95 protein-coding genes (1 of these 95 running past the window's edge) are annotated in these 115343 nt (G+C 67.1%); 29 read left to right on the forward strand and 66 right to left on the reverse strand.

What is annotated here, in order from left to right:
• The 4 genes from C556_RS0109005 to C556_RS0109020 form a co-directional block, all read right to left on the reverse strand.
• The coding region (locus tag C556_RS0109005; protein WP_157236065.1) for an SdrD B-like domain-containing protein at positions 1-7107 on the reverse strand (7107 nt) is incomplete at its 3' end.
• Positions 7108-7699: 592 nt separating this feature from the next.
• Complete coding sequence (gene pdxK / locus C556_RS0109010; RefSeq protein ID WP_018747917.1) at positions 7700-8521, reverse strand: pyridoxine/pyridoxal/pyridoxamine kinase; 822 nt, start codon at positions 8519-8521, stop codon at positions 7700-7702.
• Positions 8518-9231 (reverse strand): glutamine amidotransferase, encoded by a 714-nt coding sequence (locus tag C556_RS0109015; protein ID WP_018747918.1) that lies wholly within the window; start codon positions 9229-9231, stop codon positions 8518-8520. The genes pdxK and C556_RS0109015 overlap by 4 nt, the downstream gene beginning before the upstream one ends.
• A gap of 27 nt (positions 9232-9258) precedes the next feature.
• Positions 9259-10026, reverse strand: a complete 768-nt coding sequence (locus C556_RS0109020) for a YggS family pyridoxal phosphate-dependent enzyme (protein ID WP_018747919.1) — start codon at positions 10024-10026, stop codon at positions 9259-9261.
• Between the two features lie 90 nt (positions 10027-10116).
• On the opposite strand from C556_RS0109020, the gene ptsJ reads away from it, so the two are divergent.
• Positions 10117-11406, forward strand: coding sequence for a MocR-like B6 salvage transcription factor PtsJ (ptsJ, locus tag C556_RS21610; protein ID WP_018747920.1), 1290 nt, complete (start codon positions 10117-10119; stop codon positions 11404-11406).
• Here the strand turns inward: ptsJ and C556_RS0109030 are convergent.
• Positions 11387-12514, reverse strand: a complete 1128-nt coding sequence (locus C556_RS0109030) for an N-acetylglucosamine-6-phosphate deacetylase (protein WP_018747921.1) — start codon at positions 12512-12514, stop codon at positions 11387-11389. The two genes, ptsJ and C556_RS0109030, sit on opposite strands and share 20 nt — an antisense overlap.
• A gap of 159 nt (positions 12515-12673) precedes the next feature.
• Here C556_RS0109030 and C556_RS0109035 point away from each other — a divergent pair, with 159 nt between their 5' ends.
• From C556_RS0109035 to C556_RS0109060, 6 genes are all read left to right on the forward strand, one after another.
• Complete coding sequence (locus C556_RS0109035; protein WP_018747922.1) at positions 12674-14449, forward strand: monovalent cation:proton antiporter-2 (CPA2) family protein; 1776 nt, start codon at positions 12674-12676, stop codon at positions 14447-14449.
• Positions 14450-14533: 84 nt separating this feature from the next.
• Entirely contained in the window at positions 14534-14917 is a 384-nt protein-coding gene (locus C556_RS0109040) for a DUF6394 family protein (RefSeq protein WP_018747923.1), read from the forward strand.
• 581 nt (positions 14918-15498) lie between these two features.
• Positions 15499-17250, forward strand: coding sequence for a potassium channel family protein (locus C556_RS0109045; protein ID WP_018747924.1), 1752 nt, complete (start codon positions 15499-15501; stop codon positions 17248-17250).
• 475 nt (positions 17251-17725) lie between these two features.
• A complete protein-coding gene (locus tag C556_RS0109050; RefSeq protein WP_018747925.1) occupies positions 17726-18181 on the forward strand; it encodes a universal stress protein in 456 nt (151 codons plus the stop codon).
• Between the two features lie 22 nt (positions 18182-18203).
• Positions 18204-18632, forward strand: a complete 429-nt coding sequence (locus C556_RS0109055) for a universal stress protein (RefSeq protein WP_018747926.1) — start codon at positions 18204-18206, stop codon at positions 18630-18632.
• A 332-nt stretch (positions 18633-18964) separates the two neighbouring features.
• Entirely contained in the window at positions 18965-21679 is a 2715-nt protein-coding gene (locus tag C556_RS0109060; protein WP_018747927.1) for a cation-transporting P-type ATPase, read from the forward strand.
• A 97-nt stretch (positions 21680-21776) separates the two neighbouring features.
• On the opposite strand, the gene C556_RS0109065 is transcribed toward C556_RS0109060, so the two are convergent.
• From C556_RS0109065 to C556_RS19905, 3 genes are all read right to left on the reverse strand, one after another.
• The gene (locus C556_RS0109065; RefSeq protein ID WP_169338610.1) at positions 21777-22319 is read right to left on the reverse strand and encodes a YfaZ family outer membrane protein; all 543 of its coding nucleotides are present in this window, start codon (positions 22317-22319) and stop codon (positions 21777-21779) included.
• A 267-nt stretch (positions 22320-22586) separates the two neighbouring features.
• A complete protein-coding gene (gene rlmB / locus C556_RS0109070) occupies positions 22587-23330 on the reverse strand; it encodes a 23S rRNA (guanosine(2251)-2'-O)-methyltransferase RlmB (RefSeq protein WP_018747929.1) in 744 nt (247 codons plus the stop codon).
• A gap of 134 nt (positions 23331-23464) precedes the next feature.
• Positions 23465-26002 (reverse strand): bifunctional diguanylate cyclase/phosphodiesterase, encoded by a 2538-nt coding sequence (locus C556_RS19905; RefSeq protein ID WP_051083225.1) that lies wholly within the window; start codon positions 26000-26002, stop codon positions 23465-23467.
• Between the two features lie 145 nt (positions 26003-26147).
• On the opposite strand from C556_RS19905, the gene mfd reads away from it, so the two are divergent.
• From mfd to C556_RS0109100, 5 genes are all read left to right on the forward strand, one after another.
• Positions 26148-29567 carry a transcription-repair coupling factor gene (gene mfd, locus C556_RS0109080; RefSeq protein ID WP_018747930.1) on the forward strand — a complete coding sequence of 1140 codons (3420 nt, stop codon included), beginning with the start codon at positions 26148-26150 and terminating at the stop codon, positions 29565-29567.
• 76 nt (positions 29568-29643) lie between these two features.
• Entirely contained in the window at positions 29644-29889 is a 246-nt protein-coding gene (locus C556_RS0109085) for a type II toxin-antitoxin system CcdA family antitoxin (RefSeq protein ID WP_018747931.1), read from the forward strand.
• Positions 29889-30206: a CcdB family protein gene (locus C556_RS0109090; RefSeq protein WP_018747932.1), complete on the forward strand. Its 318-nt coding sequence runs from the start codon at positions 29889-29891 to the stop codon at positions 30204-30206. Before C556_RS0109085 ends, C556_RS0109090 begins: the two co-directional genes overlap by 1 nt.
• A 13-nt stretch (positions 30207-30219) precedes the next feature.
• A complete protein-coding gene (locus C556_RS0109095; RefSeq protein WP_018747933.1) occupies positions 30220-30921 on the forward strand; it encodes a UPF0149 family protein in 702 nt (233 codons plus the stop codon).
• A 74-nt stretch (positions 30922-30995) separates the two neighbouring features.
• Positions 30996-31304 carry a GIY-YIG nuclease family protein gene (locus C556_RS0109100; RefSeq protein WP_018747934.1) on the forward strand — a complete coding sequence of 103 codons (309 nt, stop codon included), beginning with the start codon at positions 30996-30998 and terminating at the stop codon, positions 31302-31304.
• A 132-nt stretch (positions 31305-31436) separates the two neighbouring features.
• Here C556_RS0109100 and C556_RS0109105 read toward each other — a convergent pair whose 3' ends face one another.
• Together C556_RS0109105 and C556_RS0109110 are read right to left on the reverse strand one after the other, a co-directional pair.
• Positions 31437-32552 carry a mechanosensitive ion channel family protein gene (locus C556_RS0109105; RefSeq protein WP_026262946.1) on the reverse strand — a complete coding sequence of 372 codons (1116 nt, stop codon included), beginning with the start codon at positions 32550-32552 and terminating at the stop codon, positions 31437-31439.
• A 217-nt stretch (positions 32553-32769) separates the two neighbouring features.
• On the reverse strand, positions 32770-33375 hold the full coding sequence (locus tag C556_RS0109110) for an arylesterase (RefSeq protein ID WP_018747936.1): 606 nt from the start codon (positions 33373-33375) through the stop codon (positions 32770-32772).
• A gap of 247 nt (positions 33376-33622) precedes the next feature.
• Between C556_RS0109110 and C556_RS0109115 the strand changes: the two genes are divergently transcribed.
• On the forward strand, positions 33623-34507 hold the full coding sequence (locus C556_RS0109115; protein ID WP_018747937.1) for a mechanosensitive ion channel family protein: 885 nt from the start codon (positions 33623-33625) through the stop codon (positions 34505-34507).
• A 45-nt stretch (positions 34508-34552) separates the two neighbouring features.
• Positions 34553-34753 carry a Lar family restriction alleviation protein gene (locus C556_RS19910; RefSeq protein WP_018747938.1) on the forward strand — a complete coding sequence of 67 codons (201 nt, stop codon included), beginning with the start codon at positions 34553-34555 and terminating at the stop codon, positions 34751-34753.
• Positions 34754-34921: 168 nt separating this feature from the next.
• Here the strand turns inward: C556_RS19910 and tyrS are convergent, their stop codons facing one another.
• A complete protein-coding gene (gene tyrS / locus C556_RS0109125; protein ID WP_018747939.1) occupies positions 34922-36160 on the reverse strand; it encodes a tyrosine--tRNA ligase in 1239 nt (412 codons plus the stop codon).
• Positions 36161-36276: 116 nt separating this feature from the next.
• On the opposite strand from tyrS, the gene C556_RS0109130 reads away from it, so the two are divergent.
• The 6 genes from C556_RS0109130 (at position 36277) to C556_RS0109155 (ending at position 46752) form a co-directional block, all read left to right on the forward strand.
• Positions 36277-37584 carry a M23 family metallopeptidase gene (locus tag C556_RS0109130; protein ID WP_018747940.1) on the forward strand — a complete coding sequence of 436 codons (1308 nt, stop codon included), beginning with the start codon at positions 36277-36279 and terminating at the stop codon, positions 37582-37584.
• A 153-nt stretch (positions 37585-37737) separates the two neighbouring features.
• Entirely contained in the window at positions 37738-38841 is a 1104-nt protein-coding gene (locus tag C556_RS0109135) for an anhydro-N-acetylmuramic acid kinase (protein WP_018747941.1), read from the forward strand.
• A 436-nt stretch (positions 38842-39277) separates the two neighbouring features.
• On the forward strand, positions 39278-41317 hold the full coding sequence (locus tag C556_RS19915) for a methyl-accepting chemotaxis protein (RefSeq protein WP_083930525.1): 2040 nt from the start codon (positions 39278-39280) through the stop codon (positions 41315-41317).
• Positions 41318-41896: 579 nt separating this feature from the next.
• Positions 41897-43945 (forward strand): methyl-accepting chemotaxis protein, encoded by a 2049-nt coding sequence (locus tag C556_RS0109145; RefSeq protein WP_018747943.1) that lies wholly within the window; start codon positions 41897-41899, stop codon positions 43943-43945.
• 196 nt (positions 43946-44141) lie between these two features.
• On the forward strand, positions 44142-46025 hold the full coding sequence (locus tag C556_RS0109150) for an MFS transporter (RefSeq protein ID WP_018747944.1): 1884 nt from the start codon (positions 44142-44144) through the stop codon (positions 46023-46025).
• A 103-nt stretch (positions 46026-46128) separates the two neighbouring features.
• On the forward strand, positions 46129-46752 hold the full coding sequence (locus C556_RS0109155) for a cytochrome c oxidase assembly factor Coa1 family protein (RefSeq protein WP_018747945.1): 624 nt from the start codon (positions 46129-46131) through the stop codon (positions 46750-46752).
• Positions 46753-46794: 42 nt separating this feature from the next.
• Here C556_RS0109155 and C556_RS0109160 read toward each other — a convergent pair whose 3' ends face one another.
• Positions 46795-47664 (reverse strand): DUF72 domain-containing protein, encoded by an 870-nt coding sequence (locus C556_RS0109160; RefSeq protein ID WP_018747946.1) that lies wholly within the window; start codon positions 47662-47664, stop codon positions 46795-46797.
• A gap of 169 nt (positions 47665-47833) precedes the next feature.
• Here C556_RS0109160 and C556_RS0109165 point away from each other — a divergent pair, with 169 nt between their 5' ends.
• Positions 47834-48061: a hypothetical protein gene (locus C556_RS0109165; protein WP_018747947.1), complete on the forward strand. Its 228-nt coding sequence runs from the start codon at positions 47834-47836 to the stop codon at positions 48059-48061.
• Positions 48062-48190: 129 nt separating this feature from the next.
• Positions 48191-48424: a hypothetical protein gene (locus C556_RS19920; RefSeq protein ID WP_018747948.1), complete on the forward strand. Its 234-nt coding sequence runs from the start codon at positions 48191-48193 to the stop codon at positions 48422-48424.
• A gap of 144 nt (positions 48425-48568) precedes the next feature.
• Here the strand turns inward: C556_RS19920 and C556_RS0109175 are convergent, their stop codons facing one another.
• The 20 genes from C556_RS0109175 to gluQRS form a co-directional block, all read right to left on the reverse strand.
• Complete coding sequence (locus C556_RS0109175) at positions 48569-49963, reverse strand: efflux transporter outer membrane subunit (RefSeq protein WP_018747949.1); 1395 nt, start codon at positions 49961-49963, stop codon at positions 48569-48571.
• An 88-nt stretch (positions 49964-50051) separates the two neighbouring features.
• Positions 50052-53204, reverse strand: coding sequence for an efflux RND transporter permease subunit (locus tag C556_RS0109180; protein ID WP_018747950.1), 3153 nt, complete (start codon positions 53202-53204; stop codon positions 50052-50054).
• Between the two features lie 69 nt (positions 53205-53273).
• The gene (locus C556_RS0109185; protein ID WP_018747951.1) at positions 53274-54464 is read right to left on the reverse strand and encodes an efflux RND transporter periplasmic adaptor subunit; all 1191 of its coding nucleotides are present in this window, start codon (positions 54462-54464) and stop codon (positions 53274-53276) included.
• 392 nt (positions 54465-54856) lie between these two features.
• On the reverse strand, positions 54857-55462 hold the full coding sequence (locus C556_RS0109190) for a TetR/AcrR family transcriptional regulator C-terminal domain-containing protein (RefSeq protein WP_083930526.1): 606 nt from the start codon (positions 55460-55462) through the stop codon (positions 54857-54859).
• Between the two features lie 529 nt (positions 55463-55991).
• Positions 55992-56363, reverse strand: a complete 372-nt coding sequence (locus C556_RS0109195; protein WP_018747953.1) for a YbdD/YjiX family protein — start codon at positions 56361-56363, stop codon at positions 55992-55994.
• A complete protein-coding gene (locus C556_RS0109200) occupies positions 56356-58419 on the reverse strand; it encodes a carbon starvation CstA family protein (protein ID WP_018747954.1) in 2064 nt (687 codons plus the stop codon). The genes C556_RS0109195 and C556_RS0109200 overlap by 8 nt, the downstream gene beginning before the upstream one ends.
• A gap of 333 nt (positions 58420-58752) precedes the next feature.
• Positions 58753-59079 (reverse strand): quaternary ammonium compound efflux SMR transporter SugE, encoded by a 327-nt coding sequence (gene sugE, locus C556_RS0109205; protein ID WP_018747955.1) that lies wholly within the window; start codon positions 59077-59079, stop codon positions 58753-58755.
• Between the two features lie 274 nt (positions 59080-59353).
• Positions 59354-60529: an O-succinylhomoserine sulfhydrylase gene (locus C556_RS0109210; protein WP_018747956.1), complete on the reverse strand. Its 1176-nt coding sequence runs from the start codon at positions 60527-60529 to the stop codon at positions 59354-59356.
• Positions 60530-60617: 88 nt separating this feature from the next.
• Entirely contained in the window at positions 60618-62162 is a 1545-nt protein-coding gene (gene purF / locus C556_RS0109215; protein ID WP_018747957.1) for an amidophosphoribosyltransferase, read from the reverse strand.
• A gap of 43 nt (positions 62163-62205) precedes the next feature.
• Positions 62206-62697, reverse strand: coding sequence for a CvpA family protein (locus C556_RS0109220; RefSeq protein ID WP_018747958.1), 492 nt, complete (start codon positions 62695-62697; stop codon positions 62206-62208).
• On the reverse strand, positions 62694-63401 hold the full coding sequence (locus C556_RS22940) for an SPOR domain-containing protein (protein WP_018747959.1): 708 nt from the start codon (positions 63399-63401) through the stop codon (positions 62694-62696). Before C556_RS22940 ends, C556_RS0109220 begins: the two co-directional genes overlap by 4 nt.
• Positions 63402-63403: 2 nt before the next feature.
• Positions 63404-64675: a bifunctional tetrahydrofolate synthase/dihydrofolate synthase gene (gene folC, locus C556_RS0109230; protein WP_018747960.1), complete on the reverse strand. Its 1272-nt coding sequence runs from the start codon at positions 64673-64675 to the stop codon at positions 63404-63406.
• Positions 64676-64686: 11 nt separating this feature from the next.
• Positions 64687-65556: an acetyl-CoA carboxylase, carboxyltransferase subunit beta gene (gene accD, locus C556_RS0109235; protein ID WP_018747961.1), complete on the reverse strand. Its 870-nt coding sequence runs from the start codon at positions 65554-65556 to the stop codon at positions 64687-64689.
• A 113-nt stretch (positions 65557-65669) separates the two neighbouring features.
• A complete protein-coding gene (gene trpA, locus C556_RS0109240; RefSeq protein WP_026262949.1) occupies positions 65670-66473 on the reverse strand; it encodes a tryptophan synthase subunit alpha in 804 nt (267 codons plus the stop codon).
• A 52-nt stretch (positions 66474-66525) separates the two neighbouring features.
• Positions 66526-67737: a tryptophan synthase subunit beta gene (trpB, locus tag C556_RS0109245; RefSeq protein ID WP_018747963.1), complete on the reverse strand. Its 1212-nt coding sequence runs from the start codon at positions 67735-67737 to the stop codon at positions 66526-66528.
• A 16-nt stretch (positions 67738-67753) separates the two neighbouring features.
• A complete protein-coding gene (locus C556_RS0109250; protein ID WP_018747964.1) occupies positions 67754-68371 on the reverse strand; it encodes a phosphoribosylanthranilate isomerase in 618 nt (205 codons plus the stop codon).
• 12 nt (positions 68372-68383) lie between these two features.
• Complete coding sequence (gene truA, locus C556_RS0109255; RefSeq protein WP_018747965.1) at positions 68384-69166, reverse strand: tRNA pseudouridine(38-40) synthase TruA; 783 nt, start codon at positions 69164-69166, stop codon at positions 68384-68386.
• A gap of 22 nt (positions 69167-69188) precedes the next feature.
• Positions 69189-69842 carry an energy-coupling factor transporter transmembrane component T family protein gene (locus C556_RS19925; RefSeq protein ID WP_018747966.1) on the reverse strand — a complete coding sequence of 218 codons (654 nt, stop codon included), beginning with the start codon at positions 69840-69842 and terminating at the stop codon, positions 69189-69191.
• Positions 69842-72505 (reverse strand): motility hub landmark protein FimV, encoded by a 2664-nt coding sequence (locus tag C556_RS0109265; RefSeq protein ID WP_083930527.1) that lies wholly within the window; start codon positions 72503-72505, stop codon positions 69842-69844. Before C556_RS0109265 ends, C556_RS19925 begins: the two co-directional genes overlap by 1 nt.
• Positions 72506-72706: 201 nt before the next feature.
• Positions 72707-73624: a tRNA glutamyl-Q(34) synthetase GluQRS gene (gene gluQRS / locus C556_RS0109270; protein WP_018747968.1), complete on the reverse strand. Its 918-nt coding sequence runs from the start codon at positions 73622-73624 to the stop codon at positions 72707-72709.
• An 84-nt stretch (positions 73625-73708) separates the two neighbouring features.
• Here gluQRS and fdxA point away from each other — a divergent pair, with 84 nt between their 5' ends.
• The 6 genes from fdxA (at position 73709) to C556_RS0109300 (ending at position 77599) form a co-directional block, all read left to right on the forward strand.
• Positions 73709-74032, forward strand: a complete 324-nt coding sequence (gene fdxA / locus C556_RS0109275) for a ferredoxin FdxA (RefSeq protein WP_018747969.1) — start codon at positions 73709-73711, stop codon at positions 74030-74032.
• 267 nt (positions 74033-74299) lie between these two features.
• The gene (gene rpsF / locus C556_RS0109280) at positions 74300-74671 is read left to right on the forward strand and encodes a 30S ribosomal protein S6 (RefSeq protein WP_018747970.1); all 372 of its coding nucleotides are present in this window, start codon (positions 74300-74302) and stop codon (positions 74669-74671) included.
• Complete coding sequence (gene priB, locus C556_RS0109285; protein WP_018747971.1) at positions 74672-74977, forward strand: primosomal replication protein N; 306 nt, start codon at positions 74672-74674, stop codon at positions 74975-74977.
• A 10-nt stretch (positions 74978-74987) separates the two neighbouring features.
• Positions 74988-75215, forward strand: coding sequence for a 30S ribosomal protein S18 (gene rpsR, locus C556_RS0109290; protein ID WP_018747972.1), 228 nt, complete (start codon positions 74988-74990; stop codon positions 75213-75215).
• Between the two features lie 18 nt (positions 75216-75233).
• Positions 75234-75683, forward strand: coding sequence for a 50S ribosomal protein L9 (rplI, locus tag C556_RS0109295; protein WP_018747973.1), 450 nt, complete (start codon positions 75234-75236; stop codon positions 75681-75683).
• A 164-nt stretch (positions 75684-75847) separates the two neighbouring features.
• Positions 75848-77599 (forward strand): GGDEF domain-containing protein, encoded by a 1752-nt coding sequence (locus C556_RS0109300; protein WP_018747974.1) that lies wholly within the window; start codon positions 75848-75850, stop codon positions 77597-77599.
• Positions 77600-77657: 58 nt separating this feature from the next.
• On the opposite strand, the gene rfaE1 is transcribed toward C556_RS0109300, so the two are convergent.
• From rfaE1 to pgsA, 14 genes are all read right to left on the reverse strand, one after another.
• The gene (rfaE1, locus tag C556_RS19930) at positions 77658-78611 is read right to left on the reverse strand and encodes a D-glycero-beta-D-manno-heptose-7-phosphate kinase (protein WP_018747975.1); all 954 of its coding nucleotides are present in this window, start codon (positions 78609-78611) and stop codon (positions 77658-77660) included.
• Positions 78589-79905, reverse strand: coding sequence for a UDP-glucose dehydrogenase family protein (locus C556_RS0109310; RefSeq protein ID WP_018747976.1), 1317 nt, complete (start codon positions 79903-79905; stop codon positions 78589-78591). Before C556_RS0109310 ends, rfaE1 begins: the two co-directional genes overlap by 23 nt.
• A complete protein-coding gene (gene pyrF / locus C556_RS0109315; protein WP_018747977.1) occupies positions 79902-80606 on the reverse strand; it encodes an orotidine-5'-phosphate decarboxylase in 705 nt (234 codons plus the stop codon). The genes C556_RS0109310 and pyrF overlap by 4 nt, the downstream gene beginning before the upstream one ends.
• A 24-nt stretch (positions 80607-80630) precedes the next feature.
• Positions 80631-81806: a lipopolysaccharide assembly protein LapB gene (gene lapB, locus C556_RS0109320; protein ID WP_018747978.1), complete on the reverse strand. Its 1176-nt coding sequence runs from the start codon at positions 81804-81806 to the stop codon at positions 80631-80633.
• A 24-nt stretch (positions 81807-81830) separates the two neighbouring features.
• Positions 81831-82136, reverse strand: a complete 306-nt coding sequence (locus C556_RS0109325; protein WP_018747979.1) for a LapA family protein — start codon at positions 82134-82136, stop codon at positions 81831-81833.
• Between the two features lie 171 nt (positions 82137-82307).
• A complete protein-coding gene (locus tag C556_RS0109330; protein WP_018747980.1) occupies positions 82308-82592 on the reverse strand; it encodes an integration host factor subunit beta in 285 nt (94 codons plus the stop codon).
• A 12-nt stretch (positions 82593-82604) separates the two neighbouring features.
• A complete protein-coding gene (rpsA, locus tag C556_RS0109335; RefSeq protein WP_018747981.1) occupies positions 82605-84278 on the reverse strand; it encodes a 30S ribosomal protein S1 in 1674 nt (557 codons plus the stop codon).
• Positions 84279-84447: 169 nt separating this feature from the next.
• The gene (cmk, locus tag C556_RS0109340; RefSeq protein ID WP_018747982.1) at positions 84448-85116 is read right to left on the reverse strand and encodes a (d)CMP kinase; all 669 of its coding nucleotides are present in this window, start codon (positions 85114-85116) and stop codon (positions 84448-84450) included.
• 178 nt (positions 85117-85294) lie between these two features.
• Positions 85295-86281 (reverse strand): L-glyceraldehyde 3-phosphate reductase, encoded by a 987-nt coding sequence (gene mgrA / locus C556_RS0109345; protein ID WP_018747983.1) that lies wholly within the window; start codon positions 86279-86281, stop codon positions 85295-85297.
• On the reverse strand, positions 86278-87153 hold the full coding sequence (locus C556_RS0109350; RefSeq protein ID WP_245559231.1) for a prephenate dehydrogenase: 876 nt from the start codon (positions 87151-87153) through the stop codon (positions 86278-86280). The genes mgrA and C556_RS0109350 overlap by 4 nt, the downstream gene beginning before the upstream one ends.
• 86 nt (positions 87154-87239) lie before the next feature.
• Entirely contained in the window at positions 87240-87905 is a 666-nt protein-coding gene (locus tag C556_RS19935) for an META and DUF4377 domain-containing protein (RefSeq protein WP_083930528.1), read from the reverse strand.
• A gap of 202 nt (positions 87906-88107) precedes the next feature.
• Positions 88108-89124 carry a 3-deoxy-7-phosphoheptulonate synthase gene (gene aroF, locus C556_RS0109360; RefSeq protein ID WP_018747986.1) on the reverse strand — a complete coding sequence of 339 codons (1017 nt, stop codon included), beginning with the start codon at positions 89122-89124 and terminating at the stop codon, positions 88108-88110.
• A gap of 136 nt (positions 89125-89260) precedes the next feature.
• Positions 89261-90427, reverse strand: coding sequence for an MFS transporter (locus C556_RS0109365; protein ID WP_018747987.1), 1167 nt, complete (start codon positions 90425-90427; stop codon positions 89261-89263).
• Positions 90428-90431: 4 nt separating this feature from the next.
• Positions 90432-91001, reverse strand: coding sequence for a CDP-diacylglycerol--glycerol-3-phosphate 3-phosphatidyltransferase (pgsA, locus tag C556_RS0109370; RefSeq protein ID WP_018747988.1), 570 nt, complete (start codon positions 90999-91001; stop codon positions 90432-90434).
• A gap of 138 nt (positions 91002-91139) precedes the next feature.
• Between pgsA and C556_RS0109375 the strand changes: the two genes are divergently transcribed.
• Positions 91140-91595, forward strand: coding sequence for a DUF4442 domain-containing protein (locus C556_RS0109375; protein ID WP_018747989.1), 456 nt, complete (start codon positions 91140-91142; stop codon positions 91593-91595).
• A gap of 223 nt (positions 91596-91818) precedes the next feature.
• Here C556_RS0109375 and uvrC read toward each other — a convergent pair whose 3' ends face one another.
• From uvrC to C556_RS19950, 20 genes are all read right to left on the reverse strand, one after another.
• Positions 91819-93669 (reverse strand): excinuclease ABC subunit UvrC, encoded by a 1851-nt coding sequence (uvrC, locus tag C556_RS0109380; RefSeq protein WP_373279202.1) that lies wholly within the window; start codon positions 93667-93669, stop codon positions 91819-91821.
• A 186-nt stretch (positions 93670-93855) separates the two neighbouring features.
• Positions 93856-94983, reverse strand: coding sequence for an MFS transporter (locus C556_RS19940; protein ID WP_018747991.1), 1128 nt, complete (start codon positions 94981-94983; stop codon positions 93856-93858).
• A 4-nt stretch (positions 94984-94987) separates the two neighbouring features.
• Complete coding sequence (locus C556_RS0109390) at positions 94988-95359, reverse strand: EscU/YscU/HrcU family type III secretion system export apparatus switch protein (protein ID WP_018747992.1); 372 nt, start codon at positions 95357-95359, stop codon at positions 94988-94990.
• Positions 95349-96446, reverse strand: coding sequence for a flagellar hook-length control protein FliK (gene fliK / locus C556_RS0109395; RefSeq protein ID WP_018747993.1), 1098 nt, complete (start codon positions 96444-96446; stop codon positions 95349-95351). The genes C556_RS0109390 and fliK overlap by 11 nt, the downstream gene beginning before the upstream one ends.
• A gap of 180 nt (positions 96447-96626) precedes the next feature.
• Positions 96627-97007 (reverse strand): DUF2802 domain-containing protein, encoded by a 381-nt coding sequence (locus tag C556_RS0109405; RefSeq protein ID WP_018747995.1) that lies wholly within the window; start codon positions 97005-97007, stop codon positions 96627-96629.
• 174 nt (positions 97008-97181) lie between these two features.
• Positions 97182-97502, reverse strand: coding sequence for a flagellar protein FliT (locus tag C556_RS0109410; protein ID WP_018747996.1), 321 nt, complete (start codon positions 97500-97502; stop codon positions 97182-97184).
• Positions 97489-97956: a flagellar export chaperone FliS gene (gene fliS, locus C556_RS0109415; RefSeq protein WP_018747997.1), complete on the reverse strand. Its 468-nt coding sequence runs from the start codon at positions 97954-97956 to the stop codon at positions 97489-97491. The genes C556_RS0109410 and fliS overlap by 14 nt, the downstream gene beginning before the upstream one ends.
• A 20-nt stretch (positions 97957-97976) precedes the next feature.
• Entirely contained in the window at positions 97977-100028 is a 2052-nt protein-coding gene (fliD, locus tag C556_RS0109420) for a flagellar filament capping protein FliD (RefSeq protein ID WP_026262955.1), read from the reverse strand.
• A 42-nt stretch (positions 100029-100070) separates the two neighbouring features.
• Complete coding sequence (locus C556_RS0109425; protein WP_018747999.1) at positions 100071-100445, reverse strand: flagellar protein FlaG; 375 nt, start codon at positions 100443-100445, stop codon at positions 100071-100073.
• A gap of 85 nt (positions 100446-100530) precedes the next feature.
• Positions 100531-102144, reverse strand: coding sequence for a flagellin N-terminal helical domain-containing protein (locus tag C556_RS0109430; RefSeq protein ID WP_018748000.1), 1614 nt, complete (start codon positions 102142-102144; stop codon positions 100531-100533).
• Positions 102145-102351: 207 nt separating this feature from the next.
• Positions 102352-106926, reverse strand: a complete 4575-nt coding sequence (locus C556_RS21615; protein ID WP_169338611.1) for a glycosyltransferase — start codon at positions 106924-106926, stop codon at positions 102352-102354.
• 13 nt (positions 106927-106939) lie between these two features.
• Positions 106940-108025 (reverse strand): hypothetical protein, encoded by a 1086-nt coding sequence (locus C556_RS23415; protein ID WP_018748002.1) that lies wholly within the window; start codon positions 108023-108025, stop codon positions 106940-106942.
• Positions 108025-108969, reverse strand: coding sequence for a WxcM-like domain-containing protein (locus C556_RS24075; RefSeq protein WP_018748003.1), 945 nt, complete (start codon positions 108967-108969; stop codon positions 108025-108027). The genes C556_RS23415 and C556_RS24075 overlap by 1 nt, the downstream gene beginning before the upstream one ends.
• On the reverse strand, positions 108966-110063 hold the full coding sequence (locus C556_RS0109450; RefSeq protein WP_018748004.1) for a DegT/DnrJ/EryC1/StrS family aminotransferase: 1098 nt from the start codon (positions 110061-110063) through the stop codon (positions 108966-108968). The genes C556_RS24075 and C556_RS0109450 overlap by 4 nt, the downstream gene beginning before the upstream one ends.
• Positions 110050-110784, reverse strand: coding sequence for a phosphocholine cytidylyltransferase family protein (locus tag C556_RS0109455; protein ID WP_018748005.1), 735 nt, complete (start codon positions 110782-110784; stop codon positions 110050-110052). The genes C556_RS0109450 and C556_RS0109455 overlap by 14 nt, the downstream gene beginning before the upstream one ends.
• Positions 110781-111581, reverse strand: a complete 801-nt coding sequence (locus C556_RS0109460) for a 3'(2'),5'-bisphosphate nucleotidase CysQ family protein (protein WP_018748006.1) — start codon at positions 111579-111581, stop codon at positions 110781-110783. The genes C556_RS0109455 and C556_RS0109460 overlap by 4 nt, the downstream gene beginning before the upstream one ends.
• Complete coding sequence (locus tag C556_RS0109465; RefSeq protein WP_018748007.1) at positions 111574-112170, reverse strand: gamma-glutamyl-gamma-aminobutyrate hydrolase family protein; 597 nt, start codon at positions 112168-112170, stop codon at positions 111574-111576. Before C556_RS0109465 ends, C556_RS0109460 begins: the two co-directional genes overlap by 8 nt.
• Entirely contained in the window at positions 112167-114479 is a 2313-nt protein-coding gene (locus tag C556_RS0109470; RefSeq protein ID WP_018748008.1) for a PEP/pyruvate-binding domain-containing protein, read from the reverse strand. Before C556_RS0109470 ends, C556_RS0109465 begins: the two co-directional genes overlap by 4 nt.
• Before the next feature lie 15 nt (positions 114480-114494).
• Positions 114495-115247, reverse strand: a complete 753-nt coding sequence (locus C556_RS0109475) for a class I SAM-dependent methyltransferase (RefSeq protein ID WP_018748009.1) — start codon at positions 115245-115247, stop codon at positions 114495-114497.
• Positions 115244-115343: the 3' end of an adenylyl-sulfate kinase gene (locus tag C556_RS19950; protein WP_018748010.1), read on the reverse strand. 440 nt of this gene lie beyond the right edge of the window; the window shows 100 of its 540 coding nt (coding positions 441-540); its start codon lies beyond the right edge, outside the window — the gene reads right to left on this strand; it ends in the stop codon at positions 115244-115246. The genes C556_RS0109475 and C556_RS19950 overlap by 4 nt, the downstream gene beginning before the upstream one ends.

The raw sequence follows: 115343 nt of genomic DNA on the forward strand, positions 1-115343 counted from the left end.
GTAGTCGCCCTGGTTGACGCCGGTGCCGACCACCAGCAGCAGCTTGACGGTGCGCTGCTGCCCCGCCTCGAAGTCGAGGCCGGACCAGGTCAGCGCGCGCCCGGCCACGGTGGGCTCCTGGCGCACGCCGTCCACCGTGGCGCTGTTGCTGCGGTACTTGAAGCCGGGCGGCAGCTGGTCGCGCAGGTCGACGTCGGCCAGGCGCGCCGCCAGCGTGTTCTGCGCCACGATGGTGTACGGCACCAGGTCGCCGATCTGCACATTGGTCAGCGGGCTGGTCTTGCGCACCACCAGCGCGCCGCTGAGGATCGGGTCCACCGGCAGGTGGTTGTTCACCAGGTTGGCCGATTGCCCCGGCGTCAGCGCCAGTTGCAGGTAGTACTGGGTGCTGCCGCGCCCGGTGATCAAGCCGCTGCTGGCAGTGGCGCACGACGACGGTGCGTGGACCGGCGCGGTCAGCAACGGCGGGCTGATGCTCGACTGCACCAGCGCCGGCTTGGGCGCGGACAACACCGTCAGCACGTTGGCGCACGGCGGGATCATGGTCGAGACGCCCGGCGCGTAGCCGGCCGGCGCGCTCAGGCTCAGGGTGTAGACCCCCGCCGGCGCCCCGGACAGCAGCAGGAACTGGTAGATGCCGCTGGCGTCGGTCACCTGGCTCTGGCTGCCCACGCCCCCCGCCAGGTGCGTGGCGGGGTCGAAGCCGGCCGGGCCGTCCAGGCGCACGGTGGCGTCGGCCACCGGCGCGCGGCGCACGCTGTCGTACACCACGCCGGACGGGTCGAGCGGCAGGCTTTGCAGGGTGACGTTGGCCCCGCCCCCCAGGTACAGGCCGGCGATGCCGTCCGGCTGCTCCCGGTCGGAACGCGCCGCCGAGAACAAGGCGAAGTCGGCCTGCCCCGGCGGTTCCGGCGAGACCGGCACGCCGTAGACGTAACCCTTGGGGCTGTAGAAACGGACGCTGAAATAGTCGGAGGTGGCCGAGCTGGGCTGAATTTCGCGGAAGCGGTAATTCCCCTGGGCATCGGTGACCGTACTGGCCAGGACCGTGCCGGCACGCAGCAGCTCGACGCTCCAGCCGGCGAGCCCGCTGCCGGGGCGCGCGTCGTTTTCGTCGCGGCTGTGGTCGTAGTCGATCCACACCTTGCCCGACAGCGTGGCCGGCTGATTCGACACTTCGCCGAACAGGTAGTCGGTCGCCTGGACGCCGGCCGCCAACACGATGCCGCCGATGGTCTCGCCACCGACCGTCCCGCCCGCGCTGCCGGCGGTATTGACGGTGCTGAGGTAGCCCGCCGGCTGGGTTTCGCTCACGGCATAGGTACCCGCGGCCAGGCTGGCGCAGGCGCCGGTGGCCCCGGGCACGGGGAAGGCATAGCTGCCGTTGGCGTCGGTGACCGCCGTGCACGACAGTGGCGCGCCCAGCGCATCGACCCCGCTCAGGGTGACGGTCACGCCGGGCAGGCCGGCCTCGCCGCTGTCGCGCACGCCGTTGCGGTTGAGGTCCAGGTAGACCGCCCCGGCCAGGCCCACCGGCTGGGCGTCGGCGACCCTTTCGCCGAACAGGTAGGGCGAGGCGAGATGAATCGACGACGGCATGACGATGTTGCTGATGGTGTCGCCGCTGAGCGTGCCACCGGTGTTGCCCAGGGTGTTGAGGGTGGTGACGTAGCCGCCGGGCTGGGTTTCCTCGAGCACGTAGGTGCCCGGTGGCAGGTGGGCGCACACGCCGGTGGCACCGATCGCCGGGAAGATATAGGCGCCGATACCATAGGTGACGGTGCTGCAACTGATCGCCGAGCCGTCGAGCGCGCTGGTGCCGGTCAGGGTGATGGTCACGCCGTTGATGCCGTTCTCGCCGGGCTCCCACAGGCCGTTGGCGTTGGCGTCTTCGTAGACCCCGCCGGAGAACATCACCGATTGCGATTCGCCGAACAGGTAGCCGCTGCCGCCGCTGGCGGTCAGCACGATATTGCTGATCACGTCACCGCTGACCGTGCCGCCCGCCGTGCCGGCGGCGTTGCTGCCGTTGAAGAAATTGGCCGGCTGGGTCTCGGTCAGGGTGTAACTGCCGGGGGGGATATTGGCGCAGGCGCCGCTGGCCCCGGCATCCGGAAAGGCGAAGGCGCCGTTGATGTCGGTGGTGGTGGTGCAGCTCAACCCGGCGCCATCGCTCAGCGTGAGTGTCACGCCGGAGATGCCGGGCTCGCCGCCATCCCAGGCGCCGTTGCGGTTGGCGTCCAGGTAGACCGTGCCGGTCAGGCCGGTGGTCTGGATGTCGCCGAACAGGTAGCCGGTGGCCTGGCTGCCGCTGGCCAGCACGATGCCGCCGATGCTGTCGCCACTGACCGTGCCGCCGGCGCTGCCCGCGGCGTTGCTGCCGTTGAGGTAGCCCGCCGGCTGGGTCTCGGTCAGGGTGTAGGTGCCGGGCGGGATGGCGGCGCAGGCGCCGCTGGCCCCGGCGGCCGGAAAGACATAGTCGCCGTTGCTGTCGGTCACGGTGCTGCAACTGACCGCGCCGCCCCCGCCGCTGGTCCCCGCCAGGGTGAGCGTCACGCCGGCGATGCCGGGCTCGCCGCCCTCGCGGGCGCCGCTGTGGTTGGCGTCGAGGTAGACACTGCCGCTCAGGCTGGCCGCCTCGATTTCGCCGAACCAGTACGCCAAGCCAGTCGTACCGGGCGTGAGCACGATACCGCTGATGACGTCACCGCTGACGCTGCCGCCGTTGGTGCCGACGTTGTTGACCGTGCTGGCATAGCCGGCCGGTTGGGTTTCGGTCAGGGTGTAGGTGCCGGGCGGCAGGTGGGCGCAGGTGCCGCTGGCGTCGGCTGCCGGGAAGAAGAACGCGCCCATGATGAACGTGAGCTGGCTGCAACTGACCGCCGAGCCGTCGATGGCGCTGATGCCGGTCAGGGTGATGGTTACGCCGTTGATGCCGGTCTCGCCGGGATCCCAGATGCCGTTCCAGTTGGGGTCGAGCAGCACACCGCCGTTGATGCCGACGGTCTGGATTTCGCCGAAACGGTAGCCGGTGGCGCTGGCATTCGCGGCGAGTACGATGCCGCTGATCACGTCGCCGCTGACCGTACCGCCCGCGCTGCCGGCGCTGTTGATCACGTTGATGAAATCGGTGGGAATGCCACCCAGGCTGGTGGGCTGGGTTTCGGTCAGGCTGTAGGTCCCCGCCGGGATGACGGCACAGGCGCCGGTGGCGCCCGGTGCGGGGAATACATAATCGCCGTTGGCGTCGGTCACGGTGGTGCAGTGGATCGTGGCGCCGCCGCTGCTGGTGCCGGCCAGGGTGATGGTGGTGCCGGGAATGCCGCCTTCGCCGCCGTCGCGCACGCCGTTGTAGTTGGCATCGATGTAGACCGTGCCGGCGATGCCGCTGCCCAGGCCCTCGCCGAACAGGTAGCCGCTGGCGTCGGTGCCGGCCGCCAGCGCGATGCCGCCGATGGTGTCGCCGCTGACCGTGCCGCCGGCGCTGCCGGCGGTGTTGGCCACGCTGGCATAGCCGCCGGGCTGCGTTTCCACGAGGGTGTAGCCGCTGGCATTGGCCGGCGGCAGGTTGCCGAAGCTGAACGCGCCGCTGGCATCGGTGGTGGTGGACAAGTCGATGACGTTGCCCCACGGGTCGGTGCCGCTCAATTGCACGGTGACGCCACCGATGCCGCTGTCGGTCCCGCTGTCGAGCACGCCGTTGGCGGCCTGGTCCAGGTACACCATGCCGGACAGCGACGAGCGCACGATGTCGATCGAGCCGCTGGCGATGTAGTCGCCGTCAGCCGGATCCAGCTTGTTGGAAGTAAGCACAACACCGTTGGTGACGGTCGGCCCGGTCCAGCCCACCTGCCGTACCCGGGCGGTGACAGTGACCGAGGCGCCGTTGCTCACGGTGCCGAGGTTGCAGTTGCACTGGCTGCCGCTCACGCTGCAACTGCCCTGGCTGGTGGTCACCGGGGTGGCACCGACGAAGACCATGCCGCTGGGCAGGGTGTCGGCCAGCGTGGTGTTCAGGCTGTCGCCCTCGCGGTTGTTGAGCACCATCACCCAGTTGAACGGCTCGTTCAGGCTGGCGCTGGCGGCGGAAGCGGTCTTGGTCAGTTCCAGGCCGCCACGGAAGCGGACCGTCGTTTCTTCCTCAGCCGTATTGTTAAGGGGTTTGGAATCGCTCTCGTCGCTGCTGGCGACGACCTTCAACCTGTAGAGATCTCCAGTTCCATTGGGCGAGGCATCGACGCGGAATCGCAGATAACGCACGTACGAGGCGCCATTGGCCAAGCCACTCGGCGCGGTGCAGGTGATGACGGCACTGGCACCGCCGGTGAACGAGGTGTCGGCGTTGTCGCATTCGGCCAGACAGGCGCCCCCGGGCGTGGCACTGCCGCAAAGGAAGGTGAACGACTTGCCCGCCGGCGGCGTCAGCGTGTTGACCAGCTTGACGCCGTTGGCGTAGGAGGGTCCGCCGTTGGTGGCGGTGACCTGGTAGGTGATGACGTTGCCGGCGGGATTCGCCGGGTTGAAGCTCAGCGGGTCCGGGCCGGCGGAGACGCTGTCGGCGTCCGTGGCATTGGCCAGCAGGTCCGCATCCGACGGCAACACCGTCAATGTGGTCACCGTGGTAGCCGCATTGTTGGTGGTGACGGATTCGTATGTGGGCGTCGATACCGCCGCGCCAAAGGGCATCGTGCGTGGATTGGGTGGCGAGGTCATCGAGTTCGGACGCACCACCAGCGTGACCGTGTAGTAGCCGCCGGACGCCCAGTCCGTGCTCCAGGTGCAACTGATCTGCGGCGAGCCGGTGTAGGTGACGCCTGGCGTCATGCCAGTGCAGGCGGCGGTGCCGTTGCCGGGGGTTGCCGAGACCAAGGTAAAACCGCTATCGCCCGCCGCCAGGTTGAAGGTGCTGGTGATGGTGGGCGTGACGCCGAGCGAGGGGCCGGCGTTGCGGAACATCACCACATAAGTGACGTCGACCCCGGCCGGCGTGGTATTGGGCGTTGCGATGATGCTGACCGCCTGCAAATCGGCGACCGGTTGCACCGTGGAACTGATGGTGGAGCTGTTGTTGCTACGATCCGGGTCGCCGACGTCGATGGAATCCACCAGCGCGGTGTTGGCGAGCACGCCGTCCTTGAGCGGCCGCTTCAGCGTGATATCGACGTAGCCGCTGGCGCCGTCGGCCAAGGTGCCGCCTGAGCAGGACACGTTCAGGGTGGCGATGACGCAACTCAGGTCCGGAATGGTATTGGCGGTAATGGAGGCGCCAGTGGTACCGACCAACGTACTGCTGAAATAGCCCGGCAGGTCGTCGCTCAAGGTGATGCCGGTGGCGGTATCGGGGCCGCGATTGGTCACGGCCAGGCGATAGGTCAGTTGGTTATCGGCAGGTTGCAGCGGGTCATCGGCCGGGTCGGGAATCGACTTGACCAGCGCCAGATCCGCCTGTTGCGCGGTGGGGTCGCTACTGGCGGAAGCCGTATCGTTGCTCGGGTCGTCATCGCATTGGCTGAGCGTGGCGGGACAGGTGGTGGCCGCGATCAGGCGCACGGTATTGACCGCGGGGCCAAGCCCGGTGGCCTGGGTCTGGATGCTCAGGGTGGAGGACTTGCCGGCATTGGCCAGCGCCTTGGAGTAGGTACAGGTGACGGTCTGCGGCGGGGTGGCCACCGTCAGCGCGCACGACCAGTCGGTTCCGCTGCTGCCGACGTAGACCTCGTTTGCGCCCAGCGACTCAGTCACCACGATGGGCGGATTGCGCGTCGCGGGGCCGTTGTTGGTCACCACGATCTGCGACGTCATCTGCCCACCCACCACCACCTTGTTCGGTGTCTTGGTCTTGGCGATGCCGAGATTGGACTGGTTCGCCTGGATGGTATTGGTGTTGGTGCCGGTGTTGTTGGCGGGATAGCCGTCCGGCGTATCGCTACTGATGGTCGCGGTATTGGTGAAGGTGCCGCCCGCCGGCACCGTCGCGTAAATGTTGATGTCGGCGGCGCCGCCCGCCACGAAACTGTCCCGCGAGCAGGTGACTATTTGCCCGGCAGTGCTGCATGACCAGCCGGTGCCGCTGGTCGAAGTGACGACATAGCCGGGGGGCATGGTATCCACGACGACGACGTTCGCGGCGTCCATTGGCCCCAGGTTGCGGGGTCTGAGTACATAACGTACGGAGCTGCCCGCGATATGGGTGCCGATGGTGGTTTTGGTGATTTCCAGGTCGGTCCCTGCGGAAATCGCCGTGTCGAAAGTTGCCGTGTTGTTGGTGAAATCGCGGTCCGGGGTTTGCGAGGAGGTCGTAGCGGAAACCGTCGCGATACCCAGAGCCCCCGCGCTCGTCACCTTTCCGGTCAGGGTGACCGGCGGCAAGGTAACGCCGGCCGCCGCGGCGCTGGACATGTAACGGCAGGTCAGGGTGCCGACCGAGGTGAGGCATGTCCATCCGGTACCGGTCCCGCTGGTGACGGATACACCGGCAGGGGGCGTGAAAACGAATACCGTGCTCGTCGCGGCATCGGGCCCGTGATTGGTGACATTCACGGTGTAGGACACCGGTCCGCCCGCCACGGCAGTGGTACTGCCGCCGATCACCAGGGACAGGTCGGCATCGACTACCGCAGTGGTGACCTGGGTCTTGGTGTTGTTGCTGAGGTCATCGTCCGGCGAGGTGCTGGAGATGGTGGTGGTGCTGCTCAGCAGCGTGCCATCCGGCGTGTTGCTGGCCACCTTGAGATTGATGGTGTAGCTGATGGGGGCGCCGCCACCCGGCCCGGTATCGACCATGGCGCCGAAGTTGCAGACCACCTTCCCGCCCGACAGCGCGCAGCGCGCGTCGGATGCCGAAACGAAGGTGGTATAGGTGGGCACGCTGGTGCTGACCACCACCCCGGTCGCCGTCTGATCCCCGACGTTTTCGACCTTGATGGTGTAGGTCAGCGTGCCGTTGCGGAAAACCGGGTCCGGCGCATCATCGAAGGTGGTGACCTGAACATTGGCCGCCGCCTGAGATGTCGAATATAGAAATAAAAAAGAAAGAAATAAGAAAAACCTTACCAAAAACATACCGTTTGGGACTTTTCTTATTCTTTTATATTCAAAAACTTCCATATGGCCCACCGACAGCTAAATGATTACAACCGGCGTGACCGGGCGATACTGCGCCATCAAAAAACAAACATGTTTGATAACTATCAATTTGCCCCTCTTGCCTTCTGGTAATACCGATAAGCGGGGGTGATACCCAGCCAGCCAGGCATTACATGCCCGGGGCAAAGAGACCACCTCAACGAAATTGTTCGCTTTTTGTGAGGGTGAAAACCGGAGACAAACAAAAGTTGACATTGCCGGCCCGCACCTGGGGTCCGGCAAACGAGGGAACCTTCGCCTGGATCAATTATTTGTTTAAAAACAAACAGATAAACAAATAACAGCACTCAGGGAAAAAGTGGGGAAAAGTCAAACAGGACCAAGGGTTTCCAGGCGATTCAGGCCACGGCGGCGCGGACGACGACCTCACACCGCTGGTTTTCAATCAGTTGTAGGGAAAAGACCACAAGCGCGGTCGCGGGAAGGCGCGGGCATCCCAATGGCATGGTCCGGGGGTGCGCCATGGCAATGCCGTTCGCCCCGAAGGCGACAATCCGGGCGTGGGCCGGATCGCTCTTTGGAGTCGGAATGCCCCCATCCGGGAGCCGGTCGACTACGGCAACAGCAGCTCGGCGCAGCGTGCCTGCTCGGTCAGGCGCAATGCCCGCACCACCCGCTCGCAAGCCTGCCGCGCCGCGTCGGCCACCGATACCCCGTGCAGCAGGTGGGCGGTCAGGGTGGCGCTGAACAGGTCGCCGGTGCCCTTGGGCGCGATGTCGATATGCGGATGCCGCAGCACTTCCAGGCGTTCGCGCTCGACCACCGCCACCCACATCTCGCCGGGTGGCCAGCTGTCGGGCGCGGCGCTGGTGACCACCACCCATTCGGTCGGCCCGGTCAGCAGGGTGCGCGCGGCGGCGGCCACCTGGTCGAGGTCGTCCACCGGCAGCCCGGTCAGTTGCGCCAGTTCGAAACCGTTGGGTGTCAGCCCGTGCGCCAGCGGCAGCAGATGCCGGCGGTAGGCGGCGATCATGCCGGGGTCGACGTAGATGCCGTGGTCGTGGTCGCCGATCACCGGATCGACGATCAGCCGCAGGCCGGGGCGCGCGGCGATGGCCTGCGGCAGCCAGCGCGCCAGCGCCTCGGCCTGGGCCGGACCGCCCAGGTAGCCGGCGAGCACGGCGCGCGCCTGACGCAGGCCGTCGCGCGCCAGCAGATCGCTCAGATAGCCCTCGAACCAGGCATCGGGCACGGCGCTGCCGTGCAGGCTGGGGTAATGCGGGGTGTTGCTCAGCAGCACCGTCGGCACGGCGGCGGCCACCAGCCCGAACGCTTGCAGCGTGGGCAATGCCACGTTGTTGCCGACGCTGCCGTACACCACCTGCGATTGCACCGACACCACGTCGATCGGCCACGACTTCAGCGGCGCGCTCATGCCTGCGCTCCGGCGGCCTCGGCGCCGTCCAGCCAGGCGCTGAACACGGCGTGGGCGGCGGCGACCAGCCTGGGGCCGTGCTCGGCCGCCTGTGCACGCAGGTCGCGCGGGTCCAGCCCGGCCTGCGCCAGTTCGCCGGCGTGGCCGACCAGCCAGCGCTCCAGCAGGCGCGGATCGACTTCGGGATGGCATTGCAGCCCCAGCACCCGCTCGCCGACGGCGAACGCCTGGTTGGGGCAGACCGCCGTGCCGGCCAGCCGCACGGCGCCGGGCGGGATGTCGAACTGGTCGCCGTGCCAGTGCAGCACCGGCGCGTCGCCCACCGCGGCCAGTGCGTGGCGGCGGCCGTGGTCGCTCAACGTCAGCGGCGAGAAGCCGATCTCCTTCACCCCCATCGGATAAACAGCGGCACCCAGCGCGCGGGCGATCAGTTGCGCGCCCAGGCAGATGCCCAGCAACGGCCGGCCACTGTCCAGCCGGCGCCGGATCGCCGCCAGCTCGGGGCGCAGGAAGGGATAGGCGTCGTCGTCACCGGCGCCGATCGGGCCGCCCAGCACCACCATCAGCGCGGGGGTCTGTACGTCCAGCGCGGTCAGATCGTCGATGGCGGCGTCGAGATGACGCACGGTGTAGCCGCGCGCCTGGAGCAGCGGTTCCAGCGTGCCGAGGTCTTCGAATTGCAGGTGGCGCAGGGCGATGGCGGTTTTCATGGTGGGGTCGCTCGAAGGTTGGAGGGGTCATGCGGCCGGCGTAGGCCAGTAGTGACTGTCGGGCAAGGCGCGCGCGCCGAAGATGGCCTGGCCCACCCGCACCACGGTGGCGCCCTCCTCGACCGCGATTTCGAAATCGCCCGACATGCCCATCGACAGTTCGTCCAGCGCGATGCCGGGCGCCGCGTCCTGGCGCAGCCGGTCGCGCAGCGTGCGCAGCCGCGCGAAGCACTGGCGTACCCACGCGGGGTCGCCGGACAGCAGCGCCAATGTCATCAGCCCGCGCACCCGCAGTGCGGAAAAGGTCGGCAACACGTGCAGGAACGCCGGGACTTCGTCGGGGTGCAGGCCGTACTTGCTGGCCTCGCCCGAGGTGTTCACCTGCACCAGCACGTCCAGCGCGCGGCCTTCGGCCTGCAGGCGGCGATCCAGCGCCTCGGCCAGCCGCAGGCTGTCCAGCGCCTGGAATTCGCTGGCGAAGCGCGCCACCAGCCGCGCCTTGTTGGTTTGCAGATGACCGATCACCGACCAGCGCAGGTCCGGCAGGTCGGCCAGCGCCTCGGCCTTGCGCTGCGCCTCCTGCACCTTGTTCTCGCCCAGCTCGCGGCAGCCGGCGGCGTAGGCCAGGCACAGCCGTGCCTCGTCCACGGTCTTGCTCACCGGCAGCAACCGCACTCCGGCCGGATCGCGGCCGACGCGGCCACAGGCGGCGGCGATGCGGCCGCGCACCGCGTCCAGGTTGTGGCGCAGGTCGTCGAGCGAGGTGGCGGTGGGATAAGACGTGAAGGGATGCATGGCGAGGTCCGGCTGGCTGCCCCGGCTGCGCGAGGCGCCGCGACGGGTTAAAATTGGCCCGGTCCAAAGTATATGTTGTCATAGGTCAAAATGAAAATCGTCGGAAAGACCGCCGCGGAAATCTTCGACAGCATCCGTCAACTGGCGCAGTCGCATCGGCTGGCGCCCGGCCAGGCGCTGCCGCCGGTGCGCGAGCTGGCGCAGACGCTGGCGGTCAACCGCAACACGGTGGCGGCGGCGTACAAGCGGCTGGTCGGCGCCGGCATCGCGGTGACGCAGGGGCGACTGGGCACGGTGATCCGCCAGCCGGATGCCCCGGCCGAACAGGAAGGCGGCCAGCCCGATTCGCCGCTGACCGATCTGGCGAGCGGCAATCCCGACCCGGCGTGGCTGCCTGATCTGTCGGCCCTGCCGCGTCGGCCCTACCGCCCGCGCCTGTATGGCGAGGCGCCGGTGAATCCGGGTCTGGTCGCCTACGCGCGGCAATGGTGCGCCAACGCTTGCCCCGACGGCGCCGGGATCGATCTGGCGCACGGCGCGGTCGATGCGGTGGAACGCCTGCTGGCCGCGCACCTGGTGGCGGGCGACAAGGTGGCGGTGGAACACCCGTGTTTTCTCAGCAGCATCAGCACGCTGCGCGTGGCCGGCCTGCAACCCGTGGGCGTGCCGGTCGACGCCGAGGGCATGCGGCCCGACGCCTTGCAGGCCGCGCTGGATCAGGGCGTGCAGGCGGTGATCGTCACGCCGCGCGCGCACAATCCCACCGGCTGCTGCCTCAGCGCCCGGCGCGCCCGCGCGCTGCGACAATTGCTGGCGCGGCACCCGCACGTGCTGGTGATCGTGGACGACCATTTCGCGATGCTGTCCGACGCGCCGTACCACGCGGTGATCCCCGCCCAGGCGCGACGCTGGGCGCTGGTGCGCTCGGTGTCGAAGGCGTTGGGGCCGGACCTGCGGCTGGCCTTCGTCGCCAGCGACGCGCAGACGGCGCAGCGCTTGCGGCTGCGGCTGGCCTGCGGCACGCATTGGGTCAGCCACCTGTTGCAGGACATCGTGGAAGACTGCCTGGTCACGCCGGACATCCAGGCGCGCATCGCCCAGGCGCGGCAGGTCTACGCGGCACGTCGCGCCATGCTGGCCGACGCGCTGGCCGCTCAGGGCGTCGCCACGCCGCCGGGCGACGGGCTGAACCTGTGGCTGCCGCTGCCGGGCGACAGCCAGCCGCTGGCCTTCGCACTGGCGCGGCTGGGCTGGCTGGTGCGCGGCGGCGAGGCATTCGGCGTGGAACATCCCGCGCATGGCCTGCGCCTGACCAGCGCCAGCCTGGACGCGGCGACGGCGCAACGGCTGGCGGCCGATCTCAAACGTTGTCTGGGCTGACCTCGGCCGGCGCCACCGCTTCGCCCGCCACCCACACGCCGCTCAGGCGCAGGTCGCGCTCGACGCGCACCACGTCGGCCACCAGCCCCGCCGCCAGCCGGCCGCGCTCCGGCAGGCCCAGGTAGTCGGCCGGATTGCGCGACAGCCGCGCCGAGGCGTCCGCCACGCTCAGCCCCAGTCCAACCAGATTGCGCAGCGCCTGATCCATGGTCAGCGCGCTGCCGGCCAGGCGGCCGTCGGCCAGCCGCACTCCGCCCAGGCACTTGTGCACCGCGCGCGGCCCGTCGCCGTACTGGCCGTCGGGCAGGCCGGCCAATGGCGCCGCGTCGGTGACGCAGTACAACCGTGGGATGGCGCGCAACGCCACGCGCATCGCGCCGGGGTGCACGTGGATCAGGTCGGGGATCAGCTCGCTGAATTCGGCATGCGCCAGCGCCGCGCCCACCATGCCGGGCGCGCGGTGCTGGAGCGGGCTCATGGCGTTGAACAGGTGGGTGAAGCCGACGGCGCCCTGCCGCAACGCGGCCAGCGCTTCGTCGTAGCTGGCCTGGCTGTGGCCCAGCTGCACGCGGATGCCGCGCCGCGCCAGTTCGCCGATCAGCGCGTCGTGGCCGGGCACATCCGGCGCCAGCGTCAGCACCCGCAACGGCGCCAGCGCGCGGTAGCGGTCCACCTCGGCCAGGGCGGCGGCGCGGGTTTCGTCGGGCAGCGCGCCCAGGCTGTGCGGGCTGACGTAGGGCCCTTCCAGGTGGATGCCCAGCACGTCGGCCGCCCCGGCCGGGCGCTGTCGACAGACCTCGGCCAGTTGCGGCAGCAATGCGCTCAGCGTGGCGTCGTCGGCGCAGACGGTGGTCGCCAGCAGCGCGGTGGTGCCGTGGGCGGCGTGCTTGCGCGCCACCCGCGTCAGCGCCGCGGCGCCGTCCATCACGTCGGCGCCGTCGCCGCCGTGCACGTGCAGGTCGATGAAGCCGGGCAGCAGGTAGGGGTCGTCGTTGCCGGCCGGATCGGCGGGGCCGGCGTCGAGCGCGGCGATGCGGCCGTTCTCCAGCAACAGCGCGCCATGGCGCCAGCCCTGGTCGGTCAGGATGTTGCCGTGCAGTCGGGTCATGCGTGCTCCGCGCCGAGTAAAAACTCGATTATCGGCGAGGCCGCGCCCGGGCGGCGGGCGCGGCGCGGGTGCGGCAAGCGGGGACAAAAGCATGCCGCGCGGTCTGGGCGATTACGATAAGCTGTCACCCTCCCCGCCCTGCCCCTGGATTGCCATTCGATGAGCCTGACGAGCCAGATCGCCGTGTTCCTGTGCGCCGCCGTAGTGATGGTGCCGCTGTTCCGTCGCGCCGGCCTCGGCGCCATTCTCGGCTACCTGGCCGGCGGGGTGCTGATCGGGCCGTGGGGCCTGGGCCTGGTGGCCAATGTGGAGAACATCCTGCATTTCTCCGAGCTGGGCGTGGTGCTGCTGCTGTTCGTGATCGGGCTGGAGCTGCAACCGTCGCGGCTGTGGGTGCTGCGCCGCGCGGTGTTCGGCCTGGGCGGTGCGCAGGTGTTCGCCACCGCGCTGGTGATCGGCGTGGCGCTGGTGCTGATCGGCACGCCGCTGGCGGCGGCCATCGTCGCCGGACTGGGGCTGGCGCTGTCGTCCACCGCCTTCGTGTTGCAGATGCTGGCGGAAAAGAAGCAGCTGACCACCCGCCACGGCCGCGACGCCTTCGCCATCCTGTTGTTCCAGGATTTGGCGGTGATCCCGATGCTGGCCTTCCTGCCGTTGCTGTCCGGCGGCGAGCTGCCGGGCTGGCAGGGCGTGGTCAAGGCCATCGTGGTGGTGGCGGCGGTGGTGATCGGCGGTCACTGGCTGTTGCGTCCGGCGCTGCGGCTGGTGGCGCGCTCAGGCAGCCAGGAGGTGTTCGCTGCGGCCGCGCTGCTGCTGGTGCTGGGCACGGCGATGCTGATGGAGAACGTGGGGCTGTCGATGTCGCTGGGCGCCTTCCTGGCCGGCGTGCTGCTGGCCGATTCTGAATATCGCCACGAGCTGGAAGCCACCATCGAGCCGTTCAAGGGCCTGCTGCTGGGGCTGTTCTTCATCGCGGTGGGCATGTCGGCCAACCTGGGGCTGGTGCTGAGCATTCCCGGCACGCTGGTGGCGCTGGTGGCGGGGCTGATGGCCATCAAGTTCCTGGTGCTGTTCGGCCTGGGCCGGCTGACCGGCGCCGGCAACGCCACCTCGCGCCACCTGGGCGTGGCGCTGGCGCAAGGCGGCGAGTTCGCCTTCGTGCTGTTCAGCCTGGCGATCACCCACGGCGTGATGGCGCGCCCGCTGGCCGATACGCTGGTGCTGGTGGTGACGCTGTCGATGGCGGCCACGCCGCTGGTGTCGCTGCTGCACGAACGCTGGATCGGGCCGTGGCTGACGCCGCGCGCGGTGCGCGAGTTCGACCGCATCGAGCCGGTGGAAGGCAGCCGCGTCATCATCGCCGGCTTCGGCCGCTTCGGGCAGATCGTCGGCCGTACGCTGCGCATGCGCAGGATTCCGTTCACCGCGCTGGAAGCCAGCCCGGACCAGGTGGACTTCGTGCGTCGCTTCGGCAACCAGGTGTTCTACGGCGACGCCTCGCGGCTGGAATTGCTGCGCGCCGCCCGCGCCGACCAGGCCGAGGTGCTGATCCTGGCGATCGACGACGTGGAAGCATCGGTGCGCACCGCCGAGACGGTGCGCATGCACTTTCCCAAGCTGAAGATCTTCGCCCGCGCCCGCAACCGGGCGCATGCCTACCGCCTGATGGAACTGGGCGTCACCGCGGTCGAACGCGAGACCTACCATTCCAGCCTGCAGATGGCCAAGGGCGCGCTGCACGCGCTGGGCCTGAGCCAGGACGACGCGGCGGCCACGGTCGACGCCTTCCGCGACTACGACGAGCGCCTGCTGCGCCGCCAGCAGGCCGCGTACCACGACGAAAGCCAGCTGATCCAGACCTCGCAGGAGGCGATGCGCGAGCTGGAGAACCTGTTCGAGTCGGACAGCAGCCAGGCCGACCGGCCCGCGGCCTGATCCGGCCGACCCGGAGCGGGTTGGCGACAGCCGGCGGGCGCTGACTACAATCAAGGGCGTCCCCCCGGCCACGGCACGCCCACCATGAATCTCGAAAAGATCATCTTCGGCTTTTTCATCCTGCTCGCCTTCACCCTGAATTTCGGGTTCTTCATCGGCGAGATCGACGTGCCGCACCAGCACGAGGTGTTCGAGCTGTTCGCCGCCATCGTGGTCAACCTGATCGCCACCGTGCTCAAGTTCGGCGACCGCACCCAGCTGGGCGCGCTGCACCTGGCGACCAGCCTGGTGGCCGACCTGCAACTGATCGCCGCCGCGGTGGTGTGGGGCTACAACCTCTACGTCACCGAGATCGGCACCACCCCGGCGGTGATGTCCAGCATCGTGTCGCTGTCCGGCGGTGCGCTGGCGGCCAACGTGGTGTCGGTGGTGCTGCTGATCGGCGAGACGCTTTCGCCGCGTCGGTGAGGTTTGTGTATGTGTGAGCAGCGTGCGTGGGTGAGCAAGCCCCCGGCGGAGCCGGGCGCTCAACGATGGTTGAGCGCGAGCAACCGACGCTTCCTGATCGAATCCTCCTCCCCCCGCCCTCGCCGCCGCGAGGGAGCCTCGCTGCGCTCGATGGTGGCTTCGGCGAGCATGGGTGCTCAAAGGCCGTGGCTGGGGATGGGTTTGCGGAATGCGAGGGTGCGCAGGCTGCTGGCGGAGCCGGGCGCTCAACAAGGGTTGAGTGCCAACAACCGACGCTTCTTGATTGAACCCTCCTCCCCCCGCCCTCGCCGCCGCGCCTTGCTTCTCTTCCTGCCTACCTCGAGGCCAACATCAGCAAGCCCCCGGCCAAGCCGGGCGCGCATCGTCCCTGGTCCGCCAACAACGGCGCTTCCTGTTCGATCCCACTCCCCCCGCCCTCGCCGCCGCGAGGGAGCCTCGCTGCGCTCGATGGCGGCTTCGAAAAAGGGGGGTTGGGAGTGGCGTGCGGGTGATGGGGTTCGAGTGAGCCGCCTTGATCGCAAGAGTTGGGTCGTCGTGGGAGCGCTGAGGGAGGCCGCGCCATGACCCCCACCCAGTCGCAGGTGAAGATGGCCCGGCCCAATATCGTGTTCCTGGTGTTGCGGCGGATGCGGGCGCCGTTGATCACGTTGATCCTGATCTATTCGCTGTCGGTGCTGGGGCTGGTGTTGATTCCGGGGGTGGACGAGGCCGGCAGGCCTTATCGCATGGATTTCTTCCATGCGTTCTATTTCGTCAGCTACACCGCGACCACCATCGGCTTCGGCGAGGTGCCGCATGCCTTCACCTATCCGCAGCGGATGTGGGTGGTGCTGTGCATCTACATGTCGGTGGTCGGCTGGGCGTACACCATCGGCAGCACCTTCGCCATCGTGCAGGACAAGAGCTTTCTCCAGGCGCTGCAACTGGGGCGCTTCAGCGGGCGGGTGCGACGGCTGAGCGAGCCGTTCATCCTGGTCTGCGGCTACGGCCAGACCGCGCGGCTGCTGTGCAAGGCGCTGGATCGACAAGGGCTGCGCTTCGTGGTGCTGGATCTGCGCGAGGAGCGGGCGCTGGACGTGATCTTCGCCGACTACCGCTTCGATATCCCGGCCTATGCCGGCGATGCCTCCAGCCCGCAACTGCTCACCTACGCCGGGCTGCTGCATCCGTGCTGTCGCGGCATCCTGGCGATCACCGGCGACGAGGAGGCCAACCTGGCCATCGCCATCGCCGCCTACGTGCTGCGGCCGCAGCTGCTGTCGGTATGCCGCTCCAAGACCAGCGCGGTGGCGGAGAACATGGCGTCGTTCGGCGCCAACCGCGTCATCAACATGTTCGACGCGGTGGGCGCGCAGTTCCGCCGCGCGCTGCACGCGCCGCACACCAGCCGGCTGTGGGACACGCTGTCCGAGTTCCCCGGCCACCCGCTGCCGCCGTTGATCAAGCCGCCGCGCGGGCACTGGGTGATCGTCGGCTACGGCCGCTTCGGCCACGCGGTGAAGCAGGCGCTGGACAGCGAGGGCGCCACGGTGTCGGTGATCGACCCCGAGCCGCAGCCCAGCCTGGATCCGGCGCAATTCACGCTGGCGCTGGGGGTGGATGCCGCGTCGCTGCGCGCGGCCGGCATCGCCGACGCGGTGGGGCTGGTGGCCTGCCACGACCACGACGCCAACAACCTGTCGGCCCTCGCCACCGCGCGCAGCCTGCGCCCCGGCCTGTTCGTGGTGGCGCGGCAGAACCTGGCCAACAACAGCCTGCTGTTCACCGCGTTCCAGCCGGACCTGACCGTGGTGCGCGCGCGGGTGATGTCGCACGAATGCCTGCGCACGCTGAATTCGCCGACGCTGGCGCGCTTTCTGGAGCTGATCCAGACCCGCAGCGAGATCTGGGCATCGGCGCTGATGCGCGAGCTGGAGCAACTGTGCCGGGGCGAGGTGCCGCGGACCTGGGTGGTGGAACTGAACGCGACCAACGAGGCCGCCGTGTACGCCTTGCTGGCCAATCCGACGCCACCGCTGGAGATGCGCCATTTGCAGACCAACCCGCACAACGTGGCACTGCCGCTGCGTTGCCTGCCATTGCTGTACTACCACGGCGGGCGCGAGATCCTGCTGCCGCCGGCCGAAAGCCAGCTCGCCTTCGGCGACCGCATCCTGTTCGCCGGCACGCCCGGCTCCTACCTGGCGCAGCAGGCGGCGCTGTCGCACATGGCGACGATGGATTACGTGCGCACCGGCATCGAACAGCCCAACAGCTGGGTGTTCCGCAAGATCGCGCAATGGCGCAGCGAGCGGCGGCAGACCACCCCCTGATGGCGATTTGTCCACCGTCGGCGGCTGTCAAGCCGATTAGTGCTTTTCGCCGAGGGCCCATTGGCGACGGCGCGCTGCGGACAGGCCCGGATATCGCACTTTCGGATTAATCCTAAATAAATTGAGCGATATCCGGGGATTATCACCGCTCATCCGGGTTGACAGCCCCGACCACATAGCAAATACATGATTTTATTGTTGTATTTTTTCAGACGGGCGCTTTGCCATGTCGCTTTCATATAAAATGGCGTTTTCCCGGACTTTGACCCAGGTCATGCTCAGGGCATGCGGAAACAAGTCCAATGTTCCTATTCCCATCGCGATCAAATCAGGCCCACGTCACCAGATTGCCTTGACGAAATCCTGCCCTGCCCCGGATGGCAATACCCCTATCCGCGGCGGGCAATCCATCGCCAGGCACGGCAATTCAACTCGACCCACCCGATCCTGATCGCAACGGAATGGCGCGCCGCGCATGCGGCGATCCGATGACGAGATCGAGGAGGTCGACGTGAGAAAGGTACTGATCCCGGTGGATGGCTCTCCCCAATCCGCCCGCGCGGTGGAAACCATGCTGGACTTCGTCCAGTACGAACAGATCGGTCAGGTCTGCCTGCTCAACGTGCAGCCGGATCTGCGGCCGGGCTACCGCTCGTTGAGCGCCCTGGAAATCGACAAGCTGACCCAGCAACAAGGCGAGCGTGCGCTGTACGACGCGGTGCGCCGGGTCGAGGCTGCCGGCCTGCCGTTCGACACGCGCATCGAAACCGGCGCCCCCGCCCCCACCATCGCCCGTGTGGCCGAGGAGATCGGCGCCGACCAGATCTTCATGGGCAGCCAGGGGCACGGTGCCATCGCCGCCTTCGTGCTCGGCTCGGTGGCGGTGAAGACCCTGAGCCTGACCACGTTGCCGGTGACCCTGGTGCGCTGATGGCGCGGCAAAGGAGCATGCCATGTTGAACATCCTGGTTCCCGTAGACGGTTCCGAAAACGCCAGGCGCGCGCTGGAACACGTGATCGGGCTCAAAGAGAGCGGCCAGCCGATCTTCGTGCGGCTGCTGAACGTGCAGTCGCCACTGCAAAGCAAGGTCAGCCTGAACGCCATCGCGTCGCAGGCCACGCTCGACGCCTATTTCCGCGAGATGGGCGAAGAAGCGCTGGCGGCATCGCTGGCGCTGCTGCACCGGGCGCAGGTGCCGTGCGAGCACGCGGTGGAATTCGGCCCGCCGGCCAAGACCATCGCCGACTACGCCCAGAAACACGGCTGCCACCGCATCGTGATGGGCACGCGTGGCATGGGCGTGGTCTCCAACCTGGTGGTGGGCTCGATCGCCTACCAGGTGGTGCACCTGACCCAGCTGCCGGTAACGCTGGTGCAATAGGTGGAGCGTCTGACAAAACCCTTCCGGCTGCGTTGTGCTTGCTTGCCGTACGCCTTGTCCTGCCTGCACTTCGCACGCCTTGCCGGAACCGCTGCGCGGGGTTTTGTCAGCCGCTCTTAGTGATCCACGGTGGCGCCGCCCCGATCCGGTGGCGCCACAACGCGGTGCGATCCGCGCCGGGCCCGTGCCCGGCCTTCGCCTCGCCCGCCGTCCCACCCGCCCGTGCCGCACGGGCCCACGCAACACCAGGTGACGGCCGCCGCGCCACCCGCGCGGCCCGCCCCGGCGCTCTGACCGTCGGACTTCATCCATCCCCAATGAGGCCCCCCGTCATGACACAACCTGTTCCTCCCCAAAGCGCTCCGCCAACCTGGCACCAGCTGGAAGTCGCCTCCACGCTGGATGCGCTCGATACCACCGCCCGCGGCCTGACCGCCGCCGAGGCCGAGGCCCGCCTGCGCGCCCACGGCCCCAATGTACTGCCCGAAGCCCCGCGCCGCCCCGGCTGGCTGCGCTTCCTGCTGCACTTCAACGACGTGCTGATCTACATCCTGCTCGCCGCCTGCGTGGTGACGGGCGCCATGGGCCACTGGGTCGATACCGCGGTCATCCTCGGCGTGGCGGTCATCAACGCGCTGATCGGCTTCGTGCAGGAGAACAGCGCCGAGAAATCGCTGCAAAGCATCCGCGGCATGTTGTCCAGCCAGACCCTGGCGCTGCGCGACGGCAAGAAGACGCCGCTGCCCACCGCCGACCTGGTGCCCGGCGACGTGGTGTCGCTACGCCCCGGCGACAAGATCCCGGCCGACCTGCGCCTGCTGGAAACCCACAGCCTGCGGGTGGAGGAAGCCATCCTCACCGGCGAATCGACGGTGGTGGACAAGCATATCGCCGCCATCCCGGGCAACGCGCTGCTGGGCGATCGCCGCAATATGGCGTTCTCCGGCACCACCGTCAGCGCCGGCACCGCGCGCGGCGTGGTGGTCGCCACCGCCGGCGACACCGAGCTGGGCCACATCAACCGCATGATCTCGAATGTCGATCCGATCCAGACGCCGCTGTTGCAGCAGATGAAGCGGCTGGGCCAGGGCATCTTCCTGCTGATCCTGGTGATGATGGCGGTGCTGTTCGCCTGGGGCTGGCTGATGTTCGACATGGAGTTGGGCGAGCTGTCGCTGTCGCTGATCAGCCTGGCGGTGGCGGCGGTGCCCGAGGGCCTGCCGGCGGTGATTTCCATCATCCTGTCGCTGGGCGTGCAGAAGATGGCGCGCAACAAGGCCATCATCCGCAAGCTGCCCACGGTGGAAACGCTGGGCGCGATGACCATCGTCTGCTCCGACAAGACCGGCACGCTGACCCGCAACGAGATGACCGTGAAGTCGGTGGTGCTGGGCGACCGCGCCTTTACCGTGAGCGGCGAAAGCTACGAGCCGGTGGGCGAGATCCGCGAAGTGGGCGGCAGCGGCGACATCGGCGGCATCGATCCGGCCACGCCGCTGGGCCTGTTCATCACCGCCGTGGACCTGTGCAACGACACCCGGCTGCTGCGCGACGAGAACGGCCACTGGCAGGTGGCGGGCGCCCCCACCGCCGGCGCGCTCAAGGTGCTGGCGGCCAAGGCCGGCGTACGCCACGACGATGCCAGGCGCCACGGCAAGATCCCGTTCGATTCCGCCTACAAGTACCAGGCCACCCACCACGAGGTGGAGGGCCGCCACTACCTGTTCATGATCGGCGCGCCCGACGTGATCGCCGCACGCTGCGCCACCGAGCTGCACGACAACGGCCAGCGCCCGTTCGACGCGGCCTACTGGGACGACGCGATGACGCGCCAGTCCGAGAACGGGCTGCGCATGCTGGCCGCCGCCTACCGCGAAATCCCGCCGCACTATCCCGCGCTGGAGCACCGCCACCTGGAGCATGGCATGGTGTTCCTCGGCTTTGCCGGGATGATGGACCCGCCGCGCCCCGAGGCCATCGAGGCCATCGCCCAGTGCCGCGACGCCGGCATCCGGGTGAAGATGATCACCGGCGACCATCCCGGCACCGCGATGGCCATCGGCGCGATGATGGGCATCGGCAACGGCCACGATGTGGTGACCGGGCAGCAGCTCGAAGCGCTGGACGACGAGGCGCTGGTGGACGTGGCCGACCGCTGCGACATCTTTGCGCGCACCAGTCCCGAGCACAAACTGCGGCTGGTGCGCGCCCTGCAACGCCGCCGCAACGTGGTCGGGATGACGGGCGACGGCGTCAACGACGCCCCGGCGCTGAAGCAGGCCGACGTCGGCATCGCCATGGGCATCAAGGGCACCGAGGTCACCCGCGAGGCCGCCGACATGGTGCTGGCCGACGACAATTTCGCCTCGATCGCCCGCGCGGTGAAGGAAGGCCGCCGCGTCTACGACAACCTGAAGAAGACCATCCTGTTCATCCTGCCCACCAACCTGGCGCAGGGCCTGTTGATCGTGATCGCCATCCTGGCGGGCGCCATGATCCCGCTGACGCCGCTGCAAGTGCTGTGGATGAACATGGCGACCTCGATCACCCTGTCGTTCGGCCTGGCGTTCGAGCCGGCCGAGCCCGGGCTGATGCAGCGGCGCCCGCGCGATCCGTCGCGCTCGATCCTCGACGGCTACGCCATCTGGCGCGTGGGCCTGGTGGGGCTGCTGCTGGCCGGCAGCGCCTTCGCGCTGGAAGCCCAACTGCTGTCGCACATCGACAACCCGGCCTTCGTGCGCACGGTGCTGCTGCAAACGCTGGTCACGGCGCAGTGGGCATACATGTTCAACTGCCGCATCCAGGACAGCTTCTCGCTGGATTGGGCGATGTTCCGCAGCAAGGGCCTGTGGCTGGCCAGCAGCGTGCTGCTGGTGCTGCAACTGTCCATCGTCCACCTGCCGTTCATGAACGAGATCTTCGGCACCGCGCCGCTGCCGCTGTTCTACTGGTTGATCAGTCTGAAGATCGGCGTCGCCATCTTCCTGGTGATCGAGCTGGAGAAATGGCTGGTACGCCGGCTGCGCGCCTGGCGCGCCGCGCGCTGAACCGGGTGGCGTCGGGCGCCCTGCCCGATCCAGCCCAATTGCATTGCTCAAAAAAAGAATGCCGGAATATCCCGGCATTCTTTTTCTTTATGCTGTTTCAGAACGAAAACGTGACGCCGCCATAAACCCCGTTGGCCAATTCGGTGGCGGGCCGGTCGTCGTCGCTTTCCACCTTCACGTACTTGTAACCCAATTCGGCGCCGACCAGCCTGGTCAGATTGAAGCGCACCCCTGCGCTGGCCTCGGTATAGGCGCCGATGCCGCTCGCCAGCGATTCGGGCGCATACCAGGCGCCACCCAGCAATTTGAAATGCTCGCCCAACGGCCATTGCACGGTGCCGCCGACCGCCAGCGCGCCGCCGTTGTCGCGGTCGTCCAGATCGACGTACATCGCCTTGCCGCCCAGCGTCACCAGTGCCGACCCCAGCGGCACGCCCAGGCCCAGCCCAAGGCCGGCGGTATAGCCCAGGTCGTCGTTGTACAGCCAGTCGGCGGTCAGGCCGATGCCGCCCGCATTGAGGGCGCCATTGGCGGCAACGAAATCGCTGCCGGCGGACGCCGACAGATCCATCGCGGAAGCGGCCAAGGCCGACAACGACAATACGGCGGCCATTACGGCGGAATATGTTTTTTTCATCATGGGGCAATCGATCGGTCCGGGGAAAAGTGCCCGGCATCTAATCACCAAAGCCCGATGCATTGCCACCAATACAATTCACGCGCCAATTCGGCAATCCGCCGGCATGGATGCGCCCCCGACCGGCGTAAAACGCCGCAATGTGGGGAATTGCGTGCACCCCTCGACTTGTTTAGCAATTCGCGGCGATTCGCTAAACACGTGCCATGAAAAACGGCGCGAATCACATCGCGCCGTCATCAGGAAAAGGAAAGCAATCGTGCGTGAAACTCAGCCTGCCAGGGTGCGCTGGCGGCGGGTTTCGGACAGCACGATGCCGGCCGCCACCGAGGCGTTCAGGCTTTCCACCGCGCCGAACATCGGGATCGACACCAGCACGTCGCAGTGCTCGCGCGTCAGGCGGCGCATGCCCTCGCCTTCGCTGCCCAGCACCCAGGCGATGGCGCCGGTGCCGCCGCTGAAATGATGCAGGTCCACGTCGGCGTCGGCGGCGGTGCCGGCGATCCAGATCTCGCGGTCCTTCAGTTCGCGCAGGGTGCGCGCCAGGTTGGTGACCATCACGTAGGGCACGGTCTCGGCCGCGCCGCACGCCACTTTGGACACGGTGGCGGTCAGGCCCACCGACTTGTCCTTGGGCGCGATCACCGCGTGCACGCCCATGGCGTCGGCCACGCGCAGGCAGGCGCCCAGGTTGTGCGGATCGGTGATGCCGTCGAGCACCAGCAGGAACGCGGGCTCGGTCAGGTCGTCCAGCACGTCCTCCAGCGTCACGTAGGACTTGCCGGCGTCGATCAGCGCGGCGACGCCCTGGTGGCGCGCGTCGCCGGTCAGGCCGGACAGGCGCTTGTCGTCCACGTGCAGCACCTTCACGCCGTGGGCCTGCGCCAGTTGGGTCAGGTCGCGGGCACGGGCATCGTGGCGCGCGGCGTCGAGGTAGATCTCGAGCACGCTGTCGGGAAAGCGCTTGAGGCGCGCGGCGACGGCATGGAAGCCGTGAAGGGTCTTTTTCTGCATGGGAACCGGGAATTCGAGAGGGGAAGCAATCCGGCAAGGTGCCGGGGCGCGGACTGCGTGTCAGTGAGCGGCTGCAAAACCCAGCGTGGCGGTTTTTCGGCCCAGCGCTGCCGCGAAACCATCGATGACACGCCCTAGGCCGGGCTGGCGTCCACCGGGCCGGCCGCCGCATAGCCTTCGCGCGCAAGGTAGCGCAGCAGGGCATCGGCGTCCAGCGGCATGGCGTAGAGGTAGCCCTGCACCGCGTGGCAGCCGCTGCGGCGCATGAACAGCATCTGCTGGATGGTCTCCACGCCCTCGGCCACCACCTTGAGCCGCAGCTTCTTGGCCATGGCGACGATGGCCTCGGCGATGGCGGCGCTGTCTTCGTCCTCGGGCACGCCGACGATGAACGAACGGTCGATCTTCAGGGTATCGAGCGGGAAGTGCTTGAGGTTGGACAGCGACGAATAGCCGGTGCCGAAGTCGTCGATCGCCAGCTTCACCCCCATCGCGCGCAATTCGCCCAGCACGCTCACCGCGCGCTGCGGGTTCTGCATGATCATGCTTTCGGTGATCTCCAGCTCCAGCCGCTGCGGCGGGATGTCGTAGCTGGCCAGCGTGGCCGCCACCTGCTGCGGCAACTGCTCGCGCAGGAACTGGCGCGCCGACAGGTTGATCGCCAGCCGCGGGATGGCGTAGCCCGCCACCTGCCACAGCTTGAGCATGCGACAGGCTTCTTGGAGCACCCAGTCGCCGATCGGCACGATCAAGCCGTTCTCCTCGGCCAGCGGGATGAAGCTGCTGGGCGGGATCAGCCCCAGCTCGGGGTGCTCCCAGCGGATCAGCGCCTCCACGCCTTCCAGTTCGCCCGACACGATGTCGATCTGCGGCTGGAAGTGCAGGATCAGCTCGCGCCGTTCCAGCGCGTAGCGCAGGCTGTTCTCCAGCACCAGGTGTTCGAAGGCGCGCGCGTTCATGTCCGGCGAGAAGAACTGGTAGTTGTTCTTGCCCAGCTCCTTGGCGCGGTACATCGCCACGTCGGCGTTCTTCAGCAGTTGCGCCGGTTGCAGGCCGTCGCCGGGATACAGGCTGATGCCGATGGAACAGGTGACGAACAGCTCCTGCCCCTGGATCACGATGGGACGGCACAGCTCGGTCAGCAGCCGTTCGCCGATGTGCGCCACGTCGTCCACCTGGTGCACGTTGTCCAGCAATACGGTGAATTCGTCGCCGCCCAGCCGCGCGATCAGGTCGCTGTCCTTGAGGCTGGATTTCAGGCGCTGCGCGATCACCTTGAGCAGTTCGTCGCCGACGTCGTGGCCCAGGGTGTCGTTGATCGCCTTGAAGCGATCCAGGTCGATGAACAGCACCGCCAGCTGGCGTTTTTCGTCGCTGGCGCGCGCCACCGCCTGCCCCAGGGATTCGTGCATCGCGGTGCGGTTGTACAGTTTGGTCAGCGCGTCGTGGTTGGCCAGGAAGTGCAGTCGCTGCTCGGCTTCCTTGCGGTTGGTGTAGTCGGAGAACACGCCGACGTAGTTGGAGATCTCGCCGTTCTCGTCGCGCACCGCGCTGATCGACAGCCAAGCCGGATACGCCTCGCCGTTCTTGCGGCGGTCCAGCATCTCGCCCTGCCAGTAGCTTTCCTGCGCCAGCTTTTCCAGCATCTCGCGGTTGGCCACGCGCTGCCGGCCGCGGCTGCCGAACATGCGCGACACGCGGCCGATGGCCTCGGAGCGCGGGTAGCCGGTGATGCGGGTGAACGCCGGGTTCACCGCCACCACCCGGGCGTCGGCGTCGGTGATCAGGATGCCTTCGGACGCGTTCTGGAACACCTGCCCCGCCAGACGCGATTCGCGCGCGGCGGCGGCGCTCTCGCGATTGGACAACGACAGCAAAAGTCCGGTGATCGACACCGCCACCAGCAGCGTCACCATCGGCACCGCGGCGACGGCGGGCGTCTGCGCCAGGTGCAGCATCACGGCGGCGGCCAGCGTGGTGATCAACCCGGCCAGCCCCACGCCGAACAGGCGCAACCGCAGCGCGGCCCACACCATCAGCGGGAACAGCAGGAATTGCAGATCGCCCAGCCCGGGCCACGGCGGAAAGTAGACCAGCATCGACACGCCGAGCGCGGCGACCACCAGCAACCCCAGCTCCACCCCGGCGCGGGCGTCTCGGCGGCGGTAGGCCAGGCCGAAGTACACCGCCAGCGCCACCAGCATGGCCTGGGCGTCGGACCACCACCACAGCAGCCATTGCGCCCACAGCGGCGCGTCGCCCGCGGCCTGGAACAGGTAGAGCACCAGCACGCCCAGGCTGGAGGTCACGCCGGCGCCCACCAGCGGCCCGACCGCCAGGAAGCGCAGGCCATCGTGAACCCGCAATTCGCCGCCCTGGCCGAACTGCGGCAGGAAGCGCGCCACCACCACCGCCTGCGCCAGGTGCAGCGCGGCCAGCGGCAGCAGCATCGACCAGCCCACATTGGACAGCAGCGGCCACAGACAGGCGCCCAGCGCCGCGCCGAACCAGGCGCCGCGGCCATAGCGCAGCAGCAGTATCAGCATCACGCCGGTGCCCAGCGCCGGCATGGCCGCGTACTGGCCGGGCAGACGCAACGTCCAGGCGAACGCCTGCGCCGCACAACAGGCAAAGGCGGTCGGCCAGAAGCCGGGCAGGGTGCGCTTCATCATCGATGTCGTCGGAAGAGGTGTGCCGTGCAGACGGCTTCTTTTCATACGTCGTCAGGGGGTGACTGACAACGGAAGGTGTGCAGAATCATTCGGCATGCCCCACCAAAAAGCAAGTCGGCATGGCCGTCCGGCACGGATCGGTATAATGGCGCTTTTGCCGCCGCGTCCCACCGTGTCCAGCCTGCCCCGCCCCGGCGAGCGCCTCCCGCTCCCCACTCCCCATGGTTCCGCCGACAGTCTGTTGCTTGCCCGCTACGCCGCCCAGTCGCACCCGCTGGTGGTGCTGGCGGACAGCGCCGCCACCGCCGGGCGCCTCAAGGACGAGCTGGCCTTCTGGCTGCCGCAGGCGCGCATCGTGCTGCTGCCGGATTGGGAAACGCTGCCCTACGATCATTTCAGCCCGCACCAGGACCTGATCTCCGAGCGCCTGGCCACGCTGTGGCAGATCCGCCAGGATCAGGCCGACGTGGTGATCGTGCCGATGCAGACCGCGCTGGGCCGGCTGGCCCCGGTGGAATACCTGGCCGGCTATACCTTCATGTTGCAGAAGGGCCGGAAGTTCGACGTCGACAAGGTGCGCGCCGACCTCGCCTTCGCCGGCTACAGCCATGTCACCCAGGTGTACAGCCCCGGCGAATACTCGATCCGCGGCGGGCTGATCGACCTCTATCCGATGGGCTCGCCGCTGCCGTACCGGCTCGACCTGTTCGACGACGAGATCGAGACCATCCGCACCTTCGACGTCGATACCCAGCGCAGCCTGTACCCGGTGCCCGAGATCCGCCTGCTGCCGGCGCGCGAGTTCCCGCTGGACGAGCACGGCCGCACCAAATTCCGCCAGCGCTTCCGCGAAGTATTCGAGGGCGACCCGAGCAAGAGCCGGCTGTACAAGGACATCAGCAGCGGCGTCACCCCGGCCGGCATCGAGTACTACCTGCCGCTGTTCTTCGACGCCACCGCCACCGTGTTCGACTACCTGCCGGCGGGCGCGCTGCTGGCGCTGCACGGCGACGTGCACGGCGCGGCCGACCGCTTCTGGGCCGACACCCAGGATCGCTACCGCAACCTGTCCGGCGAGAAGGACCGGCCCATCCTGGCGCCCAAGGCGCTGTACCTGCCACCCGACGAGTTCTTCGCCCAGGTCAAGGCCTATCCCCGACTGGCCCTGACCGCCGAGCCGGGCGGCCTGGCGCGCGCGTTGCCACCGCTGGACGTGGATCGCCGCGCCGACAACCCGATCGCCCGCCTGACCGCCTTCGTCGACAGCCATCCGGGGCGTATCCTCATCACCGCCGAGAGCCTGGGCCGCCGCGAGACCATGGCGCAGTTCTTCGCCGAGTACGGGCTGAAGCCGGCGCTGGCCGACAGCTGGCAGGCATTCCTGGACGCGCCGGAGCGGGTGATGCTGGCCGCCGCGCCGCTGCATACCGGCTTCCTGCTGGACGACCCGGCGGTGGCCGTCGTCACCGAGGCCAACCTGTACGTGGCGGTGGCGCAGTCGCGCGGCAAGAAGCAGCAGAAGCGCAGCAACACCGACGCCATGCTGCGCGACCTGTCCGAACTCAAGGTGGGCGACGCCGTGGTGCACGAGGCGCACGGCATCGGCCGCTACCAGGGCCTGGTGTCGATGGACCTGGGCGAAGGCGAGACCGAGCTGCTGCTGCTGGAATACGCCGGCGGCGACAAACTCTACGTGCCGGTCAGCCAGTTGCACGTGATCAGCCGCTATTCCGGCGGCGCCGCCGACGCCGCGCCGATGCACAAGCTGGGCTCCGGCGCCTGGGAGAAGGCCAAGCGCCGCGCCGCCGAACAGGTGCGCGACACCGCGGCCGAGCTGCTCAACCTGTACGCCCGCCGCGCCGCGCGCGAAGGCCACGCCTTCGACTGGAGCCACCACGACTACGAAGCCTTCGCCGCCGGCTTCGGCTTCGACGAGACCGCCGACCAGGCCGCCGCCATCGAGGCGGTGCTGGTGGACATGCGCATCGGCCGCCCGATGGATCGGCTGGTGTGCGGCGACGTGGGCTTCGGCAAGACCGAGGTCGCACTGCGCGCCGCCTTCGCCGCCGTGGCCGGCGGCAAGCAGGTGGCCGTGCTGGTGCCGACCACGCTGCTGGCCGAACAGCATTTCCAGACCTTCTCCGACCGCTTTTCCGACTGGCCGGTCAAGCTGGCCGAGCTGAGCCGCTTCCGCTCCACCAAGGAAGTGGGCGTGGCGATCAAGGGCCTGGCCGAAGGCAGCATCGACATCGTGATCGGCACCCACAAGCTGGTGCAGCCCGACGTGCAGTTCAAGAACCTGGGGCTGGTGATCATCGACGAGGAACACCGCTTCGGCGTGCGGCAGAAGGAACAGCTCAAGGCGCTGCGCGCCAACGTCGACGTGCTGACGCTGACCGCCACCCCGATCCCGCGCACCCTGGCGATGAGCCTGGAAGGCATCCGCGACTTCTCGGTGATCGCCACCGCGCCGTCCAAGCGGCTGTCGGTGAAGACCTTCGTCGCCAAGTATTCCGACGGTGTGATCCGCGAAGCGGTGCTGCGCGAACTGAAGCGCGGCGGCCAGGTGTTCTTCCTGCACAACGAAGTCGACACCATCGAGAACATGCGCGAGAAGCTGACCGCGCTGTTGCCCGAGGCGCGCATCGGCGTGGCGCACGGCCAGATGCGCGAGCGCGAGCTGGAACACGTGATGCGCGATTTTCATGCCCAGCGCTTCAACCTGCTGCTGTGCACCACCATCATCGAGACCGGCATCGACATCCCCAACGCCAACACCATCGTGATGAACCGGGCCGACAAGTTCGGCCTGGCCCAGTTGCACCAGATGCGCGGCCGGGTCGGCCGCAGCCACCACCAGGCGTATGCCTACCTGCTGGTGCCCGACGTGGAGGGCCTGACCGCCGACGCCCGCAAGCGGCTGGAGGCGATCCAGGCGATGGAGGAACTGGGCAGCGGCTTCTACCTGGCGATGCACGACCTGGAGATCCGCGGCGCCGGCGAGGTGCTGGGCGAATCGCAATCGGGCGAGATGCAGGAGATCGGCTTTTCGCTGTACAGCCAGATGCTGAACGAAGCGGTCAAGGCGTTGAGGAAGGGCGTCGAGCCCGACCTGAGCCAGCCGCTGGGCGTCACCACCGAGATCAACCTGCACGCCCCCGCCCTGCTGCCCAATGACTATTGCCCGGATGTGCACGAGCGCCTCAGCCTGTACAAGCGCCTGGCCAACTGCGAAACCGCGGACGACCTCGACGCGCTGATGCAGGAGCTGATCGACCGCTTCGGCCTGCTGCCGGACGCCGCCCGCGTGCTGCTCGAATGCCACCGCCTGCGCATGCTGGCCAAGCCGATGGGCATCCAGAAGATCGACGCCGCCGACACCGCCGTGGTCGTCACCTTCGCCCGCAACACCGTGGTCGAGCCGTTCCGCATCATCCAGCTGGTGCAGAGCAAGAAGCACTACAAGATGGTGCCGCCCGACCGCCTGCGCATCGAGGGCAACTGGCCCGAAGCCATGCTGCGCGCGGTGCGGGTGAAGGAGCTGCTGGGGGAGTTGAAGCAGTGAGGCCCTTGGCGCGATGCGCATGAATCATGCGCATAGTACGTGCATAATCTGTCTGTTCCGTCGGGAGCACTACGCCATGCCCAGCATCACGCAACGCCCTACGCACAAGAAATCCGCCAACCTGTCGGTCAACGCCGAGTTGCTCAACCAGGCCCGCGCGCTGGACATCAACCTTTCCGCCACGCTGGAAGCCGCGTTGATCCAGGCGATCCAGCAAAAGCGCCGCGCGCGCTGGCTGGAGGAAAACCGCGAGGCCATCGCGCAATACAACCAGGACGTGACGGAGCACGGGGTGTTCAGCGATGGAGTGCGCGGCTTCTGATGCGACGCTATCTGGTCCATCGCAACCGCAACGCCGCGACCCGCGACAGCGTGCCCTACCTGCTCGATGTCCAGAGCGACCTGCTCGCGGGGCTGGAAACCCGCGTGGTGGTGCCGCTGCGGCCACTCCCGGACGCACCCGGCCGCCGGATCGAGGGACTGATGCCGCAATTCGAGGTGGAAGGCCGGCCGGTGATCGCCGTCTTTCCGCAAATGGCCGGCATTCCCAACGCGGCGCTCGGCCCCGTCGTCACCGACCTTTCCCACGAGCACGGCCGGATCATCGCCGCGCTCGACCTGTTATTCACCGGAATCTGATTCAAGGACCCACATGCCCCTCGCCCCCCTGACCGACGAAGAACTGGAACGCCTGGACGACTTCCTGATGTCGCCGCGCACCCCTGACGAAACCATGGACGTCGAAACCCTCGACGGCTTCCTGGTCGCGCTGACCATCGGCCCGGAGCCGGTGCCCGAAGAGGAATGGCTGCCGCAGGTGTTCTCCGGCACCCCGCCCGAGTTCGCCGACCAGCAGGAGGCCGACGAGGTGATGGACCTGCTGCGCCGCCACGCCGCCACCGTCGCCGATGCATTCTCGGTGAAGCAGCGCAGCAACGTCGGCGACGATCCGCTGTACTTCCCGCTGATCCTCTCCGACGAGGGCGCCGACGAGAAATGGCAGGAATCGCTGGGCGCCTACTGGGCCGGCGGCTTCCGCCTGGGCATGCTCGCCCACGAAGCGGCGTGGCAGGCCGCGCTGGACGAGGACGACGCCTTCTACGACACCATCGCCGCCATCCTGACGCTGGAGGAAGGTCATCATCCCGAGGACGAAAGCGATGTGCTGAGCGTGCCGCAGCGCGAGGAGCGGGTGTCGGAACTGCCGTGGCTGGTAGAGGACGTGATGTTCTACTGGCTGGAGGCGCGCTACGGCAAGGTGGAGACGGTGGTGCGCGACGGCGACAAGGTCGGCCGCAACGACCCCTGCCCCTGCGGCTCCGGCAAGAAATACAAGAAGTGCCACGGCGCCTGAGCCGGCGGGCGCGACGCCTGGGGCGAACCGTCCTTCGCCCCCGCGTTTGAAGATCGATTCGCCCTGGGCCATGCATGAGCTGGTTTCTCTACGTGATCGAATGCCGCGACGGCAGCCTGTACACCGGCGTCGCCACCGACGTGGCACGCCGCTGGGCCGAGCACGCCAGCGGCCGCGGCGCGCGCTACACCCGCGCCCATCCGCCCCTGCGCCTGCTGGCCGTCGCCGCCCACCCCGACCGCTCCAGCGCCCAGAAGGCCGAAGCCGCGCTCAAGCGCCTCAAGCCCCTCGCCAAGCGTGGCTTCTGCCAGGCCAACCCGGCGCCGGCGGCACTGCTGGCGATGCTAGCGGTGAGCGAGGCGCAGCTAAACCCTACACCTTGAACCACAGAGGACACGAAGGACACGGAGGGGTCACTGAGAAAAGCTGGCGGGAAGGTCCGGATGTATCCGCTCGGCGCCCGGCCGTTCAGGTCTTCCTCTGTGAATCTCCGTGCTCTCACCGTCCTCTGTGGTTCAAGACTTGGGGTTCCCCTCAGCACGCCCCCCACTTCCCACCTCATCGTCCCGCAGCAACCGCGTGGTCGGGCGGGCCAGTTGGGCGCCGTGGCGGGCGATGATCTCCAGCACCTGGAACAGCACCCGCTCCTTCACCGCGTGGTATTCCACCCAGACGGTGGTGCGGGTGAAGGTGTAGACGAAGAAATCCAGCGACGACGGGCCGACGCCGTTGAAGTTCACGATCAGCGTCTGCGTGGCGTCGAGCTCGGGATGCGCCTGCAACATCGCGCGCACCTCGGCGACGATGGCCGGCAGCCTGTCGGCGTCCTCGATGCGCAGCCCCAGGGTTTCGAAGATGCGGCGGTTGCTCATGCGCGACGGGTTCTCCACCGAGATGGTGGCGAACGCCGAGTTCGGCACGTACAGCGGGCGCCGGTCGAAGGTGCGGATGGTGGTCAGGCGCCAGCCGATGTGTTCCACCGTGCCCTCGATGTTGCGATCCGGCGAGCGGATCCACTCGCCCACCACGAACGGACGGTCCAGGTAGATCATCAGCCCGCCGAAGAAGTTGGCCAGCAGATCCTTGGCGGCGAAGCCCACCGCGATGCCGCCGACGCCGCCGAAGGCCAGCACGCCGGAGATCGAGAAACCCAGCGACTGCGCCGCCACCAGCGTGGCGGTGATGATCACCGAGATGCGCAGCAGCCGGCTGATCGCGGTGGCGGTGGTCACGTCCACGGGCGTGTGGCCTTCGCGCGGCTGCACCAGCGCGTGGGCCACGTTGTTGATGAAGCGCACCAGGAACCACACCACCAGCCCGATGATCGCCAGCCGCCGCGCCGGATCGACGAAGTCGAACAGCTCCGAGCGCGCGTCGGGCGCCACCAGCTCCGCCGCCACCGACAGCCCGACCACCCACACCAGCCACGCCAGCGGCCGCCGCGCCGCGTCGATCAAGGCGTCGTCCCAATAGGTGGCGGTGCGCGCCAGTTGCGCCGCCAGGCGCTTGAGCAGGTAACGCACCAGCGCGTTGGCGAACACGGTGAACAACACCACCAGGAACACCTGGTAGATCCAGGCGTCGGTGCGGTAGAGCGATTGGAACCAGGCGGTCAATTGGCTAACGGACATGGCCTCTCCTTGGACTGATTGGCGCCACGCGCCCGGGAAACGCATCGGGGACGATCAGCGGGCGCCATGGCGAGGGCGCGACGGACGACGTGGCGGAGGCAATTTGCAATGACGCGGCCAGCCGCCGTGCAGCGGCCCGCATCCGGGAGGCGGCATGTTAAACCAGCCGCCGCGACGGCAAAACCGCAATCCTGCCGCCGCGCCCGTGTCGTGCCGCTCAGATCGCGCCGTGCCGCGACAGGCTGTCGCGCAGCGCTTCGGCCAGCGCGCGGTAGCCGGCGGCGTTGGGGTGGACGGTGTCGCTCTTCAGCGAGCGCTGGGCCAGGATGTCGCTCAGCGCCTCGTCCTCCAGCGGCACGTCGAACTCCTTGGCCAGTTCGCCGTAGAGCGGTGCGGTATTCAGCCGCAACCCCAGTTGCGGCACGCCGACCAGCAGCACCGGCAGCTGGCGCCGGCGCAGCTCGCTCAGCATCGCCGCCAGGTTGGCGCGGGTTTCGGCAGGCGACAGCCGTTGCAGGAAATCGTTGCCCCCCAGGCACAGGATCACCAGCGCCGGACGGGTATCGTCCAGCGCCTGCGCCAGTCGCTCTCGCCCTTGTGCGGTGGTTTCGCCGGGCACGCCTTCGTTGACCACGTTGCGGCCGATCATGCCGGCCAGGATCGCCGGGTACGCCTGTTCGGCGGTGGCGCCGGTGCCGTAGGTGAGGCTGTCGCCGAACGCCAGCACGGTGGCGTCGGGCGCCAGGCGCGGCAAGGTGGGCCGCGAGCAGGCGACGCACAGCAGGATCAACAGGCAAGGCAGCCAGGCGGGCAGACGGCGCATGGAGGACTCCGGTTCGACAGATGGGGCGGCGGGCTCGCGGCGCGGAGCGGGTCCGATCCGGGGAAGCGATGCGGCCGCAACGGTTGGCGAGGGTCGATCCGGCAAGCCTATCGCATGCGGGCATGGCGACGGAACTTTCGTCCGGCTGCCGCCACGAAGCCGCCTGCCGGGGCGAATCGACCTTCAAAGGTGGGTGCGCCGGCCGATTCACCCTAGAATTGCCCCATTCCATCGTCTTCGAGTGCTCATGCTGCCCGCCTGGCTTCCCAATTTCATCGACAAGGTCTTCCTGCGCGACCTCGCCGCGTCGCTGGTATTCATCGTCATCCTGCTGGTGCTGCGCTCGCTGATCCGCCACGGCATCCTCAAGCGGGACGACTTCGGCCCCGACGTGAAGCGCCGCTGGCTGGTCAACCTGCGCAACGTGGTGCTGGTGCTGTTCATGGTCGGCATGGCGCTGATCTGGGCCAACGAGATCGAGACGCTGGCGGTGTCGCTGGTGGCCATCGCCGCCGCCATCGTGCTGGCCACCAAGGAAATGATCCTGTGCATGATGGGCGCGATCTACCGCACCAGCACGCATGCCTATTCGGTCGGCGACCGGGTGGAGATCGCCGGGCTCAAGGGCCAGGTGATCGACATCAACCTGTTGTCGACCACGCTGCTGGAATCGAGCCAGGCGGTGGCGCGCAAGGGCACGGTCGGACGCGGCATCACCTTCCCGAACAGCCTGATCCTGTCGCAGCCGGTGTTCAACGAGACCATGCTCGGCAGCTACGTGCTGCACACGGTGCACGTCAGCATCAATCGCGGTGAGGACTGGCAGGCCGGCGAAGCGGCGATGCTGGCCGAGGCGCGCGAGATCGTCGAGGAATACGCCGACGACCTGGCCAAGCATGCGCGCGAGCTGCAACGCGGCCAGGCGCTGGAAAGCGCCGCGCTGGAGCCGCGCCTGCGCCTGTCGTTGGACGACCGCGAATCGGTCGGCCTGCATCTGCAACTGCCGGTGCCGCTGGGCCAGCGCGCCCGCATCGAGCAACGCATCCTGCGCGCCTTCCTCGGCGCGGTGCCCTGTGGCCCCGCCGTCGAGGCCACCGCCGCACCGGCCGCCGAACCGTCGCCCGCGCCCTGAGCGACGGTCTACAATGCGCGCCCACCCTCTTCCCGGAACCGCAACATGACCCTTCCGCCCGACCACGCTCCCCTGCTTCCCAAGCCGTGCAGCAAGTGCGGCTCGCCCGGCGAAGTGACCAAGTCCGGCTCCAACCGCTATTGGGTGCAGTGCGCCAAGTTCGGCCGCAACGGCAACTGCAACGCCATCGGCCAGCAGGCCGCCAGCCGCAAGGAGGCGATCCGCAACTGGAACACGCGGCACTAAGTGAATCGACCTTCAAACGTGGGTGCGAAGGGCGCGGGTGCGAAGGGCGAAGGCCGGGATGCAGGGCAAGGCGTACCGAGTGCCGCGGGGTAATCCCCGTACGCGAGGCGCAACGCAGACATGAAAAAACCGCCCCTCGGGGCGGTTTTTTGTCGGGCGCGGCGAAGATCAGGCGACGGTCACGCGGGCGAACTTGCGCTTGCCCACCTGGAGCACCACCGTGTCGCCCTTGGCGATCAGCAGGCCCTTGTCGGCCACCTTCTCGCCGTTCAGGCGCACCGCGCCGGCCTGGATGTCGCGCATCGCCTGGCTGGTGGACGGCGCCAGCTGCGCCTCCTTGAGCACGGCGGTGACCGGCATGCCGTCGCCGTCGGCGGACAAGGTGAACTCGGGCATCTCGTCCGGCATCGCGCCCTTCTGGAAGCGCGCCTCGAAGTCGGCCAGCGCCGCCTCGGCCGCCGCCTGGCCGTGGAAGCGCGCCACCAGTTCCTGCGCCAGCAGCACCTTGACGTCGCGCGGGTTGCGGCCGCCCTCGATGTCGCGCTGGAACTGCCCGATCTCGCTCATCGGGCGGAACGACAGCAGTTCGTAGTAGCGCCACATCAGCGTGTCGGACACGCTCATCACCTTGCCGAAGATCTCGGTCGCCGGCTCGTCGATGCCGATGTAGTTGCCCAGCGACTTGGACATCTTGTTGACGCCGTCCAGCCCTTCGAGCAGCGGCATCATCAGCACCACCTGCGGCGCCTGACCGTGCTGCTGCTGCAACATGCGGCCCATCAGCAGGTTGAATTTCTGGTCGGTGCCGCCCAGTTCCATGTCGCAGCCCATCGCCACCGAGTCGTAGCCTTGCAGCAGCGGATACATGAATTCGTGCACGGCGATCGGCTGGTTGCCGGCGAAGCGCTTGGCGAAGTCGTCGCGCTCCAGCATGCGCGCCACGGTGATGCTGGCGGCCAGCTTGAGCATGCCAGCGGCGCCCAGTTCGGTGAGCCACTTGCTGTTGAACAGCACCTGGGTGCGCTCGCGGTCCAGGATCTTGAACACCTGGCGCTCGTAGGTCTCGGCGTTGCGCTTGACGTCGTCCTCGGTCAGCGGTGGACGGGTGGCGTTCTTGCCGGTCGGATCCCCGATTCGACCGGTGAAATCGCCGATGAGGAACTGAGCCGTATGACCGAGGTCCTGCAGTTGCCGCATCTTGTTGATCAGGACGGTGTGGCCCAGGTGCAGATCCGGCGCGGTCGGATCGAAGCCGGCCTTGATCTTCAGCGGCACCCCGGTGGTGCGGCTCTTCTCAAGCTTACGGATCAGTTCTTCTTCCGGGATCAGTTCCTCCACGCCACGCTTGATGATTTCGAGCGCGGCGAGGGTATCCGGGTGCAGCGGGGTTTGTTCTTGTTCGGCCATGGGAGATCAGCGGCTGGTAAGCCTATGGAAATTAAGGGTTTTATGATGAAGTCGATTTGGCAGGCACTACGACTTTTTGTTACGCTTGCCGCGCACCAGGAAGCCTGAATAACACGATGTACGAAAAGCAAATTCTATCCGAAAAGCCCGCCCCCTCCCAAGGCAGCGCCCGCGCTGGCTGGCTGGCGGCGGCCGTGGCGCTGCCATTGCTGATCACTTTCGGCGCCTATGGCGTCGCCGAATTCGGCCCCCGGGAAGCCATCCACGTCACCCCCGTCACCACCTCGCTGCAAGCGCCGGAACTGGTCTCGCGCATCGCCGACACGCCGTTCTGGCGCGAGGAGATCATCCGTTCGGGCGATACCCTGGGCGCGCTGGTGGCCCGCCTGGGCATCGACGACGATGCCGCCAAGGATTTCATCCGGACCGATCCGGCCGCCAAGCCGCTGTACGAACTGCATCCCGGCCGGGTGATCCGCGCGCAGACCACGGTCGACGGCCGCCTGCTGCAACTGAGCTACGTCACCGCCGGCGGCAACGAGATCACGGTGCGCCCGCTGGGCGCCAGCTTCCGGGTGAACCAGGCGCCGGCCGAGATGGCGCGCGGCACCTCGTTCAAGGCCGGCGTGATCAACAGTTCGCTGTTCGCCGCCACCGACCGCGCCGAACTGCCGGACGAAGTGACCCGGCAACTGATCGCCATCTTCGAGGGCGAGATCGACTTCCACCGCCGCCTGCAAAAGGGCGACCGCTTCGGGGTGGTGTACGAGACCTACACCATCGACGGCCAGATCCAGAAGACCGGCCGCATCCTGGCCGCCGAATTCGTCAATGCCGGGCGCAAGCTGACCGCGGTGTGGTACGAATCGCGCCCCGGCGACGGCGCCTACTACTCGCTCAGGGGCGAAAGCCTGAAGAAGAGCTTCCTGCAGACGCCGGTGGAGTTCTCGCGGGTGTCGTCGGGCTTCTCGATGCGTTTCCACCCCATCCTCAAGGAATGGCGCGCCCACAAGGGCATCGACTACGCCGCCCCCACCGGCACGCGGGTGCGCGCCGCGTCGGACGGCACCGTCACCTTCGTCGGCCGCAAGGGCGCCTACGGCAATGCCATCGAGATCAAGCACCAGGGCGCCTACAGCACGCTGTACGGCCACTTGAACGGCTTCGCCAGCGGCCTCAGGGCCGGCCAGCGCGTCAGCCAGGGCGACATCATCGGCTTCGTCGGCAGCACCGGCCGCGCCACCGGCCCGCACCTGCACTACGAGTTCAAGATTGCCGGCCAGCAGGTCGATCCGTCCAAGCTCAACCTGCCCAAGTCGCGCACGCTGGATGTACGCGAGTTCGCCCGCTTCCGGCCGTACTCGAACCAGATGCAGGCCCAGCTCGCCTTGCTGGAGCGGGTGGAGATGGCGCGCGCCGACTGACGCCGCCACTTTGCCGAGCCTGCCCGGCCGCGTTTCACCCCACCGACCCCGTCGCCCATCGACGGGGTCGGCGCTTCTGGCGGCGAAAGGCTTCCCGCCGCTTTCTTACAGCCGCTACACTGGCCTGCCCTTCCCTACCCGCGTGCCGCCGCCATGATCGAGCAACCCTACTTCATCGGCCTGATGACCGGAACCAGCCTGGACGGCGTCGACGCCGTGCTGGTGGATGTCTCCGGCGCCACGCCGATCCTGGTCGCCGCGCAAGGGCAGCCGCTGCCCGCCGCGCTGCGCGAGACGCTGTTGTCGCTCCAGGCCAGCGGGCCCGACGAGATCGATCGCGCCTGGCGCGCCGGGGTGCAGCTCGCCGAGTGCTACGCCGAAGCCGTGCTGGCGCTGCTGCTGCGCGCCGCCGTGCCCGCGGAACAAGTGGCCGCCATCGGCAACCATGGCCAGACGGTGCGCCATCGCCCGGAGCGCGGCTACACGGTGCAGTTGGGCGATCAGGCGCGGCTGGCCGAATTGACCGGCATCACCGTGGTCGGCGACTTCCGCTCTCGCGACGTGGCCGCGGGCGGCCAGGGCGCGCCGCTGGTGCCGGCCTTCCACCAGGCGATGTTCGCCGACGCGCGCCGCCATCGCGTGGTGGTCAACATCGGCGGCATCGCCAACCTGACCGATCTGCCGCCAGGCGGCGAGGTCACCGGCTTCGACACCGGACCGGGCAACGTGCTGCTCGACGCCTGGATCGCCCGCCACCAGCCCGGCCAGCGCTACGACGCCAACGGGCAATGGGCCGCCGGCGGCAAGGTATTGCCCGACCTGCTGGACCTGCTGCTGGCCGAGGCGTACTTCGCCCTGCCCGCGCCCAAGAGCACCGGGCGCGACCTGTTCCACGACGGCTGGCTGACCCGGCGCCTGACCGGGCGCAGCGACGCGCCGCAGGACGTGCAGGCCACGCTGGCGGCGCTGACCGCGCAAAGCATCGCCGACGCCATCCTGCTCCAGGCACCGGGGGTGGACGAGGTCTATGTCTGCGGCGGCGGCGCCCACAACGCGCACCTGATGCACGCGCTCGGCCACGCGCTGCCCGGCGTGGGCCTGGCCAGCACGGCGGAACTGGGCATCGATCCCGACTGGGTGGAAGCTTATGCCTTCGCCTGGCTGGCGCAGCGCTGCCTGGCGCGCCAGCCGGGCAACCTGCCGCAGGTGACCGGCGCCAAGGGCCCGCGCGTGCTCGGCGCCATCTGGCCGGCCTGAGCCGGCCCGCTCAACCGCCGCCGCGCAGCGATGCCGGCGGCTTTTTTTGGCTGTCGCACGCGGCAACAGACAACCAAAGTCGATCACTCAAACGGCAGCAGGGTTTTCGGATGGGGCAGTAGGAGCTTTCCTAGGCCGTGGCATGGCCCACCACTTATTACCAATGTCATGCAGGGTATGGCTTCCGGCTTTCACCTTGCCCGCCTCGCGGTCGCCCCAACCGTTGCCGCCCGCATCCGGCACGCTCAAATTTCAAATAATACAATCACTTAATTCGCCCACCCACCATGTCCAGGGCATGCCGTGACGCCCCCCCGCCATCCGTCAATCGGGCCGTTCGAGGCTGCGTTTTACGCCGTCTGTCGGGCCACTTTTTGCATGTCGCTGACGTATAAAGAGGTTCTGAATTCCGCTCCCGGCCCAAGGAGAGTTCCTCATGAAATTTCAGCAACGCCCGATTGGACAGCAAATCCTCATACTGGGGGTTATCGTCTGTGTGCTGGTGTTCGGCACGCTGATCGTGTTCACCAGCTACACGGTGCAGAGCACCGCATTGCGCCTGGCCACCCAGGAGCTGGACAGCCAGATCAACCTGGTGAAGAACAGCCTGCAAGTGGCCTACAACGGCGCGCTGGCGCGCTCGCAGGGCACCATCGACCTGTTCCCGCGTCATCTGCCGGGCGACCTGACAGTCAGCAACGACACGATGCAGACCGGCGACACCATGGCGCCGGTGGTACTGGCCGGCACCACGCCGATCAACGGGCGCACCGATCTGCTCGAAGCCTACAAGCACCAGACCAACGCCGAACCCGCGATCATCGCCCGCGACGCCAAGGGCCGCTGGCTGCGGGTGAACACCCTGCTCAAGGGCAAGGACGGCAAGATCCAGCTGGGCTCCGAGGTGAAGCCGGACGAGCCGGTCACCCAGGCCATCGCCGCCGGCAAGCCGTACACCGGCCTGCTGCTGCGCAACGGCGAATATTTCCTGACCCGCGCCCAGCCGATTAAGAACGCCGCCGGCCAGGTGGCGGGCTGGTATCAGGTGCGGATCGGCCTGCGCGACGAGATCCAGGGCCTGCGCGACATGCTCAAGACCATCGTGGTCGGCAAGACCGGCTACCTGTACGTGCTGGCCCCCACCCACGACGACAAGATCGCCCAGTTCATCGTCCACCCCAAGCACGAGGGCCAGTTGGCCGGCGAGTCGCTGCAAGGCAAGGAACGCGAAGTGATCGCGCACCTGGTGGAAAAACGCAACGGCACCATGGAATACGAATGGCCGGACGCGGACGGCAACATGCGGATGAAGACCGTGGCCTTCGCCGAGGTGCCCTCGTGGGGCTGGATCGTCGGCACCGGCAGCTACATCGACGAGTTCACCGCCGAAGGCATCGCCCTGCGCAACCGCCTGGTGATCCTGAGCGTGGTGCTGGCAGTGGTGATGCTGGCCCTGCTGCACCTGGGTCTGCGCCGCCAGCTCGATCCGCTCAAGCACCTGACCGAGATGGTGGCCCGCTTCGGCGCCGGCGACCTGACGGTGCGCATGAACGGCACCACCGATCCGCGCAGCCGCAACGAGATCGACCAGGTGGCGGTGAGCTTCAACACCGCGGTGGCCAAGCTGGAGGAGATGGTGGGCGAAACGCTGCGCACCGCCGCTCGGCTGGAGAACACCGCGACCGAATTGCAGACCTCCAGCGATCTGATGAGCGATGCCAGCTCGCGGCAGAGCAATGCGGCCTCGACGATGGCAGCCACGGTGCAGCAGATTTCCACCGGCATTTCGCATATTGCCGACAATGCGCAGGAAGCCACCAACGCCAGCCAGTCCACCATGACCGTAGTCGACAGCGGCCGCAAGAAGGTGGCGCAGATGCTGAACGAGATGCGCGACATCGCCAGCGCCACCCAGCAGGCGGCGCAACGCATCACCGAGTTGGGCGAGCGCTCGGGCGAGATCCGCCAGATCGTCGCTGTGATCAAGGAGATCGCCGAGCAGACCAACCTGCTGGCGCTCAACGCCGCGATCGAAGCCGCGCGGGCCGGCGAAATGGGCCGCGGCTTCGCCGTGGTGGCCGACGAAGTGCGCAAGCTGGCCGAACGCACCACCCACTCCACCCAGGAGATCGGCGAGCTGATCGGCAACATCGTCAACGAAACGCAGCAGATGGCCGGCGAGATCGTCACCGTCTCCACCCGGATGGACGGCGGCGTCAAGGTGGCGTCGGACACCGACAGCATGCTGGACACCATCCACGTGCACGCCGGCCAGGTGACCGCCGCGGTGAACGACATCGCCTATGCCACGCGCGAACAATCCCAGGCCGGCCAGCAACTGGCGCAGGGCGTGGAAAGCGTGGCGCAGATGGCCGAGGAGAACAACCAGATCGCCGGCACCAACCGCCATGCCACGCACGACCTGCACGAGCAATCGGCGACCATGCGCAACAAGCTGTCGGTGTTCCGCATCTGACGCCCACAACGCCTGCCGAGGCCGGCCCAGCGCCGGCCTTTTTTTGCGTGTGGTCGTGCGCAGTGGGTAACGCCCATCACTGGTCCGCGTCGCCCGCGGGCCCAGGGAAAACGCCGGGCGCGGCATGCTGGCGCTCCCGACAGCAATGGTGTCGCGCCGGCGCAGCCCCTCCGGGAGGGCCCATCCCTGGACGGGCGGCCTGGCTTTCAGCGCCGCCCGCCGCCGCGCCGGCGAGCAGTCGCCGGTGGCGGGCGGCAATGCTGTGTCCGACAGGCCACCCGGCTATCCGACGGAACCGGCCGCACCTGTCGCCGTGCAGTCGATCAGCCAACGGCCCAGTCATTCTGTCGAACCTATTTTGCCCATCCTGCCTTCAGGCAGATGGAGGGCCATGCCGAGCCAGCCTCGCCGCCAACGCACAAACCGGCCTGCCCACACCCGCTTCCTTACTGGCCTGGGACACTGCCTGCCGCCAGCGATCACCAAAGCATTCCGGCCGCAAACCAGTAGTTAACTCCCGCATCCTTACATCCTCGTGCTTACTTGAAAGAACCGGACATCGATTCAGGGAGAGCGGCGATGAACAAATTCCGACAACTAGCGATCGGCCAGCAGATCCTGATTCTGGCTCTGGTCACCTGTGTGGCGATCTTCGGCGCACTGATCGGCTACACCCACGTCAGTATCCAGCGCGACGCGATGGAGCGGGTCCGACAGGACCTGTCCGCGCAGGTGAACCTCGTCCGCGGCACCATGGAAATGGCGTATAGCAGCGCCGCGCGCGAGGTCGAGGAAGACCTGGCGGTGTTCAGCCGAACGCTGTCCGGTGTTCCGCGCGTCGAAGCCGGCACCATCGAGGTCAACGGCATGGCGCTGCCGCGCGTGACGGCGGGCGGCGAGGAACTCACCGGCCGCAACGACCTGCTGGAACGCTTCCGGCAACAGGCGGGCAGCGAAGGCAGCGTGGTCGCACGCGATGCCCAGGGGCGCTGGGTACGCGTCGCCACCCTGCTCACCGACGACAGCGGCAAGTCGATGCTCGGCACCGTGGTGCCGGACAACGACCCGGTGGCCGTCGCCATCGCCACCGGCAAACCCTATACCGGCGTGGCGATCCGCGCCGGCAACTACGCCATGATCGGCGCAGTGCCGATGCTGGGGAACGACGGCAAGGTGATGGGCTGGATGCAGATGCGCATCAGCCTGAAGGAAGAGATCGCGCGCCTGGCCGCCACCCTGGGTGAAGTCCCGGTCGGCAAGACCGGCTACATCTACGTGATCGCTCCCACCGGCGATGCCAACATCGCGCGCATCGTCATCCACGGCAACCCGGAACTGGTCGGCAAGCTGGCGGGCGAGGCGGTGCAAGGCCGGGCACTGGATGTCTTCAAGCATCTGGCCGAACAGCGCAAGGGCGAATACCAATACCTGTGGCCCGACAGCAGCGGCACCGAGCGCATGAAGATCGCCACCTTCACCGAAGCGCCGGGCTGGAACTGGGTGATCGCCAGCGGCAGCTTCATCGACGAATACACCGAGCACAGCGTGGCAATGAGCCGCCGGCTGGTGGGCGTCAGCATCGGCCTGTGCGTGATGCTGCTGGGCGTGCTCTACCTGGCGCTGCGCTTCCAGCTCAAGCCGCTGGGCATGCTGGTGGACCTGATGGACCGCTTCGGCGGTGGTGACCTCACCGCGCAGATCGGGCGCGACGGCGGCCATGACAGCCGCAACGAGATCGACCGCGTGGCGCGCAGCTTCAATAGCGCGGCCTCGCGTCTGCGGCAGGTGGTTGGCCGCATCCGCGGCACCGCCGGCGAGGTGGACGGCACCGCCGCCAGCCTGGAGGAAGCCAGCAACCAGATGTTCGACGCCAGCCGCACCCAGAGCGAATCGGCCTCGGCGATGGCGGCCACCGTGGAGCAGATCTCGGTCAGCATCGGCCAGATCGCCGACAACGCCAACGAAGCCGAACGGCGCTGCCAGCAGGCCACCGCCAGCGCGCGCGAAGGTCGCGACAAGGTGCAGCGCATGGTGGAGGAACTCCAGGTCATCGCCGGCACCACCAAGCATGCGGCCGAGCGCATCGCCAGCCTGGGCGAACGCTCCAGCGAGATCACCAAGATCGTCGGCGTGATCAAGGAGATCGCCGAGCAGACCAACCTGCTGGCGCTGAACGCCGCCATCGAGGCCGCCCGCGCCGGCGAACAGGGCCGCGGCTTCGCCGTGGTGGCCGACGAGGTGCGCAAGCTGGCCGAGCGCACCACCCACGCCACCCAGGAGATCGGCGGGCTGCTCGGCGGCATCGTGCAGGAAACCCAGCAGATGGCGGGCGAAATCGTGGGCGTGTCGCAGCGGATGGGCGACGGCGTGGAACGCGCCGCCGCCACCAACAGCATGCTCGACACCATCCACCAGCAGACCGAGCGCGTCACCCACGCGGTCACCGACATCGCGGGCGCGACCCGCGAGCAATCGATCGCCAGCACCCAGTTGGCACAAGGCGTGGAAAACGTGGCGCAGCTGGCCGAGGAGAACAGCAGTATCGTCGCCAGCAACCGCGAATCCACGCTGGCGCTGCGCGACAAGGCCACGGTAATGCGTGATGAGGTGGCGGCCTTCCGTACCTGAGAGCCTGTTCAAACCCTTTTCACGGCAGCACCGGGCCGGCACCGCCCAGAACGCTGTCGCGAAAAGATCTTGAACAGGCTTTGAGGCAACCACCCTTGCAGGGCGCGATCACCCCACGTGGTCGCGCCTTTTTTGCGCACGCCGGCCGGTGGCTTTCCGCTAGACTAGCCGCCGACCCAATGCCGCGACTGCCGTCATGCACAAGCCCAACCAGTTCGACCTGTTCGCCAGCCGGCGCTTCCTGCCGCTGTTCGTCACCCAGTTCTTCGGCGCCTTCAACGACAACCTGTTCAAGAACGCCTTCCTGGTGCTGATCACCTTCTACGGTCTATCCACCGCGGGGCTGGACGCCAAGACCCTGGTCAACGCCGCCGCCGGCATCTTCATCCTGCCGTTCTTCCTGTTCTCCGCCCTGGCCGGGCAACTGGCCGAGAAGTACGACAAGGCGCGGCTGGCGCAATGGATCAAGCTGCTGGAGATCGGCATCATGCTGCTGGCGGGGCTGGGCTTCTACCAGAAGAACGCCACCGTCCTGTTCGTCTGCCTGTTCCTGATGGGGGTGCATTCCACGCTGTTCGGCCCGCTGAAGTACTCGGTGCTGCCGCAGTACCTCAAGGAAGAAGAACTGCTGGGCGGCAACGGCCTGATCGAAGCCGGCACCTTCATCGCCATCCTGGTCGGCCAGATCGCCGGCACCCTGATCGTGCAGCACCAGCCGCACGGCGAGACGCTGATCATCTACGCCTGCGTCGGCGTCGCGGTGCTGGGCTTCCTGTCCAGCCGCGCCATGCCGCGCGCCGCGCCGCCCGCGCCCGATCTCAAGATCAACTGGAACATCCTCGGCGAGACCTGGCACATCATCCGCCATGTGAGCCACAACCGCACCGTGTTCCACAGCCTGATGGGCATCTCGTGGTTCTGGTTCTTCGGCTCGGTCTACCTCACCCAACTGCCCGACCTCAGCCGCAACGTGCTCAACGGCGATCCGGGCGTCTACACGCTGTTGATCACGCTGTTCTCGGCCGGCGTCGGCCTCGGCTCCACCCTGTGCGAGCGCCTGTCCGGCCGCCGCGTCGAACTGGGGCTGGTGCCATTCGGTTCCATCGGCATGAGCGTGTTCGGCACCGATCTCTACTTCGCGCTGAACGCCGCGCCGGCCGCCGCCCACTACGACGCCTGGGGCTTCATCGCCGATCCGGCCCACTGGCGGGTGATGTTCGACATCGCCGCCATGGGCGCCTTCGGTGGCCTGTTCATCGTGCCGCTGTACGCGCTGGTGCAGACGCGCACCGAAAAGGCGTTCGTATCGCGCGCCATCGCCGCCAACAACATCCTCAATTCGCTGTTCATGGTGGTGGCGGCGCTGATGAGCATCGCCCTGCTCAAGGCCGGCCTGACCGTGCCCGGGCTGCTGCTGACCGTGGCGCTGATGAACATCGCCGTAGCGCTGTACATCTACACGCTGATCCCCGAATTCCTGATGCGCTTCCTGGTGTGGATCGGCGTGCACACCCTGTACCGGGTGCGCTGCGAGGGTCTGGAGCACATCCCCGAGGAAGGCCCGTGCGTACTGGTGTGCAACCACGTCAGCTTCATGGACGCGCTGATCCTGGCCGGAATGATCCGGCGGCCGATCCGCTTCGTGATGGACCACCGCATCTTCAAGGTGCCGGTGCTCAACTTCATCTTCCGCACCGCCGGCGCCATCCCCATCGCCCCGGCGCGCGAGGATGCCGCGCTCAAGGATCGCGCCTTCGACCGCGTGGCCGAATACCTGGAAGCCGGCGAAGTGGTGTGCATCTTCCCCGAGGGCGCCATCACCCGCGACGGCGAAATCAAGACATTCCGCCCCGGCATCGAGGACATCGTGCGCCGCACCCCGGTGCCGGTGATCCCGCTGGCGTTGCGCGGGCTGTGGGGCAGCTTCTTCAGCCGCAAGGACGGCGCCGCGATGATGAAGTTGCCGCGCCGTATCTGGTCGAAGATCGGCCTGGTGGCCGGCGCACCGGTGCCGGCCGCGCAGGCGGACCGCGACCTGCTGGAACAGCAGGTGCGCGCACTGCGCGGCGACTGGCGCTGAACTGCGCCCGCCGCGCCACACGGCGCGGGGCGCTGTTTGACCCCGAATCCGTTCCGGCCATAGGGTAAAACCAACGTCGTCACACCGCCGCCAGGGGACAAACATGGACAACACATCCGGCCAGGGCCCGCACGCCGCCGTGCCGCCCGAGATCGACCGCTGGAACTGGGGCGCCTTCCTGCTCAACTGGATCTGGGGCCTCGGCAACAACACGCCGCTGGCGCTGTTGATGTTCGTGCCCTTCGTCAACCTGGTGATGCCCTTCGTGCTCGGGGTGAAAGGCAGCGCCTGGGCGTGGCGCCACAAACGCTGGGACAGCATCGAGGCGTTCCGCGCCACCCAGCGGCGCTGGGCCTGGTGGGGCCTGGGCGTGCTGCTGGCCACGGTGATCGTGGTCGGCAGCGGCATCGCGTTGATGGTGTGGAGCATCAGCGCCGCTTTCGCCCAGACCGACGCCTACCGCCTGGGCGTGGCGCGCGTCACCAGCCATCCGGCGGCGGTCTCCGCGCTGGGCCAGCCCATCGTGGCCGCCAAGCCCAGCGGCAGCTTCGTCTCCACCGACGAGGCAGGCTCGGCCGAATTCACCTTCGAAGTGCGCGGCAGCAAGCAGCGCGGCGTGGTCTACCTGGAGGCCAGCCGCGTCGGCCGACACTGGATGCTGGATCACATCGAGCTGGACGTGGATCAGAGCGGCGAGCGCATCGACCTGGATCGGGTCGAGCTGTAGGACGAATCGACTTTCAAACGCGGGTGCGAAGGACGATTCGCCCTACGGCGCGAGCAATTCGATCAGCCGCGCCGCGTCGAACGGCGCCTTCACCTTGATGTCGTTATCAAAGTAACAGAACACGTCGCGCGATTTGCGCCGGGGCGGCGCCCGTTCGACGATGCGCTGCGCGTCGTCCGGCTGCCCGCCGCGGCGCCACGCGTCGATCCGCGCCGCCCAGCGCCGCAACGCAGCCTCGTTGTAGCCGCTGGCGTACAGCTCCTTGTCGCCGTGCAGCCGCAGGTAGACGAAATCAGCGGTGAGTTCCTCGCAATACGGCCATTTGCCGGCGGTATCAGCCACCACCAGCGCCACCCGGTACTGTCGCAGCAGATCGGCGAACTCGCGGGTGACGAAGCTGGGATGGCGGATTTCCACCGCGTGGCGCAGCGGCCCCGCGTAGTCGCCGCCGAATCCCACCCGCCCCGCCATCCGCTCCTCGTGCCGCCGCGCCAGCGACCGGCCGGCCGCGAAGTCGTGCGGCAGCAGCTTGAAGAACGCCTCGAACAGCGCTGCATCGAAACGCATGCTGGGCGGAAACTGCCACAACAACGGCCCCAGCTTGTCGCGCAACGCCAGCACGCCCGACGCCAGGAAGTTGGCGATCGGCCCTTCCACCTCGCGCAGGCGGAGGATGTGCGTCACATAGCGCGGCGCCTTCACGCTGAACACGAAGTCGTCGGGCGTGTCGGCATACCAGCCGGCGTAACGCTCGGGCATCTGCAAGGCATAGAACGAGCCGTTGATCTCGATGCTGGGCAAGGCGCGCGAGGCGTAGTGCAGCTCCTGCTTCTGCGGCAGCCCCTTGGGGTAGAACACGCCGCGCCACGGCGCGTAGCGCCAGCCCGAAATCCCGATCCGTACCTCGCCCATGCCTGCTCCTGGTCGCGTTTTTACAGGTGCGGTGCAGCCCTTACATCGCGGACCGCCCGTTCGGGGGCCGAATCGCCGGCTTTTCATTCCAATGTCCTGGGCACGCGGCTTGCAATCACCGCGCTGGTCGCCGCCATTCCGGCTGCGTGCTTCCTCCAGGAGATCCACCATGCGTCCCTTCGTCACCCTGCTCGCCTCCACCGCCCTCGCCCTGTCGGCCTCCGCCTTCGCCGGCAACGCCGGCGATTCGCACAGCGATCCGGCCAACGCCGCCGCCAGCGCGCCGAATGCCAAGCATCACTCAAGCAAGAAGAGCACCACCGGCAAGACCGACGTCCGCAAGAAAGGCGCCGATACCGATGCCGGCGGCACCACGGACGGCGGGGCGGGCAAATAGCAGGCCCGTAGCCGGCCCGGTCCGACAGCCCGCCGCTTGGCGGGCTTTGTCATCTGCGCCACACTGCGACAACCATCAGGACAGGGCGAGAACCCATCGGTGTGCAAGACAACGCTGAGACACGTGGCAATGCTGCTTCTGCTCATGGCAGTAGCCATATGCCTGTTTGCCCTCATGAATGGGGGTTATGCATTGCGTGAAATGGACTGGAATGAGGACGGCACCACCGATCTCGCGGAAGTGCTTGCCAGCCTCGACATCGGCAAACGCGAAATTGTCTACCGGGGAAAACACTGCCTTGAGTACTACTCGCTGAAAGACGGCCTGACTTTGAAAACGCGTTGTGGTCAGTCAGCAAGGTGAGCCCTCGCCGCATCCGTCTCCCATCGCTCCGAGCAAACGATGGCCACCGGCATACCAACGAAACACCGTCACCTGTCCTCTCTGGCTACAAAGAAAAACCCCGCCTTGAAGGCGGGGGTTTTCATGGGCGGCACTACCGGAAGATCACTCTTCCAACGGCTTCTGCTCATCCCCGCCCAGGGCCTTGAATGCTTCCGCCGTGACCGCGAGGCGGGCGCGGGCGGCGTCGATCAGGGCCTGTTGCGACAGGTACTGCGAGCGCTGGGCGTCGAGCACGTCCAGGTAGCCGACCAGCCCGGCGTCGTAGCGCGATTGCGCCACTTCCAGGCGTTCGGTCTGGCGCGCCACGGCGCGTTCCAGCGCTTCGACGTATTCCTGCTGGCCCTGCTGGTCCGACAGCACGTCCGACACTTCGCGGAACGCGGTCTGCACGGTGCGTTCGTACTCGGCGACGGCGATCACCTTGCGCGCTTCGGCCAGGTCGAGGTTGGCCTTGTTGCGGCCGCTGTCGAAGATCGGCAGCGTGATCTGGGGCATGAAGCTCCAGGCACCGCTGCCGCTACCGAACAGGTCGGACAACTGGGCGCTGGCGCTGCCGGCGTTGGCGGTCAGGGTGATGGTCGGGAAGAACGCGGCGCGCGCGGCGCCGATGTCGGCGTTGGCGGCGCGCAGCGCGTACTCGGCCTGGCGCACGTCCGGCCGCACCAGCAGCACGTCCGACGCCAGCCCTTCCGGCACGCGGGTGTTGGGCAGGGTGTCGACCAGCAGTGTGTCGGTGTCGGGCACGGCGACGGCGGCGCCCACCAACAGTTGCAGCGCGTTGCGGGCGTTGCGGGCCTGGCGCTCCAGGTTGGCCTGGCTGGCGCGCGCCTCTTCCACCGCGGCGGTGGCTTGCAGCGCGTCCAGCTTGTTGGCCAGCCCGGTTTCCAGGCGGCGGCCGATCACGCGGTCGCTTTCGGACAGGCTCTGCACGGTCTTGCGCGCCAGTTCGGCGCGTTCGTCGAACGAGCGCAGGTTCCAGTAGGCGTTGGCCACTTCGGCGATCAGCGAGATGCGCACCGAGCGCTGCGCTTCCTCGGTGGCGAGGTAGCGGCTGCGCGCGGCGTCGGACAGGCTCTTCACGCGCCCCCAGAAATCCAGCTCGAAGGCGGTGAAGCCGAGGTTGGCGTCGTAGCGCCGGCCGACGGTGGCTTCGCCGCCGGTCACGGTGCGCGGGGTGCGCGCGGCCTGCTCGCCGCCACCCAGCGCCAGCGTCGGCAGGCGGTCGGCGTTGGTGATGCCGTACAGCGCGCGCGCCTCCTGGATGCGGGCGACGGCGATGCGCAGGTCGCGGTTGTTGTCGAGCGCCTGGGCGATCAGCGCCTTGAGCGCCGGGTCGGCGAAGTAGTCCTGCCAGCCGGGAAGCGCGGCCTGGGTGTTGGCCTGCCCCGCGCTGAGCTGCACCGGCACCGGCGATGCCGGCCGCTCGTAGCGGGGCGCCATCGAGCACGCCCCGAGCAGCGCCACCAGGGGCAGCAGGGTAAAGATGCGTTGTTGCATGGCAAATCCTTGTCGAGTGCCGCGCGGGCCACCAGGGCCGCGCGGCGCGATATCAGCGGGGCCGCCGCGAGGGCGGCCCGAAACCGGGCTACCTGTGGTCATCGGCCGGCTGGTCATCGGTACCGGCCAACGGCCCACTCTTGTCCGGGAAGAACCGCCGCACCACCACGAAGAACACCGGCACCAGGAACACCGCCAGCACCGTGGCCGCGATCATGCCGCCGACCACGCCGGTGCCCAGCGCGTGCCGGCTGGCCGCGCCGGCGCCCGAGCTGATCGCCAGCGGCATCACGCCGGCGATGAAGGCGATCGAGGTCATCAGGATCGGGCGGAAGCGCAGGCGGCACGCTTCGAGCGTGGCATCGACCACGTTCATGCCGTGGCGCTGCATCTCGCGGGCGAATTCGATGATCAGGATGGCGTTCTTGGCGGATAGACCAATGATGGCGATCAGGCCCACCTTGAAGTAGACGTCGTTCGGCAGCCCGCGCAGCGTCATCGCCACCACGGCGCCGAAGATGCCCAGCGGCACTACCCACAGCACGGCGAACGGGATGGACCAGCTTTCGTACAGCGCGGCCAGGCACAGGAACACCACCAGGATCGACAGCGCGAACAGCATCGGCGCCTGGGTGCCGGACAACCGCTCCTCGTACGAGGTGCCGGACCATTCGAAGCCGACGCCCGGCGGCAGCTTGGCGGCCATGTCTTCCATGGCGTCCATCGCGTCGCCCGAGCTCTTGCCCGGCGCGGGGCCGCCGGCGATCTTGTACGACGGCACGCCGTTGTAGCGATCGAGCTTGGCCTCGCCCACCACCCAGCGGGTGGTTGCGATCTCGGAGAACGGCACCAGCGAGCCGTCGCGCTTCTTCAGCTGCAGCCGCAGGATGTCCTCAGGCTGGGTGCGGGCGTCCGGCGCGGCCTGCATCAGCACGCGCAGCACGCGACCTTCGCGCACGAAGTCGTTGGCGTAGGCGGAACCCAGCGCGATGGCCAGGGTGCTGTTCAGCTCGGCCATGTCGATGCCCAGCTGGCTGGCCTTCACCTTGTCCACGTCCAGGTAGAGCTGCGGTCCGGGCTCCTGACCTTCGGGGCGCACGCCCGCCAGGTTGGGGTTCTGCCCGGCCATGCCCAGCAACATGTTGCGGGCCTGGAGCAACTGCTCGCGACCGATGCCGCCCCGGTCCTGCAGACGGAAGTCGAAGCCGCCCACCGATGCCAGTTCGGGAATCGGCGGTACGTTGGTGGAGAAGATGAACGCCTGCTTGATGCGGAACAGCATCATGTTGGCCTGCCCCACCAGCGAATCCAGCTGCGATTCAGCGGTATGGCGCTCGTCCCAATCCTTCAGGGTGACGAAGGCCAGCGCGGCGTTCTGGCCGCGACCGAAGAAGCTGAAGCCCACCACCGACACCACGCGCGCCACGGCCGGCTGCGCGATGAAGTGCTGCTCCACCTGCTTGACCACTTCCAGCGTGCGCTCGCGGGTGGCGCCCGCCGGCAGTTGCACGATGTTGATGAAGTAGCCCTGGTCCTCTTCCGGCAGGAACGAGGTCGGCAGCTTGGTGAACAGCCAGCCGGTGGCCGCCAGGATCAGCGCGAAGAACACCAGCGACAGGCCGGTGCGGCGCAGGATGCGCGCCACCCAGCCCTGGTAGCCGTGGCTCACGCTGGCGAACTTGCGGTTGAACCAGCCGAAGAAGCCCTTGGTGCCGTGGCCGTCCTCGCCCTTCTTCACCGGCTTGAGCAGCGTGGCGCACAGCGCGGGCGTCAGGGTCAGCGCCATCAGTGCCGAAAAGAACATGGTCAGCACCAGCGTGACCGAGAACTGGCGGTAGATCGCCCCCACCGAGCCGGTGAAGAACGCCATCGGGATGAACACCGCGGTCAGCACCAGCGTGATGGCGATGATGGCGCTGACGATCTGGCCCATCGCCTTCTGCGTGGCTTCGCGCGGGGCCAGGCCCTCTTCGCTCATGATCCGCTCGACGTTCTCGATCACCACGATGGCGTCGTCCACCAGGATACCGATGGCCAGCACCATGGCGAACATGGTCAGCACGTTGATCGAGTAGTCGAACAGGTACAGGCCCAGCAACGCGCCGGTCAGCGCGATCGGCACCACGATGGTGGGGATCAGCGTGGCCCGCAGGTTGCCCAGGAACAGGTACATCACGATGAACACCAGCACGATGGCTTCGGCCAGGGTCTTCAGCACTTCCTTGATCGAGATGTCGATGAACTTGGAAGTGTCGTAGGGGATCTCCCAGTCAACCTGGTTCTTCGGGAAGTACTTCGCCAGCTCGGCCATCTTGGCGCGGATGGCGGCCGAGGTCTGCACCGCGTTGCCGTCGGGCGACAGCTTCATACCGATGGCGGCGATGGGCTTGCCGTTCAGGCGCGCCTCGACGTCGTAGGCGGCGGCGCCCAGCTCGACCCGCGCCACGTCCTTGAGCCGCACCAGCGCGCCGTTGTCGCCTTCGCGCAGGGCGATGTTGCCGAACTCCTCGGGCGTGACGAAGCGACCCTGGGTGACCACGGTGGCGGTGAACTGCTGGCCCTTGGGCGCCGGCAGCTGGCCGATCTCGCCGGTGGCGAGCTGCACGTTCTGCGCGCGCACGGCGGCCAGCGCCTCGGACGGGCTCATGTGGTAGCCCGCCAGCTTGGCCGGGTCCAGCCAGATGCGCATGGCGTATTCCGAGCCGAACAACTGCGCCTCGCCCACGCCCGGCACGCGCCGCAGCGCGTCGATGACGTTGGCGTTGACGTAGCTGCCCAGCGCGGTTTCGTCGTACGAACCGTCGGGCGAGAACAGGGTGATGAACAGCAGGTAGTTGTCGCGCGACTTCAGCACCTGCACGCCCTGCTGGCGCACTTCCTCGGGCAGGCGCGCCTCGACGCGCTTGACCCGGTTCTGCGCCTCCACCGAGGCGATGTCGAGGTTGGTGCCGGTCTGGAAGGTGAGCGAGATGCTCATGTTGCCGGAGCTGTCGCTCTCGGACGACATGTACAGCAGGTTCTCGATCCCGTTCATTTCCTGCTCGATGAGCGAGGTGACGGTTTCCTCGACCACCTTGGCGCTGGCGCCGGGATAGCTGGTACTGATCGTGAGTCCGGGCGGCGCCACTTCAGGGTACTGCGCGACCGGCAGCCCCCGCAGCGCCAGCACCCCGGCCAGCACGATGATGATGGCGATCACCCAGGCGAAGATCGGGCGATCGATAAAGAAACGGGCAAACATGTGCTCGTGCTCCTGGTTATGAAGCGGCTGACAACCCCAGCGAAGCTGGTTCGGTTTGTCGGGCGGCTCTTATTGTTTGGCGGCGCTGGCGACCTTCTTGGCCTCGGGCTTGGGCGCGGCCGGGGCGGCGCCCTCCTCGACCGGCGTCACCGGCGCGCCGGGGCCCACCTTCTGCAGGCCGTCGACGATCACCTGTTCGCCCGCCTTGAGGCCGTTGGTGACGATCCAGTCCTGGCCGGAGAAGCCGCCGGTCTTGACCGGGCGTATCGCCACCTTCTTGTCGGCGGCCACCACGTAGACGAACTGGCCCTGCGGGTTGGCCATCACCGCGCGCTGCGGCACCTTGATCGCGCCGCCGAGCGAGCCCTGGGCCAGGCGCACGGTGGCGAACATGCCGGGCAGCAGCAGGCGGTCGGGATTGCTGAACTCGGCGCGCAGCGTGACCGCGCCGGTGGACGGGTCGACCGTCTGCTCGGAGAACAGCAGCTTGCCCTTCTGCGCATAGGTGCTGCCGTCTTCCAGCACGATCTCGACCGGCACGTCGGCAGGCTTCATCTTGCCTTCGAGCAACGCCTTCTTCAGGCGCAGCAGGTCGGCCCCGGACTGGGTGAAGTCGACGTAGATCGGATCGAGTTGCTCGATGGTCGCCAGGTGCGTGGCCTCGCCCTTGCCCACCAGCGCGCCCTCGGTGACGAAGGCGCGACCGATGCGGCCGGAGATCGGCGCGTAGACCGCGGCGTGCGCCAGGTCGATGTCGGCCTGCCTGAGGGCGGCCTGCGCGCTGGCCACGTCGGCCTGCGCCTGCTTGAGCGTGGCTTCGGCCTGGTCCAGCTCCTGCTTGGACACGCCCTGGTCGTTGATCAACTGGCGGTAGCGCTGCGCGGTCTGCTGCGCGATCACCACGTTGGCGTTGGCCTTGGCGAGACCGGCCTGCGCGGCGGCCGCGGCGGCCTCCAGCGTGGCGTGGTCGATCTGGAACAGCGATTGCCCGGAACGCACTTCGCCGCCTTCGGTGAAGAGGCGCTTCTCCAGGATGCCTTCCACCCGCGCCCGGACTTCGGCGGTGCGGTAAGCGGTGACGCGACCGGTCAGGTCGCGGGTGACGGCGGCGTCGCCGGAACGGGCGGTGGCGACCACCACTTCGGCGGGCGGCATCTGCCCGCCGGGGCCGCCGGCCTGCTGCTGCCCGGCCTTGCCGCAGGCGCTCAGTGCCAGGACGACGCCCAGCAGGGGACCCAGCTTTCGGGAAAGCGTATGCATCGTGTAACTCCTGTCTCTCTGTGATTTGAATTCTTAGAGCCGCTAACACAATCCTCCTGGCATATCCCGCACGCCCCGTCCCGCCCCGAAGTCGGGGATTCGGCCCGGACCATCGTGCGACGGTGCGCAAGTCCTGCCAGGACTGCTGGGTATGGATTGTGTTAGCGGCCCGGAACGCCGGGCTCGCCGACCCGGTCGCTTGAAACCTGCGCGGCCGGCCCACCCGCCGATCGCGCAAAAAACCCGACTACTTTATTGCCGCGCCCTCCCCACCCGGAGATCGCGCGTGTGATCCATCTTGCTCATCCGACAGCCGTGGGCCTCGCTACGGCCCAGGATTGACGCCCGTCCCGACGGACACTTGGCGCGAGATACGGCAATCAGGCGGGTCGCTACGCCGCCGCCGGCGCATAGATGCGCAGGAACAACTCCAGCGAACGGTTGACCTTCCGTTCCTCCTCGGCCGGATCCAGCTCGGTACAGCCGAACACCAGCAAGGTGTGGTCATGGCTGACCAGCATGTCCATCAGGATGTGGGCGGCTTCCATCGGGTCTTCCCGACGCAGCACGCCCTTGTCCATCGCGCTTTGCAGCACCGCCGCCATCTGCCGGCGGCTGTAGACGAAACAGCTTTCGTACAGGCTCTTGGCCAGTTCGGGGAAGCGCGAGGCTTCGCTGATCAAGAGCTTGTGCATGTTGATCGCATCCGGCGCCAGCACGCGCTGACGGAACCGCATTCCGAAATTGAACAGCCGTGCGCGATAATCGCCATCGTCGGTGGCCAGCGCGGTGAACACTTCCTTCACCGCACGGGTCAGCGCCACGCAGAACAGCGCCTCCTTGTTGCCGAAGTGGTTGTAGATGGTTTGCCGCGCCACCTGCGCGCGCGCCGCCACCGCGTCGATGCTGCTGCGGTAGCCGCTTTCGCAAAACACTTCGAGCGCCGCGTCGAGAACCCGGGCGGCGCAATCGCCATGGCAGGATGGAGCGGGAGACATGGGGATGGAAGGCCGTTTTAGACTGGACGGTACAGTCTAATCCTAAATGCGAATCGACGTAAATCCTCACATCGCCAACAGGACAAGGCCGGCATCGGTGCCGCCTGGTACACAGAAAAACATTCAATCAAGCATGAAAAACGGCCGCCCGCAGGCGGCCGTCGGCCAGATAAACATCGATTCGGTCTCCGCCCCTCCACCACACCCCGCCTCAACGGACGCTCAACAAGAACGCCCCGAGCAAAGCGAGGCCCCCTCGCGGCGGCGAGGGCGGGGGGAGTGGGATCTAGTAGAAAGCGCCGTGGCTGGCAGACAAACAGTGCGACGCGCCTGGCTGTGCCAGGGGCATGCAGTCGTGGGCTTGGCGGCAATGCCGGATAAAAGGCCAAGGCGCGGCGGCGAGGGCGGGGGGAGTCGGATTGAATCAGGGAGTGCCGCTCCAGGCGCCCCACTTCTCGCGAGCACCCGGCTTAGCCGGGTGCCTGCTTCTGTCGATGCACCTGTATCAGCACCCAATTTCACCAGGCACTCAACACGGGCAGCGCCCACCCGCCGCGCCATCGGCGCTGGGAAAACGCGCCTCCAGGCAATGCCGGTAGAACTCCGCCCGGCTCATCGGCTGGGCATCCGGATGGCGCTCGCGCATGTGCGCCAGGTAGTACTCGTAGTCGTGGATGCCCACCATCAGCCGGCAGGTCTGCACCACCTTGCGCGCGGCGTCCTTCAGGCCGCCCAGCCAGTCGGAGCCCAGGCTGTAGCGCTCGAACGCCTCGCGGCTCATCGGCGCGCCGCCGCGATGCTGCGCGTGGTGCTCGGCGAGATAGCGCGCGTAGGCGTCGTCATCGTCCGGCGCGGGCGGCGGCGCGCTGCGCTCGCCCTTGAGGTAGGACAGGTCAAGCATGGGCCGGCGCCTCGCGCAACTGGATGGCGCTTTCCTGGGCGGTGGCCTCGCGGCTGGCCAGCGCGCGGCGGATGGCGAAGAACGCCGCCACCAGCATCACCACCGCCACCAGCATGAAGAAGCCGCACAGCACGGCGTTCACCTGGTTGTTGAAGGCGATGCGCTGCATGTCGGCGATGCTCTTGGCCGGTGCCAGCAGCGTGCCTTCGGCCGCGGCGGCGTTGAACTTGTCGGCGATGGCCAGGAAGCCGATCTTCGGGTTCTCGTGGAAGATCTTCTGCCAGCCGGCGGTCATCGAGGTGATGAACAGCCATGCCGTCGGCAGCACCGTCACCCAGGCGTAGCGCTCCTTCTTCATCTTGAACAGCACCACGGTGCCGAGGATCAGCGCCATCGACGCCAGCATCTGGTTGCCGATGCCGAACAGCGGCCACAGCGTGTTGATGCCGCCCAGCGGGTCGGTCACGCCCTGGTAGACGAAGTAGCCCCAGCCGGCGACCGCCACGCTGGTACCGACCAGATTGCCGAACCAGCTGCGGCTGCGCGCCAGCGCGGGAATCGCCACCCCCGCCAGATCCTGCACCATGAAGCGGCAGGCGCGGGTGCCGGCATCGACGGCGGTCAGGATGAACAGCGCTTCGAACAGGATGGCGAAGTGGTACCAGAACGCCATCATCGCGCGGCTGTTGAAGATCTCCGAGATGATGTGCGCCATGCCGACCGCGAAGGTGGGCGCGCCGCCGGCGCGGGACAGGATGGAATGCTCGCCCACGTCGCGCGCGATCTGGGTCAGCACGTCCGGACCGACCGCGAAGCCCCAGCCGTTGATCGCGGCGGACGCCGATTCCACGGTGGTGCCGATCAGCGCGGCCGGCGAGTTCATCGCGAAATACACGCCGGGGTCGAGCACGCTGGCGCAGATCAGCGCCATGATGGCGACGAACGATTCCATCAGCATGCCGCCGTAGCCGATCATGCGCATGTGGCTTTCGCGCTCGACCAGCTTGGGCGTGGTGCCCGACGCCACCAGCGCATGAAAGCCCGAGATCGCGCCGCAGGCGATGGTGATGAACAGGAACGGGAACAGCGCGCCGGAGAACACCGGGCCGCTGCCGTCGATGAAGCGCGACACCGCCGGCATCTTCAGGTCGGGCGCGGCGAACACGATGCCGACCGCCAGGCCGGCGATGACGCCGATCTTGAGGAAGGTGGACAGATAATCGCGCGGCGCCAGCAGCAGCCAGACCGGCAGCACCGAGGCGACGAAGCCGTAGCCCACCAGCACCAGCGTCAGCTGCGGGCCGGTCAGCGTGAACAGCGGTCCCCAGGTGGGGCTGTGGGCAATGTTCTCGCCGTAGACGATGGCCAGCATCATCAGCACGAAGCCGACCACCGAAATCTCGCCGATGCGCCCCGGGCGGATGTAGCGCATGTACACGCCCATGAACAGCGCGATGGGAATGGTGGCGGCGATGGTGAAGGTGCCCCACGGGCTTTCCGCCAGCGCCTTGACCACCACCAGCGCCAGCGCGGACAGGATGATGATCATCACCCCGAGCGCGCCCAGCATCACGATCACCCCGGCGAAGGGGCCGAGTTCCTGCTTGGCCATCTCGCCCAGCGAGCGGCCGTCGCGGCGGGTGGAGATGAACAGCACCAGGAAATCCTGCACCGCGCCGGCCAGCATCACGCCGACCAGGATCCACAGCGTGCCGGGTAGGTAACCCATCTGCGCGGCCAGGATCGGCCCCACCAGCGGCCCGGCGCCGGCGATCGCGGCGAAGTGGTGGCCGAACAGCACCCACTTGTTGGTGGGCACGTAGTCGAGCCCGTCGTTGCGGCGCTCGGCCGGCGTCAGGCGCCGGTCGTCCAGCTCGAACACCTTGCTGGCGATGAAGCGACTGTAGAAGCGGTAGGCGATGCAGTAGCAGGCCACCGCCGCCACCACCAGCCACACCGCGTTGACGTGCTCGCCCCGGCTGAGCGCGAGCATGGCGAAGGCAAAAGCCCCCACCAAGGCCACGACCAGCCATGTCAGCCCCGATTTCAGATTCATGCTGCTCCCCTATATGCGTTGATACGTAGTCGCATTTGAAATACTACGAACGGGCGAATGATCCGCCGCTGCGGCTGCAATCAGGATAGGGTTTTTCCCCAAGCTGACAGGGAGATTTATCTATTCGGCATCAAACCCAGGAAAAACGCCGCCGAAAGGCGGCGGCGGCGCGTTGGAAGGCACGAGCAGCGTGACGACAAAACGACACTCTTCCGCGAGAGGAATGAGGCGTGGCGCGCCATGCACGCGAATCGCGCAGCCGTTGAAGCAAGGCCCGATACGCAACACGTATCGGGCCTTGTTACTTACGGCAACACGCGAAGGTCGGTGGGATCAGGCGAGCTTGAGGCCGATGATGCCGGCCAGGATCAGCGCCACCGAGCCCAGGCGCCACGCCGTGGCGGGCTCGCCCAGCCAGAGGATGCCGAGGATCACGGTGCCGACCGCGCCGATGCCGGTCCAGATGGCGTAGGCGGTACCGATCGGCAGCGCCTTCATCGCCAGCGCGAGGAAATACATGCTGGCCAGCGCGGACACACCGAACACCAGCGAAGGGGTCAGGCGGCTGAAACCGTGGGAGGACTTGAGAGCGAGCGCCCAGACCACTTCCAGCAGTCCGGCGATCAACAGGTAGAACCAGGGGAGGATATTGGGGCTCATGGCCGTGCTCCGTTTCGTTGTCGAATGGATGGGGCCGTCCCCGATGAACCGGGATGTGCGGTCGTCCGCACACCCTGCGCCGAATGGCGACAAAAAAACGCTGCCAGCATACCGATTCGCACGGCTGCCGGCCAGGCAGGAAGTCACACGCGGGGCGTGTGTACTCCCTGCCGAAACAGTTTGGAGCGGCCGACAAACCCGGCGCAGCGATCCCGGCAAGCCGCGCGCAACGCCGACGAGCGCGGCGCGCCCAGGAAGGTTTTGCCAGCTGCGCTCAGGCGAGGCCGCGTTGCAGATCGCCGATCAGGTCCTCGGCATTCTCCAGGCCGACCGAGATGCGGATCAGCCCTTCGCGGATGCCGGCGGCGGCACGCGCCTCGGGCGTGATGCGGCCATGGGTGGTGCTGGCCGGATGGGTGATGGTGCTGCGCACGTCGCCCAGGTTGGCGGTGCGGCTGATCAGCTGCACGGCATCCACCACCCGCCACGCCGCCTCGCGACCGCCCTTGACCTCGAACGAGACGATGCCGCCGCCGCCCTGCTGCTGTCGCGTCGCCAACGCATGCTGCGGATGCGACGACAAGCCGGGGTAGAACACGCGCTCGACCTGCGGTTGCCGCTCCAGCCATTGCGCCAGCTTGAGCGCGTTGTCGCAGTGGGCGCGCATGCGGATCGGCAGCGTTTCCAGGCCCTTGAGCAGCACCCAGGCGTTGAACGGGCTGAGGCTGGGGCCGGCGGTGCGCAGGAACAGGTAGACCGGCTCCAGCAGCGCCTTGCTGCCGACCACCGCGCCGCCGAGCACCCTGCCCTGGCCGTCGAGATACTTGGTGGCCGAATGCACCACCAGGTCGGCGCCCAGCTTCAGCGGCTGTTGCAGGATCGGGGTGCAGAAGCAGTTGTCCACCGCCAGCAGCGCACCGTGCGCGTGGGCGATCTCGGCGATGGCGGCGATGTCGGCCACCTCGGTCAGCGGGTTGGACGGGGTTTCCAGGAAGAACAGTTTGGTGTTCGGCTTGACCGCCGCCGCCCACGCGGCCGGGTCGGTCGGCGCGGCGTAGCTGATCTCGACGCCGAAACGCGCGAAATAGGTGTTGAACAACTGGATGGTGGCGCCGAACAGGCCGTTCGACGCGACCACGTGGTCGCCGGCCTTGAGGTGCGCCATGCCCAGCGCCAGGATGGCGCTCATGCCGCTGGCGGTGGCCACCGCGCGCTCGGCGCCTTCCAGCGCGGCGAGGCGGGTTTCGAACGCTTCCACCGTCGGGTTGGTGAAGCGCGAATAGATGTGGCCCGGAATCTGGTTGGTGAACTTGAGCGAGGCTTCCTCGGCACTGCCGACACAGAAACTGGAAGTCAGGTACATCGCGTCCGAATGCTCGCCGAACTCGGTGCGCAGGGTACCGGCGCGGATCGCCAGCGTATCGGGATGCCACTCGTCGAAGTCGTGCATGATGCCTCGATGGATAAAAAAACAGGGGGTAAGAACCCCCTGTTATATCGCAATTCGCTGCGGTTGGATGGTAACAGTTCTCGCCTGGTCAGATCAGGTTCTGTTCCGCCACGCCGATGTTGAGATCGAGCACGCGCGAATCGCTGTCGCTGTCCTTGAACTTGGTGGATAGCGGCGACAGGCGCTTGGCCTCCAGTTCGTCCAGATAGGCGTCGCTGATGTCGCCGGTGATGTAGTTGCCGTCGAAGCACGATGTTTCGAACTCGACGATGCGCCCGCCGCTGGCCTCGCTGCACGCGGCCTTCAGCGCGTCCAGCTCCTGGTAGATCACGGCGTCGGCGCCGATCTCCTCCGCGATCTCGTCGTCGCTGCGCCCGGTGGCGATCAGCTCGGCCCGCGTCGGCATGTCGATGCCGTAGACGTGCGGGAACTTGACCGGCGGCGCGGCCGAGGCCAGGTACACCTTGCGCGCGCCGCAGTCGCGCACCATCTGCACGATCTGCTGCGAGGTGGTGCCGCGCACGATGGAATCGTCCACCAGCAGCACGTTCTTGCCGCGGAATTCCACCGCGATCGGGTTCAGCTTCTGCCGCACCGATTTCTTGCGGCTGGCCTGCCCCGGCATGATGAAGGTGCGGCCGATGTAGCGGTTCTTGATGAAGCCTTCGCGGTACGGCAGGCCCAGCACATTGGCCAGCTCCAGCGCGGCGTCGCGGCTGGTGTCGGGAATCGGGATCACCACGTCGATGTCGAGTGCCGGCACCATGCTGCGTACCTTGTCGGCCAGGCGCACGCCCATCTTCAGGCGCGCCTCGTGCACCGAGATGCCGTCGATCACGCTGTCGGGCCGCGCGAAATACACGTGCTCGAAGATACAGGGCACGAGCTTGGGGTTCGGATGGCACTGGCGGCTGTGGAATTCGCCCTCGAACGAGACGAAGATCGCCTCGCCCGGCGCCACGTCGCGCTCCAGCTTGAAACCCATGGTGTCGACCACCACCGATTCGCTGGCGACCAGGTACTCGGTGCCTTCGGCGGTCTGGTGGGTGCCCAGCGACAGCGGGCGGATACCGTGCGGATCGCGGAACGCCACCAGGCCGAAGCCGGCGATCATCGCCACCACAGCGTAGGCGCCACGCACCCGCTGGTGCACGGCGGTGACGGCGTCGAATACGATCTCCGGCGTCAGGCGCGGCCCCTGCACCCGGCGGCTCAGCTCGTGGGCCAGTACATTGAGCAGCGCTTCGGAATCGCTGTTGGTGTTGATGTGCCGCAGGTCGGTGCGGTACATCTCGTCCTTCAGCTGCTTGTCGTTGGTCAGGTTGCCGTTGTGCGCCAGCACGATGCCGAACGGGCTGTTGACGTAGAACGGCTGCGATTCGGCCAGGCTGGTCGCCGAGCCGGCGGTGGGATAGCGCACGTGACCGATGCCGGCATTGCCCAGCAGCGAGCGCATGTTGCGGGTGCGGAACACGTCCCGCACCAGCCCCTGTCCCTTGTGCATGTGGAACACCGAGCCTTCGCCGGTGACGATGCCTGCGGCATCCTGGCCACGATGTTGCAGGACCAGCAGCCCATCGTAGAGCAGTTGGTTAACGGGGGTTTTGGCGACAACGCCGACAATGCCACACATCGAAGCTAGCCTCTCGACTCAGAACATCAACAAAGACAAACCATCACTCGTAGCGCACGCGCTCGGCCAGCGGCTTGGGCAGCCACGGCAGCACCAGCCGCGCGGAGGCCTCGAACAGCGGGCTGAACATGGCATCCTGCCAGGCGCGGCTCTTGGGCACCGGGGTCAGCCCGGCGCCGATCACGATCAACATCACGAACAACAGCCCCCGCACCAGACCAAAGGCGCCGCCCAGCGCGCGGTCCAGGGGCTTGAGGCCGGTGGCTTTCAGGAATTGGTTCAAGGTGATGCGCAGCAACGTGGCCAGCAGCCACACCGCGAAAAACAGGCCGGCGAACCCGGCAAGGTAGCGCAGCTCTGCGCTGGGCAGGCCATCGGGAACCCAGGCGGCGGCCTCGTCGGCATAGCTCAGCGCCACCCACGCCGCCGCCACCCACGCGGCCAGCGCCATCAGTTCCTGGACCAGCCCGCGCATCACCGACAGCAACACCGACAACCCCAGTATCGCCAGCACTACGTAGTCGAATACCGTCACTTGCTCACCAGTTGCGGCGCGTAGCCCAACTCGGCGGCCTTCTTGCGCACGGTCTGCGCCTGCCCTTCGGACATGGGGCCGATGCGCACGCGGGTCAAGGCCACGCCTTTCACGTTCACCGGCTCGCCGTGCGCGGCAAGACCGGCGCCCTTGAGCTTGGCCACGATCTCGGCCGCCTTGGCGGCGTCGCCGTAGGCGCCGATCTGGACGAACACCTGGCGATTGGCCGGTGCGGCCGCAGCCGCGGGCTCGGCTTCGTCCAGGCCTTCCAGGATGCGCTTGGGATCGGGCGTCGGCTTGGGCTTCGGGGTAGGCGTGGGGCGCGGCGTAGGGGTCGGACGCGGCGCGGCGGTCGGCTCGGGCCGGGCTTCCGGATCGGGCACGGCGGCCTGCTCGTGCGCGGGAGTCGGCGCCGAGGCCGGGCGCTCCACCTGCTGGTTGACCAGCTTGCCCGGCAAGGCGGCGAGCGCGGCGCTGGCCGTGGTGGGGAATGGCGTCGGGCTGGGCTTGGCGGCCAGGCTGGGCGCGCTGGCCTCGATCACCACCGGCTGGCTGGCCTGCACCAGGTTCTGCGGCGGTGCCGCGTCCATCACCGTCCAGAGAACGATGAGCGCGAACAGGACCAATGCGATGGCCCCCACCAGGCGGCGCCGCGCGCGTTTACGCAGCTCCAGCAATTCTTCGCTGACGTTGTCTCGTGCCATGCTCACCGTTCACGCGCAGCCATGACCTCGGCCACGGTGTAGAAGGATCCGAAGACGAGGATTCTATCAGCTTCGCCCGCAGCCTCACAGGCGGCGGCGTAGGCTTCCCCGATCGATTGGTATTGTGTCACCCGCGCACGCGGGGCGTGTTGCCGTACCAGTCCGGCCAGCACCTCGGCGCCAGCCGCACGCGCGATATCGGGCGCGGCGACGTGCCAGTGGTCGATGCGGTCGGCCAGGATGCCGACCACGCCGGCGATGTCCTTGTCGGCCATCGCGCCGAACACCGCATGGGTGTCGGCGGCATAGCCCATGCCGTCCAGCGCCAGGCGCAGCGCATGGGCGGCGTGCGGATTGTGCGCCACATCCAGCACCGTCTGCGGCCGCCCGGGCAGCACCTGGCAGCGCGCCGGCCATTCCACTTCGAGCAGGCCGCGCTTGATGTGGCCCAGCCCCACCGGCAGGCGGTCACGCACGCTGTCGAGGATGGCAATCGCCAGGGCGGCATTGCCCAACTGGTATGGGCCGCGCAGTGCCGGCAACGGCAGCGCGTGATGCTTGCCGGCGCGGGTGGCGCACATCCACTGGTTGCCCTCGCCTTCCTTCTGCCAGGAGAAATCGCGGCCGATCAGCTGGAGGTCTGCTCCCTGCTGCGCAGCCACATCCAGTAGCGCCTGCGGCGGGTTTGGATCTGCGCAGAGCGCAGGCTTGCCTGGGCGGAAGATCCCAGCTTTTTCAAACGCGATCTTTTCACGGGTATCGCCCAGATAGGATTGATGATCGAGGTCCACGTTGACCACGGCGGCGACGTCGGGGTCGAACACGTTGACGGCGTCCAGGCGACCGCCCAGCCCCACCTCCATCACCGCCACGTCCACGCCGGCATCGATGAACTGCTTCATCGCGGCCAGCGTGCCAAATTCGAAATAGGTCAGCGACACCTCGCCCCGCGCCGCCTCGACGGCGCCCAGGGCGGCGACGATGGCGGCATCGGCAGCCGGCACCAGGTCGATGCGCACGCGCTCGTTGTAGTGCAGCAGGTGCGGCGAGGTGTACGTGCCCACCTTGAAGCCGGCGGCGCGCAGCATGGCGGTGAGCATGGCGCACACCGATCCCTTGCCGTTGGTACCGCCCACGGTGAGTACGGGAAAGCCGGGAACCAGCCCGAGCGCGTCGCGCACACGGGCGACCCGCTCCAGCCCCATGTCGATCGCGCTGGGGTGCAATTGCTCGAGGTGGTGCAACCACGCCTCGAGCGTATCGGCGGAAAACATCGTTGGACGACTCAGGCGGATACGGCGGGCTGCTTGGCCAGCAGGGTCAGCAACTGCGCGATCTGCAAGCGCATCTCGCGGCGGTCCACCACCATGTCGATGGCGCCCTTCTCCAGCAGGAACTCGGCGCGCTGGAAGCCTTCGGGCAGGGTTTCGCGCACGGTCTGCTCGATCACGCGCGGGCCGGCGAAGCCGATCAGCGCGCCGGGCTCGCCGATCACCACGTCGCCCAGGAAGGCGAACGAGGCCGAGACGCCGCCCATGGTCGGGTCGGTCAGCAGCGAGATGAACGGCAGGCGCTTGTCCGCCAGCTTGGTGAGGATGGCGCTGGTCTTGGCCATCTGCATCAGCGAGGTCAGCCCTTCCTGCATGCGGGCGCCACCGGACGCGGCCACGCAGATGAAGGGCACGCCGTTCTCGATGGCGGCCTGCACGCCGCGCACAAAGCGCTCGCCGACCACCGAGCCCATCGAGCCGTTGACGAAACCGTATTCGAACACGGCCACCACCACCGGCACCGAGTGGATGGCTCCCTGCATCACCACCAGCGCGTCGTCTTCGCCGGTGCTTTCCTTGAAGCTTTCCAGCTGGTCGCCATAGCGCTTGACGGCCTTGAACTTGAGGATGTCCACCGGCCGAACTTCGGCGCCGATCTCGAACCGCCCTTCGGCGTCGAGCATCAGGTCGAGGCGGCGGCGCGCGGAGATGCGGTTATGGAAATTGCACTTCGGACAGACGTCGAGGTTGTTTTCCAGGTCGGTGCGGTACAGCACCGAGCCGCAGGCGGAACATTTGTGCCACAGGCCTTCCGGCACGGCAGACTTGGTACCCGGCTCGCGACTCTTGATCTTGGGCGGCAGCAGTTTTTGCAACCAGCTCATGGTTCTCTCCTTGGAGCCCGTCTCTATGGGATTGCACGTCGCGGCGGGCCGTCGGCCGGTCGCGACGTCTGGGCCGCGCGCCGCCCGTGGCGCGCGCGGGGCCCGTTCATTCGTCAGGCGTCGGCGCTGTCCATCGCCGCGCGCACCTCGGCGAGGAATGCGGTCAGGCGCGCGGCCAGGCCCTCCTCGCCCGCTTCCACTTCCTGCACCAGGCGCGAGCCGATCACCACCGCGTCGGCCACGCGCGCCACGCGGCGCGCCGATTCCGCATCGCGGATGCCGAAGCCCACGCCGATCGGCAGCGACAGGTGCTGGCGCAACGTGGCCAGCTTGCTGGCCACGCTGTCGATATCCAGGTTCGCCGCGCCGGTCACGCCCTTGAGCGACACGTAGTACACGTAGCCGCCGGCCAGCCGGGCCGCGCTCTTCAGTCGCGATTCCGGCGTGGTCGGCGCCAGCAGGAAGATCTGGTCCAGCCCGTGCGCACGCAGCACGCCGGTGCATTCCTCGGCCTCTTCCGGCGGCAGGTCCACCGTCAGCACGCCATCGACACCGGCGGCCGCCGCGGCGCTGGCGAAGGCTTCGTAGCCCATCGCCTCGACCGGGTTGGCATAACCCATGAGCACCACCGGGGTGTCGGCGTCGCGCTGGCGGAATTCGGCGACCATCGCCAGCACCTGGCGCAGCGTGACCTTGTGCGCCAGCGCGCGCTCGCTGGCGCGCTGGATCACCGGACCATCGGCCATCGGATCGGAAAACGGTACACCGAGTTCAACGATGTCGGCGCCGCCGGCGACCAGCGCGTGCATCAGCTCGACGGTCAGCCCGGGACGCGGATCGCCGGCGGTGATGAACGGAATCAGCGCCTGGCGTTGCTGCGCGGCCAACTGCGAAAAGACTTTCTGGATTCTGGACATGGGTCTGGGTCTGGAAATGCGACGAGGGCGCAAGCGCCCTCCGTCGATTGAATTAGAGTTGAATGCCTTCCATGCGGGCGATGGTCGGGATGTCCTTGTCGCCGCGGCCGGACAGGTTGACCAGGATCACCTGATCGCTCGGCAGCGTGGCGGCCAGCTTCTTGGCGTGCGCCAGGGCGTGGCTGGATTCCAGCGCCGGGATGATGCCCTCGTAGCGGCACAGGTCGTGGAAAGCCTCGAGCGCTTCGCCGTCGGTGGCGGCCACGTACTCGGCGCGCTCGATGTCCTTGAGGTAGCTGTGCTCGGGGCCGACGCCCGGATAGTCGAGGCCGGCGGAGATCGAGTGGGTTTCGATGATCTGGCCGTCGGCATCCTGCATCAGGTAGGTGCGGTTGCCGTGCAGCACGCCGGGCTTGGCGTTGGCGGTCAGCGGCGCGGCATGGCGCCCGGTGTCCAGGCCGTCGCCGCCGGCTTCGACGCCGATCAGGCGCACGCCCGGCACCTCGATATAGGGATGGAAGATGCCGATGGCGTTGGAGCCGCCGCCGACACAGGCGACCACGGCGTCGGGCTGGCGGCCGATCAGGTCGATCATCTGGGTCTTGCACTCTTCGCCGATCACGCACTGGAAGTCGCGCACCAGCATGGGGTACGGATGCGGGCCAGCGCAGGTGCCGATGATGTAGTAGGTGCTGTCGACATTGGTCACCCAATCGCGCATCGCCTCGTTCATCGCGTCCTTCAGGGTCTTGGAGCCCGACGACACGGCGACGACCTGCGCGCCCAGCAGCTTCATGCGGAACACGTTGGGCGACTGGCGCGCCACGTCCTCGGCGCCCATGTAGACCACGCATTCCAGGCCGTAGCGCGCCGCCACGGTGGCCGACGCCACGCCGTGCTGGCCGGCGCCGGTCTCGGCGATCACGCGCTTCTTGCCCATGCGCCGGGCCAGCAGCGCCTGGCCGATGGTGTTGTTCACCTTGTGCGCGCCGGTGTGGTTGAGGTCTTCGCGCTTGAGGTAGATCTGCGCGCCGCCGATCTGCTCGGACCAGCGCTTGGCGTGATAGATCGGGCTGGGGCGGCCGACGTAGTGCTTGAGTTCGTAACGGAACTCGGCCATGAAATCCGCGTCGTTGATGGCCTTCTCGTATTCGAGGCGCAGTTCGTCCAGCGCGGGCATCAGCGTCTCGGCCACGTAGATGCCGCCGAACTGGCCGAAATGGCCGCGCGGGTCCGGCTGGTCGTAACGCAGGAAGTCGTTCATGTTCGTTTTCACTCCATCAGGCCGCGCGCACCGCATCGATGAACGCCGCAATCCGTTCCAAATCCTTGACGCCCCGCGCCGATTCCACGCCGCTGGACACATCCACGGCCCACGGGCGCACACGCTGGACCGCGTCGCGCACATTGTCGGGATCGAGACCGCCGGAGAGCACCAGCGGCAACGGCAGATCGGGGGGCAACAGCCGCCAGTCGAATGCTTCGCCGGTGCCGCCGGGCACGCCTTCGACGAAGGCATCGACCAGCAGGCCGCGCGCGTCGGCATAGCGGGCCGCGTATTCTAACAAATTTACATCCGGTTTTACCCGGACAGCCTTCAGGTAAGGCCGGCCGAAGGCACGACAGTAGTCGGGCGCCTCGTCGCCATGGAATTGCAGGACATCCAGCGGCACCGCGGCCAGCACCTGGCGCACGAAGGCCGGCTCGGCGTTCACGAACAAGCCGACGCTGCTGACGAAAGGCGGCAACGCGGCGCACACCGCCGCCGCGGTGGCGAGATCGACGTTGCGCGGGCTGGGGCCGTAGAACACCAGGCCGATGGCATCGGCGCCCAGCCGGGCCGCCTGACGGGCGGTGGCTGCATCGCGCAGGCCGCAGATCTTGATTCGTGTGGTCATCGGGTTTCCAGGTCAGACGATGCCGTGGCGTGGTTCGGGTTCGCTCGCCAGGCCGAATTCGGCCGGATAGCTGACCCCCGCCAGGTACAGGCCGTCGGGCATGAAGGTCGGCGGGGCGATGGTGCGATCGCGCGCCGCCAGCAGTTCGACGATCCACGATGGCGGGCGGTTGCCCTTGGCCACGTGGAGCAACGCGCCCATGATATTGCGCACCATGTGATGCAGAAAGGCGTCGGCGGCGAAGTCGCATACCACCATCTGCCCGTCGCGGCGGATATCGAGCCGGCGCAAGGTCTTGACGGGGGTCCTGGCCTGGCACTCGGCGGCACGGAAGCTGGAAAAGTCGTGCGTGCCCAGCAGCCGTTGCGCGGCGTCACGCATCGCGTCCAGGTCCAGTGCCTGGTGCATCCAGCCCACCCGCCCCGCCATCAGCGCGGGCCGCACCGGGTGATTCAGCAGCAGGTAGCGGTAATGGCGCGCGGTGGCGGAAAAACGCGAGTGGAACGCATCGGGCACCTGGCGCGACCACAGCACCGACACCGCGGGCGGCAGGAAGCTGTTCACGCCGCGCACCCAGGCCGTCAGCGGACGCTGGACTTCGGTCTCGAAATGGCCGATCTGTCGCGTCGCATGCACGCCCGCATCGGTGCGCCCCGCCGCGTGCAGCCGCACCGGGTGCCCCGCCATGCGCGACAGCGCGTCCTCCAGCGCCGCCTGCACGGTGGGCTGGTCGGGCTGGATCTGCCAGCCGGCAAAGGCGCGGCCATCGTATTCGATGGCGATGGCGTATTTCATCGGACGGGTCGGCAACGGTGGATCAAGACGGAAACGGGCTCAACAGGCACAACAGGGTGGCGATCACCCCCAGCAACACGAGCAGCAGCACGGCCCGCTGTCGCGCCCCGAGGGCGGAAGGCGGCCATTGTAAGGCAACGGGCGCCTCGACGTCCCACTCCCGACCGTCGGCCAGCGCCTGCCACACGCTGCGCCAGCCCGGGCGCTCCCCCAGCAACCGATCGGCGTAGGCCAGGGTCAGCGCCAGCCGCAACGCGGCCCGGCGTCGGTCCAGCCCCAGCCAGGCCAGCGGTGCGGCCAGCACGTACATACCGTCGAACAATCGCTCGCGCGACAGTCCGCCCAGCATCCATTGCAAGGTGAGCACCACGCCGAGCAGGCGCAGTCCCTGGGTCGCGCCTGCCTCCAGCCCTTCGTGGGTCGGCGACCAGGGATGGGGCCACAGGTATTGGCCCGGCACACTCCAGCCGTACACCAGGACGATGGCGAGCAGCAGCATGCGCATGCGCCGCAGCAGTTGCCACAGCCGGCGCGGCGTGCGCCACAGCAACCAGAGCGCAGCCATGGCGACCCCAAAACAAAGTGGCGTGGGCTGCATCCACTGCACGCCACACGCCACCCAGAACCAGCAGAGCATGCGCTGGGCCGGATGGGCCCAGGCATGGCCGGTGTTCATCACAGCGAATCGAGCAGGCCGCGCGCCTCTCCTTGTTGCGTCGCGTTACCTTCGGACAGCGCCTCCTGCAGGATCTCCCGCGCGCCTTCCACGTCGCCCATGTCGATATAGGCGCGAGCCAGGTCGATCTTGGTCTGCACCGGGTCCTCGGCCGAGAAATCCAGCTCGTTGACCGTGTCCTGATCGAGGTCGATCGGTGGAGGTGCGGGCGTTTTCGTGGCAGCGGGCACAGCGGTATCGTCCAGGTTGAAGTCGAAGTCGAGGTCGATGCCTTCGCTACCCGCCGGCGGTTCGGCGGACGGCGTCAGCGCCGAGATATCCAGGTCGAAGTCCGCGACCGGCGCAGGCGTCACCGCGGGCTCGGGGGCCGCCTCGATGGCCGGCTCGGCCAGGGTCGGACGATCCAGGTCGAGATTGAAGTCCAGATCGTTGAACTCTTCGGGCGCGGCAGCCGGGGCCGGCACGTCCAGTTCCAACGACGTGTCGAGCGCACCTGTCTGGGCGGGTACACCGGTCTCTTCCGGCACGACGAAGGCGTCGAGGTCGAAATTCAGGTCGGCGGCGGGTGCCGGGACAGGCTCGGGGGCCGGCTCGACATGCGGCGCGGGCGCCGGTTCGTCGAAGCCCAGATCCAGATCCAGCGCGGCGCTGGGTGCCGCCACGGCAGCGGCAGCGACGGCCGCCCCCGCCGCCAGCGGTGCGGCCGGCGTGGTGTCGACGAAGCCGTGCGCATCGGGCGCGCCGCCACGGCCATCCTTGCGGGCGTACAGCGGGTTTTCCGGATCGATATTGCGGCCCAGGTACGACGCCTGCTCCCACACCGGGCCATGGCCGTTGGTGCTGGCGTACAGATCGGCGGCGATCTCCTCGAAGGAGGTGCGGTCCTTGCGTGCCGAGTAGATCTCCAGCAACTTCATGCGGATTTCGTTGCGCGTCGGGTCCTTGGACAGCGCGTCCTTGAGGATTTCCTCCGCCTGGGTGTCACGGCCATAGGCCATGTAGACCTCGGCCTCGGCGATCGGATCGACCTCGTCGGTATCGATGGTGCCCAGGCCCTGGCGGCTGAAGTCGGTCAGGAACGAGTTCTCGGTCGGCTGGGTGCTGATGACCGCGCCGCCGGTATTGCCCAGCACGGTGTTCGGCTTGAGGTCGCCACCGGTGATGATGCTGTCCTCGAACACGGCGGGGCGACGACGGCGCGCCCACAGCAGGCCGCCGACACCGAGCACCAGCACGGCGGCGCCACCCAGCAACAGCATCGAATTGCTCAACAGGCTGTCGAGGAAGGATTCCTCTTCGACCGGCGCCTCGATCTGCACCGGCGCGCGGCGCTTCTTCTTGGCAGGCGCCGAGGCGGGCTCGCTGGCCACCGGCGCGGCGGCGGCGGATGCGGTCACCGCCGCGGCGGCCGAAGCGGCGGCCTGCGTCGGCGTGGGCTCCGGTGTCGGGGCAGCGGTGGGCTCCGGCGGCAGCGTCGGGGTCGGCACGACCTTGGTCGGCGTCGGCGTGGGCACGGCCTTGCCCTGCCCCTTGATCGCCAGCATCTTCTCCATGTCGCGAACGGTCTTTTCCAGTTCGCCGACACGCTCGTTGGCCTCGGTCAACGCCTTCTGGCGTGCCACGGCCTCTTCCTCGAGGCTGCGGATGCGCGCCTGCGCATCGCCCTTGCCACCCTTGTCGACGCCCTTGGACAGACGCAGGGTGTCGCGGTTTTCGGCCTGGGTCGTGCCCTTGTCCTCGACCTGCGCGGAAATCTTGCCCGATGCGCTCTGCCCTTGCTCGGCGCTCGGTCCGGTCACCGCCGCGTCGGCCACACGCTGGCGATAGGCGCGCCAGTTCTCCGACTGCAAGCGGATTTCCTTGGCGGCTTCGGCGCGCGGAATGGCGGCGATCTCGTCGCGGCCCGGCACGCGCAGGATCTTGCCGCGCTTGAGCCGGTTCATGTTGCCGGAGAAGGCATCCTGGTTGTTGCGATACAGGGCGACCAGCACCTGATCCAGGTTGACGCCCTCGGGGCGGACCGACCCGGCGATCGACGACAGCGTATCGCCCGCCTTGACGCGGTATTGGTCGGCACCCGCCTGTTCACCAGCCTCGCCCTGAGGCGCCGCCGCGGCACGCGACGGACGGCTGGGCTGCTCGGCGGCCGGGCGCGGAGTGGTCGCGGCAGGAGCAGGCGCGGGCGTCTTGCCCGACAGGCGGCCCGGCAGCGCGGCGGTGGCGCTGGGACGGGTGGTGTTGTAGTCGACCGGATCGATCAGCGCGGTGTATTCGCGCTGGATATGTCCATTGGCCCAATTGAGTTCGACGAGCAGGTCCAGAAACGGCTCGCTGATGGGCTGATTGGAACTGACCGCCACATAATATTGGCCGCCGGCGCGCTTCTCGATGTTCAGGCGCAGGCCCAGCGACGGTGGCGGATATTGGATTTGCGCGGTGGCGAAAGCCGCCGGGGACGCCAGGCTGACCACCAGCGAATCGGCCTCGTCGGGCGCCACCGACACCAGGTCGATTTCGCCACGGAACGGCTGCCCCAGGCCGGATTGCACGTTCAGCCGACCCAGCCCAGCCGCATTTGCTATTAACGGCGTGGCCAGCATCATGGCCAAAACGCAGGCCTTGATTTTTGGTTTGCTCAGCACGATTCCCCCCAGTTGGCTCATTTATTACGGCCGATATACGCAGCTTACACAGGGTGGTGAACATATCATCTGCCATCACGGCCACGCAAGGCAGAGCAAGGGCTCGACGCACGGTGTTGCGGATATGGCAAAGACCGCCAATTCAGCCCGTAAACTTCGCACCGCACCATACTTTTTCCGTCAAGTACGGCCAATCGGCAAATTACGCCGAATATCTGTTAATTAGCATTCGATATGACGTTGTGGCGGAACAGATTGCATACGCCAGTGCGCAAACGCCCAGTTCCAACATTCCGTCAGACCGCCTCGCGCCAGTTCCGCTGGCGGCGCCTGCCCCAGCAACCCCAGCACCCGGCAGAGCGATTCACCCGGCCGCTGCCGGTCCAACGGCGCCGCCAGCGTCTGCTTGCTGAGCTTTTCGCCCCGCTCGTTCACCAGTACCGGCACATGGGCATAACTCGGCTGCGGGTAGCCCAACAGGCGTTGCAGATGGATCTGCCTGGGCGTGGAATCCAGCAGGTCGGCGCCACGCACCACGGCATTGATGCCCTGCTCCGCGTCGTCGACCACCACGGCCAGTTGATAGGCGAACAACCCATCGCCGCGCCGCACCACGAAATCACCCACATCCGACTGCAGACGCTGACTGCACGCACCCTGCACTGCGTCATGGTAGACGATGGGCTCGTTGTCCACCCGCACGCGCCAGGCCCGTAACGGGCGCCCTTTGGCCATGCCCGCGCGGCAGGTGCCGGGATAGACCGGCCCTTCGACACCGGCGTGGGCAATGGCGGCCACCTCTTTGCGCGAGCAGGTGCAGGGATAGACCGCCCCGGCTTCGATCAACCGGGCCAGCGCCGCTTCGTAGCGATCCAGCCGCGCGCTCTGCCAGACGACCTCGCCGTCCCACTCGAACCCGTAATGCTCGAGCGCCGCCATGATCCGCTGCGCCGCGCCCGCCATCACCCGCGGTGGATCGAGGTCTTCGATACGCAGCAGCCACTCCCCGCCCCGCACGCGCGCCTCCAGGTAGCTCGCCACGGCGGCCAGCAACGAACCGAGGTGCAGATCGCCGGTGGGGCTGGGCGCGAAGCGGCCCCGATAGCGGGGCGCGGGATGCGAAGCGGAAGAAGCGGCCACGTTGTTGCTCTTGTCGCGACAGGCTTTGTTAAAATAGTGGGCTATTTTCCGGCATCCGCCCGTTTTCCTGAAAGGATTTCCTTCATGACCTACGTAGTCACCGACGCCTGTGTGAAGTGCAAGTACACCGATTGCGTGGATGTCTGTCCCGTCGATTGCTTCCACGAAGGCCCGAACTTCCTGGTGATCGATCCGGACGAGTGCATCGACTGCACGCTGTGCGTGGCCGAGTGCCCGGTGGAGGCGATCTACGCGGAGGACGACGTGCCCGAGGAAATGCAAAGCTATATCGCGCTCAACGCCGAGCTGGCCAAGGAATGGCCGACCATCGTCGAGAAGAAGGATCCGCTGGCCGATCACGAACAGTGGGCCGGCGTCGTCGGCAAGATCCACCTGGTCGAGCGCTGAGCCTGCCAAAGTTGCCCACGGCCCGCCGAGCGGGCCGTTTTCGTCAAGAGCGGCCAACAAAACCCTTCTGGCGACGTCGCGCGAACTTGCCGTACTCCTCGCACTGCCTGCGTTTCGCGCTCCTTGCCAGGACCGCTGCGCCGGGTTTTGTTAGCCGCCTCAAGCCCGTACTTGAGACGGAACGCGGAAACGTTCTATACTCGCGGGCTTACTTCCCTTGCCTGACCGGCGTCGCTGACGGCAGGCTGTAACCCACAAGGAGCATCCATGCGACATTACGAGATCGTGTTCATCGTACACCCCGATCAAAGCGAGCAAGTGCCCGCGATGATCGATCGCTACAAGGCCATCATCACTGCCGGCAACGGCAGCGTGCATCGCCTGGAAGACTGGGGCCGCCGCCAACTGGCCTACCCGATCCAGAAGATCCACAAGGCCCACTACGTGCTGATGAACATCGAGATCGGCCAGGAAACCCTGGACGAACTCGAACACGCATTCAAGTTCAACGACGCGGTTCTGCGCCACCTCATCATCAAGATGGAACACGCTGTGACCGAGGCTTCCCCGATGATGAAGGAAGAGAAGTCCAAGTCGCTGACGTCCCCGGCCGGCCAGGAAGGCCAAGTCGCGGCCTAAGTGCTGTCACGCAACCGAGTGCTTCTGGGCGGCACGCTGAGCGAATTGCCTGCCCTGCGTTACACCCCCGCCGGGGTTGCGATCCAGGAACTGGTCATCAGTCACGAATCGCAACAACAGGAAAACGGCGCGCAGCGCCGGGCTCAGGCGGCGGTCAAGGCCGTGGCGGTAGGACAGACGGGCATTGCCCTCAGTCGCCTGCCGCTGGGACAGACGCTGGTGGTGAAGGGTTTTCTCGCCGCGTCCAGCCAACGCTATCCGGATCGGCTCGTGTTGCATATCGACGAATACGAATTGTTGAATTGAGGTAAACACCATGTCTCGCAATCTCTTCAAGCGGAAAAAGTTCTGCCGCTTCACCGCCGAAGGCATCAAGGAAATCGACTACAAGGACATCGGTATCCTGAAGGATTTCATCGCCGAAAACGGCAAGATCATCCCGGCCCGCATCACCGGCACCAAGGCCCGTTACCAGCGTCAGCTGTCGGCCGCCATCAAGCGCGCCCGTTTCCTGGCCCTGCTGCCGTATACCGACCTGCACTGATCCGGGGAGAACAACACCATGCAAATCATTCTGCTCGAGAAAGTTGCCAACCTGGGTTCCCTGGGCGATGTGGTCAAGGTGAAGGACGGCTTCGCCCGTAACTTCCTGATCCCGCAAGGCAAGGCCAAGCGCGCCAATGAAGCCAACCTGAAGGAATTCGAAGCCCGCCGCGCCGAGCTGGAAGCCCGTCAGGCCGATATCCTGACCGCTGCCCAGGCCCGCGCCGAAAAGCTGCAGGACGCTTCGATCACCATCGCGCAAAAGGCTGGCGTGGATGGCCGCCTGTTCGGTTCGGTGACCACCTCCGACATCGCCGACGCCGTGACCGCTTCGGGCGTGGCCGTGAAGAAGTTCGAAGTCCGCCTGCCGGAAGGCCCGCTGAAGGCCATCGGCGAATACAACGTCACCCTGTCGCTGCACCACGACGTCAATGTCGAAGTGCGCGTGGTGGTCGTTGGCGAAGCCTGATCCAGGGTTTTGCTCGCAACACCGAACGGAGGAGTCGTAAGACTCCTCCGTTTTTTTGTGGCCTTGTTCGGCAGAACGCCTGCTCGCCCTATAATTGCAAGCTTGGGCGAACCGATCGCCGGTTCCTCGCCGCAAAAAACGACTGTCCACCCGCGATGCCACCATTGAGCAATCCAACCGAGATCGCCCGCGAGACGCTGAAGCAGCTCGCGGTGCGGCGCATGGTCCCGACCCCCGATCACTACGAAGAGATCTACCACACCATCGCCGGCACGCCGGAAGTGGAGCGGCAGCACCCGCTGCTGCCCATGCTGGAGAAGATGTTGCTCGCCCTGCCCCGCCAGACCCCGGAATTGCGGCGGAGCCAGGAGACCTTGCGCGATGCCAGCCGCGAAGGTCAGTGGGACAAAGTGCCGGACGCCCTGGTCCGCGCGCTGCAACAGCAGAACGGCCAGGCACACCTGGCGCGCGGCTGGGCAGACCTGATCCGCGAGCTGATCCGGCAATGGGACGCGCGCGGCGGCGGCTATACGCTTGGGCAGAAACGCGAGTCGTTGCAACGGGTGTTGATCAACTTCGGCAACAACAGCGAGGAGCTGAACAGCAAGCTGGACGGTCTGGTCCGCGCCTGGAGCGAATCCACGCCCGACAGCAGTTTCTCCGAAGCGCTGGGCGGGCCACCGCCGGATGCCGCCGGCGCGATTCCCGAAGGCAGCCTCGCCTGGAGCGACTGGCGCGATGCGCTGAGCGGCGCACTGGAACTCGGCGTCGCCGGCCGGCTGACCGCCTACCCCGATCTGGCGGCGGAGACGCTGGCGCTGGTCACCGAAGCACGCGCTGTCGCCAGCGAGGCCGACCTGCAACTGCTGCTGCCCCGCCTCAAGAAGTTCTGGCTGCGCCTGGAACTGGCCAACGACCAGGAGCAGCGCCTGTGCGACGGCCTGCTCAACCTGCTGCGCCTGCTGGCCGACAACATGGGCGAGCTGGTGGTCGAGGACGACTGGCTGCATGGCCAGATCGCCGTGTTGCAGCACATCATGGCGCGCCCGCTGGACATGAACCTGATCTACGACGCCGAGATCGGGCTGAAAGAGGTGATCTACAAGCAGAGCCTGCTCAAGCAGAACCTGCTGGAGGCGCAAAGCGCCATCAAGAACATGATCGCCACCTTCGTCGACCGCCTGGGCTTTCTGTCCGACTCCACCAGCCAGTACCACAACCGCATCAGCGGCTACGCCGACCAGATCCAGCAGGCCAAGGACATCTCCAGCCTGCGCACGGTGATGGAACATCTGGTGCAGGACACCCGTTCGATGCAACTGGACGTGCAGCGCAGCCGCGACGAATTGCTGCTGGCGCGACGGCAGGCCGAGCAATCGGACGCGCGCGCCAAGGAACTGGAACAGGAGCTGCGCAAGATCAGCGAACAGGTTCGCGCCGACCAGTTGACCGGTGCACTGAACCGCCGCGGCCTGGAGGAAAGCTTCGAGGTCGAGGCCGCGCGGGTCGAGCGCACCGGCGCGCCCCTGGCGGTGGCCCTGCTGGACCTGGACAACTTCAAGCAGCTCAACGACATGCAGGGGCACGCCGCCGGCGACCGCGCGCTGGTCCACCTGGTGCGCGTCATTTCCGACCTGCTTCGCCCCACCGACGTCGTGGCGCGCTACGGTGGCGAGGAATTCGTGCTGCTGCTGCCCGACACCGACCTGGACGCGGCGGTGCAGGTACTGCAACGGCTGCAACGCGAGCTGACGCGACGCTTCTTCCTGCACGAGAACCGCAAGCTGCTGATCACTTTCAGTGCCGGCGTGACGCTGGCGCAGCCCGGCGAGGATCGCTTCAAGGTCATCGGCCGCGCCGACGATGCGATGTACCGCGCCAAGCAGGCGGGCAAGAACAGGGTGGAAGTGTCCTGAGCGCTGCGATCGAAAAAAGCCGGACATGAAGTCCGGCTTTTTTGTGGGCGCGCGCCTGTCAGGCGAACAGTTCTTCGGGATGCACCACCGCCGTCCCCAGCTTGCCGACCACGATGCCGGCGGCGCGGTTCGACCATTCCATCGCCGTGGGTAGCGGCAGCCCGGCGGCCAGCATCAGACCCAGCGTACCGATCACCGTATCGCCAGCGCCGGACACGTCGTACACCTCGCGTGCCACGGTCGGGATGTGATGGACCGCGTCGGCGCCGAACAGGCTCATGCCCTCCTCGCTGCGCGTCACCAACAGCGCGTCGAGCTGCAACTGCGCGCGCAAGGCCTGCGCGCGCCGGTCGAAATCGGCATCATCCCGCCATTGTCCCGCCACCTGCTTGAACTCGGCGCGGTTCGGCGTCAGCAAGGTGGCGCCGCGATAGTGGCCATAATCGTCGCCCTTGGGGTCGACCAGCACCGGCTTGCCGGCGGCGCGCGCAGCCTCGATCATCGCCTCGACGTGCTTCAGGCCGCCCTTGCCGTAGTCCGACAGGATGACCACGTCGGTGGTGGCGAGCTGCCGGCGAAATTCGTCCAGCTTGCTGATCAGCACTTCGTGGCTGGGCATCTCCTCGAAATCGATGCGCAGCAACTGCTGTTGCTTGGCCAGCACCCGCAGCTTCACCGTGGTGGCGATCTGCGGGTCGCGGTGCAGGTAGGTGGTCACGCCGTTGTCGCGCAGCAGCCGCTCCAGGCTGGCGGCGGGTTCGTCGTCGCCCACCACCGCCAGCAGGGTGGCCTGCCCACCCAGCGCGGCGATGTTGCGTGCGACGTTGGCCGCGCCGCCGGCACGCTCTTCGCTGCGGCGGATGCGCGCCACCGGCACCGGGGCTTCCGGCGAGATGCGCTCCACGTCGCCGAACCAGTAGCGGTCCAGCATCACGTCGCCCACCACCAGCACCCGGGCGCCGGCGATGGCCTGTTGCAATTGCGCGATGTCAGCGCCGTCCAATGGCGTCATAGTCGAATCCGTATGCCTTGACCGTTTGCGGGTCGAACAGGTTGCGCCCGTCGATGATGACCGGCTGTTTCAACAGGGCTTTGACGCGCTCGAAATCGGGTGCCTGGAATTCCTTCCATTCGGTCACCACCAGCAGCGCGTCGGCGCCATCGAGCGCGCCCATCGGGCTGGTTGCGTAGTCGATGCGCTCGCCCAGGATGCGGCGCGCTTCCTTGGCGGCCACCGGGTCGAACGCGCAGACCGTGGCACCGCGCTTGAGCAGTTCGTCGATGATCACCAGGCTGGGCGCTTCGCGCATGTCGTCGGTGCGCGGCTTGAACGCCAGGCCCCACAGTGCGAAACGCTTGCCGGCCAGTTGCTCGCCGAAACGCGCCACCACCTTCCGCACCAGGCGCAGCTTCTGCGCGTCGTTGGCTTCTTCCACCGCGGTGAGCACGCGCAGGTCCATGCCGTTCTCCTGGGCGGAGCGGCACAGCGCCTTCACGTCCTTGGGGAAGCACGAGCCACCGTAGCCGACGCCTGGGTAGAGGAAGCTGTAGCCGATGCGCGGATCGGAGCCGATGCCACGCCGCACCAGCTCGATGTCGGCGCCCAGCACCTCGGCCAGATTGGCCAGTTCGTTCATGAACGAGATCCGCGTGGCCAGCATGGCATTGGCCGCGTACTTGGTCAGTTCCGCCGAGCGCACATCCATCACCAGGGTACGGTCGTGGTTGCGCTGGAACGGCTGGTAGATGCTGCGCATGATGTGGATGGCGCGCTCGTCGTCGGCGCCGACCACGATGCGATCCGGCTTCATGAAATCCTCGACCGCCGCCCCTTCCTTGAGGAATTCGGGATTGGACACCACGCTGAACGGCAGCGCGACGCCGCGCTCGCGCAGGCTGTCGTCGATGGCGCCCCGAACCTTGTCGGCGGTGCCGACCGGCACCGTGGATTTGTCCACCACCACCTTGTAATCGGTCATGTGGCGCGCGATGTTGCGCGCGGCCGCCAGCACGTATTGCAGGTCGGCGGAGCCGTCCTCGTCCGGCGGCGTGCCCACGGCGATGAACTGCACCGTGCCGTGCGCCACCGATTCGGCGATGTCAGTGGTGAAGCGCAGGCGGCCGGCGGCGGCGTTGCGCTGCACGATCTCTTCCAGCCCCGGCTCGTAGATGGGGATCTCGCCGCGTTGCAGCATCTCGATCTTGCGCGGGTCCAGGTCCAGACAGAGCACGTCGTTGCCGTGCTCCGACAGGCAGGCGCCGGTGACGAGGCCGACGTAGCCCGATCCGATGACGGTGATTTTCATGCGGTAACCTCGATGGATTGGCGAATCCTTTGCAGCGTGGCGACCGGATCGTCGCTACGGGTGATGGGGCGGCCGATCACCAGGTAGTCGGCGCCGGCGGCGACGGCAGCCTGCGGCGTCATCACGCGCGATTGGTCGTCCAGGCTGGCGTCGGCCGGGCGGATGCCGGGCGTGACCAGCTTGAAGTCCTGGCCGCAGGCGGCCTTGAGCATGGCGGCTTCCTGCGCCGAGCACACCACGCCGTCCAGCCCGCAATCGCGGGTCAGGCGCGCCAAGCGCTCCACCTGGACCTCGGGCGCGGGCAGGCCGATCTCCGCCAACTGGGCGGCGTCCATGCTGGTGAGCACGGTGACGGCGATCAACAATGGGCGCTGCGGCAGCGCTTCGAGCGCCTCGCGAGTGGTCTCCATCATCTTGCGCCCGCCCGAGGCGTGCACGTTGACCATCCACACCCCGAGCCCGGCGGCCACCTTGCACGCCTGGGCGACGGTGTTGGGGATGTCGTGGAATTTCAGGTCGAGGAAGACATCGAAGCCGCGCGCCACCAGGCGCTCCACCAGTTGCGGGCCGGCGGCGGTGAAGAGCTCCTTGCCGACCTTGAGCCGGCACAGCGCCGGCGACACGCGCTCGGCGAAAGCCAGCGCACCGGCGGCGTCCGGGTAATCCAGCGCAACGACGATGCGCGAATCCGATACGGTCATGGGTGTGTTACTCGGAAAAGAAAATCAGGCGGCACCGCGATTCTTCCGGCCACGTACCGGGGGATAGGTCTCCCATTCGGAACAGGCCGGGCAGTGCCAGAAGTATTGGCGGGCCTTGAAGCCGCAGGTGCTGCAGTAGTAGAGCGTCTGCTCGCGGGTGGCCTCGGTCAGCAGCTTGCCGATGATCTCCAGCTCGTACTTCTGGTCATCGGGCGCCACCAGCAGGTGGGCTTCCAGCACCTTGCGCAGGCCGGGCATGGTGGGATGCGCCTTGAGCTGCTCGCGCACGAACTCGTAGGCGGTATCCAGGCCGCGCTGCGCCATCAGGCGCTCGTAGATCAGGTCGAGCACGTCCAGTTCGGGATACTGCTGGAGCATGCGCATCAGCAACTGGGTGCCCTCGTCGCCTCGGCCCAGCGCGTCGTAGGCGGCCAGCAACTTGCGGGCGACCAGGGCCATCGCCAGCACGTCCTGGCTTTCGATCTCCAGCCAGCTGCGGATCGCCTGCTCGACGTCGCCGGCGGCCTGCTCGATCTCGCCCTTGAGCAGCTTGGCGCGGGCGCACTGGCGGTTCTCCGCCAGCGCGGCCTCCAGGTGCTGCAAGGCGAGATCCGGCTGCGAGCGCACGAACGCCTGCTCGGCCAGTTCGCAATGGAATTGCGCGATCTCGTGCTGGTAGCTGTGGCTTTCGTCGCGCATGTGTTGCGCGATGTCGATGGCCTTCTGCCAATCCTTTTCCTGCTGGTACACCGCCAGCAGTTCGCTGCGCGCCTGCCGTGCGTATTCGGTGTGCTGCAACTCGGTGAGCAGCGCCTCGGCGCGATCGAACAGCCCGGCCTTGAGGAAATCCTTGGCCAGTTCGAACTGGGCCGACTGCTTCTGGGTATCGGTCAGGTCGCGCCGGGCCAGCAGCTTCTGGTGCATGCGGATGGCGCGCTCCAGCTCGCCGCGGCGGCGGAACAAGTGGCCGAGCGTGAATTGCAGGTCGATGGTTTCGGCGTGGTGGCGCGCGATGTCGACATAGACATCGACCGCCTGGTTGGTCTGCCCGTTGAGCAGGAAGTTGAGGCCCTTGAAATAGGCGGCCGGCAGCGAACGGGTTTCGGACAGCACGTGCTTGATGTCGATGCGCGCGGCCAGCCAGCCCAGGCCGAAGAACACGGGCAGTGCGATCAGCCACCAATAGGGAAAATCGGACATGGTCGGGGTTCGGGTTCGGCGCGCTCAGAGGGCGTCGCGCGGCTGTTCGAGCAAGGGGTCGGGTGCGGCGGGCTGCTGCGGCACGTTGCGGCCGCGCAATTCCTTGCGCAGCGCCACCAGTTCGCGGCGTTGCCGCACCACCTGCCCCAGCGCCGCGGTCAGCCCCAGCAGGGCGCCCAGCACGAAGAACACCAACAGGACCAGCGCCAGCGGCGCTTCCCATGTGTAGCCCAGGAAGAATTTCAAGGCGATCGGTTCGGCGTTGTGCATGGCGAAGCCGAACAGCACGACGAACAGCAGGAACTTGATCAGCCAGAGCAGGTAACGCATGGGCGGGCTCGCACGATTCAAAGTGCCGCCATTGTAGCCGATTCGCCGGCCGGCGGCCCATGCGGGAAGCCCCGGGGATGCATGCCCTCGCGCCGTCACGGACGGTGATTTTCCACGGGCAAAAAAAAACGGCACGCCCAGGGCGTGCCGTTTGTTCTCCAGCCGGGTGGATCACAGCAGCGCGTCGACGCGCTCCCGTAATTCCTTGCCGGCCTTGAAGTGCGGAACGAACTTCTCCGGAACCTCGACCTTGCTGCCGGATTTCGGATTGCGCCCCGTACGCGGAGGACGATAGTTGAGGTCGAAGCTGCCGAAGCCGCGAATCTCGATGCGACGGCCTTGAGCCAGGCTCTTGCCCATCGCGTCGAGAATGGTCTTGACGGCCAACTCAGCATCTTTGGCCACCAACTGCGGGTAGCGGTCGGTGAGCTTGGCGATGAGTTCGGACTTGGTCACGACGACGATCCCTTATTCGGCGGAGCCGGAAAGCTTGGCCTTCAGCAGCGCGCCCAGGTTGGTCGTGCCGGCGGTGGCGTCGGAGGACAGCTGGCTGATGGCAGCCTTCTCTTCGCCCAGGTCCTTGGCCTTGATCGACAGGTTGATCGAACGGTTCTTGCGATCGACGTTGATGATCATGGCTTCGACTTCGTCGCCTTCCTTCAGCACGGTGCGGATGTCTTCCACGCGGTCGCGGGAGACTTCGGTCGCGCGCAGGTAGCCTTCCACGTCGTCGGTCAGGGCAACCACGGCACCCTTGGCGTCCAGCGACTTGACGGTGCCCTTGACGATGGCGCCCTTGTCGATGGTCGACACGAAGTTGCTGTACGGATCACCTTCCAGCTGCTTGATGCCCAGGCTGATGCGTTCCTTGTCGGTATCGATCGACAGGACCAGCGCCTCGACTTCGTCGCCCTTCTTGAACTGGCGGACGGCTTCTTCGCCCGGCACGTGCCACGACAGGTCGGACAGGTGCACCAGGCCATCGATGCCACCGGGCAGGCCGACGAACACGCCGAAGTCGGTGATCGACTTGATCGCGCCCTTCAGCTTGTCGCCCTTCTTGAAGTTCTCGGCGAACTCGTCCCACGGGTTGGCCATGCACTGCTTCATGCCCAGGCTGATACGACGCTTTTCTTCGTCGATGTCGAGGATCATCACTTCGACTTCGTCACCCAGCGACACGACCTTGGACGGATGGACGTTCTTGTTGGTCCAATCCATTTCGGACACGTGCACCAGACCTTCGATGCCTTGCTCGATCTCGACGAACGCGCCGTAGTCGGTCAGGTTGGTCACCTTGCCGAACAGGCGGGTGCCTTGCGGGTAGCGACGCGACAGGCCGACCCACGGATCTTCGCCCAGTTGCTTCAGACCCAGCGAAACGCGGTTCTTTTCCTGGTCGAACTTGAGGACCTTGGCTTCGACTTCGTCGCCCACCGCGAGCACTTCGCTCGGGTGCTTGACACGGCGCCAGGCCAGATCGGTGATGTGCAGCAGGCCGTCGATGCCACCCAGGTCGACGAACGCGCCGTAGTCGGTGATGTTCTTGACCACACCCTTCACCACCACGCCTTCCTTCAGGGTTTCGAGCAGCTTCTGACGCTCTTCGCCCAGGCTTTCTTCCAGCACGGCACGACGGGAAACGACCACGTTGTTGCGCTTGCGGTCGAGCTTGATCACCTTGAATTCGATTTGCTTGCCTTCGAACGGGGTGGTGTCCTTCACCGGGCGGATGTCGACGAGCGAACCCGGCAGGAAGGCGCGCAGACCGCTGACCATCACGGTCAGGCCGCCCTTCACCTTGCCCGAGATCACGCCGGTCATCACGGCGCCCTTCTCCAGGGCATCTTCCAGTTCGATCCACGAGGCCAGACGCTTGGCCTTTTCACGCGACAGCTTGGTTTCGCCGTAGCCGTTCTCGAGGCTGTCGATCGCCACCGGAACGAAATCGCCGACCTTGACTTCGACTTCGCCGCGGTCGTTCTTGAATTCTTCCAGGGGGATCAGGGATTCAGACTTCAGGCCGGCGTTGACGGTGACGAAATTGTTGTCGACACCGACGACCTCCGCGGTGATCACCTCGCCAGAACGCATTTCCTGGTTCTTGAGGCTTTCCTCGAACAGGGCGGCAAAGCTCTCCATGGAGCCGGACAGAGTAGCAGTAGTCATTAAGGAGTTTTCCAAACACTCCCGTGCGGAACGCGGGAGCAGGGGTTGGTTGCACGTTGCCGGCCGCACCTTGCGTGCCACCGGCGCCAGATTGCCCTACGACAGGGCAATCCGTGGATTTTAGAGATTTCTCTTTTTGCGATCAAGCGTTTACGTGAACTTCCCGCCACCAGGCCAGCACCTGCGCCACCGCCTGGTCGATTCCGAGGCCGCTGGTATCGAGCGGACGGGCGTCGGGCAGCTGCATCAGCGGCGCCACGGCGCGCGCGCGGTCGCGTTCGTCGCGGGCGCGCAGGTCGTCGGTGATCGCCGCCAGATCGGCCTCTTCGCCCCGTTCGAGCAACTGTCGGTAGCGCCGTTCGGCGCGCACTTCGGCGCTGGCGGTGAGGAATACCTTGAGCGCGGCGTCGGGAAACACCACCGAGCCCATGTCGCGCCCGTCCGCCACCAGGCCGGGCATGCGGGCAAAGGCGCGCTGGCGTTCCAGCAGCGCGGCACGCACCGCCGGCAGCGCGGCCACGCGGGACGCGCCGACGCCGATGTCCTCGCTGCGGATCGCGTGCGCCACCTCGGCGCCATCGAGCAGTACGTGCTCGCCCTGGAACGACACGTCGAGCGCCACGGCCACGCCGGCCACGCCGACTTCGTCGTCCCAGTTGACGCCACGCCGCCCGGCCGCTAGCGCGGTCAGGCGGTACAGCGCGCCGGAATCGAGGAAGTGGAAGCCCAGCGCCTCGGCCACGCGCTGCGCGACGCTGCCCTTGCCGGAGGCCGATGGGCCGTCGATGGCGATGATGGGTATCAGATTCATGTTCGGTCTCCCGCTGGCCCGGCCAGCCGGGACACGATGGCATCGGCGCCTCGTTGCCGGGGCGCGGAAAAAACAAGACCGGCAGGGGGTACCTGCCGGCTCGTTCGATTGTAGCCGGGTTGGCGCCCGCGTACAGCAAATTCAGCGGGCGGTGTGGCGGATGGTCACGATCGCGCGTTCAGGCCAGGATCGCCTCGATCGCGGCCAGTTCCTCGGCGCTGAATTCGAGGTTGTCGATGGCGCCCAGATTCTCGTGGATCTGCTCGACGCGGCTGGCGCCGATGATCACCGAGGTCACCGTGCGCAGCGCCCACGCCAGCGCCATCTGCGCCAGGCTCTGGCCCCGCGCCTGGGCGATGCGGTCCAATTGCTGGATCTGCGCCAGACGGGTCTGGACGTTGTCCGGGGTGAGGAACGGGTTGTCGGAGGCCGCGGCGCGCGAATCGTCCGGGATGCCGTTCAGGTAGCGGCTGGTCAGCAGACCCTGCGCCAGCGGGCAGAAGGCGATGGAACCGATGCCCTCCTCGCGCAGCACGTCGGTCAATCCGCGCTCGATCCAGCGGTCGAACATCGAGAACGCCGGCTGGTGGATCAGGCACGGCGTGCCCAGTTCCCGCAGGATGCGCGAGGCTTCGCGGGTCTGCTCCGGCGAATACGACGAGATGCCGACGTAGAGTGCCTTGCCCTGCCGCACCGCGCTGTCCAACGCGCCCATGGTTTCCTCCAGCGGGGTGTCGGGATCGGGGCGGTGCGAATAGAAGACGTCCACGTAATCCACGCCGAGCCGCTTCAGGCTGGCATCCAGGCTGGCCATCAGGTACTTGCGGCTACCGAGATCGCCATAAGGGCCGGGCCACATTTCCCAGCCGGCCTTGGTCGAGATCAGCAGTTCGTCGCGGTACGGCTTGAGGTCGGTCGCCAGCAGGCGGCCGAAGGTCAGCTCGGCCGATCCCGGCGGCGGACCGTAGTTGTTGGCGAGGTCGAAGTGGGTGATGCCGGCGTCGAAGGCGGCCAGCACCATGGCGCGGCTGTTGTCGTAGGGCTTGTTGGCCCCGAAGTTGTGCCACATGCCCAGCGAGATCGCCGGCAGCTTGAGGCCGCTGCGGCCGCAGGGGCGATACGGCATGCGCTCGTAGCGCGCCGGGTTGGCTTGATACACCATCATTGCTTCTCCTTGTCGCGCGCATCCCAGGCAACGCGGGCCCGGCTGGCGCGCTCGATGAAACCGGTCAGGGCGGCGGCGTCGCCGCGCTCGATCAGGCCGATCAATGCTTGCAGTTGCGCCACGTTGCGGCGCAGGTCGTCCAGGATAGGCCGATTGTTGGCCAGCGCGATGTCGCGCCACATGTCGGGGTGCGATCCGGCAATCCGGGTGAAATCGCGAAAACCGGTGGCGGCGAAGTCGAGGCAGGCGTCGATGTTGTCGCGTTCGAGCAGCGCGTTCATGTAGGAGAACGCCACCAGGTGCGGCACGTGGCTGACGGCGGCGAAGATCGAATCGTGCTGCGCCGGCGTCATGCGATACACCTCGGCGCCGCACAGCCGCCACAACGCCTCCAGCCGCGCCACCGCGTCCGGCGTCGTTTCCGGCAGCGGGGTCAGCACCACGCGCCGGCCTTCGTACAGACCATAGCGGGCGGCGGCGGCGCCGGACAGGTCGGAGCCGGCGATGGGATGGCCCGGCACGCATTGCGCCAACCGCGTGCCCAGGTGTTCGCGGAACAACGCCACCACGTCGCCCTTGGTGGAGCCGGCGTCGGTCACCAGGCAGTCGGGCGCCAGCACGGGCGCGATGGCCTGCATCAGCCGTCCCATCTGTCCCACCGGCGTGGCAATCAATACCAGATCGGCGCCTTCAACCGCCTGCGCGGCGTCCTGGCAGGCACTGTCGATCACGTCCAGCTCCAGCGCGCGCTCCAGGTTGGCCAGGTTGCGGCCGACGCCGACCACGTGCTCCACCTGCCGCATGCGCTTGAGCGCCAAGGCGAACGAGCCGCCGATCAATCCCGTGCCCAGCAGCACGAGTTTGCGCACCATGGTCATGCCTGATCCGTCAGAAAAAAGAAAAAGCCCGACATGTTAACCGATGCCGGAACGGGCCGCGCCGGGCGCCGCGGTGCGGCTCAGCGCGTGCTTTCCAGCACTTCGATCAGCACCAGGCGGCGGTCGGGTGCGTCGGCCGGCGGGTTGTCCACTTTCTCCTCGCGCACGCGCACGGTGTAGGCGACGCCGGGTTCGCGCTCCAGGCCGTCGATGCCCTGGTACAGCAACTGCCAGTCGGCGTCCGGCGTTTCGCGCACCTGCAGGCATTCCATCTTGCCCACGCCGCTGCACGGGCGGGTTTCCGGGGCGATGTACAGCACCTTGGTCGCGGCCGGCTCGGCGCGCTTCAGCTCGACCAGTTCGCCCTGCCCGCCGCGCAACACCACGGCGTGGCGCGCGCTGTCCAGGCCGAACGACTTGGCGGCCTGCAGCGCGGCGAGCACGTCGCGCTCCAGCGCCTGTTGCCCGGCCTCCGGGCAGGCCATGAGGGTGCCGGCCAGCGGGCCGATCCGGAGGTTGCCGTTCAGGTAGCGGATCTGGCCCATGAAGCGGTTGCAGCCGGAATGACCGCTGATGCGATCCCCATCGATGCGCACTTCCAGGCCGGGCTCGGCCGGGCGGGAGACCCGGCCGTCGACCACCGCGCGGGTGAGGTTGTATTCACCGTCGAGCAGCGACCGCGCCTGGGCGATCTGCATCAGGGAGGCGGCGCCAACAGCCGCGATCAGCAGGGGGATACGCATCATTTTGCTCCTTAAAGCGGCTAACAAAACCCTCCTGGCAGCGTCGCGCGGGGGCGCCGAGCCTCACTTGCCGTACGCCTTGTACTGTCTGCGTTTGGCGCTTCATGCCAGGACCGCTACGCTGGGTTTTGTTAGCCGCTCTTATGTGATCAATGGATCCTTGTGGGATGGAAGAAAGACCACGCGCCGCGGGTGGCGGCGCGGGTCAGATACTGCGGCCGACGGCGCCGGCAATGGCGCCCAGCGTGACCATCAGTTGCTTGAGTTCGTCCGGGTTGAGCGCCTGGTCGGCGTCGCACCAGGCGTCGCAGGGGTTGGGATGCATCTCGACCAGCAGGCCGTCGGCGCCGGCGGCAATGGCGGCCTGGGCCAGCGCCGGCACCATCCACGCCTTGCCGCCGGCATGGCTGGGATCGACGATCACCGGCAGGTGCGTCTCACGCTTGAGCACTGGGATCGCGGTGATGTCGAGCACGTTGCGGTAGGCCGTCTCGAAGGTGCGGATGCCGCGTTCGCAGAAAATGATGTTGTGGTTGCCGCCGGCGGCAATGTACTCGGCGGCCATCAGCCATTCGCTGATGGTGGCCGACAGGCCGCGCTTGAGGATGATCGGCTTGTTGACCCGCCCCACTTCCTTCAACAGGTCGAAGTTCTGCATGTTGCGCGCGCCGATCTGGATCACGTCGACGTCGTATTCCATGAAGGTGTCGAGCATGCGGATGTCCATCAGCTCGGTCACCACCGGCAACTTGTGGCGACGCGCCGCCGCCTGGAAGTACTCCAGCCCGGTCACGCCCAGGCCCTGGAAGGCGTAGGGGCTGGTACGCGGCTTGAAGGCGCCGCCGCGCATCATGCGACAGCCCGCCGCGGCCACCGCGTCGGCAGCCACGTCCATCTGTTCCTGGGTCTCCACCGAGCAGGGGCCGGCGATCACCTGGATCTGCGGGCCGCCGATGGCCAGGCCGCGCACCTTGACTACCGAGCCGGCCGGGTGCGAATCGCGCGAGACGATCTTGTACTGCTTGGTGACGCGGTTGACGCGCTCCACCCCGGACAGGCGCTCGAAGCGGCCGACATCCAGTTTGTTCTCGTCGCCGATGGCGCCGATGATGACCAGTTCGGAGCCGCGCGAGACGTGCTCGCGCAAGCCGGCGGCGCGGATGTGTTCGACGACGTTGGCGACCTGTTCGTCGGTCGCGTGCAGTTGCATGACGATGATCATGGGATCTCTACGAGGGCAAGGAATATCGGGACCACCTTAGGCGATGCGGCAGCGCAATACCATTGGGGCAAGCCCGAGAATAGCGGCTTCCCGCCGCCAAGTCCCGGTGGGATTGCCACGACGGCGGAACGGATGCTCAGCCCGCGGTCGCGTCGCGTCGCAGGCCGATGGCGCAGACCAGCCAGCCCACCAGCGCCACCACGGCCGCGGCAGTGAACACCCAGCGGCCGCCCCAGGCATCCCACGCCACGCCGGCCAGCAGGCCACCCAGGCTGCCGCCGGCGCCGAACGACACGCCGATGTAGAGCGCCTGCCCCTTGGCCTGATGCGGCCCGGCGAAATGCCGGTGCACGTAGCTCATCGCCGTGGCGTGGCAGACGGCGAAGGTGAAGGCGTGGCCCAGTTGTGCGAACAGCAGCAGCGGCAGCGACGACACACCCCAGCCCACCAGCAGCCAGCGCACGCCGGCGACGGCGAAGGTCGAGAGGAACAGCGTGCGCAGCGACCAGCGCTGCACCAGTCGGCCCATCGCCATGAACATGCCCACTTCGGCCAGCACCCCCACCGTCCACAGCCACCCAATGTGGCCCGCTGCCACGCCGTGGCCGGTGACGTAGATCGAATAAAAGCTGTAGTACGGACCGTGCGACAGCAGCATCAGGAAGCAGCCGGCGAACACGGTGCGCACTTCGCGCCGGCGCAGGATGTCGCCGAAGCCGACGCGCTGCATCGTCGGGTGCGGCGCGACCGTCGGCGGCTGCGGCAGCAGCCAGGCATAGAGCGCCAGCCCGCCCATCACCGCCACCACCGTCGCCGGCAGCACGCCGACGCCCATCGCCTGCATCCAGTAGCCCGCCAGCACCGACGACACGATAAAGCCGATCGAGCCCCACACCCGCAGCCGGGCGTAGCGGCCGCCATCGCCTTGCAGCAGGGTCATGGTCAGCGCTTCGACCAGCGGCAGCGCCGCGCTCCAGAAGAAGGTGGCGATCAGCAGCGCGGCGAACATCCCCGCGAAGCCCTGCACGAACAGCAGGCCGATGAAGCCGGCCAGCCCGCCCAGCCCGGCAATGCGCAGAATCAGCGCGCGCCGCCCGGTGCGGTCGGCCAGCCAGCCCCAGATCGCCGGGGCGTAGATGCGGTTGATCTGGGTGAGCGAGGTGAGGATGCCGATCTGCCACGCCGGAAACGACAGCGCGGCGAGGTAGACGCCCCAGTAGGGCTGGAACAGGCCGGTGAAGCCGAAGTAGCAGAAATAGAAACCGCCGATCGCGAACAGACCGGCGGTCCGGGAGGCCGTCATGCGGTCACTGTTCGCGGAACTGCTGTGCCGCCACCTGCAGGTAGTAGAACATCGAAACGATGGTCAGCACGCCCGCCACGTACAGGGCGATGGTGCCGATCAGCGGTGTGGACATGCCGGGCACCAGCGGCCCCCACCACAGCAGGAACAGGATGGCGACCATCTGCGCCGTGGTCTTGAGCTTGCCGATATAGGCGACCGCCACGTTGCGCGATTTGCCCAACTGGGCCATCCATTCGCGCAGCGCCGAGATGGTGATCTCGCGGCCGATGATGATCACCGCCAGCCACGCCGCGGCGCGATCGAGTTCCACCAGCAGGATCAGCGCGGCGGCGACCATCAGCTTGTCGGCCACCGGATCGAGGAAGGCGCCAAAACTGGACGTCTGGTTCCAGCGCCGCGCGAGGAAGCCGTCGAACCAGTCGGTCAGCGCGGCCACGGCGAAGATCAGCGTCGCGCAGACGTTCTTCACCATCGGCGCCAGCAGCGTATCGGGCAGGTAGAACAGCCCGACGAAGACCGGAATCAGAGCGACGCGCAGCCAGGTCAGCAGGATGGGCAGGTTCAGGGGCATACGTCGGTCCGGGCTGCGGCAAAGGCGACATTCTAGCGACTACCGCCGCGCAGGCGAAGAAGGCGTTTCCCACGGGATGGGCCGCATTGACAATCAAACGATCGTTTGAGAACGTGGCCGCGTTCACTGGAGCCTTTCATGAGAGCCAACACGGCCCGTCACCTGATCAACCTCTGGCCGCCCTTCCTGTTCACCGGCATCCACGCCACGCGCATCGCCGCGGACTGGCGCCAGGTGGACGTGGAGCTGCGGGCCCGCTGGTATACCCGCAACTACGTGGGCACCCATTTCGGCGGCAGCATGTTTGCCATGACCGATCCGTGGTTCATGCTGATGCTGATCCACCTGATGGGGCCGGAGTACTACGTGTGGGACCAGGCCGCGCGCATCGACTTCATCAAGCCGGGGCGCGGCAGACTCACCGCGCGCTTCGCGCTGGACGACGCCACGCTGGCCGACATCCGCGCCCGCACCGCCGACGGCGCCAAATACCTGCCCGAGTTCGAAGTGGATATCCGCGACGACGCGGACCAGGTGGTGGCACGGGTGCACAAAACGCTCTACGTGCGACGCAAGCCGGCGGCGCGGGGGTGAGGTGGCGGTAAATCTGTAGACACAGAGATCAGGGAGAACACAGAGAGCACGGAGAAAGGCAAAAGAAGTTGAAGGTGACTCGTTGCTCCAGAGAGGCCAATCGATGAACCCAAGACTTTTGCCCTCGCCCTCAAGATTTTGAAGGTCTTTCTCTGTGTGCTCTGTGTTCTCCCTGATCTCTGTGTCTACAGATTTTTCCCATGTCTACAGATTTGCCCCCACCTCACCCCCGCAACGCCCCATAGATCCGCTCGGCCAGTTCGGCGTTGATGCCGTCGACCTGCATCAGGTCTTCCACGCTGGCACCCTTCACGCCTTGCAGGCCGCCGAAGCGCGACAGCAGCCGCTGACGGCGTTTGGGGCCGACGCCGTCGATCTCTTCGAGGCTGGACGCCACCCGCGCCTTGGCGCGCCGCGCGCGGTGGCCGGTGATGGCGAAGCGGTGCGATTCGTCGCGGATCTGCTGGATCAGGTGCAGGCCCGGGTGGTCGGCCGGCAGGCGGATCACCTCGTGGCTGGTGGCAACGATCAGTTGCTCCAGGCCGGCCTTGCGCGTCTCGCCCTTGGCCACGCCCAGCAGGATCGGCTGGGTCAGCCCCACTTCGGCCAGCACCTCCTCGGCCTGGGTCAACTGCCCCTTGCCGCCGTCGATCAGGATCAGGTCGGGCACCACGCCCTCGCCCGCCGCGATCTTGCCGTAGCGCCGGGTAAGTACCTGCTTCATCGCCGCGTAGTCGTCGCCGGCGGTGATGCCTTCGATGTTGTAGCGCCGGTATTCCTTGGGCTGCATATCGCCGCGGTCGAACACCACGCAGGACGCCACGGTGGCCTCACCCATGGTGTGCGAGATATCGAAGCACTCGATGCGCTGGGTCTCTTCGGGCAGGTTCATCGCCTCGACCAGCGCGGTCAGCCGCCCGGCCTGGCTCGCCGCCTGGCTGGCGCGTTGCAGGATGGCGAACTCGGCATTCTTGCGCGCCATGTCCAGCCAGACGCGGCGCTCGCCGTTGGGGTTGCAGTTGAGCACCACTTTGCGCCCGGCCTGCTCGCTGAGCAGCTCGGCCAGCACCGCCGCATCGTCGGGCGCCGGATGGCAGATCACCACCGGCGGCACGTTGCGGTCCAGGTAATGTTGCGCCAGGAACGCCGACAGCGCCTCGGTCGGGCCGTAGTCGTCCGCATGCGACGGGAACAGACTCTTGTCGCCGACGTGCCGGCCACCGCGCACCATCGCCAGGTTCACGCACAGCATGCCGCGGTCGGCCACGCAGGCCACGATGTCGGCGTCCAGCTCGTTGGTGTTGCTGGAGACGAACTGGCGCTCCTGCACCTTGGCCAGCGCCTGGATCTGATCGCGCAACGCGGCGGCGGTCTCGAAATCCCAGGCTTCCGACGCGGCCTGCATCCGCGCCTCCAGGTCGGCCAGCAATTCGTTGGCCTTGCCTTGCAGGAACAGCACGGCGTGGTTCACGTCGGCGCGGTACTGCTCCTGGTCGACCAGTTCGACACAGGGCGCCGAGCAGCGCTTGATCTGGTGCAGCAGACAGGGGCGCGAGCGGTTGGCGAACACGGTGTCCTCGCAGGTGCGCAGCTTGAACACCTTCTGCAACAGCTGGATCGATTCCTTGACCACGTAGCCGTTGGGAAACGGCCCGAAATACTGGTTGCGCTTGTCCAGCGCGCCCCGGTAGTACGCCAGCCGCGGATAGCGGTGGCCGGTGACCACCAGGTAGGGGTAGCTCTTGTCGTCGCGAAACAGGATGTTGTAGCGCGGCCCCAGCGCCTTGATCAGGTTGTTTTCCAGCACCAGCGCTTCGGCCTCGGAGCGCACCACGGTGGTTTCGATGCGCTCCACCTGCCCCAGCATCAGGCGGATGCGCGGCGAAAGGTCGGTCTTCTGGAAATACGAGCTGACCCGCTTCTTCAGATCGCGCGCCTTGCCCACGTACAACACCGTGCCGTCGGCCGAGAGATAGCGATAGACCCCCGGCAGGTTCGGCAGGGTCTTCACGTGATCGAGCAGGCGCTGCTCGCGCGACGGGGCGGGTTCGGTCATGGACGGATCGTTGGGCATAGGCGGGCTATTCTAGAGCCTGTTCAAAGCCTTTTCACGACAGCGTTCGAGGCAGTGCCGGTGTGCGGCAAGGCGCAGGACGCGCTGCGGTATGAATACCGTGAGCGGCTTGCAACGCCGCCGCGTGCCGGCAATGCCCCGAACCCGAAGGGCTGGGCCGCGCCAGGCCGGGATAAACGCCAGCTGTCACCAATCGATATGCCGGGCAGCCAGCGCGATCAACGCCGCAGCCAATGCCACGCACGCCAGTCCCCAGCCCAGGTGCGAGGCATGCGCGACGAAGCCGATCAGTGGCGGCCCCAGCAGCGCCCCGACCGAGCCGGTGGTGGTGATCGCCGCCAGCGCCACCGGCCCCTGGCGCGCGGCGGCAAGGTAGATGCACGGCGACGCGGCGGCGATGCCTAGGCCGACCAGGGCGAAAGCCAGCAGCGCCGGCACCGGCCCACCGAGCAGCAGGCCCGACGCCAGTCCGGCGCCCGCCAGCAGGCCGCCCCAGGTCAGCAGGCGGCGGCTGCCCCAGCGGGTGCGCCACGAGTCGCCCAGCCAACGTGCCAGCAGCATGGTTGCAGCGAAGCATGCCAGCCCCATCGGCGCGAAGGCTTCCGAAGCCCCGGCCCGCTCCTTGAGATAGAGCGCCGACCAGTCGGACATCGAGCCCTCGATGACGGTGCCGCACAGTGCCGCCGCACCCAGCCACAACGCCGCGCCCGATGGCAGCGAGAAACGCCGGCCCGGCTCGGCCACCGGCTCCGGCGGCAAAGACAACAGGCGGCGGCCGGCCCACCACGCGGCGCTCCACATGCCGAGCGCGGCGACAAGGAAGTGCAGCGCCAGGTGATCGAACAAGGCGGTCACGGCCGACGCAAACAGCGCCGCGGCCAAGCCGCCCAGGCTGAAGGTGGCGTGCAGCCGCGACATGATGGCGCGGCCGCCCTGCAACTCCACCTGCACCGCCTGGGCATTCATCGCCACGTTGAGGCAGGCGGCTGCCACGCCTTCGAGCGCCATCACCAGCAGCGCCAGCCGATAGCTCGGCGCCAGGCCGAGCGCCAGCAGCAGCGCGGGCAACAGTGCCGCGGTGATCCAGCACGCGGTGCGCGCGCCCAGGCGCCGCAATACCCAGGCGGTGACCGGAAACGAGAACACCGCGCCGAGCCCGCTGGCCAGCAGCAGGAAACCCACCTGGGAAGGGTCGAGCGACAGCTTGTCCTTGAGAGCGGGCAGGCGCGAGGCCCAGGTGCCGTAGTTGAAACCGAGGACGAAGAACAGGGTCGCCACGGCATGGCGCGCCGGGCGCAGCGGTACGGCAGTCATGGAATCAACGACGGTCGGGTGCGGGCGATGCGGGCGGCGTGGGTGCCTGGGCATCCGGGATGAGGTCGGGCAACGATAGCACCGGGGCCTCGACCGTGGAACCGGCCTCGACCAGGTAGACAAAGGCGAGCAATTCGGCCACCGCGCGGTACAACTGCGGCGGAATGCGCTGGTCGAGATCGACCTGCATCAGCATCGCCACCAGTTCGGGCGATTCATGGACGAACACGCCGGCCTCGCGCGCCTTCTCGATGATGCGCTCGGCCACGATGCCCTGCCCCTTGGCCACCACGCGCGGCGAGCCGCTGCCTTCCTGGTAGGCCAGCGCCACCGCCTGCTGGCGGTCGGGCGTATTGCGGACGACCTTACGCGCCATCGGCGGCCGCCTCCCCACCCAGCTCGAACTGGGCGATGTTCAGGCTGAGACCGGCGGCGTCGAACTGCCGGCTCAACTGACCCTGCTGCTCGCGCAGGCGCGCCACGGTATCGGGCCGCTCCGCCGAGAACTGCAAGGTGAACTCTCCCTGGTACAACGTGGCGATGATGGAAACGCCGCCCAGGTTGGGCAGGTCGAGATCCAGCCGGGTCTGCCAGCGCTGGGCCTCGGTATCGACGTGGCCGTCGGCGTCGCGCTGGTTTTCCAGCTCCAGTTGCCACTTCAGCGGCTGGCCGGGCCAGGCCTGCCCCTGCCAGATCACCGGGCGCTGTTCGATGGTGTCCAATTGCTGCTGCACCAGCCCCTTGAGCAGTGCCTGCGCCTCGGCCCCCAGCCGCTGGTCATGCACGTTGAGCAGCCGATCCAGGCCCGGCGAGTTGCCGCGCATCTGCGCCAGGTCCTCGGCGTTGTGCCCCTTGTCGCCGGCCTGCTGCTGGCCGAGCTGGGTATCCTGCGGGCGCGGCAGCTGCGCCTGCGGTTCGCGCAGCAGCGCTTGCAGGCTGCGCTGCCCGTTGACCCATTCGGCCTGGTGCGATTCGTAGAACAGGCCGCTTTCCGACAAGGCGCCCGCCAGGCGCGACGCCAGTTGCGACGGATCGGGCCGGCCCGCGGCCAACGGCTCGCTGCCCTGCAAGGTGACGGTGGCCTTGCCCGGGTCGCCGCGCCCGCCGGTCAACAGGGTGGTCAGGTACTTGGCGGCCTGGCTCAGCGCCGCCTCGCGGCTCTGCGGCGCGGCCTGGCTCTGCTGCGCCATGGCGAAGGTGAGCTTGGGTTCGCGCCCGACCACGGTCAGGTCGAACTCCTCGCCGGGTTGGGTATTGCGCGGCAGGTTCAGGTCGAGCAACTGGTCCTTCACCAGGACAGCGAAGCGGCCGTTGGGCATCTGCTCGACCACAGTGGCGTGCACCCGCTCGCCCGGGGTATAGCGGGCCGCGTCGTCGGGCGACGGCTTGAGGACTTCGACCAACCCCTGCTGGGTACGGACGTACAGTTGCAGTACGCTGACCGATGGATTGCCCGGCAACATGTCAATGCCCGTCCATGTGCGTCGCGGACAGCTCGCGGCGGGCGACGACGGGCAAGGCGCGCCTCATCGGGATACGCACCACGCCCGCTGGGTTGCGCGCGCTGTCGCGCGGCGTGCTGTCGGCGATCGTTGGGTGATTCGCGTTCGTCCGCCCTGGGCCGCGATCCGGTCCATGCGCGGTCAACCTTGTCGTTCCGCGCGATACAGCGCGGCGATCAGATCGGCCTCGCCGCGGCTGATGCCGCATTCGCGCACCATGTCTTCCACGTCCGCCCCTTGCCGGGCCATGCGGATGGCGTGCGCATAGGGCGTTTCGCTGGCGGGAAGCTCCACGGCATCCTGCAGATGCGAGGTGGCGGCAAGGCGGATTTTCAGCGCCTCGATCTCGCGATGCAGCAGGGCAACATGATCCTCCAGCGCCTCGACGCGCTGGTGATCCTCGCCGTCGCGCGGCTGGCGGCGCGCCTTGCGCAGGAACAGCAGCAACTCGGCGACATAGAACAGGATGAGCACCAGGCCGAGGTAAAGGAGTTGCGGCCAGGTGACGACGATGCCATTCATGCTTGCCCGCTCCCTGGGCGTTACGTGTCAATTTCGATCATGCCATCGCAGCGACGGATCCGACGACCTCGTCCGGCGCGGCGCACGATCCACGGCACATCATCCCATTCCGGCAACTGGCCGGGCATTGTACAAACCCCTTACGCCCCTGCCCCGGCCCAGCGGGCAACCTCGTCAGACGCGGTAGGCGTTGCGCAGCTTGGACGAGTTGTGCAGGCCGTTGAGCATCGCCGCCAGTTGCGGCCGCCATGCCGTGCACAGCGCGGTCAGTTCGTCGATGGCCTGCTGGGTATCCAGCAACAGCGTCCTCAGCACTTCGCGCTGTTCCGGGGAGTAGTTCTCCCAGTGGATATCGCGCAATTCGTCCTGCAAGGTGTTCCAGGCTTCCTGGTTGCCCAGCATTTCCTCCCAGCGCGCGTTGCGCGCCTCGCCCAGCATGCGGTGCGTCAGCAGATTGAACGCGGTCAGCAGCTGGGTGACGTCAAGCTCTTCCATAACTCAGGGTTCCACGATCGGGAGCGGGTGCCGCTGCGCCGGCCTCGGGCGCAACCGGAACCGGGGCGGCGGTAATGCTTTCCCAGGCTTCCTTCAGGTCGGTCAGCAGCTCCAGCACGTGATCAAGCAAGTCGGGATTGTTGTCCAGGTTGGCTTCGAACAGCTTGCCGGTCATGTAGAAGTACAGCGCTTCCAGGTTCTCGGCCAGCTCGCCACCCTGCTCCTTGTCCAGCGAGATGCGCAGGCCCTCGTCGATGATGGCGATGGCCTTGCTGATCGAGGCGCCTTTCTCGGCGATCTCGCCATTGAGCATGTGCAGCTTGCCCAGGTGGATTGCCTTGATCGCGCCGTCGTACAGCATCACCACCAATTGTCCCGGGCTGGCGCTCTCGATGGTCGCCTCCAGGCCTTGCTTGCCATATGCGGAAAGCGCGCGTTGCACACCGACAGACATGATGTAATCCCTTTAAAACGTTACTTGCCGGACGCGAGGTTGCTCAGCATCGACAGCTGCTGCGTCAGATAGGAGCTGACACCGCTCATCTTGGACATCTGCACATCCAGTGCGGTGAATTGGTCACGATACCGCTTTTCGGTGGCATCCAGCCGACGATTCAGCGCCAGGCCCTGCGCATTCATGTCCTTGATGTTCTGGTTCAGCCCGTTGATCCGGCCCTGCACCGCCCCCTTGTCGGACAGCAGCGAATTCAGGGTCTGATCCAGCCGGCTGGCAAAGCCGCGGCTGAGCGACAGTGTTCCATAGTAACCGGCGGTGTCGCCAGTGATGGTGAGCTTGAGCCCTTCGGACGGGCCGGTACCGTTGAGCACCTGTCCGCTGCCGGTGGCGGCGGCGCCGTTGATCGTGCCCGCGACGTCCTTGCCCTCGCCGCGCTGGCCGACCTTGAGGCCGAACAGTTCGGTCTGCGCGCCGGTACTGGTGATCTGCACCTTCGAGGCGCTGCCGTAGCGCGTCGAGGTCATCTCGAACTGGTTGGTGGTGGCATTGAACGCCATCGACACCGATACGCCGGCACCCTTGAGGTTGGCGTCGCCGTTGATCTGCGACTGGATTTCCGCGGCCAGCGCGGCCGGGGAGGAATAGCTGCCGGCAGTCAGCTTGATCTGCTTGGACGACACGCCGTCCACGGCGACCATGATGGTGTCGTTGTCGCCCTCGGTGATGGTGAACGGCCCGGCCGGATCGATGGCGAGGCCGGTCAACTGCGCACGCATGGCGGGCTGGGTGATCTCGATGTCGTACTTGCCGGTCTTGGTCGAGGTGGTGGACGAGGTGAAGGTGACACGCGCGTCGCTGGCCACGCCGTTCTGCGCGAACAGGCTGGCCACGTCCTCGGGCCGACTGTCGAGCGCCTTTTGCAGCTTGCTGTTGTCGAGCGTCATCTTGCCGGCCTTGTCGAAGCTGATGCCGACATCGGTCAGGCTCTGGTAGAAGCTGCCGTCGCCCAGACGCTCGTTCAGAGTGGAACGGATAGCATTCTGCATCGAGCGGATGACGTAGTCGCCGGTCAGCAGGCCGCTGGTCTTGTCTTCCTGGTTGTAGAAGCTCAGCTCATCCACGCCCTTGACGAATTCGTTGTAGGCATCGACGAATTCCTGCACCGATTTCTTCACGCCAGTGGTATCGCGGGTGATGTTCAGCGTGGTGGATACCGGCTTGCCGGTGGTGGTGTCCTTGGCGCTGACCTTCTGCAGGTTCAGCGTGACGCCTTGCAACAGGTCGCTGACCGAGTTGCTCGACTTGCTGATCTCGATACCGTCCAGGGTGAACAGCGCGTTCTGCGCCGCCTGGGTCTGGCTCAGGTTGCTGGTGCCGGTGGGGTCGTAGGCAAACTTCGACAAGCCGCTGGTATCGGTGTTGTTGCCGTCCGTATCCTCGACCTGGATACGCATGCTGTTGGCCACACCGCTGTCGGTCGAGGACAGCAGCAGGCGATAACCGCCGCCATCGTTGATGATGGTGGCCGTGACACCGGCGTTCTTGTTGTTGATGGCGTCGCGCAGACCGGTCAGCGTGTTGTTCTTGCTGTCGATCTCGATCGTCATCGCGCCCTTCTCGCCGTTGACCGAGAACTTGTCGTCGCTCTGATCGCCGGGGGTGCCGCCATCGTCGAAGGTGCCGAACTGGATGGTCAGCTTGCCGGTGCCCACGGGCGAGCTGGCGCTGGAATAGACCTCCGACTTGAGCTTGTGGCTCTGGGCCAGTTGCGACACGGCCAGGCTGTAGCTGCCCTGTTGTGCCGCCGCGGAGGTGACGACGGTGCCGATGGTGCTGTCGGTCAGGCTGCCTTGCAGGCTCTTGTAGGCACTGTTGCTGGACAACGCCAGCACACGTGCCTGGAACGACGACAGCGAGCTTTGCAACGAGCCGATGGCCGAAATCTTGGTCTGTGCTTCCTTGATGCGACTGTTCAGCTTGTCCAGCGGCTGGCTCTCGATCTGCATGAGTTGCGAGATGATGCCGTTCACATTAAGGCCCGAACCCAGGCCCGCGGATGAGATAGCCATTGTTATGTTCCTCTAGACACGTCTGTACAGGTGATCGGCAGTTTAAGCCTGTTCTTTAATCAGCATTCCCCGGAACTGGTCGATGGCCTTGGCGATGGCCAGCACTTCTTCCGATGGAATCTGCCGGATGACTTCGTCGGTTTCTCCATCCATCACCTTGACCACCACCATCTCGGTGTCCTCGTCGATGGAAAAACGCAGGGAATTACTGTTGGAAAGCAGCTTGGCCGTATCGTTCAACTTCTTCAGGGCATCCTCCAGCGAGGCTTGATCCCTGGTTCCCGGCATGCCGGTCACGGCGTTGGGCAACAGGTTGGCTGCGGCAGGGGGCGCTGCGCCGGTCTGGCGGACAGCGGGATCGGACGGCAGTAAATCCAGCGGCACACTGCTCGAGGCACCGATTGATTGGATCTGCATGGTTCGCTCTCCTGTGAAAACGCCCCGATCAAGCGTTGCCTGATCGGGGCTCGATCACCTAGCGGCGATCAACTCGGCTGGCGTCTTAGCCGCGCAGCAGGCTCAACACCTGTTGCGGCAGCGAGTTCGCCTGACCCAGCATTGCCGTACCGGCTTGTTGCAGGATCTGTGCACGCGTGAGGTTCGCGGTTTCCGATGCGAAGTCGGTGTCCTGGATCCGGCTACGGGCGGCCGACATGTTCTCGGACGTCGTTGCCAGGTTGGCCATCGTGGCGCTGAAGCGGCTTTGCAGTGCACCGAACTTCGAACGTTGGTCGGCGATGCGAGCCAGGGCGTCGTCCACCACGCGCAGCGATTGGGTGGCCTTGTCGACCGACGACACATCCAGCTTTTCCACCGTCTTCAGGTCGGCCTGGTAGGTCGAGCCCGAGGCGAACGCGGTGCTGTTGTTCGATGCCGTGAACATCACACCCGAGGTGAACGAAGCACCGCTGGTGGTCACCGAGAACGAGTTGGCCGAGTTCAGGGTCACCTGGCCGGCGAAGGTCACCGAGCCCGAGGCACCCGCGCTGAACACCGACGAGCTGGCCATGTACTGCTGGGCCCCGGTCGACGCGGTTGCATTGAAGTTCCAGGCGGACACGGTGCCGCCGAAGCCGGAGGCCACGCCGCTGGCCGAGCTCAGCACAATGTTGGAGCCATCGTCCGAGGTCAGCTTGATACCGTATTGGACGGTGCCGCTCGAATCCTGGAAGGTATCGAGCTGGGCGGTCACGCCGGTCTGGGCCGACTTCTGGTTGAAGGCGGAGATCGCCTGTTCGTATTCATCGGCGTCGATGCTACCGTTGTTGTTGGCATCCTTCACGTTGAAGGTCACCGACTGGAAGGTGTCGCTCTTGGAGCCGACCGCCAGGGTGTAGGTACCGCTGCCCATCGAAATAGTGGTTTCGGTACGGGCACTGGCCTTCACGCCGACGTTGGCCTGGTTGATCTTGGCGGCGATGTCGCGAGCCATGTCGGTGCCGGTCACCGAGATCGAGGTGCCGTTGATGCTGAAGGTGCCCGCACCGCTGACGGCTGCGCCGGCGGTATTCACGGTACCGGTGGCACCGGCGGCGTAGGTCGAGGAGCCGGTCACGAAGTTGCTGATCGACTTGGCGCCCGTGCCGTTGCCCGCGCCGGTCTGGTAGGTACCGTACTGGGTGGTGCGCAGGTTGGCGGTGGTGGCGGTGATGGTTTCGTTGGAGTTCGCGCCGACCTGGTAGGTGGCGGCGGTGAACGTGCCGTCGAACAGCTTCTGGCCGTTGAACTGGGTGGTTTGCGCGGTGCGGTCCAGTTCGGCGGTCAGCGATTGCACTTCGGCGTTGATCGCTTCGCGGTCGCTGGCGCCCAGGGTGGCGTTACCGGCTTGCACCGACAGTTCGCGGATACGTTGCAGCATGTCGCCCATCTGGGACAACGCGCCTTCGGCGGTCTGCGCCAGCGACACACCGTCGTTGGCGTTGCGCTGCGCCTGATCCATACCGCGGATCTGCGAGGTGAAACGTTGGGAAATCGCCAGGCCGGCAGCATCATCCTTGGCACTGTTGATGCGCAGACCCGAGGAGAGCCGCTGCAGCGACGTGGTGAGGCTGGACTGGGAGGTGTTCAGGTTCCGCTGGGAGTTGAGTGACGGAACGTTCGTGTTGATGACTTGCATGAGGTTTCTCCTCGAGAGAACGCTTTTCTAGGGACGGTGATTCGGGCCACACGACCTGCCCTTGTTCCCGTTATCGACGCCTCATCGGGTAACTTTAGCGGGAACATGTTTTTTTTCTCATATGCCCGCAAGCCAGTCATATGGCCGCTTCCAGCCCGCCGCCCCACCATCGGAGGCCGCGGGCCGGACCAGCGGCGCTGCACTGCGTCAATCCGGCAACCAGGCTTTGCGCCACCGCTCCAGGTTCTCGCCGCGCAGCATCCATTCCCTGCGCACCGTATCCCTGAGTTCGTCGCCCAGGCGAGCAGACGAATCCAGATCCGCCAGATGGGCACGGATGGCATCGACCCAATCGCGGAAGCGGTTCTTCACCAGCGTCACACCGGGCAGGCCGCTGCGATAGCAGACGATATCGGTGGCCACCACCGGAAAGCCGCAGATACCGTACTCAAGTAAGCGCAGATTGCTCTTGCACTCATTGAACAGGTTATGTTCCAGCGGCGCGAGCGCAAGGTCGAGATCGAGACTGGCCAGCTTGGCCGGATACTGCTCGATCGGCACGCCGGGGTGGAACTCGTGCACGTAGGGCCGGAGCTTGTCCGGGCACATGCCGAAGAACACCCATTCCACCTCGTTCGCCAGCTCCTTCACCACGTCGGCGATCAGCTCCAGATCGCCGGTATGGCTGGCGCCGCCGCCCCAGCCGACGCGGGGCTTGGCGCCGCCACGGCGCTTGCTTTGCACGCCATCCCACCAGCCCACCGGCAGGCGGTTCTCGATCACGCGGATATCGCTGTGCAGTTGCAGCTCACGATAGGCCTCGGCCAGCGGCGCGGTCGAGACGACGAAGCGGTCCACGTAGGACAGCGCCTTGCGCATCTGCTTGAGCACATCCTTGGGCATGGCGTCGCGATGGAGGCTCTTCATCGGCAGGTTGGGCAGATAGTCGTCCAGTTCGTAGACCAGGAAGCACGGCGTATTCCTGCGCATATGGCGGATGAACTCCACCTGCAGCTCACTGTTCTGCCGTTGCAGGATGATCGAATCGGCACCGAACTTGGCCAGTTCGAACGGCGGCAGCAGTTCGAACGACACCGCGCCGTCGATCAACAGTGCGTCGTACATGGCGATATACGGTTGCAGCACGCGGTAATGGCCGCAGCCCATCTGGTCACCCGGATGCGCCAGCACGCGCGGCGCGGCCGGCCACGAGATCGGGCGATGCGTGAGGAGGCTGCGCGTCTCGACTTCGAAACCATTGCCGCTCAACGTCATGTTGCGGTTGTATGCCGGATCGTGGGCGATCACCGACCACCACTTGCGGTACATGGCGTCCCCCTCGCGCTCCAAACGCTTGCGCTTGGCCTCCAGCTTGTCCGGATCGATCATCCTCTGACTGACGCTGCCTTCGTGCAGCAGCGCGGCATAGGGCGTCCAGACCGTGAAGTAGCCTTGTGCACGCACCTTCAGGCACAGGTCCACGTCGTTGAACGCCACGACGAAATCCTGCTCGTCCAGGCCACCGACCGCCTGGTAGACCTCCTTGCGGATCATCAGACATGCCGCGGTGACCACTGGGTAGTTCTGATCCACCGCAAAACGGAACATGTAGCCCAGGGCGTCGGCCGGCATACCCACGCCGGGATGGTCGGCCGGGCCGCGTAGCCCCACCACCACGCCGGCATGCTGGATGCACCCATCCGGGAAATGCAGCTTGGCACCGACAACGCCCACCTCGGGCCGTTGCGCATGGTTGAGCAGCGCCTCCAGCCAATCCGGCTGGAACACGGCGGTATCGTTGTTCAACAGCAGCAGGTATTCGCCACGGGCAATACCCACGGCGGCATTGTTCATCGCCGAATAGTTGAACGGATACGGATAACGCAGCACCCGAATACGCTCGCTGCCCAGCGATTCCAGCCCATCCAGATACGCCTGGGCTGCGGGGGTCTCGCTGCCGTTGTCCACCACGATCAGTTCGTAGTTCGGATAGGTGGTCTTCTCCATCAGCGATTCGATGCAGCGCCGCAACATCGGCAACTGATCCTTGGTCGGCACGATGATGGATACCAGCGGCTGGGCAGAATGCTGGTACAGCACGCGTTGCAGGCCCGGTGCCGCGCCTTGCCGGATCTCGTGGGCGATGCCCAGGCGCTCCAGGTGGGCACTGGTGGCGCGCATCGTCGCCTCGGCAATGTCGGGTCGGGCAAGCCACTGGCCGAAGGATTGCGCCGCGTGGTGCAACAGGTGGTCGAGGTGGCCGATGGTGTGCAGGCCCTTTTCCTCCACCACCCGGAACAACAGTTCCAGGTGACCCGCCTCGCCCAGATGGGTCGGCCAGCCGCCCAGCTCCAGCAGGCAATCGCGCTGAATGGCAAAAGCACTGCCGACGTAGGGCATGCTGCGCAGCAGATCCAGGTTGAAATCGGGCTTGAAGACCGGCTCGCCGAAACCGCCGTCGCCGTCGATGGCATCCTCGTCCAGATAGCAGCAGGTGAGCGCTTCGAACTCGTCGATGCCCTCGGCCAACAGCAGCAGCGCCGACGGTTCCAGCCGGTCGCCGCCATGCAACAGGAACAACCAGTCGCACGGCAGCTGCCTGGCCACTTCGTTCAGTTGCTCGGCCCAGTCGTCGCCCACCTGCAACCACAATACCCGGTCGCTCTGGTTACCCGATGGGGCCGGGTTGCGTGAAAGGATGACGATCGACGCCGGCTTGTAGAGCTGCTCGCTCAGGCTGTTCAGGGTATCGACCACCTGGCGGATACTGCCCGCCAAATCGAGTACCACCGCGGTAATCAGCGGCTGCTTCCGCCAGGTCTGCATCCGGGCATCGAAGTGCTGCGCTTCAGCGCGGGTCAGGCGCTGCTCGGCCAGCCAGCGAGCATACTGTTGATCCTTGCCCGGTTTGCTTTCAACCGGGTCCGGGGCAACTTCGACCTGGGTTTCGCCCCCTCCAAGCCGCATCTCCAACTCGTGCTTGTAAGGCGCTGCCTGAGCGACATCGTGCTCACTGGCACGCAACGCCAGTTCGTACGCCGTGGCCGTGGCCATCATGGGCCGCTGGAAAAAGTTCTGATCCGCCTGTTCGAACATGCGCGCCAGTTCGAGCAAGGCGGCGGCCCGCTGAGCCGGGCTGGTACATTCGACCGGTAGCAGGCGTTCAAGCGGCCATTGCTGTGCCGCCCGCGTCATGACAGCAACCGTTTCGATTCGCGTCTGGAAACTCGGCCCTTCGCTGCCGAACACGCTGAGATTGCGCCCGTGTACCCGGTAGTCGGTCAGGCGCTCGGGCAGGCGAGCCAGTTCGCCCCGCAGCAGTAATCGAACCCACAGATCGTAATCCTGCACATACCGCAGCAACGGGGAGTACCCCCCCAACGCGTGCAGATCCGCCGCCCGGATCATTGCCGAAGGCGCATTCAGCATGTTCCCGGCCAGCAACTGACGGCGCAGGTGATAAATGGGCTGATTGAACAGCGCGTCGATCTGCGCCAGATGCGGAGCCGGCTCGCCATGCTCGTCGATGGGGGAAACTTCGGTGAACACCGCCACCGTGTCAGGGTGATGCAGCAGGTATTCGACCTGCTTGGCGAGGCGATCCGGAAGCATGCGGTCATCCGACCCCAGCAGCGCGATGAACTCGCCGCGCGCCGCCTGGAATGCCAGATTGGGCGCGCGCGTGGGCCCGAGGTTCTCCTCCAGGGCAATCAAGCGCAAACGATCGGGATGACGCTCTGCGTAGTACCGGATGATCGTGGCGGTCTCATCGGGTGACGCATCGTCCACCACCACGATCTCCACATTCGGGTAGCTCTGCGCCAGCACCGACTCGAGGCATTCGCCGATGTAGGCGGCGTGGTTGTATGAGCTGATGCAGACACTGACCAGCGGTACGCATAGCACCTCGCGGATGGCCGCCGCCCGGGCGCGAAGTTCTTCCTGGTCCATGCCCGAACCACTGGACAACCGCTGCTGGTAGTGGTGCCAGATCCGCTCGCCGGCCGCGCTCAAGCGTTTTGCTCTCTCTGGATCGGTCAGGTTCGATTCGAGGATTTCAGTGTGCTCGGTCAGCAACCGCTCCGAAGCAGAGGCGCTTTGTGCTTCCTCGCCGGCCTGCACGCGCCGGCCGACGGTGGACTGGCGCAGGAACACGAAGTCCGGGTATTTGCGGGCGATGCGCGTCCACAGTTCCCAGTCTCCGGCCTCCAGGTCCGGCCGGCGCAACGAGCCGTCCGGCAGCCGCACCGTATCGAACACGCTGCGCCGCAACATCACGGCAGGTGGCTCGATGTAGTTGCCGAAGCTGAGCAGGTCGACCACTTCGTCGCGGTGGCCGAAGTAGGAATGCGGCAGATGGCCGGGATGCGCGGCATGGCGCACCGTCTCGCCGTGTTCATTGATCCAGCTGCATTGGGTGTACGCCAGTGCCGCCTCTGGATGCAGCTCCAGCGCCGAGAACAGCGAGGCCAGATGATCGGGATGGATCACCTCGTCCGAGCCCAGCACCACCACATAGCGCCCACTGCCCGCTTCGACACAGCGGTTGTAGTTGCCAATCGCCCCCAAGTGCTGCGGATTGACCTCGTAGCGGAAGTTGGGATGGTCCCGGTAGCGCGCCAGCACCTCCAGGGTATCGTCTGTGGATTGATCGTCGAACACCAGCAATTCGAACGACACGCCGGCCTGGGCCAGCACCGATTCGATGGTCTGGCCGATATAGCGCGCGTTGTTGTACGACATCACCGCGACAGTGACATCCGGGCGGGCAGTTGTAGTCATGATTGGATTCCGCTCAGGCAGGATGATGCAGGTGGGGCCAGTTCGACATCGTTCCCGGTGGCGCCAGCAGCTGGTGGACGTGCTCGGCGAAGAACTGTTCGCTGTCGCCCGGGTTGAACAACAGCCAGTCGCTGAAATCGGCGATCTGCCGCTCCAGGAACGCATGGTGGGTCTGCGCCAGCCGCAGCTTGGGCACCACATCGTCCAGCGAACGCACCACCAGGCCGATGTTCTCGCGGCGCTCGAACTGGATGCCGCGCATGCCGGCCTCGTCCGCCGTGTTCGGCGCGAAGAACAGCGCGGGCCGGCCGAAGGTGAAGGCGTAAGTGAAGCCAGTGCCGGAAATGTCGGTCAACATCAGGTGGCTGCGGGCGTAGGTGTCGAAGTAGTTGCCGGAGCGATCCAGCGTGAAGCGTGGATGATCCTGGAAGCGCGCGACGATGCGCTCCACCACCGGCTTGTCCTGGTCGCGCCACGATTCCATATGCGGGCGGAACACCACCGCGATGCCGTCGTCCAGCATCGACGCGACCAACTGTTCGCCGTACTGGTTGAGGATGGAAAAGCCACGGTTGACGTAATAGGCGTGCGTCGGCGCGAACACCACCGTCAACACCTCCGGCGCGGTCAGGCCGGATTCGGCCAGCTGGCGCCGCTGGCCGTCGAGCTTGGGATAACCCACCGGCATCAGCGTCTTGTTCGACCAGCGCCGCTCGCGGCCCAACGCGGTGAACTCGTCGATATGGTGGCGCCCCGCGCAGGCAATCACGTCGTAGTGGTCGAACATTCCCTTGTCGTAGACCCCGTCCAGACTGGTCAGCGACACCAGGAAATGCACCCGCCGCGCCCGCTTCGGAAAATGCGCGGACTGGCCCACGAACGGCGTCAGGTAGAGATCGGCCTCCTGCGCGCCCACCGCCTCCAGCGGCACGTCGAATGCATAGTCGATGCCCGGGGATTTCGGTTGCGGAAATGACGCTTCGGGGAAGGCGTTGAACCAGCGCACCCGTGCGCCGCGCGCGGCCAGCAGCGCCGGAATCCGCCCCAGGTTCAACACGTGCGAGACGTGGTAGCAATAGCAGAGCACATCGAAGGACATCAGCGGGCGTCCTGTTCGGCAACGAGGTTGAGAAAGCTGGCGTAGTCGCGGATGTAATCGTCCGCGTCGTAGGCATGCGAGGCGAACACCAGCAGCACCGCATCCGGACTATAGGCGTACTGGCTGGCCCACGTCATCGCGGGCAGGTGCAGCCCCTTGCGCGGATGGTTGAGCACGAACTCCTGGCGCGTGTGGCCGTCGTCCGCCACCACGCGCAGGCTGCCGCGCACGCAGACCAGGAACTGCTCGCACACCTTGTGCGCGTGTTCGCCGCGCACGTCCTTGCTCGGCACGTCGAACACCATGAAATAGCGTTGGGGCTGGAACGGCACGTCGGCGGGAAAATGGCCGACGGTCAACGCACCGCGCAGATCCTCGAACACCGGCATTTCCAGGTAGCGCACGCCGCGCACCTGGCAGTTGCCATCGCCGACGGTCCGCGGCGCGCTCGCGGGGGAAGGCTTCTTCGTGTCCACCGGCGTGGTGGCATAGCCGACGATGCGCGCCGGGTTGCCGACCACGATGGCATAGGGTGGCACCGAGTGCGTGACCACCGCGCCGGCACCGATCATCGCGTGCTGCCCGATGGTCAGCCCGGGCAGGATGGTGGCGTTGGCGCCGATCGACGCGTGATGTTCGATGCGGGTCTGGGCAAACGCCTCCGGGTACTGCTTGCTGCGCGGGAAGCGGTCATTGGTGAAGGTGGCGTTCGGGCCGATGAACACATCGTCGCCGATGCGCAGGCCGTCCCACAGTTGCACGCCGCATTTGACCGTGACGCGGTCGCCCAGTACCACGTCGTTCTCGATGAACACCTGATCGCAGATATTGCAGTCGGCGCCGACGCGCGCTCCGGGCAGTACGTGGGCGAAGGCCCACACCCGGGTGCCGTCGCCGATCTGCGTGCTCTCGCACAAGCCGGAAGGGTGGACGTAGTAGTTCATGCCGCATGCTCCGCCGCTGCGGCCCGGCACGCCGCGATGACCTGATCGATCTCGGCATCGGACAACTCGGGAAAACACGGCAAGGTCAGGATGGTCTGCGCCGCGCGCTCGGTTTCCGGCAGCGACACGCCGGGCGCCGCCACGCTTTGCAGGTGATCGGGAATCGGATAGTGGATCTCGGTGGCGATGCCCGCCGCGGCCAGCGCGCTGCGCACCGCATCGCGCGCGGCGAGGCGCACCACGCACAGGTGGGCCACGTCGTCGTCGCCCGGCGGCAACGGCAGTTGCCAGCCCAGGTCGGCCAGGCCGGCTCGATAGCGCTGCACGATCGCGCGCCGCCGCGCGTTCCAGCCATCGAGGTGCGGCAGCTTGGCTCGCAACACCGCCGCCTGCAATTCGTCGAGCCGGCTGTTGCGCCCGCCCTCCAGGCCGACGTGGTACTTGCCGCGCCAGCCGTACTGTCGCAGGCTGCGCAGCCGTTCCAGCAGCTCGGCGTCGTTGCTCGCCACCGCGCCACCGTCGCCCAGGGCTCCCAGGTTCTTGGTCGGGTAGAAGCTGAACGCGGCCAGATCGCCCCAACTGCCGGCGCGGCGGCCGTCGCGCATCGCGCCGTGCGCCTGCGCGCAGTCTTCGATCAGCGCAATACCGCGGGCGCGGGCCCAGGCCAGCGCGCCTGCGGCATCGGCCATGCGGCCGTAGAGGTGGGTCAGCACCAGCGCGCGGGTGCGCGGCGTGACGGCCGCGTCGAGCAGGCGCAGGTCCAGTTGCATCGACTGCGGCTCGATATCCACATAGCGCGGCACGGCGCCGATCGCGCGGATGGCGGTGCTGGCGTACATCCCGGCATTGGCCACCGTCAGCACTTCGTCGCCGGGGCCGACCTCCAGTGTGCGCAGCGCCAGTTCCAGCGCGTCGGTGCCGTTGCCGACCGCCACGGTGCCTGCCACGCCGAGGTATTGCGCGAATTCGGCCTCGAACGCCTGGTTCTCCGGCCCGAGGATGTAGTAGCCGCGTTGCAGCACGCGGTCGATGGCGGCGCGCAATTCGGCGTCGAGCGCGCCGTTGTGCCGTCCCAGATCGTTAATCAGCAACATGATCGAAGTCCACCTCCGCGTAAGCGGCCAGATCGTCGGCCGAATCCACCTCGCCCCAGGGGCCCGCGACCGGCACCGTGCCGATACGCCAGCCCTGCGCCAGGCCGTGGCGCAGCAGCGAGGTCATGTCGAGCCTGTCCGCGGCGGCGCCCTGATCCGCCAACAGCGCCGCGACGCGCGCCCAGCTCGCCGGCGTGAACTTCAGCAGCCCCATGTACTGGCCCTCGATGGCCGCCACGCTGTCGCTGCGCGCGCCGATCTCGGCCAGCGTGCCGTCGGCATGGCGGCGGAAGGTCTCCGCGTCGGCCAGCGGATCGGCAAAGCGCTTCTGCCACACCTGGAGCCAGTCCGGGTCGTAGGAAATCGCCAGTTCCTCGTCGCACGCGGCCAGCCGGCGCACCGTCTCGGCGGAATAGAAGATGTCGCTGTAACTGACGATGCACGGGCCGGCGCGCAGCCAGTCGCCCGCCTCGGCCAGCGTGCGCACCATGTTGGTCTCGGCCCAGCGCGGGTTGTCGAAGTAATGCACCGGCTCGTCGAACTTGTCGGCGCAGTAACCGCGCACGACGGCGATGTCGGCAATGCCGGCACCGCGCAGCGCGGCCAGTTGCCAGTCGAGCAGGCGGCGGCCGTGCAGACGGGTGAAGCACTTGGGCTGTTCGGCGGTCAGCGCGCCCATGCGGCTGCCGCGTCCGGCGGCGAGGATGATGGCTCGGGTCATGTGGGATAGCTCAGTTGATCCAGCGGCACGTGCGGCGCCGCGGCGATGAAATGGGGGTTGCGCTGGCCGGGCGTGTTGTAGCGCATCGGTGTCAGGCCCGGCAGTGCGCGCAACAGGCAGCCCGCGGCCCGCAGCACGGCGTCGCCGGCGGCGACGTCCCATTCGCTGCTGCCGTTGAAGCGCGGGTACAGATCGACCTCGCCGGCGGCCAGCCGGCCGAACTTGAGCGCGGAGCCGATGGGCACGCTGCGCGCCACGCCGTTCAGGCGGGCGAAGGCGGCGGTCTGCGGCACATCGTGATGGCGGCTGCACGCCAGCGCGCGCTCGGGCGCCCAGCATCCCGGCAGGCCGGCACGCACGCCGTCGCGCGCCATCCAGGCCCGCTGCCCCAAAGCGCCGTAATACAACTCGTCGAGCGCCGGGGCGTACACCACGCCGGCGATGGCCACGCCGTCGTGGATCAGGCCGATGTTGACGGTGAACTCGTCGTTGCGGTCAAGGAAATCGCGGGTGCCGTCGAGCGGATCGACCAGCCAGAACGTCTGCCAATCGCGGCGTACCGCATAGTCGACCGGCGTCTCCTCGGAAATCACCGGCCACGGGAAACACGCCGCCAGCTCGGCCAGGATCACGCGGTTGGCGGCCAGGTCGGCCAGCGTCAGCGGCGAGCCGTCGCCCTTGGCCTCGACGCCGAAATCGGCGCCGGCGTAGATGTCGAGAATGGCCGCGCCGGCAAGGCGCGCGATGCGCACCAGCTCGGCTTCCAGTCGGGGATGGTCCAGGGCGATATCAGGCAAAGTGACGCTCGATCAGTTGGCGGTCGTGGGGAGCCAGCGCCGCTTCGCGCTCGGGGTGCCACATCACCGCCAGCACCGGCAGCTCGGTGTGGCGCAGCGCTTCGATGCTTCCGTCGGGCGCCTGCGCCAGCGCCCGCAGGCCCGGGGGCAGTTGGCGCACGCCCCAGTTGTGGTAGCTGTTGACCTCGAACGCGCCCAACTCGCCCGCCACCGGATGCCGGGTGGCGACGTGCCCTTCGATGCGTTCCAGCACGCCGCCGAAATGATCGACGATCGCTTGCAGGCCGTGGCAGATGCCGAGCACCGGCACGGTGTTGCCGCCGGCCAGGTCGAGCAGCGCGCGCTCGGTGGCGTCGCGCTCCGGCGTATCGCCGCCCTGCACCCGCAGATCGTTGCCGCCGGACAGCACCACGCCGGCCGGCATCACCGTCCACCACAGCGCGGCCAGGCTTTCGGGCCGGTTCGGCACCGGCACGGCCAGCAGGCCGCATTCGGCCAGGATGGCGACCAGCCGCTGGTCAAGCGCGTCGCGGCGTTCATTGCGATCGGGCCAGACGTCGATGCGCTGGCTGACCAGTACCGGCTTCAACTGAGCACCTCCACCCGGCGGTTGGCGCAATCGACGTTGAGCATCCGCGCGGCCGACCATTTGCCGTACAGCACTTCGCCGGCGCCGATCACCGCCGGCAGCCCCAGCTCGTTGGCGCGGATCGCCATATGCGAGTTGGCGCCACCGTAGGCGGTGATGAAGCCGGCGATATCGTGCGAGAACAGCCAGTCAAAGCCGGGATCGGCGCTGGGAATGGCGACAATGGCGCCCACCAGCCGCTCGCGGTCGCGGTACGACACCACCGGCGCCGTCACCTGCCGATGGGTGACGAAGTTGGGTTCGGTGGCCGGCATCTCGAACGAGAACGCGTCGTCCGGCGACGACAGCAACGGCGGCAGCACGATCTGGCAGCTTTCGGCATAACGCTGGCGGCCGCGCGCGATGCTCTCGCCGATCAGCGCCACCGGATCGACGCCCGCCGCGTACAGCTCGTGGACGCAATGGATGTCGGCATACGCCATGTCGTCCAGCGAGAAGCCGTGCTCGCGGCCCAGCTCGCGGAACAGCGACATCGCGTCCGACAGGTTGCGGCAGAACACGAACTTGGCGTATTCGCGCAGCTCGATGCCGGCTTGCAGGAAATCGAACAGCCCGACCACGTCGTGCGCCAGGCCATGCTCGGCCAGCAGCTTGCTGATGGCGCGCATCTGCGCCAGCGACAGCGCGAACGGCGCCGCCGGCGCGTGCTCGGCCACGGTGCGCTGCCAGTCGAAATAGAGATCGGGCGCCTCGTCGTAGCGCGGCGATAACAGGTCGTAGGTGCCGGGCCGCAGATGGCCGTACTTGGCAAGGAAGGTGGTGCGGTCGAGTTGGATCAGGTCGCGCGTCATCTGGCCGCTGACCGTATCCAGGCCGTTCATGAAGGCGTCGTAGGCGGCGCGGTCGAGCACACCGACCGCCACCAGCGAGCGCAGCATCTGCACCGCGATGAAGCCGGCGCGCGCCAGCCCGGCGAACGGCAACGTGCCATAGCGCTTGCAGTCCTCCAGCAGCCAGTAGATACGCGACACGCGATCCACGTCGGCCGCCAGGATCTCGTCGCGCCGCGCCGCCAGCACCGCCAGCTTGTCGCGGTCGGAGCGCCATAGCCCCGTGTCGTTGTCGACGATGCGGTTGGTCAGGTTGCGCAGGCTGTCGGCCAGGCGCTGCTGCTCGGCCGGGGTGAAACCGGCTTCGCTCAGCCTGGCCAGCCGCTCGGGCAGATCCAGCGTGTAGCAGGAGAAGACGATCTCGAACTCGACCTTGTCGTGCAGGTTGGGCGCGGCCAGCAGGCGGTCGACGTAGTAGTTGACCAGCTTGTCGGCCAGCGAGCCGTCGATGTCGCGCGGCACGAAGGAATTGAAGCTGACCCGCACGTCGATGTACGGCAGGCCATGGAAATGCAGCATCAACGGGAAGCTGCGCAGGTTGCGATAGCCGTAGTTGTGGCGCTGGTAGGCCCAGATGCTGTCAGTGACCAGCTCGCGGTACAACGACAGCGACAACGGCTTGGGGCGCACGCCGATGATCTCGGCGGGGTTCCAGTCCGGCATCACGCCATAGACGGTGCGCCGGCCATGCAGGAACGGATGCGGATGGCGCCCCTGTTCGATCTTGGCCGCGATGTGGCCCAGCATGTCGCGGTGCGCCGCGGTATCGACGCCGGCGTCGGGCACCAGCAGCGGGCGCACTTGCAGCAGCACCAGCCCGCCATCGGCGATGGCGAATTCCAGGTCGAGCGCGGCGGTGCCGAACAGCGTGCGCAGTTCCTCGATCAACGCCACCACGGCACCGAGCGGCGCCGGCTGCACCGGCGCCAGGTGGTGGATATAGCGGGTGCGCAGCTGGTTCGACCCCCCGGCGGTGACGCTGTCGGTGCGGGCGCTGGTGTCGTCGTAGTTGAGCACGTAGTACGGCGCGCCGGTGGCCGGGTCCTGGCCAAAGGCGACGCCGGCCAGCTCCACCCGCTCCAGCATCGGCTGGACGAACACCTCGTTGTGCGGATCGACCTCGCCGGTGGCGTCGGCCATCGATGAGATCACCGCGGTCACCGCATCGGCCACCGCCGCCGTCGGCACCCGCAGCACCGATTCGAAGCGGCCGGCCAGCGAGCCGCTAGCGCTGTCCTCGGCCAGGGCGCTACTGCGCACCGCCAGCAGCGGCCAGCCCAGCTCGCGGATACGCGCCCCCAGCCCCGCCGCATCCGCCCGCCATTGCGCCACGGTGAAGCGCAACTGCGGCAGCACCCGCGCACTGCGCAGCACCGGCTGCAATGACTCCAGCGTGCCTGCCTTGCTCTGGAACCGCATGGCGTCAGCCCTTCCTCAACCCTTCAGTTGCGCGGCCCACATATTGGTCACGTAGGGAATGGGGATGCGATCCACGCCCAGGCCGCGCACATAGGCGGCAATCGCCTCGACCACCTCGCCGAAGCGCGCGCCGACCTGGCGTTGCAGGGTGGCGTGCGAACGCCACGCCTCGATGCAATCCTCGACGCCCTGGTGGTGCAGCACGCTGCCCTGGATGCGATGCACTTCGCGGAACAGCCCGCTCTGCTCGATCACCTCGGTCTGGTCCTCGCGGCGGGTGCCATAACCGTAGCCGGGCACGAATTCGCGGATGATGGCCTCGATGCGCGCCTGGACCGGGTCGTCGAGGTCGCGGTGGTTCCACATGCAGGCAAACCAGCCACCCGGCACCAGGATGCGCTGGGTCTCGCGCAGCGCCGCCGGCCGGTCGGTCACGTTGAACGACGAACCGAAGGTGACCATCTTGTACACGTGGTCCGGCTGGCCGGTGGCTTCGCCGGTGCCTTCGAACCAGGCGACATTGGACAGATCGCGGGTGCGGACGATGCCGTTGCCGCGCATGGCATCGTTCGGCTCGACGGCCACCACCTCCAGGCCGCGCCTGGCCAGCATCAACGTCAGATGGGCCACACCGGCGCCCACGTCGCACACTTTGTCGCCCGGCTTCACGCCCGCCAGCCGCACCAGATCGTCGATGGCGCTTTCGGCGTAATCCGGCCGTTGCAGATAGGCGTCGGCGAGTTCGGTGTAATCCCATTCGGTTTTCAAGACGATTGCTCCTCTTCAGATTGGCGTGGCCGATGGTCGCCCAGCGACGACAGGATTTCCTCGGCGATTTGTTCCGGCGTGCGCCGGCCGTCATTC

The organism is Chitiniphilus shinanonensis DSM 23277 (assembly GCF_000374805.1).
In the GTDB taxonomy this organism is placed as follows: Bacteria; Pseudomonadota; Gammaproteobacteria; order Burkholderiales; family Chitinibacteraceae; genus Chitiniphilus; species Chitiniphilus shinanonensis.

What these genes read in the sequence shown, in the direction of transcription:
- pdxK (WP_018747917.1), bottom strand. Translation starts at nt 8,521, where the DNA reads ATGAGCGCGCCGCTGAAGTCGTGGCCGATCGACGTGGTGTCGGTGCAA.
- C556_RS0109015 (WP_018747918.1), bottom strand. Translation starts at nt 9,231, where the DNA reads ATGAAAACCGCCATCGCCCTGCGCCACCTGCAATTCGAAGACCTCGGC.
- C556_RS0109020 (WP_018747919.1), bottom strand. Translation starts at nt 10,026, where the DNA reads ATGCATCCCTTCACGTCTTATCCCACCGCCACCTCGCTCGACGACCTG.
- ptsJ (WP_018747920.1), top strand. Translation starts at nt 10,117, where the DNA reads ATGAAAATCGTCGGAAAGACCGCCGCGGAAATCTTCGACAGCATCCGT.
- C556_RS0109030 (WP_018747921.1), bottom strand. Translation starts at nt 12,514, where the DNA reads ATGACCCGACTGCACGGCAACATCCTGACCGACCAGGGCTGGCGCCAT.
- C556_RS0109035 (WP_018747922.1), top strand. Translation starts at nt 12,674, where the DNA reads ATGAGCCTGACGAGCCAGATCGCCGTGTTCCTGTGCGCCGCCGTAGTG.
- C556_RS0109040 (WP_018747923.1), top strand. Translation starts at nt 14,534, where the DNA reads ATGAATCTCGAAAAGATCATCTTCGGCTTTTTCATCCTGCTCGCCTTC.
- C556_RS0109045 (WP_018747924.1), top strand. Translation starts at nt 15,499, where the DNA reads ATGACCCCCACCCAGTCGCAGGTGAAGATGGCCCGGCCCAATATCGTG.
- C556_RS0109050 (WP_018747925.1), top strand. Translation starts at nt 17,726, where the DNA reads ATGCGGCGATCCGATGACGAGATCGAGGAGGTCGACGTGAGAAAGGTA.
- C556_RS0109055 (WP_018747926.1), top strand. Translation starts at nt 18,204, where the DNA reads ATGTTGAACATCCTGGTTCCCGTAGACGGTTCCGAAAACGCCAGGCGC.
- C556_RS0109060 (WP_018747927.1), top strand. Translation starts at nt 18,965, where the DNA reads ATGACACAACCTGTTCCTCCCCAAAGCGCTCCGCCAACCTGGCACCAG.
- C556_RS0109065 (WP_169338610.1), bottom strand. Translation starts at nt 22,319, where the DNA reads ATGATGAAAAAAACATATTCCGCCGTAATGGCCGCCGTATTGTCGTTG.
- rlmB (WP_018747929.1), bottom strand. Translation starts at nt 23,330, where the DNA reads ATGCAGAAAAAGACCCTTCACGGCTTCCATGCCGTCGCCGCGCGCCTC.
- C556_RS19905 (WP_051083225.1), bottom strand. Translation starts at nt 26,002, where the DNA reads ATGATGAAGCGCACCCTGCCCGGCTTCTGGCCGACCGCCTTTGCCTGT.
- mfd (WP_018747930.1), top strand. Translation starts at nt 26,148, where the DNA reads ATGGCGCTTTTGCCGCCGCGTCCCACCGTGTCCAGCCTGCCCCGCCCC.
- C556_RS0109085 (WP_018747931.1), top strand. Translation starts at nt 29,644, where the DNA reads ATGCCCAGCATCACGCAACGCCCTACGCACAAGAAATCCGCCAACCTG.
- C556_RS0109090 (WP_018747932.1), top strand. Translation starts at nt 29,889, where the DNA reads ATGCGACGCTATCTGGTCCATCGCAACCGCAACGCCGCGACCCGCGAC.
- C556_RS0109095 (WP_018747933.1), top strand. Translation starts at nt 30,220, where the DNA reads ATGCCCCTCGCCCCCCTGACCGACGAAGAACTGGAACGCCTGGACGAC.
- C556_RS0109100 (WP_018747934.1), top strand. Translation starts at nt 30,996, where the DNA reads ATGAGCTGGTTTCTCTACGTGATCGAATGCCGCGACGGCAGCCTGTAC.
- C556_RS0109105 (WP_026262946.1), bottom strand. Translation starts at nt 32,552, where the DNA reads ATGTCCGTTAGCCAATTGACCGCCTGGTTCCAATCGCTCTACCGCACC.
- C556_RS0109110 (WP_018747936.1), bottom strand. Translation starts at nt 33,375, where the DNA reads ATGCGCCGTCTGCCCGCCTGGCTGCCTTGCCTGTTGATCCTGCTGTGC.
- C556_RS0109115 (WP_018747937.1), top strand. Translation starts at nt 33,623, where the DNA reads ATGCTGCCCGCCTGGCTTCCCAATTTCATCGACAAGGTCTTCCTGCGC.
- C556_RS19910 (WP_018747938.1), top strand. Translation starts at nt 34,553, where the DNA reads ATGACCCTTCCGCCCGACCACGCTCCCCTGCTTCCCAAGCCGTGCAGC.
- tyrS (WP_018747939.1), bottom strand. Translation starts at nt 36,160, where the DNA reads ATGGCCGAACAAGAACAAACCCCGCTGCACCCGGATACCCTCGCCGCG.
- C556_RS0109130 (WP_018747940.1), top strand. Translation starts at nt 36,277, where the DNA reads ATGTACGAAAAGCAAATTCTATCCGAAAAGCCCGCCCCCTCCCAAGGC.
- C556_RS0109135 (WP_018747941.1), top strand. Translation starts at nt 37,738, where the DNA reads ATGATCGAGCAACCCTACTTCATCGGCCTGATGACCGGAACCAGCCTG.
- C556_RS19915 (WP_083930525.1), top strand. Translation starts at nt 39,278, where the DNA reads ATGAAATTTCAGCAACGCCCGATTGGACAGCAAATCCTCATACTGGGG.
- C556_RS0109145 (WP_018747943.1), top strand. Translation starts at nt 41,897, where the DNA reads ATGAACAAATTCCGACAACTAGCGATCGGCCAGCAGATCCTGATTCTG.
- C556_RS0109150 (WP_018747944.1), top strand. Translation starts at nt 44,142, where the DNA reads ATGCACAAGCCCAACCAGTTCGACCTGTTCGCCAGCCGGCGCTTCCTG.
- C556_RS0109155 (WP_018747945.1), top strand. Translation starts at nt 46,129, where the DNA reads ATGGACAACACATCCGGCCAGGGCCCGCACGCCGCCGTGCCGCCCGAG.
- C556_RS0109160 (WP_018747946.1), bottom strand. Translation starts at nt 47,664, where the DNA reads ATGGGCGAGGTACGGATCGGGATTTCGGGCTGGCGCTACGCGCCGTGG.
- C556_RS0109165 (WP_018747947.1), top strand. Translation starts at nt 47,834, where the DNA reads ATGCGTCCCTTCGTCACCCTGCTCGCCTCCACCGCCCTCGCCCTGTCG.
- C556_RS19920 (WP_018747948.1), top strand. Translation starts at nt 48,191, where the DNA reads ATGCTGCTTCTGCTCATGGCAGTAGCCATATGCCTGTTTGCCCTCATG.
- C556_RS0109175 (WP_018747949.1), bottom strand. Translation starts at nt 49,963, where the DNA reads ATGCAACAACGCATCTTTACCCTGCTGCCCCTGGTGGCGCTGCTCGGG.
- C556_RS0109180 (WP_018747950.1), bottom strand. Translation starts at nt 53,204, where the DNA reads ATGTTTGCCCGTTTCTTTATCGATCGCCCGATCTTCGCCTGGGTGATC.
- C556_RS0109185 (WP_018747951.1), bottom strand. Translation starts at nt 54,464, where the DNA reads ATGCATACGCTTTCCCGAAAGCTGGGTCCCCTGCTGGGCGTCGTCCTG.
- C556_RS0109190 (WP_083930526.1), bottom strand. Translation starts at nt 55,462, where the DNA reads ATGTCTCCCGCTCCATCCTGCCATGGCGATTGCGCCGCCCGGGTTCTC.
- C556_RS0109195 (WP_018747953.1), bottom strand. Translation starts at nt 56,363, where the DNA reads ATGCTTGACCTGTCCTACCTCAAGGGCGAGCGCAGCGCGCCGCCGCCC.
- C556_RS0109200 (WP_018747954.1), bottom strand. Translation starts at nt 58,419, where the DNA reads ATGAATCTGAAATCGGGGCTGACATGGCTGGTCGTGGCCTTGGTGGGG.
- sugE (WP_018747955.1), bottom strand. Translation starts at nt 59,079, where the DNA reads ATGAGCCCCAATATCCTCCCCTGGTTCTACCTGTTGATCGCCGGACTG.
- C556_RS0109210 (WP_018747956.1), bottom strand. Translation starts at nt 60,529, where the DNA reads ATGCACGACTTCGACGAGTGGCATCCCGATACGCTGGCGATCCGCGCC.
- purF (WP_018747957.1), bottom strand. Translation starts at nt 62,162, where the DNA reads ATGTGTGGCATTGTCGGCGTTGTCGCCAAAACCCCCGTTAACCAACTG.
- C556_RS22940 (WP_018747959.1), bottom strand. Translation starts at nt 63,401, where the DNA reads ATGGCACGAGACAACGTCAGCGAAGAATTGCTGGAGCTGCGTAAACGC.
- folC (WP_018747960.1), bottom strand. Translation starts at nt 64,675, where the DNA reads ATGTTTTCCGCCGATACGCTCGAGGCGTGGTTGCACCACCTCGAGCAA.
- accD (WP_018747961.1), bottom strand. Translation starts at nt 65,556, where the DNA reads ATGAGCTGGTTGCAAAAACTGCTGCCGCCCAAGATCAAGAGTCGCGAG.
- trpA (WP_026262949.1), bottom strand. Translation starts at nt 66,473, where the DNA reads ATGTCCAGAATCCAGAAAGTCTTTTCGCAGTTGGCCGCGCAGCAACGC.
- trpB (WP_018747963.1), bottom strand. Translation starts at nt 67,737, where the DNA reads ATGAACGACTTCCTGCGTTACGACCAGCCGGACCCGCGCGGCCATTTC.
- C556_RS0109250 (WP_018747964.1), bottom strand. Translation starts at nt 68,371, where the DNA reads ATGACCACACGAATCAAGATCTGCGGCCTGCGCGATGCAGCCACCGCC.
- truA (WP_018747965.1), bottom strand. Translation starts at nt 69,166, where the DNA reads ATGAAATACGCCATCGCCATCGAATACGATGGCCGCGCCTTTGCCGGC.
- C556_RS19925 (WP_018747966.1), bottom strand. Translation starts at nt 69,842, where the DNA reads ATGAACACCGGCCATGCCTGGGCCCATCCGGCCCAGCGCATGCTCTGC.
- C556_RS0109265 (WP_083930527.1), bottom strand. Translation starts at nt 72,505, where the DNA reads ATGAGCCAACTGGGGGGAATCGTGCTGAGCAAACCAAAAATCAAGGCC.
- fdxA (WP_018747969.1), top strand. Translation starts at nt 73,709, where the DNA reads ATGACCTACGTAGTCACCGACGCCTGTGTGAAGTGCAAGTACACCGAT.
- rpsF (WP_018747970.1), top strand. Translation starts at nt 74,300, where the DNA reads ATGCGACATTACGAGATCGTGTTCATCGTACACCCCGATCAAAGCGAG.
- rpsR (WP_018747972.1), top strand. Translation starts at nt 74,988, where the DNA reads ATGTCTCGCAATCTCTTCAAGCGGAAAAAGTTCTGCCGCTTCACCGCC.
- rplI (WP_018747973.1), top strand. Translation starts at nt 75,234, where the DNA reads ATGCAAATCATTCTGCTCGAGAAAGTTGCCAACCTGGGTTCCCTGGGC.
- rfaE1 (WP_018747975.1), bottom strand. Translation starts at nt 78,611, where the DNA reads ATGACGCCATTGGACGGCGCTGACATCGCGCAATTGCAACAGGCCATC.
- C556_RS0109310 (WP_018747976.1), bottom strand. Translation starts at nt 79,905, where the DNA reads ATGAAAATCACCGTCATCGGATCGGGCTACGTCGGCCTCGTCACCGGC.
- pyrF (WP_018747977.1), bottom strand. Translation starts at nt 80,606, where the DNA reads ATGACCGTATCGGATTCGCGCATCGTCGTTGCGCTGGATTACCCGGAC.
- lapB (WP_018747978.1), bottom strand. Translation starts at nt 81,806, where the DNA reads ATGTCCGATTTTCCCTATTGGTGGCTGATCGCACTGCCCGTGTTCTTC.
- C556_RS0109325 (WP_018747979.1), bottom strand. Translation starts at nt 82,136, where the DNA reads ATGCGTTACCTGCTCTGGCTGATCAAGTTCCTGCTGTTCGTCGTGCTG.
- rpsA (WP_018747981.1), bottom strand. Translation starts at nt 84,278, where the DNA reads ATGGAGAGCTTTGCCGCCCTGTTCGAGGAAAGCCTCAAGAACCAGGAA.
- cmk (WP_018747982.1), bottom strand. Translation starts at nt 85,116, where the DNA reads ATGAATCTGATACCCATCATCGCCATCGACGGCCCATCGGCCTCCGGC.
- mgrA (WP_018747983.1), bottom strand. Translation starts at nt 86,281, where the DNA reads ATGATGGTGTATCAAGCCAACCCGGCGCGCTACGAGCGCATGCCGTAT.
- C556_RS0109350 (WP_245559231.1), bottom strand. Translation starts at nt 87,153, where the DNA reads ATGGTGCGCAAACTCGTGCTGCTGGGCACGGGATTGATCGGCGGCTCG.
- C556_RS19935 (WP_083930528.1), bottom strand. Translation starts at nt 87,905, where the DNA reads ATGATGCGTATCCCCCTGCTGATCGCGGCTGTTGGCGCCGCCTCCCTG.
- aroF (WP_018747986.1), bottom strand. Translation starts at nt 89,124, where the DNA reads ATGATCATCGTCATGCAACTGCACGCGACCGACGAACAGGTCGCCAAC.
- C556_RS0109365 (WP_018747987.1), bottom strand. Translation starts at nt 90,427, where the DNA reads ATGACGGCCTCCCGGACCGCCGGTCTGTTCGCGATCGGCGGTTTCTAT.
- pgsA (WP_018747988.1), bottom strand. Translation starts at nt 91,001, where the DNA reads ATGCCCCTGAACCTGCCCATCCTGCTGACCTGGCTGCGCGTCGCTCTG.
- C556_RS0109375 (WP_018747989.1), top strand. Translation starts at nt 91,140, where the DNA reads ATGAGAGCCAACACGGCCCGTCACCTGATCAACCTCTGGCCGCCCTTC.
- uvrC (WP_373279202.1), bottom strand. Translation starts at nt 93,669, where the DNA reads ATGCCCAACGATCCGTCCATGACCGAACCCGCCCCGTCGCGCGAGCAG.
- C556_RS19940 (WP_018747991.1), bottom strand. Translation starts at nt 94,983, where the DNA reads ATGACTGCCGTACCGCTGCGCCCGGCGCGCCATGCCGTGGCGACCCTG.
- C556_RS0109390 (WP_018747992.1), bottom strand. Translation starts at nt 95,359, where the DNA reads ATGGCGCGTAAGGTCGTCCGCAATACGCCCGACCGCCAGCAGGCGGTG.
- fliK (WP_018747993.1), bottom strand. Translation starts at nt 96,446, where the DNA reads ATGTTGCCGGGCAATCCATCGGTCAGCGTACTGCAACTGTACGTCCGT.
- C556_RS0109405 (WP_018747995.1), bottom strand. Translation starts at nt 97,007, where the DNA reads ATGAATGGCATCGTCGTCACCTGGCCGCAACTCCTTTACCTCGGCCTG.
- C556_RS0109410 (WP_018747996.1), bottom strand. Translation starts at nt 97,502, where the DNA reads ATGGAAGAGCTTGACGTCACCCAGCTGCTGACCGCGTTCAATCTGCTG.
- fliS (WP_018747997.1), bottom strand. Translation starts at nt 97,956, where the DNA reads ATGTCTGTCGGTGTGCAACGCGCGCTTTCCGCATATGGCAAGCAAGGC.
- fliD (WP_026262955.1), bottom strand. Translation starts at nt 100,028, where the DNA reads ATGGCTATCTCATCCGCGGGCCTGGGTTCGGGCCTTAATGTGAACGGC.
- C556_RS0109425 (WP_018747999.1), bottom strand. Translation starts at nt 100,445, where the DNA reads ATGCAGATCCAATCAATCGGTGCCTCGAGCAGTGTGCCGCTGGATTTA.
- C556_RS0109430 (WP_018748000.1), bottom strand. Translation starts at nt 102,144, where the DNA reads ATGCAAGTCATCAACACGAACGTTCCGTCACTCAACTCCCAGCGGAAC.
- C556_RS21615 (WP_169338611.1), bottom strand. Translation starts at nt 106,926, where the DNA reads ATGACTACAACTGCCCGCCCGGATGTCACTGTCGCGGTGATGTCGTAC.
- C556_RS23415 (WP_018748002.1), bottom strand. Translation starts at nt 108,025, where the DNA reads ATGTCCTTCGATGTGCTCTGCTATTGCTACCACGTCTCGCACGTGTTG.
- C556_RS24075 (WP_018748003.1), bottom strand. Translation starts at nt 108,969, where the DNA reads ATGAACTACTACGTCCACCCTTCCGGCTTGTGCGAGAGCACGCAGATC.
- C556_RS0109450 (WP_018748004.1), bottom strand. Translation starts at nt 110,063, where the DNA reads ATGTTGCTGATTAACGATCTGGGACGGCACAACGGCGCGCTCGACGCC.
- C556_RS0109455 (WP_018748005.1), bottom strand. Translation starts at nt 110,784, where the DNA reads ATGACCCGAGCCATCATCCTCGCCGCCGGACGCGGCAGCCGCATGGGC.
- C556_RS0109470 (WP_018748008.1), bottom strand. Translation starts at nt 114,479, where the DNA reads ATGCGGTTCCAGAGCAAGGCAGGCACGCTGGAGTCATTGCAGCCGGTG.